This window comes from Massilia niastensis DSM 21313 (assembly GCF_000382345.1).
Classification (GTDB): domain Bacteria; phylum Pseudomonadota; class Gammaproteobacteria; order Burkholderiales; family Burkholderiaceae_D; genus Telluria; species Telluria niastensis.
In genome coordinates this window covers 1-115343 of the sequence record NZ_KB908091.1, presented here as the reverse complement: position 1 = coordinate 115343, position 115343 = coordinate 1, and the positions used below count along the sequence as shown (strand labels likewise).

Annotated in this window: 82 protein-coding genes, 1 tRNA gene and 2 pseudogenes (1 of these 85 running past the window's edge); 32 read left to right on the top strand and 53 right to left on the bottom strand. The window is 67.1% G+C overall.

The window, feature by feature from the left end; genetic code table 11:
* The 3 genes from fusA to rpsL all read right to left on the bottom strand — a co-directional run.
* Positions 1 to 1998, bottom strand: partial view of an elongation factor G gene (gene fusA / locus H162_RS0111550; RefSeq protein ID WP_020653628.1) — the 5' portion only. 108 nt of this gene lie to the left of the window's left edge; the window shows 1998 of its 2106 coding nt (coding positions 1-1998); its start codon is at positions 1996 to 1998; the stop codon falls past the left edge of the window.
* Between the two features lie 114 nt (positions 1999 to 2112).
* Positions 2113 to 2583 (bottom strand): 30S ribosomal protein S7, encoded by a 471-nt coding sequence (gene rpsG / locus H162_RS0111545; protein ID WP_020653627.1) that lies wholly within the window; start codon positions 2581 to 2583, stop codon positions 2113 to 2115.
* Positions 2584 to 2719: 136 nt separating this feature from the next.
* Entirely contained in the window at positions 2720 to 3103 is a 384-nt protein-coding gene (gene rpsL, locus H162_RS0111540) for a 30S ribosomal protein S12 (RefSeq protein ID WP_005663517.1), read from the bottom strand.
* A 368-nt stretch (positions 3104 to 3471) separates the two neighbouring features.
* Between rpsL and H162_RS0111535 the strand changes: the two genes are divergently transcribed.
* Positions 3472 to 5274 (top strand): phosphoethanolamine transferase, encoded by a 1803-nt coding sequence (locus H162_RS0111535; RefSeq protein ID WP_020653626.1) that lies wholly within the window; start codon positions 3472 to 3474, stop codon positions 5272 to 5274.
* 20 nt (positions 5275 to 5294) lie between these two features.
* Here the strand turns inward: H162_RS0111535 and H162_RS0111530 are convergent, their stop codons facing one another.
* From H162_RS0111530 to H162_RS0111520, 3 genes are read right to left on the bottom strand one after another with little or no spacing between them, the layout of a single operon-like run.
* Positions 5295 to 7697 (bottom strand): ABC transporter permease, encoded by a 2403-nt coding sequence (locus H162_RS0111530; RefSeq protein ID WP_020653625.1) that lies wholly within the window; start codon positions 7695 to 7697, stop codon positions 5295 to 5297.
* A 10-nt stretch (positions 7698 to 7707) separates the two neighbouring features.
* A complete protein-coding gene (locus H162_RS0111525) occupies positions 7708 to 8388 on the bottom strand; it encodes an ABC transporter ATP-binding protein (protein ID WP_020653624.1) in 681 nt (226 codons plus the stop codon).
* A gap of 38 nt (positions 8389 to 8426) precedes the next feature.
* Positions 8427 to 9710 carry an efflux RND transporter periplasmic adaptor subunit gene (locus H162_RS0111520; protein WP_229452034.1) on the bottom strand — a complete coding sequence of 428 codons (1284 nt, stop codon included), beginning with the start codon at positions 9708 to 9710 and terminating at the stop codon, positions 8427 to 8429.
* Between the two features lie 216 nt (positions 9711 to 9926).
* Between H162_RS0111520 and H162_RS0111515 the strand changes: the two genes are divergently transcribed.
* From H162_RS0111515 to H162_RS0111500, 4 genes are all read left to right on the top strand, one after another.
* Complete coding sequence (locus H162_RS0111515; protein WP_020653622.1) at positions 9927 to 11279, top strand: sigma-54-dependent transcriptional regulator; 1353 nt, start codon at positions 9927 to 9929, stop codon at positions 11277 to 11279.
* Positions 11269 to 12504, top strand: coding sequence for a sensor histidine kinase (locus H162_RS0111510; RefSeq protein ID WP_026354526.1), 1236 nt, complete (start codon positions 11269 to 11271; stop codon positions 12502 to 12504). Before H162_RS0111515 ends, H162_RS0111510 begins: the two co-directional genes overlap by 11 nt.
* A gap of 120 nt (positions 12505 to 12624) precedes the next feature.
* Positions 12625 to 13092 (top strand): SRPBCC family protein, encoded by a 468-nt coding sequence (locus H162_RS0111505; protein WP_020653620.1) that lies wholly within the window; start codon positions 12625 to 12627, stop codon positions 13090 to 13092.
* Entirely contained in the window at positions 13079 to 13453 is a 375-nt protein-coding gene (locus H162_RS0111500) for an ArsR/SmtB family transcription factor (RefSeq protein ID WP_020653619.1), read from the top strand. The genes H162_RS0111505 and H162_RS0111500 overlap by 14 nt, the downstream gene beginning before the upstream one ends.
* 16 nt (positions 13454 to 13469) lie before the next feature.
* Here H162_RS0111500 and leuD read toward each other — a convergent pair whose 3' ends face one another.
* From leuD to H162_RS0111485, 3 genes are read right to left on the bottom strand one after another with little or no spacing between them, the layout of a single operon-like run.
* On the bottom strand, positions 13470 to 14144 hold the full coding sequence (gene leuD, locus H162_RS0111495) for a 3-isopropylmalate dehydratase small subunit (protein WP_020653618.1): 675 nt from the start codon (positions 14142 to 14144) through the stop codon (positions 13470 to 13472).
* Positions 14137 to 15537 carry a 3-isopropylmalate dehydratase large subunit gene (leuC, locus tag H162_RS0111490; protein ID WP_026354525.1) on the bottom strand — a complete coding sequence of 467 codons (1401 nt, stop codon included), beginning with the start codon at positions 15535 to 15537 and terminating at the stop codon, positions 14137 to 14139. Before leuC ends, leuD begins: the two co-directional genes overlap by 8 nt.
* A 19-nt stretch (positions 15538 to 15556) precedes the next feature.
* A complete protein-coding gene (locus H162_RS0111485) occupies positions 15557 to 16516 on the bottom strand; it encodes a tripartite tricarboxylate transporter substrate binding protein (protein WP_020653616.1) in 960 nt (319 codons plus the stop codon).
* Positions 16517 to 16648: 132 nt separating this feature from the next.
* Here H162_RS0111485 and H162_RS0111480 point away from each other — a divergent pair, with 132 nt between their 5' ends.
* Both H162_RS0111480 and H162_RS0111475 read left to right on the top strand, forming a co-directional pair.
* Positions 16649 to 17584 carry a LysR family transcriptional regulator gene (locus tag H162_RS0111480; protein WP_026354524.1) on the top strand — a complete coding sequence of 312 codons (936 nt, stop codon included), beginning with the start codon at positions 16649 to 16651 and terminating at the stop codon, positions 17582 to 17584.
* 120 nt (positions 17585 to 17704) lie between these two features.
* On the top strand, positions 17705 to 18403 hold the full coding sequence (locus H162_RS0111475; protein WP_020653614.1) for a M15 family metallopeptidase: 699 nt from the start codon (positions 17705 to 17707) through the stop codon (positions 18401 to 18403).
* Between the two features lie 7 nt (positions 18404 to 18410).
* Here H162_RS0111475 and H162_RS0111470 read toward each other — a convergent pair whose 3' ends face one another.
* On the bottom strand, positions 18411 to 19289 hold the full coding sequence (locus tag H162_RS0111470; RefSeq protein ID WP_020653613.1) for a LysR family transcriptional regulator: 879 nt from the start codon (positions 19287 to 19289) through the stop codon (positions 18411 to 18413).
* A 96-nt stretch (positions 19290 to 19385) separates the two neighbouring features.
* On the opposite strand from H162_RS0111470, the gene metE reads away from it, so the two are divergent.
* Positions 19386 to 21662: a 5-methyltetrahydropteroyltriglutamate--homocysteine S-methyltransferase gene (gene metE, locus H162_RS0111465; RefSeq protein WP_020653612.1), complete on the top strand. Its 2277-nt coding sequence runs from the start codon at positions 19386 to 19388 to the stop codon at positions 21660 to 21662.
* 5 nt (positions 21663 to 21667) lie between these two features.
* Here metE and H162_RS0111460 read toward each other — a convergent pair whose 3' ends face one another.
* Positions 21668 to 23236, bottom strand: coding sequence for a MutS-related protein (locus tag H162_RS0111460; protein WP_020653611.1), 1569 nt, complete (start codon positions 23234 to 23236; stop codon positions 21668 to 21670).
* A gap of 231 nt (positions 23237 to 23467) precedes the next feature.
* On the opposite strand from H162_RS0111460, the gene H162_RS0111455 reads away from it, so the two are divergent.
* From H162_RS0111455 to H162_RS0111415, 9 genes are all read left to right on the top strand, one after another.
* The gene (locus H162_RS0111455) at positions 23468 to 25246 is read left to right on the top strand and encodes a YbhB/YbcL family Raf kinase inhibitor-like protein (protein WP_020653610.1); all 1779 of its coding nucleotides are present in this window, start codon (positions 23468 to 23470) and stop codon (positions 25244 to 25246) included.
* A gap of 160 nt (positions 25247 to 25406) precedes the next feature.
* Entirely contained in the window at positions 25407 to 26675 is a 1269-nt protein-coding gene (locus H162_RS0111450; protein WP_020653609.1) for an efflux RND transporter periplasmic adaptor subunit, read from the top strand.
* A 28-nt stretch (positions 26676 to 26703) separates the two neighbouring features.
* A complete protein-coding gene (locus H162_RS0111445) occupies positions 26704 to 27417 on the top strand; it encodes an ABC transporter ATP-binding protein (RefSeq protein ID WP_020653608.1) in 714 nt (237 codons plus the stop codon).
* Between the two features lie 9 nt (positions 27418 to 27426).
* A complete protein-coding gene (locus H162_RS0111440) occupies positions 27427 to 28737 on the top strand; it encodes an ABC transporter permease (RefSeq protein ID WP_020653607.1) in 1311 nt (436 codons plus the stop codon).
* Positions 28738 to 28763: 26 nt separating this feature from the next.
* Complete coding sequence (locus H162_RS0111435) at positions 28764 to 29996, top strand: ABC transporter permease (RefSeq protein ID WP_020653606.1); 1233 nt, start codon at positions 28764 to 28766, stop codon at positions 29994 to 29996.
* A 30-nt stretch (positions 29997 to 30026) separates the two neighbouring features.
* Entirely contained in the window at positions 30027 to 31361 is a 1335-nt protein-coding gene (locus H162_RS0111430) for a sigma-54-dependent transcriptional regulator (protein WP_020653605.1), read from the top strand.
* Positions 31358 to 32725 (top strand): sensor histidine kinase, encoded by a 1368-nt coding sequence (locus tag H162_RS0111425; RefSeq protein WP_020653604.1) that lies wholly within the window; start codon positions 31358 to 31360, stop codon positions 32723 to 32725. Before H162_RS0111430 ends, H162_RS0111425 begins: the two co-directional genes overlap by 4 nt.
* 16 nt (positions 32726 to 32741) lie before the next feature.
* A complete protein-coding gene (locus H162_RS0111420; protein ID WP_020653603.1) occupies positions 32742 to 33341 on the top strand; it encodes a glutathione S-transferase family protein in 600 nt (199 codons plus the stop codon).
* 46 nt (positions 33342 to 33387) lie between these two features.
* Positions 33388 to 34170, top strand: coding sequence for a spermine/spermidine synthase domain-containing protein (locus H162_RS0111415; RefSeq protein ID WP_020653602.1), 783 nt, complete (start codon positions 33388 to 33390; stop codon positions 34168 to 34170).
* Here the strand turns inward: H162_RS0111415 and H162_RS0111410 are convergent.
* Entirely contained in the window at positions 34130 to 34666 is a 537-nt protein-coding gene (locus H162_RS0111410; RefSeq protein WP_020653601.1) for a hypothetical protein, read from the bottom strand. The genes H162_RS0111415 and H162_RS0111410 overlap by 41 nt on opposite strands.
* A 677-nt stretch (positions 34667 to 35343) precedes the next feature.
* Here H162_RS0111410 and H162_RS0111405 point away from each other — a divergent pair.
* Positions 35344 to 37767, top strand: coding sequence for a TonB-dependent receptor plug domain-containing protein (locus H162_RS0111405; RefSeq protein WP_020653600.1), 2424 nt, complete (start codon positions 35344 to 35346; stop codon positions 37765 to 37767).
* A 120-nt stretch (positions 37768 to 37887) separates the two neighbouring features.
* On the opposite strand, the gene H162_RS0111400 is transcribed toward H162_RS0111405, so the two are convergent.
* The 11 genes from H162_RS0111400 to H162_RS0111350 form a co-directional block, all read right to left on the bottom strand.
* Positions 37888 to 40194: a TonB-dependent receptor gene (locus tag H162_RS0111400; RefSeq protein WP_156885570.1), complete on the bottom strand. Its 2307-nt coding sequence runs from the start codon at positions 40192 to 40194 to the stop codon at positions 37888 to 37890.
* Positions 40195 to 40391: 197 nt separating this feature from the next.
* Positions 40392 to 41933 carry a hypothetical protein gene (locus H162_RS0111395; RefSeq protein ID WP_020653598.1) on the bottom strand — a complete coding sequence of 514 codons (1542 nt, stop codon included), beginning with the start codon at positions 41931 to 41933 and terminating at the stop codon, positions 40392 to 40394.
* Entirely contained in the window at positions 41930 to 43909 is a 1980-nt protein-coding gene (locus H162_RS0111390) for a DUF4175 family protein (RefSeq protein ID WP_020653597.1), read from the bottom strand. The genes H162_RS0111395 and H162_RS0111390 overlap by 4 nt, the downstream gene beginning before the upstream one ends.
* A complete protein-coding gene (locus H162_RS0111385; protein WP_020653596.1) occupies positions 43893 to 44876 on the bottom strand; it encodes a BatA domain-containing protein in 984 nt (327 codons plus the stop codon). Before H162_RS0111385 ends, H162_RS0111390 begins: the two co-directional genes overlap by 17 nt.
* Positions 44873 to 45775: a DUF58 domain-containing protein gene (locus H162_RS0111380; RefSeq protein ID WP_020653595.1), complete on the bottom strand. Its 903-nt coding sequence runs from the start codon at positions 45773 to 45775 to the stop codon at positions 44873 to 44875. The genes H162_RS0111385 and H162_RS0111380 overlap by 4 nt, the downstream gene beginning before the upstream one ends.
* Positions 45776 to 46759, bottom strand: a complete 984-nt coding sequence (locus H162_RS0111375) for an AAA family ATPase (RefSeq protein WP_020653594.1) — start codon at positions 46757 to 46759, stop codon at positions 45776 to 45778.
* A 23-nt stretch (positions 46760 to 46782) separates the two neighbouring features.
* The gene (locus H162_RS0111370; RefSeq protein ID WP_020653593.1) at positions 46783 to 47403 is read right to left on the bottom strand and encodes a DUF4159 domain-containing protein; all 621 of its coding nucleotides are present in this window, start codon (positions 47401 to 47403) and stop codon (positions 46783 to 46785) included.
* Positions 47404 to 48741 (bottom strand): TldD/PmbA family protein, encoded by a 1338-nt coding sequence (locus H162_RS0111365; RefSeq protein WP_020653592.1) that lies wholly within the window; start codon positions 48739 to 48741, stop codon positions 47404 to 47406. It abuts the gene before it with no gap.
* A gap of 10 nt (positions 48742 to 48751) precedes the next feature.
* The gene (locus tag H162_RS0111360) at positions 48752 to 50389 is read right to left on the bottom strand and encodes a TldD/PmbA family protein (protein ID WP_020653591.1); all 1638 of its coding nucleotides are present in this window, start codon (positions 50387 to 50389) and stop codon (positions 48752 to 48754) included.
* A gap of 73 nt (positions 50390 to 50462) precedes the next feature.
* A complete protein-coding gene (locus tag H162_RS0111355; RefSeq protein ID WP_026354521.1) occupies positions 50463 to 51797 on the bottom strand; it encodes a TldD/PmbA family protein in 1335 nt (444 codons plus the stop codon).
* A 13-nt stretch (positions 51798 to 51810) separates the two neighbouring features.
* Positions 51811 to 53445, bottom strand: a complete 1635-nt coding sequence (locus H162_RS0111350; RefSeq protein WP_020653589.1) for a TldD/PmbA family protein — start codon at positions 53443 to 53445, stop codon at positions 51811 to 51813.
* Between the two features lie 380 nt (positions 53446 to 53825).
* Here H162_RS0111350 and H162_RS0111345 point away from each other — a divergent pair, with 380 nt between their 5' ends.
* On the top strand, positions 53826 to 54617 hold the full coding sequence (locus H162_RS0111345) for a class I SAM-dependent methyltransferase (RefSeq protein ID WP_020653588.1): 792 nt from the start codon (positions 53826 to 53828) through the stop codon (positions 54615 to 54617).
* A 117-nt stretch (positions 54618 to 54734) separates the two neighbouring features.
* Positions 54735 to 56291 carry a S1C family serine protease gene (locus H162_RS0111340; protein ID WP_020653587.1) on the top strand — a complete coding sequence of 519 codons (1557 nt, stop codon included), beginning with the start codon at positions 54735 to 54737 and terminating at the stop codon, positions 56289 to 56291.
* A gap of 66 nt (positions 56292 to 56357) precedes the next feature.
* Here the strand turns inward: H162_RS0111340 and H162_RS0111335 are convergent, their stop codons facing one another.
* Complete coding sequence (locus H162_RS0111335; RefSeq protein WP_020653586.1) at positions 56358 to 57968, bottom strand: serine hydrolase; 1611 nt, start codon at positions 57966 to 57968, stop codon at positions 56358 to 56360.
* A gap of 22 nt (positions 57969 to 57990) precedes the next feature.
* Complete coding sequence (locus tag H162_RS0111330; RefSeq protein WP_020653585.1) at positions 57991 to 59847, bottom strand: M1 family metallopeptidase; 1857 nt, start codon at positions 59845 to 59847, stop codon at positions 57991 to 57993.
* Positions 59848 to 60026: 179 nt separating this feature from the next.
* Between H162_RS0111330 and H162_RS0111325 the strand changes: the two genes are divergently transcribed.
* A complete protein-coding gene (locus H162_RS0111325; protein WP_020653584.1) occupies positions 60027 to 60602 on the top strand; it encodes a TMEM165/GDT1 family protein in 576 nt (191 codons plus the stop codon).
* Positions 60603 to 60606: 4 nt separating this feature from the next.
* Here H162_RS0111325 and H162_RS0111320 read toward each other — a convergent pair whose 3' ends face one another.
* A complete protein-coding gene (locus H162_RS0111320; RefSeq protein ID WP_020653583.1) occupies positions 60607 to 62229 on the bottom strand; it encodes a CehA/McbA family metallohydrolase in 1623 nt (540 codons plus the stop codon).
* A 344-nt stretch (positions 62230 to 62573) separates the two neighbouring features.
* Between H162_RS0111320 and H162_RS0111315 the strand changes: the two genes are divergently transcribed.
* The 3 genes and pseudogenes from H162_RS0111315 to H162_RS33190 form a co-directional block, all read left to right on the top strand.
* Entirely contained in the window at positions 62574 to 64922 is a 2349-nt protein-coding gene (locus H162_RS0111315) for a GH92 family glycosyl hydrolase (RefSeq protein ID WP_051109917.1), read from the top strand.
* Between the two features lie 70 nt (positions 64923 to 64992).
* Positions 64993 to 65976: a LacI family DNA-binding transcriptional regulator gene (locus H162_RS0111310; RefSeq protein WP_020653581.1), complete on the top strand. Its 984-nt coding sequence runs from the start codon at positions 64993 to 64995 to the stop codon at positions 65974 to 65976.
* A pseudogene (locus tag H162_RS33190) lies at positions 65973 to 66206 on the top strand (AGE family epimerase/isomerase); the annotation flags it as partial. The gene H162_RS0111310 and the pseudogene H162_RS33190, both read left to right, overlap by 4 nt.
* 42 nt (positions 66207 to 66248) lie before the next feature.
* Here the strand turns inward: H162_RS33190 and H162_RS0111305 are convergent.
* From H162_RS0111305 to H162_RS0111295, 3 genes are all read right to left on the bottom strand, one after another.
* Positions 66249 to 67106 carry a hypothetical protein gene (locus H162_RS0111305; RefSeq protein ID WP_020653580.1) on the bottom strand — a complete coding sequence of 286 codons (858 nt, stop codon included), beginning with the start codon at positions 67104 to 67106 and terminating at the stop codon, positions 66249 to 66251.
* 17 nt (positions 67107 to 67123) lie between these two features.
* The gene (locus H162_RS30640; protein ID WP_229452032.1) at positions 67124 to 75577 is read right to left on the bottom strand and encodes a GH36-type glycosyl hydrolase domain-containing protein; all 8454 of its coding nucleotides are present in this window, start codon (positions 75575 to 75577) and stop codon (positions 67124 to 67126) included.
* 178 nt (positions 75578 to 75755) lie between these two features.
* Complete coding sequence (locus tag H162_RS0111295; protein WP_026354519.1) at positions 75756 to 77741, bottom strand: aminotransferase class V-fold PLP-dependent enzyme; 1986 nt, start codon at positions 77739 to 77741, stop codon at positions 75756 to 75758.
* A gap of 150 nt (positions 77742 to 77891) precedes the next feature.
* On the opposite strand from H162_RS0111295, the gene H162_RS0111290 reads away from it, so the two are divergent.
* The 3 genes from H162_RS0111290 to H162_RS0111280 all read left to right on the top strand — a co-directional run bounded on the left by H162_RS0111290 (position 77892) and on the right by H162_RS0111280 (position 81491).
* Positions 77892 to 78377, top strand: a complete 486-nt coding sequence (locus H162_RS0111290; protein WP_020653577.1) for an Lrp/AsnC family transcriptional regulator — start codon at positions 77892 to 77894, stop codon at positions 78375 to 78377.
* A gap of 149 nt (positions 78378 to 78526) precedes the next feature.
* The gene (locus tag H162_RS0111285; protein WP_020653576.1) at positions 78527 to 79651 is read left to right on the top strand and encodes a branched-chain amino acid ABC transporter substrate-binding protein; all 1125 of its coding nucleotides are present in this window, start codon (positions 78527 to 78529) and stop codon (positions 79649 to 79651) included.
* 31 nt (positions 79652 to 79682) lie between these two features.
* Complete coding sequence (locus H162_RS0111280; protein ID WP_020653575.1) at positions 79683 to 81491, top strand: DUF885 domain-containing protein; 1809 nt, start codon at positions 79683 to 79685, stop codon at positions 81489 to 81491.
* 39 nt (positions 81492 to 81530) lie between these two features.
* Here the strand turns inward: H162_RS0111280 and H162_RS0111275 are convergent, their stop codons facing one another.
* Genes H162_RS0111275 through H162_RS0111260 form a run of 4 tightly spaced genes read right to left on the bottom strand, consistent with a single transcriptional unit; the run spans position 81531 to position 86322 of the window.
* Positions 81531 to 83222, bottom strand: a complete 1692-nt coding sequence (locus H162_RS0111275; RefSeq protein WP_020653574.1) for a M14 family zinc carboxypeptidase — start codon at positions 83220 to 83222, stop codon at positions 81531 to 81533.
* A 36-nt stretch (positions 83223 to 83258) separates the two neighbouring features.
* The gene (locus H162_RS0111270; RefSeq protein ID WP_229452028.1) at positions 83259 to 84761 is read right to left on the bottom strand and encodes a sensor histidine kinase; all 1503 of its coding nucleotides are present in this window, start codon (positions 84759 to 84761) and stop codon (positions 83259 to 83261) included.
* Complete coding sequence (locus H162_RS0111265; RefSeq protein ID WP_020653572.1) at positions 84758 to 85663, bottom strand: hypothetical protein; 906 nt, start codon at positions 85661 to 85663, stop codon at positions 84758 to 84760. The genes H162_RS0111270 and H162_RS0111265 overlap by 4 nt, the downstream gene beginning before the upstream one ends.
* 5 nt (positions 85664 to 85668) lie before the next feature.
* On the bottom strand, positions 85669 to 86322 hold the full coding sequence (locus H162_RS0111260; RefSeq protein WP_020653571.1) for a response regulator: 654 nt from the start codon (positions 86320 to 86322) through the stop codon (positions 85669 to 85671).
* 323 nt (positions 86323 to 86645) lie between these two features.
* Here H162_RS0111260 and H162_RS0111255 point away from each other — a divergent pair, with 323 nt between their 5' ends.
* Together H162_RS0111255 and H162_RS0111250 are read left to right on the top strand one after the other, a co-directional pair.
* Complete coding sequence (locus H162_RS0111255; protein WP_040787143.1) at positions 86646 to 88940, top strand: M28 family peptidase; 2295 nt, start codon at positions 86646 to 86648, stop codon at positions 88938 to 88940.
* A gap of 83 nt (positions 88941 to 89023) precedes the next feature.
* Complete coding sequence (locus H162_RS0111250; RefSeq protein WP_020653569.1) at positions 89024 to 90658, top strand: M28 family peptidase; 1635 nt, start codon at positions 89024 to 89026, stop codon at positions 90656 to 90658.
* 59 nt (positions 90659 to 90717) lie between these two features.
* Here H162_RS0111250 and scpC read toward each other — a convergent pair whose 3' ends face one another.
* Together scpC and H162_RS0111240 are read right to left on the bottom strand one after the other, a co-directional pair.
* Positions 90718 to 92235: a succinyl-CoA:acetate CoA-transferase ScpC gene (gene scpC / locus H162_RS0111245; RefSeq protein WP_020653568.1), complete on the bottom strand. Its 1518-nt coding sequence runs from the start codon at positions 92233 to 92235 to the stop codon at positions 90718 to 90720.
* 38 nt (positions 92236 to 92273) lie between these two features.
* Entirely contained in the window at positions 92274 to 93215 is a 942-nt protein-coding gene (locus tag H162_RS0111240) for a bestrophin family protein (RefSeq protein WP_026354518.1), read from the bottom strand.
* Between the two features lie 154 nt (positions 93216 to 93369).
* On the opposite strand from H162_RS0111240, the gene hpaR reads away from it, so the two are divergent.
* Positions 93370 to 93867: a homoprotocatechuate degradation operon regulator HpaR gene (gene hpaR, locus H162_RS0111235; RefSeq protein ID WP_020653566.1), complete on the top strand. Its 498-nt coding sequence runs from the start codon at positions 93370 to 93372 to the stop codon at positions 93865 to 93867.
* A gap of 70 nt (positions 93868 to 93937) precedes the next feature.
* Here hpaR and H162_RS0111230 read toward each other — a convergent pair whose 3' ends face one another.
* The 8 genes from H162_RS0111230 to H162_RS0111195 form a co-directional block, all read right to left on the bottom strand.
* The gene (locus H162_RS0111230; protein ID WP_020653565.1) at positions 93938 to 94624 is read right to left on the bottom strand and encodes a PEP-CTERM sorting domain-containing protein; all 687 of its coding nucleotides are present in this window, start codon (positions 94622 to 94624) and stop codon (positions 93938 to 93940) included.
* Between the two features lie 62 nt (positions 94625 to 94686).
* Positions 94687 to 95208 (bottom strand): superoxide dismutase family protein, encoded by a 522-nt coding sequence (sodC, locus tag H162_RS0111225; protein ID WP_211223698.1) that lies wholly within the window; start codon positions 95206 to 95208, stop codon positions 94687 to 94689.
* A 105-nt stretch (positions 95209 to 95313) separates the two neighbouring features.
* Entirely contained in the window at positions 95314 to 96294 is a 981-nt protein-coding gene (locus H162_RS0111220; protein WP_020653563.1) for a helix-turn-helix transcriptional regulator, read from the bottom strand.
* A 26-nt stretch (positions 96295 to 96320) separates the two neighbouring features.
* Complete coding sequence (locus tag H162_RS32640) at positions 96321 to 99080, bottom strand: hybrid sensor histidine kinase/response regulator (protein WP_169444474.1); 2760 nt, start codon at positions 99078 to 99080, stop codon at positions 96321 to 96323.
* Positions 99081 to 99334: 254 nt separating this feature from the next.
* Positions 99335 to 99856 carry a GNAT family N-acetyltransferase gene (locus H162_RS0111210; protein WP_020653561.1) on the bottom strand — a complete coding sequence of 174 codons (522 nt, stop codon included), beginning with the start codon at positions 99854 to 99856 and terminating at the stop codon, positions 99335 to 99337.
* Positions 99853 to 100437: a helix-turn-helix domain-containing protein gene (locus H162_RS0111205; RefSeq protein WP_040787138.1), complete on the bottom strand. Its 585-nt coding sequence runs from the start codon at positions 100435 to 100437 to the stop codon at positions 99853 to 99855. Before H162_RS0111205 ends, H162_RS0111210 begins: the two co-directional genes overlap by 4 nt.
* Before the next feature lie 142 nt (positions 100438 to 100579).
* Positions 100580 to 100984 carry a GNAT family N-acetyltransferase gene (locus H162_RS30630; RefSeq protein WP_020653559.1) on the bottom strand — a complete coding sequence of 135 codons (405 nt, stop codon included), beginning with the start codon at positions 100982 to 100984 and terminating at the stop codon, positions 100580 to 100582.
* 125 nt (positions 100985 to 101109) lie between these two features.
* Positions 101110 to 101679: a cysteine hydrolase family protein gene (locus H162_RS0111195; RefSeq protein WP_020653558.1), complete on the bottom strand. Its 570-nt coding sequence runs from the start codon at positions 101677 to 101679 to the stop codon at positions 101110 to 101112.
* 328 nt (positions 101680 to 102007) lie between these two features.
* Between H162_RS0111195 and H162_RS33185 the strand changes: the two are divergent.
* Together H162_RS33185 and H162_RS33975 are read left to right on the top strand one after the other, a co-directional pair.
* Positions 102008 to 102355, top strand: a pseudogene (locus H162_RS33185) (hypothetical protein); the annotation flags it as partial.
* 7 nt (positions 102356 to 102362) lie between these two features.
* The gene (locus tag H162_RS33975; RefSeq protein ID WP_156885569.1) at positions 102363 to 102734 is read left to right on the top strand and encodes a hypothetical protein; all 372 of its coding nucleotides are present in this window, start codon (positions 102363 to 102365) and stop codon (positions 102732 to 102734) included.
* Positions 102735 to 102838: 104 nt separating this feature from the next.
* Here the strand turns inward: H162_RS33975 and rpoC are convergent, their stop codons facing one another.
* The 10 genes from rpoC to H162_RS33180 all read right to left on the bottom strand — a co-directional run.
* Positions 102839 to 107083, bottom strand: a complete 4245-nt coding sequence (rpoC, locus tag H162_RS0111190) for a DNA-directed RNA polymerase subunit beta' (protein WP_020653557.1) — start codon at positions 107081 to 107083, stop codon at positions 102839 to 102841.
* Positions 107084 to 107167: 84 nt separating this feature from the next.
* On the bottom strand, positions 107168 to 111277 hold the full coding sequence (gene rpoB, locus H162_RS0111185) for a DNA-directed RNA polymerase subunit beta (protein ID WP_020653556.1): 4110 nt from the start codon (positions 111275 to 111277) through the stop codon (positions 107168 to 107170).
* Between the two features lie 279 nt (positions 111278 to 111556).
* Positions 111557 to 111931 carry a 50S ribosomal protein L7/L12 gene (gene rplL / locus H162_RS0111180; RefSeq protein WP_020653555.1) on the bottom strand — a complete coding sequence of 125 codons (375 nt, stop codon included), beginning with the start codon at positions 111929 to 111931 and terminating at the stop codon, positions 111557 to 111559.
* Between the two features lie 58 nt (positions 111932 to 111989).
* Complete coding sequence (rplJ, locus tag H162_RS0111175) at positions 111990 to 112520, bottom strand: 50S ribosomal protein L10 (RefSeq protein ID WP_020653554.1); 531 nt, start codon at positions 112518 to 112520, stop codon at positions 111990 to 111992.
* A gap of 274 nt (positions 112521 to 112794) precedes the next feature.
* Positions 112795 to 113493 (bottom strand): 50S ribosomal protein L1, encoded by a 699-nt coding sequence (gene rplA, locus H162_RS0111170; RefSeq protein WP_020653553.1) that lies wholly within the window; start codon positions 113491 to 113493, stop codon positions 112795 to 112797.
* Complete coding sequence (gene rplK / locus H162_RS0111165; protein WP_020653552.1) at positions 113493 to 113924, bottom strand: 50S ribosomal protein L11; 432 nt, start codon at positions 113922 to 113924, stop codon at positions 113493 to 113495. The genes rplA and rplK overlap by 1 nt, the downstream gene beginning before the upstream one ends.
* 106 nt (positions 113925 to 114030) lie before the next feature.
* On the bottom strand, positions 114031 to 114642 hold the full coding sequence (nusG, locus tag H162_RS0111160; RefSeq protein WP_020653551.1) for a transcription termination/antitermination protein NusG: 612 nt from the start codon (positions 114640 to 114642) through the stop codon (positions 114031 to 114033).
* Positions 114643 to 114644: 2 nt separating this feature from the next.
* On the bottom strand, positions 114645 to 115031 hold the full coding sequence (gene secE, locus H162_RS0111155) for a preprotein translocase subunit SecE (RefSeq protein ID WP_020653550.1): 387 nt from the start codon (positions 115029 to 115031) through the stop codon (positions 114645 to 114647).
* 36 nt (positions 115032 to 115067) lie between these two features.
* Positions 115068 to 115143: transfer RNA gene (locus H162_RS0111150), tRNA-Trp, on the bottom strand.
* Positions 115144 to 115249: 106 nt separating this feature from the next.
* On the bottom strand, positions 115250 to 115343 hold a 94-nt coding region (locus H162_RS33180; RefSeq protein ID WP_020653549.1), incomplete at its 5' end, for an EF-Tu C-terminal domain-related protein.

Below are 115343 nucleotides of genomic sequence, written 5' to 3'. Positions count from 1 at the left end.
CGAGGTCGAGTAACCGAACATTTCCGACAGCGGAACTTCGGCCTTGATGATCTTGCCGCCGCCGCCCGGGATTTCGTCCATGCCCTGCACCATACCGCGGCGGGACGACAGGTCGCCCATCACGGAACCGGCGTAGTCTTCCGGCGTTTCGACTTCCACGGCCATCATCGGCTCGAGGATGACCGGGCTTGCTTTACGGCAGCCGTCCTTGAACGCCATCGAGCCCGCCATGCGGAACGCGTTTTCGTTCGAGTCGACATCGTGGTACGAACCGAAGGTCAGGGTGACCTTCACGTCCACGACCGGGTAGCCTGCCAGCACGCCGCTCGACAGGGTCTCGCGCACACCCTTTTCAACTGCCGGGATGTATTCGCGCGGAACCACGCCGCCCTTGATCGCGTCGACGAACTCGAAGCCCTTGCCCGGCTCTTGCGGTTCGATCGTCAGCACGGCGTGACCGTACTGGCCACGGCCGCCCGACTGCTTGACGAACTTGCCTTCGACGTCGGTGACAGCCTTGCGGATGGTTTCGCGGTATGCCACCTGCGGCTTGCCGACGGTCGCTTCCACGCTGAATTCACGCTTCATGCGGTCAACGATAATTTCCAGGTGCAGCTCGCCCATGCCACCGATGATGGTCTGGCCCGATTCTTCATCGGTACGCACGCGGAACGACGGGTCTTCCTGAGCCAGACGGTTCAGTGCCAGGCCCATCTTTTCCTGGTCAGCCTTGGTCTTCGGCTCGACAGCCTGCTGGATCACCGGCTCCGGGAACACCATCTTTTCCAGGATGATCGGAGCGGCCGGATCGCACAGGGTTTCACCGGTGGTCGCTTCTTTCAGGCCGACCGCAGCGGCGATGTCGCCTGCGTGGACTTCCTTGATTTCTTCGCGCTGGTTCGCGTGCATCTGCAGAATACGGCCGACGCGTTCCTTCTTGCCCTTGATCGGGTTGAACACGGTGTCGCCCGACTTGATGACGCCCGAGTAGACGCGGAAGAAGATCAGCTGGCCGACGAACGGGTCGGTCATGATCTTGAATGCCAGGGCCGCGAACTTTTCGTCGTCCGATGCGCGACGGGTGGTCGGCTGGTCGTCTTCGTCGGTGCCCGAGACCGGCGGAATGTCGATCGGCGACGGCAGGTATTCGATGACCGCGTCCAGCATTGCCTGCACGCCCTTGTTCTTGAATGCGGTGCCGCACATCATCGGGACGATTTCGCCGTTGATGGTGCGCTCGCGCAGTGCCTTCTTGATGTCGGCTTCCGACAGGTCGCCTTCTTCGAGGTACTTGTTCATCAGCTCTTCCGACGCTTCAGCGGCGGTTTCGACCAGCTTCTCGCGCCACTCGTTGGCTTGATCAACCAGCTCGGCCGGCACGTCGACGTAGTCGAACTTCATGCCCTGCGAAGCGTCGTCCCAGAGGATCGCCTTCATCTTGACCAGGTCGACCACGCCCTTGAAGTTGTCTTCGGCGCCGATCGGGATCTGCAGCGGGATCGGGTTCGCCTTCAGGCGAGCGCGCATCTGCTCGTAGACCTTGAAGAAGTTCGCACCGGTACGGTCCATCTTGTTGACGAAGGCCAGACGCGGGACTTTGTACTTGTTAGCCTGACGCCACACGGTTTCCGACTGCGGCTGCACGCCACCGACTGCGCAGTAGACCATGCATGCGCCGTCCAGGACGCGCATCGAACGTTCCACCTCGATGGTGAAGTCGACGTGGCCCGGGGTATCGATGATGTTGAAGCGGTGCGGCTCGAAGTTGTTCGCCATGCCCTTCCAGAAGCAGGTCGTCGCGGCCGAGGTGATGGTGATGCCGCGCTCTTGTTCCTGCTCCATCCAGTCCATGGTGGCGGCGCCATCGTGCACTTCACCGATTTTGTGGTTCACGCCGGTGTAGAACAGGATGCGCTCGGTGGTGGTGGTCTTGCCGGCGTCAATGTGAGCGGAGATACCGATGTTACGGTAGCGCTCGATTGGGGTAGTGCGTGCCATAATTTTTCCTAAATCTTTGAATGGACAAAACCGAGCAGCATTTTGAAAATCAAAATGTGCCCGGCCTGAACAACGGATACATGGCCGCTCCCCCAGTGGGGTTTGGCCATTTGCTTAGAAGCGGAAGTGCGAGAACGCCTTGTTCGCTTCAGCCATGCGGTGCACTTCGTCACGGCGCTTCATCGCGCCGCCGCGGCCTTCCGCGGCTTCCATCAGTTCACCACCCAGACGTTGCGGCATGGATTTTTCGCTGCGCTTGTTTGCGGCTTCGCGCAACCAACGCATGGACAGCGCCATACGACGAACCGGACGAACTTCCACTGGCACCTGGTAGTTGGCGCCGCCGACGCGGCGGGACTTGACTTCCACCAGCGGCTTGCAGTTGTTGATCGCGGTCGTGAACACTTCCAGCGGGTCTTTGCCCGACTTGGATTGAATGTGTTCGAACGCACCGTAGATGATGTTTTCTGCGACCGACTTCTTGCCGGACAGCATCAGAACGTTGACGAACTTGGCGACATCGGTGTTGCCGAATTTTGGATCCGGCAGAATCTCGCGCTTGGGTACTTCACGACGACGTGGCATTTCAATTCCTTCCTGTCTTCAGTTGAGTGCGTTAACCGCACTCGCGAGGGATCCTCATGATCCTTCACTTACTCGGCCTTCCGGCCGGCTCAACTTAACTAGTTAATATGACCTGTTTGTGACCAGACACGAAGAATTACTTCTTCGCAGCCTTCGCACGCTTGGCGCCGTACTTCGAACGCGCCTGCTTACGGTCTTTCACGCCCTGGGTATCCAGTGCACCGCGGACCATGTGGTAACGCACACCCGGCAAGTCTTTCACACGACCGCCGCGCAGCAGCACGACCGAGTGTTCCTGCAGGTTGTGGCCTTCACCGCCGATGTACGAAATGACTTCGAAACCGTTGGTCAGGCGCACTTTGGCGACTTTACGAAGTGCCGAGTTCGGCTTCTTCGGCGTGGTGGTGTACACACGGGTGCACACGCCGCGCTTTTGCGGGCAGTTTTCCAGTGCCGGCGACTTGCTCTTCACAACCGCGGCTTCACGCGGCTTGCGAATCAGTTGATTGATGGTTGGCATCGTTAATAATCCAACAAAGTACTACTACGTTGACGACCCGGGCCAAAAAAGGGCTGGCCCGGGGACTAAAACCGAGTCCCGTATTCACTGACAGCGGAGGCGACGAAAGCCACTCACCGATGGGAGCGGCTGCGAATGCGTATACGATGTGCAGAATAAATTCGAGAACTCGCGAGTATAGACCCGTTGTGACAAGGGGTCAACCGGTTTACCGCTCTGCCAGCCCGGCGGCGGGCAAGTGGCGCGGTCAACCGGCAAGAATGTGGCATCGCGGATACAGATGGGAGCTGGCGCACGCCCGGCAGGGCCGGCATAGCTTTTCCAGCGATAAAGACAGCATAATAGCCGATTTTCCCGCCGCCACACCGATGCACACCCTGCTGCGCCCTGCCAATCTCTACCTGCTGCTGACCTATGCGGCGCTGTCGGCCATGCCCTTCGCCGCGCCGCTGATGGGCGCGCCGCTGGCCGCCCCCTGGCGCGTGGCCGGGATCGGCGTGTTCGCCTGGATCGCGGCCTGGGCGCTGTGCAAGCGGCCGGCGTATTTCCACTGGGCGCTGCTGCCCGCCTTCCTGGCGCTGCCGACCGAGCTCTACCTGCTGACCTACTACGGACAGGGCATCTCGACCCACCACCTCGGCATCATCGCCGAGACCAGCCCCAGCGAAGCCCAGGAATTCCTGGGCGACCAGGCCTGGCTGCTGGGCGTGGTGCTGGCGGGCGTGCTGCTGTGGTGGATCTCGGCCTGGGTGGCGGCCTGGCGCACCCGCGACCTCGACTGGAACGACCGCTCGCGCTGGCTGGTGCTGGCGGTGCTGGGCGCCTGCTCGGCCGTGCTGCTATATGGCCACGCGTTCGGGGTGGCCGCTCCGCCCGCGGCCGCCGCTGCGGCGGACAGCGCCACGCTCCACCCGGCCAAGCGCGACGGCGCCGCGTTGCCGCCGCTGCCCTACTGGGCGCAGCCGCCGGTCGACCTGGGCTCGCTGGCCCAGTCCTGGCCGTTCGGACTGGCCGCGCGCGGCGTCGATTTCTACCGCGAGCGGGTCTACCTGGCGGAACTGAACCGCCGCAGCGCCGCCTTCCGCTTCGGCGCCCGCCAGGCCGGCGAGCCGCAGGTGGAGACGCCGCAGGTGGTCGTCATGGTGCTGGGCGAATCCTCGCGCTTCGACCGCTGGAGCCTGAACGGCTACAAGCGCGAGACCAATCCCTTGCTGTCGCAGGAGGCGAACCTGGTCACGCTGCCGGACGTGATCACGCCGGTGTCGGCGACCCGGCTCTCGGTCCCGGTGATCATCTCGCGCAAGCCGGCGATGCAGAGCCTGAAGGATGGCTTCTCCGAGAGGTCGGTGCTGTCGGCCTTCAGGGAAGCCGGCTTCAAGACCTTCTGGCTGTCCAACCAGGTCTCGTTCGGCAAGTTCGACACGCCGGTGTCGGTGTTCGCCAAGGAGGCCGACGAGGTCGAGTTCCTGAACCTGGGCGGCTTCACCGACAATTCAAGCCACGACGCGGTGCTGCTCGATCCGCTGCGGCGCGCCCTGGCCGACCCGGCCCAGAAGATCCTGATCGTGCTGCACACGCTGGGCAGCCACTGGAACTATGCGCACCGCTACCCGAAGGAATTCGACCGCTGGCATCCCTCGCTGCGCGGGATGGCCAAGCCGGACTACACCAACGTCTCGCTCGAGCCGCAGATCAACAACAGCTACGACAGCGCGATCCTGTACACCGACTGGTTCCTGTCGAACGTGATCGGGGTGCTGAAGGAGTCCGGCCTGCCCTCCTCGCTGCTGTACGTGGCCGACCATGGGCAGACCCTGTACGACAAGTCGTGCAAGTTCGCCTTCCATGGTCATAACACGCAGTACGAATTCCACGTGCCGGCATTCGTGTGGTATTCGGATGCATACCGCGAACGCTTCCCGTCCAAGGTCAAGCAGCTGATCCGCCACCGCAAGGCCAGGCTGTCGACCGAGAACATGTTCCATACCCTGCTCGACATGGCGGACGTGCGTTATCCGGACGAGCGGCTGGAGCGCAGCTTCGTGAATGCGAAGTTCAAGCGCCACAAGCGCTATGTGGACAGCTATGGGTGGACCGACTACGACAACGCCACCATGAAGGGCGACTGCCGCGAGGTGATCGCGCGCGGCAAGCCGCTGCCGCGCAGCTAGCCGCGTCCACAAGGCAGGCGCTACTCCCGCAGCGCCTGCACCGGCCGGATCCGCATCGCCGCCAGCGTATGCCGCAGCGTCGACCCCATGGCGACCAGGCCCGCCACCGCCAGCGCCGCCGTCAAGGTCCACACCCCGACCGGCGCCTGCTCCGTGAAACCGGCCAGGTAGCGCTGGATCGCCACGAAGGCCACCGGCAATCCCAGCAGGGCCCCGACCGCGATCAGCACCACGAACTCGCGCGCCACCAGCCGCCCGATGGCCGCCTGCCCGGCGCCATACAGCTTGCGCAGGACGATCTCGCGCGCCTTGCGCTGTACGCTGTAGGCCGCCAGCACATAGATGCCGAAGGCCGCGATCGCGATCGCGATCACGCTCGACGCAGCCAGCAGCCTGGCCAGGCGCAGGTCGTCGGCGTAGCTGAGGGCGAACATGCTGCCCACGCGCTGGATCTCGAGCACGTCGTTGGGGAAGTAGCGTGGCCACAGTTCCTCGATCGCCCTTTGCACGGCGTGCATGTCGCGTTCGCTGCGGATGGTGAACACGCCCGTCCGGTTCTCGAGCAAGTAGACCGTGGCCTGCATCTCCTCGCGCGCCGAGCGGTGCCGGATGTCGGGCGCGACGCCGACCACCTGCATCGCGCTGGCGCCGTCCGGCGTGCGTATGAACTTGCCGACCGCGTCCTCGGCGCTCGCGAACCCGAACTTGCGCGCGCCCGCCTCGTTGATCACGATCCTGTCCTCGTCCCCGGCCTTGTCGCGCGCCGGATCGTACAGGCGTCCCGCCACCGGCTTCAGGCCATATACATGGAAGAATTCCGGGCTGACGAACAGCATGCTGATCTCGACCGCATTGCCGCCATCGCGCCGCAGCGCGGTGCTGTTGCGGTTCACCGTCACCGGCGCGTCGCTTTCGGCCACGCCCGTCACGCCCGGCAGGCGCACCAGGGCGTCGCGGAAGGCGCGCACCCTGGCGCTGCGCATGTCGTCCGCGGCCTGCACCAGCAGCAGCGGGGCCGGATCGAAGCCGGGATCCAGGCTGCCGGCGTAGCGCGTCTGCCAGGCCACCGCCAGGGTCAGGCTGGTCAGGCCCATCGCGGCGGCGAACTGCAGCACGCTCAAGACACGGCGCAGCCGCAGCCCGCCCGCCGTTTCGCTGTTGCCGCGTCCCGAGAGGGCGCCGGTCGGACGCACCTTCAGCGCCGAGAAGGCCGGGTAGGCGCCGGCCAGCAGGCCGAGCGCCAGTCCCAGCAGCACGCTGAGGGCGAGCGAGCCTGGCGTGAACATGCTGTCGAGCTTGCGCTGCACCAGGTCGGCGAACACCGGCAGCAGCAGCCAGGCGAGCAGCAGGCCGATCGCGGTGGCGATCATGCACACCAGGACCGATTCGGCCAGGAAGTGGCGGCCGACCGCGCCGGCGCTGGCGCCCAGCACCTTGCGCACGGCGATTTCACGCTGGCGCCGCAGGGTCCGCACGGTGGCCAGGTTGACGTAGTTGGTGGCCGCCAGCGCCAGGATCAGCAGCCCCACCCCGGCCAGCCCGAAGATGGTCCTGCGGTCGCCGTGGACCGGCGTCTGCTCGCGCAGCAAGGGGTCGAGGTAGGCATCAAGCAGGGGCCCGAGCCGGAAATCGATCATGTCGTGCCCGTTCAGCGATGCGATCTGGTCCGGGCTCTGGCGCTGGTAGAAATTCGAGGCCAGCATCGCGCGCCGCACCGCGTCGAGCACCGCCTGCGCCTGCGCGCCGGGCAGCAGCTTGACGTAGACGCGGCCATGCGCCGAGCCCCAGTTGGTGGTGACCAGCTGGCGATACTCCGGCTTCCAGATCGCCGTCCCGATGCCGGCCAGGATGGCGTAGGGCGAGGTGGTGGCGGCCGGCTGGTCCTCCAGCACGGCGGCCACCAGGTAGGGCTGGCCGGCCACCTGCACCGTCTTGCCGACGGCGTCCGCGCTGCCGAACAGCTTGACCGCCGTCTCGCGCGTCAGGGCCAGCGCATCCGGCCGCGCCAGCGCCAGCGCCAGGTCGCCGGCGAGGACGCGCGGATCGAAGATGCGGCGGAAATCGGGATCGACCACCGTCAGTCCGAGCGTCTGGACCTGGCTGCCCACGCGCACGTCGATCTCGCTGTCGATGAAGGCAGTGGCCAGCACCGGGACGCCGCTGCCGACGATGGCGTCGCGCGCGGCCAGGCTGGACGCATCGCCCCAGTTGCCCGAGGCGCCGGCCGTGTTCCAGTGCTGCATGAGCCGGTAGATCTGCCCGCGCTGCGGCACATGGCGGTCGTAGGACAGCGAATGGGCCACGTAACCGAGCAGCAGGAAGCAGGCGGCGAAGCCGACGGCCAGTCCCAGGACCACCACCGCCGAATACGCCGGTTCCTTGACCAGCAGGCGCCAGCCGATGCGGAAGTCGCGCAGTGTCATCCGTCTCTCCTCATGCCGCCTGCAGCGCGTCGACCACCACGCGGCCATCGAGCAGGTGCAGGGTGCGCGACGCCTGGGCCGCGTGCGCCGGCGAGTGGGTCACCATCACCACGGTCGTGCCTTCGGCATTGATGTTGCGCAGCAGCCGCATCACCTCGTCGCCATGGGCGGTGTCGAGGTTGCCGGTCGGTTCGTCGGCCAGCAGCATGGCCGGTTCCGCCACCAGGGCGCGCGCGATCGCGACGCGCTGCTGCTGGCCGCCGGACAGCTGCGACGGCCGGTGGCGGGCGCGGTGGGCCACGCCCAGGCGCTCCAGCATCGCCTCGACGCGGCGCCGCCGTTCGGCCGCCGGGACGCCGGTGTATTCGAGCGCCAGCTCGACGTTTTCAAGCACCGTCAGTTCCTCGATCAGGTTGAAGCTCTGGAAGATGAAGCCCACCCGGCCGCGGCGCAGTTCGTTCAGCCGCGCCTCGCTCCAGCCGGCCACATTCTGGCCCTCGAAGAAATAATCGCCTTCGGTCGGCACGTCGAGCAGCCCGAGCACGCTGAGCAGCGTCGACTTGCCGCAGCCGGAAGGACCGGTGATGGCCACGTATTCGCCGGCCGCGATGTCGAGGTCGATGCGGTCGAGGGCGGTGGTCCGCACCTCCCCCGCCACGTGGATCTTGGTGACGCCCCTGAGTTTCAGCATGTCGGTTCCTCTTCTCGATGTCGGTTGTTTTTACCGGATTACCTGGTCAATTGCAAAAGCTCGGCCTTGGCGAACGGCGCGTAGCTCGAAATGATCACCTGCTCGCCCCTGGCCAGGCCGGACAGCACTTCGACCTGGCTGTTGTTGCGGCGGCCGAGCCGCAGTGCGCGCTTTTCCGCGCGTTCGCCGCCGGGGGCCAGCACGAAGGCCCAGGCGCCGCCGGTATCGTTGACGAAAGCGCCGTTGGGCAGCAGCAGGGCCTGGACCGGCTGGCCCAGGGTCAGCTGCGCATCCAGGCTCTGGCCGGGACTGAGGACGCCGGGCTGGCCGTCCGCGAACACCATCTCGGCGGTGAAGCGGCCATCCCTGATCTGCGGGAAGACCTTGCTGACCTTCAGCGCATGGCGCCGCTCGCCCTGGGTCACGCCGCCCTGCAGCCCGACCGCGACGCGGCTCAGGTAGAACTCGTCGATCCGGACCGACAGCTTGAAGCGCTTCGGGTCGTCGATGCGCCCGATGTTCTGGTCGGGACGAACGGTCTGGCCGACCTGCAGGCGGAAGTCGGTGAGCATCCCGTCGCTTGGGGCGCGCACCGCCAGCGCGTCGACCGTGGCGTTCACCAGATGCAGGCCGGATTGCAGGCCGCCGATGGCGGTCTCCATCTGCTGCAGGCCGCGCTGGCGGACCCGCTCCTCGGTCTCGATGCTGCGCCGTTCGTCTTCCAGCGCGCGGCGCTGCTGCGCCAGCCTGTCGGCCGATTCTTCCAGCGCCACCGGGGAAATGAAGCCGCGTTCCGCCAGCCTGCCGTTGCGCGCATGCTGCTTCTCGGCCTGCCGCACCGCGAACTCGAGGTCGGAGAAGCGGCGCCGATGCTCGCTGCGGCCGGCTTCCTGCGCGACGCGCAAGGTGGCCAGGTTCGAGATCTGCTGCGCATGTTCCGCCTGGCGCTCCAGCAGTTCGAGGTGGCGCTGCGGGTTCGAGAGCCGGAACAGCAGCTGGCCCTTCTTCACCGGCTGGCCGTCCTGGACCAGCACTTCCTCGACCCGTCCCGACTCGACCGAATCGAGCATGATGGAATTGAGCGGCTGGGCGGTGGCGCGCACGACGATATCGTCGCGGAACACGCCGCGCTCGACCCGGGCGATGCGGACGTCGCTGCTGGCCACCTGCAGCCCGTGCGGCAGGAAATGCCAGACGGCGAAGCCGAACGCCAGCAGCGCGGCCAGCGCGGCGCCGATGCGCAAGAAGGAGCCGCTGCGGCGTCCGGTCACCACCGCGTCCATCGCGGCGCCGGTGACGGCATGAGGGGGAATGCGATCCATGATGGCTCTCGAGTCGGAATGCCCTGTGCACCGCAAGCTTCGTGCCAAGCCCCTGGAGGGCGGCGGGAAGGCGTTCCCGGGCGCATCGCGGCGACAAGCTGTCCGGATCCGGACAGGTCGGGTGTGCGCTTCCGGACAGGCGCCCCAGGGGCCGTCGCGGGACGGGTTTGCCGCTGCTAGAATGGCTGCTCCACTGCCCCCTGTGCTCCGACCCTGATGGCCGATCCCACCGCCAGCATCCTGATCCTCGACGACGATGACGACGTCGCCTGCGCGGCGAGCATGCTGCTGCGCCGGCGCCATGGCGCGGTCGCGACGCTCGGCGACCCGGCGCGCCTGGAGGCGCTGCTGCAGGCTGGCGTGCCCGACGTCGTCCTGCTCGACCTGAATTTCACTCCCGGCCGCATCGACGGGACCGAAGGCCTGGCCGTGCTGGACCGCCTGCGCGCCCTGCCCCGGCCTCCGAGCGTGATTGCGCTGACGGCCTATGCGGACGTGCCGCTGGCGGTCGAAGCCCTGAAGCGCGGGGCCAGCGATTTCATCACCAAGCCCTGGGACAACGCCCGGCTGCTGGCCGCTGTCGATGGCGCGCTGGCGCGGCGTGCGAGCGCCGCGGTGCCGTCCGCGCCGGCCCTGATGGGCGACTCGGCGCCGATGCGCGAGCTGAAGGCGATGGTCGCCGGCGTGGCGCCGACCGAAGCCAATGTCATGGTGCTGGGCGAGAACGGCGTGGGCAAGGAACTGGTGGCGCGCGCCATCCACGGGACCTCCAGCCGCGCGGGGTCCATCTTCCTGGCGGTCGACATGGGCGCCCTGCCGGAGACGACGTTCGAAAGCGAATTGTTCGGCCACCGGAAAGGCTCGTTCACCGACGCCCGGTCCGACCGCGCGGGACGTTTCCAGGCCGCGCGCGGCGGCACGCTGTTCCTCGACGAGATCGGCAACATGCCGCTGCCGGCCCAGGCCAAGCTGCTGACCGCCCTCGAACGGCGCGAAGTCACGCCGCTGGGCGCCGACCGCGCCGAGCCGATCGACGTGCGCATCGTCAGCGCCACCAATCTCGACGAAGCGCGATTGTTCGATCCGTCGGTGTTCCGCCCCGACCTGCTGTTCCGCCTGAACACCATCGTGCTCCGGGTGCCGCCGCTGCGCGAGCGGCGCGACGACATCCCGGGACTGCTGCACCATTACCTGTCGCTGTACGAAGCCCAGTACGGCCGTCCGGTGCGCGAACTGGCGGCCCATGCCCTGGTGCGCCTGTGCGAATGGTCCTGGCCCGGCAACGTGCGCGCGCTGCGCCATGCCTGCGAACGCGCCGTCATCCTGGCGGCCCAGGCCGAGTACCGGTTCGAGGACTTCGGCCTGTTCGCGCCCGCGTCCGCGGCGCAGGCCGCGCCTGCCGCCGCCGCACGCCCGGGCGATGGCGAGGAGTACAAGCTGGGCGCGCTCGAACGCGAGACCATCGCCGCCGCCCTCGACAAGGCCAAGGGCAACATCAGCCTGGCGGCGCGCATGCTGGGACTGAGCCGCGCGGCGCTGTACCGCAAGCTGGGCAAGCATGGCATCTGAAAGTCGGCTCAAGAGCGCCGTCCTGCTGTGCGTGGCCGGAGCCGTGCTGCTCGCCTTCGGCGCGGGCGCCGTGCGCGACTCGCCGCGCCTGGTGGTGCTGTGCGCGCTGGGCGCGCTGCCGCTGCTGGCCGTCCTGTGGCGCTGCCTGGACCGCCTGGCCGCGCTGCGCCACCCGGCGCCGCCCGAACCGCGCGCCGTCTTCAATATCGAGCAGCAGGGCCTGCTCGACAATGCCCTGGCGCTGGAGACGCGGTTCGAACATGCGCCGATCGCGCTGTTCCGGATCGACGGCGGCGCGGGCGAAGGAGCTGTTGTCCCGCTGAACGCCAACGCGCGCAAGCTGGTGGCGCCGGGACGCGCCAGCGATACCGCCGACCTGTACCGCCAGCTGGTCGCGCAGCCGGGCGAGCGGCGCACGCTGATCCAGTTCGAGACCGAGCGCGGCGCCGAGCGCGCCCTGCTCGCGCTGTCCTCGCTCGCGCTCCTCGGCAAGCCGCAACGGCTCGCCGCACTGATGCCGGTCGAGAGCGAACTGGAAGCGGAAGCGCTGAATGCATGGCGCCAGCTGGTGCATGTGCTGACCCACGAGATCATGAATTCCCTGACCCCGGTGGCCTCGCTGTCGCGCACCGCCCATGAGCTGGTGAACGACTGCCGCGACGCGCTGCCGCCGGAAGTGAGCGGCGACCTCGGGACCGCGCTCGATGCGATCAGCCGCCGCGCCGACAGCCTGGTCGCCTTCGTGGCCAGCTATCGCAGCCTGTCGAACGTGCCGGCCGCACATCCCGAACGGATCCACGTCGGCGCCCTGTTCGAGCGGGTGGCGGCGCTGGTGGGCCCGGCCTGGCGTGCGCGCGGCGGGCAGGTGCATTTCTCGGTGGAGCCCACTTCGCTCGAACTGATGGCCGATCCGGGGCAGCTGGAGCAGGCGCTCATCAACCTGCTGAAGAACGCGTTCGAGGCCACGGCGAAGGTCGACAAGGGCCAGGCCTGGGTCAGCGCCCGCCTGGTGCGCGGCGCCCGCCTGCGGATCGAGGTGGAGGACGACGGTCCCGGGGTGCCCAACGCCCTGGTTGCGCAGATCTTTACCCCCTTCTTCAGCACCAAGAAGCAGGGCGGCGGCATCGGCCTGGCCATGGTGCGCCACCTGGTCCACGAGAACGGCGGCACGGTGCGCTATGCGAAGTCGGTGGGCGAAGGGGCGCGCTTCATCATCAGTTTCTAGTCCGGGAGGTGCCCGCCCGATGCGCAACTATCCGGTTGCATTGATGCGCCGTTGCGTCTACACTCGGAATATGCAACCGCCTGGTTGCTTGACGAGACCTCATCGACAGGAGACATGAGCATGACCGCAAGCACGAACACCGACAGCATCGAACGCAGCATCGCCATCAAGGCGCCGCGCGCGCGGGTCTGGCGCGCCCTCGTCAACGCCGAGGAGTTCGGCAGCTGGTTCGGCGTGAACCTGAAGGGCCAGAGCTTCGCACCGGACGGGCTGGTGCGCGGGCACATCACGCACCCCGGCTACGAGCACCTGCAGTTCGAGGTGCGCGTCGACCGCGTCGAGCCCGAACACCTGCTGTCGTTCTACTGGCATCCGTATGCGATCGATCCCGAGGTCGACTATACGCAGGAAGAGCCGACGCTGGTGACCTTCACCCTGCAGGACACGCCGGACAAGGGCACCCTGCTCAAGGTCGTCGAATCCGGTTTCGACCGCGTGCCGCCGCATCGCCGCCTCGAGGCCTTCCGCATGAACAGCCAGGGCTGGGACGCGCAGGTCGGGAACATCGCGCGCCATGTCGGCGGATAAACGCCGACGCGCGCACGGCGGGGAGCCGGCCGAGGGCCTCGCCGAGGTCTTCGCGGCCCTGGGCGATCCGACCCGGCTGCGGCTGGTCTCCCTGCTGTGCGCGGGCGGCCTGCTGTCGATCGCCCAGCTGACCACGGGCACCGACATGAGCAGGCAGGGCGTGACCAAGCACCTGCAGGTCCTCGCCGACGCCGGCCTGGTGCGCGACGTGAAACTCGGACGGGAGCGGCTCTGGGAGCTCGCCCCGGACCGGCTCGACGAGGCGCGGCGCAGCCTCGAAGCCATCGGCCGGCAGTGGCAGACCGCGCTCGAGCGGCTCAAGACCTTCGTCGAGTCGGACAGTCCCGATTCATCCGCCTGACCTCATCCGCCTGACCTCATCCGCCTGAAGCGCCCGCCGGGCGATCGATCCTGGCCCTGGCGGCGCCCGCCACATTCTTCAGCCAGGGATTCGCCTCGTGCCAGCGTTCCGCGAACGCCTGGATCGCCGGCAGGTGCTGGAGCGATGCGCCCAGCATGTCCAGCCCGTCCATGAACATCCGCCGATGGCGTTCGCTCAGGGTAAAGCCCGCCGATCCGGTCGCGCTGTGCACCTGGAGCTGCTCCACGTCGATGCGCACCTGCACCGGTGACGCCGCCGCCGCCGCCTCCGCCGCCTCCGCGAACAGGCGCTGCATCTCCTCTTCCGACACGATCGCCAGCATCAGGCCGTTGTTCATGGCATTCGAGTAGAAGATCTCGCCGAAGCTCGATGCGACGACCGCGCGCACCCCGAACTGCTGGAGTCCCCAGACCGCGTGCTCGCGGCTCGAACCGCAACCGAAATTCGCGCCGCCCAGGAGGATGGGCGCACGGACATAGGCCGGCTGGTTCAGGACGAAGTCCGGGCGCGGATGCCCCTGTCCGTCGAAGCGCAGGTCGTACAGGATGCCGCGGTCCAGTCCCGCCTTGTCGATGCCGCGCAAGAACTGCTTCGGGATGATCTGGTCGGTGTCGAGGTTGGCGATCGGGAGCGGCGCTGCGATCCCCTCGATGATGGTGTGTTTACTCATGATGTGCCAGAAGCCTTCTTACGTCGGTGATTTTCCCGGTGACCGCGGCGGCCGCCGCCATGGCAGGACTCATCAGGTGGGTGATCGCCCCCCGCCCTTGCCGGCCTTCGAAATTGCGGTTGGTGGTGGACGCGCAGCGCGTGCCGGGCGCCAGCACGTCGTCATTCATGGCCAGGCACATCGAGCAGCCGGGCTTGCGCCATTCGAATCCCGCCGCGACCAGCCTGGCGGCGATGCCCTCGCGCTCCGCCTGGTCGCGCACCGCGCCCGATCCGGGCACCACCATGGCGCGCACGCCGGGCGCCACCTTGCGCTCGCCGATCACCTCGACGACCGCCCGCAGGTCCTCGATGCGGCCGTTGGTGCAGGAACCGATGAACACGTGCTGGATCGCGACGCCTTCCAGCGGCATGCCGCTGCTCAAGCCGGTGTACTGCAGCGCCCGTGCATCCGACGCGCTGGCCGCTGCCGGAATGGCGCCCGTCACCGGGATGGCCTGGTCCGGGCTGGTGCCCCAGGTGACCGTGGGAACCAGGTCGGACGCGTCGAAGGAATACTCGACGTCGAAGCTCGCATCCGGATCGCTGGCAAGCGTCCGCCATTGCGCCAGCGCGCGTTCCCCCAGTCCTGCGTCTTCGGCCAGGTCCGGGCAATGCGCCAGCACGTACTGCACGGCCGTCTCGTCGGGGGCGATCAACGCGCCGCGCGCACCGGCTTCCACCGCCATGTTGCACAGTGTGAAGCGCGCCTCGGTACTGAGGGAGGCAATGGCGGAGCCGCAGAATTCGACCACATAACCGCGGGCTCCCTGTGCGCCGATGCATGCGATGACCATCAGCACCAGGTCCTTGGCGGTAGTGCCAACCGGGAGCTTTCCGTCGATGCGGATGCGCATGTCCTTCGCCAGGCGGTAGACCAGGGTCTGCGTGGCCAGCAGGTGCTCGACCTCCGTGGTGCCGATACCGAAGCCGAGGGCGCCGAGGGCGCCGTAGGTGGTGGTGTGGCTGTCCCCGCAGATGACGACCATGCCCGGCCGGATCATGCCGTGCTCGGGCGCGATGACGTGCTCGATGCCCTGCCAGCGGTCGTTCGTGTCGAACAGCGGAATCCCGTGGCGGTCGCAGTTGCGTTTCAGGTTGCTCGCCTGGAGCGCGGAATCCGCATCATCGATGATCCGGAACTTGTCCGGATGCGTAGGAATGATGTGGCTGACGGTGGCGACGTTCTGTCCCGGGTACAGGGTTGTCAGTCCACGCTCGTCCAGGCCGGCGAAGGCCTGGGGACTCGTGTACTCGTTCATCAGGTGCAGGTCGGCGTACAACAGGACGTTATCCTGGTCCAGCTGCACGACCGTGTGCGAGTCCACCAGTTTTCGGTAAAGTGTCTTGCTCATGTTGGTCTGTCGGTTGGGGTTACTCGGCGCTGATGCCGCGTTCCTTGATCAGCTTGGCCCACAAGGGGAGTTCCTGCGCCAGCCGCGCCTGGGCTTGCGCCGGCGTCGACGGGATCGGGTCGAAGCCGTCCTTGACCAGCTTGTCCTTCAGCTCGGGCGAACTGATGGCCTTGTTGAGCGCGGCGTTGAGCTTGTCGATGATCGGCTTGGGCGTATTCGCCGGCGCGAAGACCATGAACCAGGTCTCGAAGTTGTAGCCGATGGCGCCCGATTCCTGGAGGGTCGGCACGTCCGGCATCAGCGGGGAGCGTTTCGGCCCCGTCACGCCGATGGCGCGCAGCTTGCCGCCCCGGACGTGGGGAACGGCTGCGGACAGCACGGGGAAGCTCATGTCGACCATGCCCGCCATCGTGTCGAGCAGGGCGGGACCGCCGCCCTTGTAGGGCACGTGGGTGATGTCCGTGCTGGTGACATCCTTGAACAGCTCGGCGGCCATGTGGAAGGTGCTGCCCGGCCCCGCCGAGCCGTAGTTGAACTTGCCCGGCTGGGACCTGGCGGCGGCGAGGAGTTCTTTCGTGTCCTTGCCCGGGAAGGCCGGATTGACGACGAGGACGTGCTGGGACGAGGCCACCATGCCGATCGGCGCCAGGTCCTTCAGCGTGTTGTAGGACATCTTGGCGAACAGCGAAGGATTGATGGCCAGCGAGACGGTCTGGAGACCGATGGTGTAGCCGTCGGGTGCGGCCTTGGCGACCGCATCGACGCCGATGTTGCCGCCCGCCCCAGCCTTGTTCTCGACATAGATGCTGCCGCCGGCCGCCTTGGCCCATTCGTCCGCGATGCGCCGGGCGACGATGTCCGCGCTGCCGCCGGGCGCATAGGGTACGAGCAGGCGGATCGGCCGGGACGGATAGTTTTGCGCGAACACGGCAGTCGATGCGAATGCCGCTGCGGCAAGCAGTGCGAGTTTCAGTTTCATGGTCTCCTCCGATGGTCTGTTTTGGTCTGTGGGCGCCGACCTTGGTTGGCGCGATCGGTAGGGATATCATATTCAAAAAAAGAAGCTTTATAATTCACCTTTTCGCACTTCATTCAGTCGAATAGGTTACGAATGGACGGTCTTTCCGATTTGTCGTTCTTTGCGCTGCTGATCAAGCAGGGGAGCCTCGCCGGGGCGGCCCAGGAGCTGGGCGTCACGCCGCCTGCGGTGAGCAAGCGGCTGGCCGCCATCGAGGCGCGCCTGCGGGTCCGGCTGCTCAACCGGACTACCCGCCGCATGAGCCTCACGCCGGAAGGGGAAACCTACCTGGCGGAAGGCGAACGCCTGGTCGCCGAACTGGAGGCGCTCGAGCGCAAGATCTCGGGCGGGAGCGTCGTCCCGCAAGGCTTGCTGCGGATCAGTGCGACCCTTGGGTTCGGCCGCAAGTATGTGACGCCGCTGCTGTCCCGCTTCGCCAAGCAGTATCCCGAGGTGGAAGTCCAGCTGCACCTGACCGACCGTCCGGTGAACCTGGTGGAGCAGGCCTTCGACCTGGCGATCCGTTTCGGCGAACAGCCGGATGCGCGGCTCACGGCGCGCAAGCTGGCGGACAACCGCCGCTTCCTGTGCGCGTCGCCCGCCTATATCGCCGCACGGGGGGTGCCGGCCTCGCCGCGCGACCTGCACAATCACAGTTGCATCGTCCTGCGCGAGAGCGATGAAATCTTCGGCAGCTGGCATTTCCGCTCCGGGACGAGGCAGGAGACCGTCAAGGTGCGGGGACCGCTCAGCTCGAACGACGGCGAGACCGTGCTCGCCTGGGCGCTGGATGGGCATGGCATCGTGCTGCGCTCCGAGTGGGACGTGGCGCCCTATCTGCGTTCGGGGCGCCTGCGCGTGCTGCTGACGGAATGGACGACGCCGCCGGCCGACATCTACGTTCTTTTTCCGACCAAGAGCCATTTGCAGGCGAAGACGCGGGCGATGGTCGATTTCATGCTGGACGCGTTTGCGGATAAGCGCAGAACGGATCGGTCGAGCGGCAATGACACCGAATTGCTCTGGTAAGTGCCTGGCCTGGCGCGCGTCTATCCAGGCCAGTCCTGCTCACCAGCAGCTACGCAGGGAGTACGATGAGGCCGGAGCGCGATTTGCCGGCACGGCGAATCGTGGAAGCGGAGGGAGAGGATGAATGGTGTGGCGCTCGACGAATGGGAGCTTACAGGCCGAAGACGCACCCATGTGCAGCAGTACTGGCAGCCCCGTTTTGCGGCCATTCCCGAGGTGGCGACGGCGTTCCTGGCATTGCGCGAGGCGGCGCGGCAAGACGGGATCGACCTGCTCCCCTGCGCCTCTTACCGTCCGCTCGATGCCCAGGTCCGGATCTGGAACCGGAAGTTCTCCGGACAAGCCCCGCTATATGACATGGATGGACGTGTACGGGATCATGGGTCGCTCACGCAGCATGACATCGTACACGCCATCCTGGGCTGGTCGGGACTACCGGGGGCCAGCCGCCGACACTGGGGCACCGACATCGATGTCTTCGACCGGACTGCCATGCCGGTCGGCTACAGCCTGAAACTGCTGCCGGAAGAAGTCGCTCCGGGCGGCATATTCGAGCACCTGCATGCCTGGCTTGACATGCATATCGAACGCTTCGGGTTTTATCGTCCGTATCGTTGCTACCACGGCGGCATGTATCCGGAGCCGTGGCACCTGAGCCATGCGTCGTCCGCCGAAGCTGCGCTCGAAACGCTCGATATCGACCTGCTGGCGCGGGTGATCCGTGAGTCGGACATGCTGGGACGCCAGCTAGTTCTCGACATGCTCCCCGAGATGTATGCCACCTACGTGGTGAATGTCGACCGTCCTTTCGTCCGATAGTCACGTCTCATCCCTGGCGCGCCAGCGCGATGAAGGCTTCCAGGTATTCGGTCCCCGCATCCGCCTCGCGGCTCCCCAGGAAGATCTGCTTGAACACCCCCTTCCCCAGCCGCACCGGCGCCACCGCCATCCGGTCCGCGTATTCCTCCACCAGCCAGCGCGGCAGCGCCGCCACCCCTCGCCCGCTGGCGACCATCTGCAGCATGATGTCGGTGGTCTCGATCGCCTTGCGCTGGCGCGGCACGCAGCCGGCCGGCAGCAGGAACTGGTTGTAGATGTCGAGGCGGTCGATGTCGACCGGATAGGTGATCAGGACTTCGTCGGCCAGCTGCGCCGGCTCGGCGTGGTCCAGGCCCGCCAGCGGATGGCCCTTCCCCACCACCAGCACCTGCTCGTAGTCGAACACGGGCACGAAGCGCAGGCCGGGGCGGTACACGGGATCGGGCGTGACCAGCAGGTCGATCTCGTAGCCGAACAGGGCGCCGATGCCGCCGAACTGGAATTTCTGCTTCACGTCGACATCGACTTCCGGCCATTCGGCGAGATAAGGCGTCACCACCTTCAGCAGCCACTGGTAGCAGGGATGGCACTCCATCCCGATGCGCAGCGTCCCGCGCTCGCCCTGCGCGAACTGCTGCATCAGGCGCTCCGCATGCTCGAGCTGCGGCAGCAGCCGGGTGGACAGCGCCAGCAGGCATTCGCCGGCCTGGGTCAGGCGCAGCGCGCGCCCCTCCCGCTTCCACACCTCGGTGCCCAGCTGCAGCTCGAGCTTCCTGATCGTGTGGCTGAGGGCCGACTGGGTCAGGCACAGCACGTCGGCGGCGGCGGTCAGCGAACCGCAGCGGTCGACCTCGCGAATGATGGAGAGATGGATACGCTCAAGCATACATGAATGAAATTAATCGATATATGAAATCATACCAATTTTATTCATGTATCGAACTGTCTATGATGAACTCATCCATCACACAGACTGAGCATCATGACCACGACCCACAATCTCGGCTTCCCGCGCATCGGCGCGCAACGCGAACTGAAGTTCGCCCTGGAGCACTACTGGAAAGGCGAAACGCCGGCGCAGGCACTCCAGGACCTGGGCGCCCAGCTGCGCGCGAAGCACTGGAGCCTCCAGGCCGGGCTCGATTTCGCGCCGGTGGGCGACTTCTCGCTGTACGACCAGGTGCTCGACATGAGCTTCACCCTCGGGAATATCCCCGAGCGCGCACGTGGCCTGCCGGGCGCTGCGCTGGACAGCTACTTCCGCGTCGCCCGCGGCCGCGCTCCCGCCGACAGTAGCTGCGGCTGCGTGCATGCGGGCGAAATGACCAAGTGGTTCGACACCAACTACCACTACATCGTCCCCGAATTCAGCGCCGCGACCCGCTTTTCCCTCGACACCAGCCGGTTGCAGGAGCAGCTCGCGCAGGCGCGCGCGCTCGGCGTCAAGGCCAAGCCGGTGATCATCGGACCGCTGACCTACCTCTGGCTGGGCAAGGCGAAAGACGGCAGCGACAGGCTGGACCTGCTGCCCGCGCTGCTGCCGATCTACGCGGCGCTGCTGGACTGGTTCGCGCAGGAAGGCATCGAATGGGTGCAGGTCGACGAACCGGCGCTGGTGACCGACCTCGACGCAAGCTGGCAGCAGGCTTACGCGACAGCCTACGAAGCGCTGCGCAACAGCGGCGTCAAGCTGCTGCTGGCGACCTACTTCGGCCGCCTGGAAAGCAACCTGGCCCTGGCCTGCGCATTGCCGGTGGACGGCCTGCACCTCGACGCCATCAATGCGCGCGCCGAGGTCGGCCACGTCATTCGCGAACTGGCGCAGGACAAAATCCTGTCGCTGGGCGTGATCGACGGCCGCAACGTCTGGAAGACCGACCTGCACGCGACGCTCGCCTGGCTCGAGCCGGTGCAGCGCCAGCTGGGCGAGCGCCTGTGGATCGCACCGTCCTGCTCCCTGCTGCACGTGCCGGTCGACCTGGCCAGCGAGCAAAGCCTGGATCCCGAAGTCCGCTCCTGGCTCGCCTTCGCCGTGCAGAAGCTGGAGGAATTGCGCATCCTGGCGCGCGCACTCGACCATGGACGCACCCAGGTGCAGGAGGCGCTGGTGGAGAACGCGGCCGCGATCGACCGCCGCCGCGCCTCCCCGCGGGTCCACAATCCCGAGGTCGCGGCGGCCCTGGCCCGGATCACCCCGGCGCTGGGCCAGCGCGCCCAGGCCCACGTGCAGCGCAGCGCGCAGCAGGCGGCGCTGCTCAAGCTGCCCGCCTATCCGACCACGACGATCGGTTCCTTCCCGCAGACCCCGGCCATCCGCCTGGCGCGCCAGGGGTTCCGGCGCGGCCAGCTGGACCAGGCCGACTACGAGACCGCGATGCGCGCCGAGATCGCCCGCTGCGTGCGCGAGCAGGAGGCGCTGGGACTGGACGTGTTCGTGCACGGCGAGGCCGAGCGCAACGACATGGTCGAATACTTCGGCGAACAGCTGGAGGGCTACGCCTTCAGCCAGTACGGCTGGGTGCAGTCCTACGGTTCGCGCTGCGTGAAGCCGCCGATCCTGTTCGGCGACGTCAAGCGCCCGCATCCGATGACGGTGAAATGGACGACCTACGCCCAGTCGCTGACCGATAAACCAATGAAAGGCATGCTGACCGGCCCGGTCACGATGCTGAACTGGTCCTTCGTGCGCGACGACCAGCCGCGCCTGGTCACCTGCCGCCAGCTGGCGCTGGCGATCCGCGAAGAGGTGCTGGACCTGGAAGCGGCCGGCGTGCGCATCATCCAGATCGACGAAGCGGCCCTGCGCGAAGGCCTGCCGCTACGGCGCGAGGAAGGGATGGATTACCTGCGCTGGGCGGTCGAGTGCTTCCGCATCGCCGCCAACGGCGTGCGCGACGAGACCCAGATCCACACCCACATGTGCTATTCGGAGTTCAATGGCATCATCGCGGCGATCGCGGACATGGATGCGGACGTGATCACGATCGAGACCTCGCGCTCGAACATGGAGCTGCTGGACGCCTTCGACGGCTTCCGCTATCCGAACGACATCGGCCCGGGGGTGTACGACATCCACTCGCCCAACATCCCGAGCCAGGACCAGATCGTGGGCCTGATGCGCCAGGCGGGACAGCGCATTCCGGCGCAGCGCCTGTGGATCAATCCGGACTGCGGACTGAAGACGCGCACCTGGGACGAAGTGCTGCCCGCCCTGCGCAACATGGTCGCCGCCGCACACACCCTGCGCGCGGGCGCCTGAGCCGGTCAGGCGGCGTCGCGCACCGGAGCGGGCGCCGCCGGCTCCATCAGGTGGCTGCTCAACCAGTGCGCCACTTCCGCCGCCCTGCCCTCGATCCGCGCGCCGAAGCCCTGGGTCGCCAGCAGGGCGATGCCGTTCGGGTTGCGCAGCACGCCCGGCGCCAGTACCGGGCGGCCGCTGGAGGTGTCGATGCAGTACGGGTCGAGCCGCTCGCGCAGCAGGGGCGCCAGCACCAGGTTGTGCGAGGACACCAGCACCAGGTCGCGCCCGGACAACTGTTCCAGCACCGCGCAGGCGGCCGACACCGACTCCAGGTGGTTGGTGCCCCGGAATACCTCGTCGATCAGGCAGATGCCGGGCGGATCGCCGGCCGCCTCCAGCAGCTCGCGCGCGCGCCGCAGCTCCGCCATGTACAGGCTTTCGCCGCCCAGCAGCGAATCCTCGTTCTGCATGCTGGCGCGCACCGGGAGCGCCGGCAGGCGCGCCTGCGCCGCATAGCAGAAGCCGAAGGCGCGCGCCGCGACCAGGTTCAGGCCGACCATGCGCAGGAAAGTGCTCTTGCCGGACGCGTTCTGGCCCGAGACGAAGGCGCCGCGCCCGTCCAGCGCCAGGCTCAGGGCGCCCGGGCGCTCCATCAGCGGATGGACGCCCTGCTCCAGCACCAGCGCGCGTGCCGGGGCGCGTTCGGCCCAGCACCAGTGACCGGATTCACCCAGGTGACGCGCCAATGCCACGTCGGCTTCCAGGTTGGCGCACGCCACATACAGCTCGCGCAGGAAGGCGCGCTCCGCGTCCACGAGGCCCCTGGTCCGGTAGTGGAAGCCGACGTTGGCGGCCGCGAACCAGTCGGCATAGGCTTTCCCGCCCGGCGTCATGCGGATCAGGAGGGAATGCGCCAGGCGGCGATGCAGGCGCCCGGCGGCGTCGCGCGCGGCGGCGAAGGGGGCCAGCAGCGGATCCTGCTGCTGCCCAAGGGTGCCGCAGGTGCGCAGGAGCGCGTGCAGCGAACGTAATACACCGGCCCAGGCCTCGATCCGGCGGTGATAGCGGACCTGCAGCATCATCAGCGGCGCCAGCACGGCCGCGGTGGCGAGCCAGCCCAGCGGCAGCGTGATGAGCGCGGCGACCGACAGCAGCAGCGCCAGCGGCAAGGTCCACAGCCAGCGCGCCCAGGACGGCGCCGGCGGCGCCGCGTCGCCGAACAGCAGGCCGGCCACCTCGGTGTCCGCATGGCGCAGGGTGCGCAGCCAGCCATGCAGCGCCGCGCGCCGCGCCGGGTCGTCCACCAGGGTGCGCAGCCTTTCCTTCAGGGCCGCGCATTCCCCGTCGTCCAGCCCCGCGCGCAGGCGCCGATGCAGCACCTGGCGGCCGAAGATGCTGACGCCCTGGGCCAGCTTCTCTTCATAGGATTCGAGCAGCAGGTCCTGCCAGGTCTGGTCGTCGAGCGCGGCCGCCCCGCCGGGCGCGGCCAGGTGCAGGGCGGCGATCTCGTGCGGGGTGAAGAAGTGGCGCGGCGGGTCCGCCGCCGCATCCGGCACGATGCCGCGCCAGAGGGCTTTCAGGTGGTCGAACAAGGCCAATGCGTCCTCGCGGGTGTCCCGGCGGCGCCGGATTCGCCCTCCAGATGCGAACGGACATGCCATATTGCAAGATAGCAAACCGCCAGCGGCCGCCATTACCCGCCATGGATGGCGCGCCCTCCGGTCAACCCGGCATTGTACGTTCCCCCACATACCGCCGTCCTGCGCTCTGGCAGGATATCCGCGCAAGCCTCGATCACAATGACCAGGAAAGGTATGGCTCTCATGAAACGCGCTTCCACCGCGGCCGTGCTGTGCATGGCGTTCGGCGCCGCGTCCGCCCAGCAGGGCGACGGCACCCAGTTCTCGACCGGAATCAACATCTTCAAGCCGAACAAGGTGGAAGCCACGCCGGAGCGCATCCGCGCGCTGAAGGCGCCCCAGGGCTTCACCGTGAGCGCCTTCGCCACCGGCCTGAAAAACCCGCGCATCATCGCCGTCGCGCCCAGCGGCGACGTCTATGTCAGCCGCCGCGACCAGGGCGACGTACTGCTGCTGCGCGACGCCGACAAGGATGGCCGCGCCGACGGCGCCCCCGTCACGGTGGCCAATCGCGCCGGCGCGCACGGGCTGGCGATCAGGGACGACAAGCTGTACCTGGTCACCGTCAAGGAACTGTTCGTGGCCGATATCCAGCGCGACGGCCGCCTGGGCGCCCTGAAGATGCTGGTCGGCGACCTGCCCGACGCCGGCCAGCACCCCAACCGCAGCATGGCCTTCGGTCCGGACGGCATGCTGTACCTGAGCGTCGGCAGCACCTGCAACACCTGCAACGAGAGCAATCCCGAAAACGCCACCCTGCTGCGCATCGCGCCGGACGGCAAGAAGCGCAGCATCTTCGCCAGCGGCCTGCGCAACCTGATCGGCTTCGGCTGGCATCCGCAAACCGGCGAGCTGTGGGGCTTCGACCATGGCATCGACTTCCTGGGCGATAACCAGCAGCCGGAAGAGCTCAACAAGATCGAGCTGGGCAAGCAGTACGGCTGGCCGCACGTGTATGGCGCCAACCAGATCTACCCGCAGAGCACCCCGGTGGGCGAGATCAGCAAGGAACAGTGGAAGGCGCGCAGCATCCCGATGGTGCTGGGCTACACGGCGCACGCGGCGCCGATGCAGATGGTGTTCGCCAGCGGCGACATGCTCCCGGCCGAGTTCCGCGGCGACGCCTTCGTGACCATGCGCGGCTCGTGGAACCGCAACCCGGCCTCCGGCTACGAGATCGTGCGCGTACGCTACGCCGACGGCCAGCCGGCATCGGTCGAACCCTTCGTTACCGGCTTCCTGACCGATGGCGGCAAGACCCACATCGCGCGCCCGGTCGGCCTGGCGGTGGCGAAGGATGGCGCGCTCCTGATGGCGGACGACGGCAACGGCGTGATCTACCGGATCGCCTACACCGGCCCGAAGACGGCCGCCGTCGGCACGGCCGCGCCGCCCGCCGGACCGATGCAGGAGCAGGCCAACAAGGGGAACAAGGTCCCGCTGGCCAGCAAGCGCCCCGAAACCGAGGCCAGGGGCCAGCTGTCCGTGAGCTCGTCCGCCTTCCGCCACGATGCCGCCATGGACGAGAAGTACAGCGAATACGCGGACGGCGTCTCGCCCCCCTTGGCGTGGAAAGCGGTGCCGGGCGCGAAATCCTATGCGATCGTGATGGAAGACCCGGACTCCACACCAGTCACCCCCACCGTGCACTGGCTGGCCTGGAACATCCCGGCCGGCGTGACCAGCCTGCCGGAAGGCGTGCAGGAGCAGCCGCGCCTGACCGATCCGGAAGGCGTGCTGCAGGGCCGCAACACGCGCGGTTCGATGGGCTACTACGGACCGAAGCCGCCGGTGGGCGACCCGGCCCACCACTACCATTTCCAGGTGTACGCGCTCGACAGCCTGCTCGACCTGCCCTTCGGCGCCGACCGCGAGCAGCTGCTGCAGGCGATGCGCGGCCACGTGATCGCCAAGGGCGCCATCGTCGGACGCTACGCACAGCGCCAGAAACCGCAGAAGTAAGCCGGCCGTACGCGGACAGGCTGTCCGCGTACGTACGACCTCTCCCGGACGGACACTGCGGACACTGCTGTCCGCCCTGTCCGCTCGTTATGAATCAATGACTTAGCAGCTGGCACGGATCGTGCAATAACGACAGCATCTTGCCGTTACTGGACACATCATGATCCGCGATACATCACAACAGGACGCCGTCATCGCCCCGCTGCCGGCGCAGAAATACAAGCGCCGCGCCATGTGGGCCGGCGCCGCCGCCGCCCTCGTCGCCGTCAGCCTTGCCGCGCTGTCGGCCTGGAACAACAGCGAACACTCGGTGTCCGGCAGCCGCCTGCGCATCGCCGAAGCCAGCCGCGGCACCCTGGTGCGCGACGCTTCCGTGAACGGCCGCGTGGTGGCCGCCATCAGCCCGACCCTGTATTCGACCGCGCCCGCCACCGTCAACCTGCAGGTCGCCGCCGGCGACACCGTCAAGAAAGGCCAGGTCCTGGCGGTGCTGGAATCGCCCGACCTGACCGATGAACTCAAGCGCGAGGTGTCGAGCTACGAGCAGCTCAAGGCCGAGGTGGCGCGCCAGCATATCCTGTCGCGCAAGCAGAAGCTGCTGGCCCAGAAGGAAGCCGACACCGCCGAGATCGAGCGCCTGTCCGCCCAGCGCACGCTGGAGCGCTATGAAAGCGTGGCCCAGGTCGGCATCATCGCCAAGATCGACTACCAGAAGGCCAAGGATGCGCTGAACTCGGCCCAGATCCGCGCCCGCCATGCCTCCGAGGCGGCCGGCCTCGAAGGCGACGACGTCCAGCTGGCGCTGAAGACCAAGGTCAACGAGCTGGAACGCCAGCGCCTGTCGATGGCCAACGCCCAGCGCCGCGTCGACGAGCTGACCGTGCGCGCCCCGGTCGACGGCTTCATCGGCACCCTCAACGTCCAGCATCGCATGGTGGTGGCGGCCAACGCGCCGCTCATGACCCTGGTCGATTTGTCCAAGCTCGAAGTCGAGCTGGAAGTGCCGGAAACCTATGTCAACGACATGGGCCTGGGCATGAGCGCCGAGATCACGCTGCCGACCGGGAAGGCCACCGGCAAGCTGTCCGCGCTGTCGCCGGAAGTCGTCAAGAACCAGGTGCTGGCGCGCGTGCGCTTCGACGGCGAACAGCCCAAGGGCCTGCGCCAGAGCCAGCGCGTGACCGCGCGCCTGCTGATCGAGGAAAGGCCGAACGTGCTGATGCTGCCGCGCGGTCCCTTCGTCGAGAGCGAGGGCGGACGCCACGCCTACGTGGTGCAGGACGGCGTCGCCGTGCGCACCCCGATCCAGATGGGCGCCACCAGCATCTCGCACGTCGAGATCCTGTCCGGCCTGAAGCCCGGCGACAAGGTGGTCGTCTCCGGCACCGATACCTTCAATAACGCCACCCGCGTTTCGATCAACCGCTGAACAAGAACACAAACACAAGGAGAATCCCATGCTGCGCATGACCAACCTGAGCAAGGTGTACCGCACCCACATGATCGAAACCCACGCGCTGCGCGGCTTCGAGATCACCGTCAACCAGGGCGAGTTCGTCACCGTGACCGGTCCCTCCGGCTCGGGCAAGACCAGCTTCCTGAACATCGCCGGTCTGCTCGAGGAATTCACCTCGGGCGAGTACATCCTCGACGGGGTCAACGTGAAGGGACTGGACGACACCGCGCGCTCGCGCCTGCGCAACGAGAAGCTCGGCTTCATCTTCCAGGGCTTCAACCTGATTCCCGACCTGAACCTGTTCGACAACGTCGACGTGCCGCTGCGCTACCGCGGCTTCAATGCCAGGGAGCGCAAGGAGCGCATCGAGGACGCGCTGTCCAAGGTCGGCCTGGCGTCGCGCATGAAGCACTACCCGGCCGAACTGTCGGGCGGCCAGCAGCAGCGCGTGGCGATCGCGCGCGCCCTGGCCGGCTCGCCCAAGCTGCTGCTGGCCGACGAACCGACCGGCAACCTCGACACCCAGATGGCGCGCGGCGTGATGGAACTGCTGGAAGAGATCAACGCGGCCGGCACCACCATCCTGATGGTGACCCACGACCCGGAACTGGCGGTGCGCACCCACCGCAACGTGCACATCATCGACGGCCAGGTGTCCGACCTGGTGCGCAAGGGCCCGACCCTGGTCGACGCCAAGACTTCCGTGACCGCCTGAGGATCCGCCATGTTCGGTTACTACTTCAAGCTCGGCGTGCACAGCCTGCGCCGCAACCCCGCCCTGACCGCGCTGATGGTGCTGACCCTGGCCATCGGCGTGGCCGCCAGCGTCTCGACCCTGACCATCCTGCACATGATGTCGGGCGACCCGATCCCCCACAAGAGCGACCGCCTGTTCGTGCCCCAGGTCGACAACGGCCCGGTCGAGGGCTGGACGCCCGGCGACGATCCGAACGACATGCAGATGAGCTATCCGGACGCCGCCAACCTGCTGAAGAGCGGCCAGGGCGAACGCCGCACCGCCATGTACGGCATCGAAGTCCCGGTCCAGCCCCCGCGCACGGACATCCCGGCCTTCAACGCCAACGGCCTGGCGCCCACGCGCGACTTCTTCGCCATGTTCGATGTCCCCTTCCTGCACGGCCAGCCATGGACCGAAGCCGATGACGCGCGCGGCGCCGACGTGGTGGTGCTGAGCCGCGCCATCGCCGAGAAGCTGTACGGCGAAACCAGTCCGGTGGGCCAGCGCCTGATGATGATGGGCCATCCGTACACCGTGGTCGGCGTGGCCGACAAGTGGGCGCCGCTGCCGCGCTACTACAAGCTGATCGGCGGCCGCCGCTTCGGCACCGGCGAAGAGTTCTTCATCCCGTTCTCGAGCGCGATCCGGCACGAGACCGGCCACTCCGGCAGCATGAACTGCAGCGCCAACCGCGATCCCGGCTTCGCCAACCTCCTGACCTCGGAGTGCACCTGGATCCAGTTCTGGGTCGAGACCCGCACCGCCAGCGACCGCTCCGACCTGCAGACCTACCTCGACAACTACGCCAGCGAGCAGCGCAAGCTGGGACGCCTGAAGCGCAATGCGCCGAACGAGGTGTACAACGTGATGGAGTGGATGGAAAAACTGAAGGTGGTGGGCAACGACAGCAAGCTGTCGGCCTGGCTGGCGTTCGGCTTCCTGGTCCTGTGCCTGGTGAACACCATCGGCCTGCTGCTGGCGAAGTTCTCGGTGCGCGCCGCCGAAGTCGGCATCCGCCGCGCGCTGGGCGCCTCGCGCCGCGAGATCTTCCGCCAGTTCCTGATCGAGACCGGCGTCGTCGGCCTGGTCGGCGGGGTGCTGGGCCTGGTGCTGGCCTTCGGCGCCCTGGCCCTGATCGGCATGCAGAGCAAGGGCATGGCGGCGATCGCGCGCATGGACTGGCAGATGCTGGCGGTGACTTTCATCATGTCAGTGAGCGCGGCCCTGGTCGCCGGCCTGCTGCCGACCTGGCGCGCCTGCCAGGTAACCCCGGCGATCCAGCTCAAGTCGCAATAACGAACCAGCGAATAAGGAAACCCATCATGGAACTCCGTCCCATCCTGTCCGCGCTGCTGCGCAACAAGACCGGCCCGATCCTGGTCGCGCTGCAGGTCGCGCTCAGCCTCGCGATCCTGGCCAATGCCCTGCACATCGTGAACGAGCGCCGCGAAAAGGTGGCGCGCCCGACCGGCCTGTCCGACGAAGCCGCGACCTTCTACTTCACCGTCCGCAACCTGAACAGCGACGGCCCCGAGCAGATGCTGGCCACCATCAAGCGCGAGACCGAGGTGCTGCGCGCGGTGCCCGGCGTGGCCTCGGCGGCCTACGTGACGCAGATGCCGGTGTCGGGCAGCGGCAGCAACAACAGCGTCGCGCTCGACCGCCGCCAGGAGCGCGAAAGCGCCATCGCCTCGATGTACATCTCGGGCGACTCGCTGGTCAAGACCTTCGGCCTGAAGATCGTCGAAGGCCGCGACTTCCTGCCGCAGGAACTGGTCGACGTCAACGAGAACACCAGCCGCGAACTGCCCAAGCAGCTGATCATCAGCAAGGCGCTGGCCGACAAGCTGTGGCCGGGCGGCTCCGCGATCGGCAAGACCATGTACTTCGGCACCGGCGAGGAAGCCCTGGATACGCAGATCGTGGGCGTGGTCGAGCGCCTCCAGTCGGCCCACGCCGAGACCGGCGAGCGCGGCGAGTTCTCGGCCATCGTGCCGGCGCGCGTGTACGGCCAGCCGGGCGCGCTGTACGCGCTGCGCGCCGAGCCGGGCCAGCGCGACCGCGTGATGAAGGAAGCCGAGGCGGCGCTGCGCAAGTCCTCGGCCACCCCGATGATCCTGGAAGCCAAGACCGTCGAGGAAGACCGCAAGAACCGCTACCGCGCCGACGTGGCGCTGTCGTGGATGCTGATCACGGTCAGCGTGCTGCTGCTCCTGATCACCTGCTCGGGCATCGTCGGCATGGCCAGCCTGTGGGTGACCCAGCGCCGCAAGCAGATCGGCGTGCGCCGCGCCCTGGGCGCGCGCAAGATCGACATCCTGCGCTACTTCATCGCCGAGAACTTCATGATCACCAGCGCCGGCGTGTTCGGCGGGGTGCTGCTCGGCGTCGGCCTGAACCACCTCCTGGTGAGCAAGCTGGAAATGGCGCGCCTGCCGTTCGTCTACCTGGCCGGCGGAGCGATCGTGTTCTGGGCGCTCGGCATCCTGGCGGCCTACGGCCCGGCGTGGCGCGCGGCCAGCACCTCGCCGGCCCTGGCCACCCGCAGTACCTGAGGCCGGACGACCGATGTTATGCTAGCGGACATGCCCACTGTTCTCATCATTGACGACAATGCCGCCGTGGCGATCGCGCTCGACGTGCTGTTCTCGCTGCACGACATCGCCGCGCTGCGCGCCTCCTCGCCCGAGGAGGGCCTGGCCCTCCTCGGGAGCGAAGCGGTCGACCTGGTCATCCAGGACATGAATTTCACCGCCGACACCACGTCGGGCGAGGAAGGGGTGGCGCTGTTCCGCGAAATCCGCAAGCGCCATCCCGACCTGCCGGTGATCCTGCTGACCGCCTGGACCCACCTGGACGCGGCGGTCGACCTGGTGAAAGCCGGGGCGGCCGACTACCTGTCCAAGCCCTGGAACGACGAGCGCCTGCTGGCGACCGTCACCAACCTGATCGAGCTGGGCCAGGCGAATCGCGCCCTGTCGACGCGCCTGCAGCGCGAGCGCCGCGCCAGGCGCGAGCTGGAACAGAACTTCGACCTGCGCGGCCTGGTGTGGCAGGACCCGGCCACCGAGCGCGTGCTGAGCCTGGCCTGCCAGGTCGCGCGCGCCGACGTGCCGGTGCTGATCTCGGGGCCGAACGGCACCGGCAAGGAACGCATCGCCGAGATCATCCAGGCCAACTCGCAGGTGGCCGACGGTCCCTTCGTGGTGCTGAACTGCGGCGCCCTGCCCTCGGAACTGATCGAGGCCGAACTGTTCGGCGCGGACGCCGGCGCCTACACCGGCGCCTCGAAGGCGCGCGAAGGCAAGTTCGAGGCGGCCGACGGCGGCACCCTGTTCCTCGACGAGATCGGCAATTTGCCGCTGGCCGGGCAGATGAAACTGCTGCGCGTGCTGGAAACCGGACGCTTCGAGCGGCTCGGCTCGAACCGCGAGCGCCAGGTGAAGGTGCGCGTGATCAGCGCCACCAACGCCGACCTGGGCGCCATGATCCGCGCCGGCACCTTCCGCGAAGACCTGTACTACCGCCTGAACGTGATCGAGCTGCGCCTGCCGCCGCTCGCCGCGCGTCCGGGCGACATCCTGCCGCTGGCGATCGGCTTCCTCCCGCGCGGCAAGCGCCTGCACCCGTCCGCCGAGGCGGCCCTGCTGGCCCACGCCTGGCCCGGCAACGTGCGCGAACTGAAGAACGTGATGGCGCGCGCCAGCCTGCTGGCCCACGGCGAAACCATCATGGTGGCCGACCTCGGCCTGCCCGCCGCGCCCGCGGCGGTCAGCGAGACCGAACCTGACCGCGACGCGATCGCCCAGGCGCTGGCGCGCGCCGGCGGCGTGGTGGCCCAGGCCGCGGCCGAACTGGGCCTGTCGCGCCAGGCGCTGTACCGCCGCATGGAGCGGCTCGGCATCGCCAGGTCGGCATGAGCGCAGCGGGCCCGCGCGGCCGGGGCTTCCGCCTCTCGCTGGTCACGCGCTGGTCGGCGCTGGTCGGCACCCTGCTGGCGCTGGGCATCCTGATCGCCCTCGGCCTCGATCACCTGTTTCCCGACAATCCGGTGCTGGTGTTCGCCGTCTGCCTGCTGGCGGTGGTCCCGATCGCCATCATCACCATCCGCTCCCAGATCCAGCCGATCCTGTCGCTGTTCCGCGCCCTCGAGGGCACGGTGGCCAGCTACCGCGACGGCGACTTTTCCTTCAGCCTGCACTGGCCGCACAACGACGAGCTGTCCGACCTGATCGCCGCCCACAACGACCTCGGCAACGTGCTGCGCGAACAGCGCCTCGGCCTGGTCCAGCGCGAGCTGTTGCTCGACACCATGGTGCAGAACACCCCGGTGGCGATGCTGCTGGTGACCGATTCGGCGGCCAGCGCCGGCACCATCGTGTACGCCAACGTGGCGGCGCGCCAGCTGCTCGCCGAGGGACGCAAGCTGGAAGGCCACCAGCTGCGCGAGGTCCTGGACGGCGCTTCCGTGGCGCTGAAGGAGGCGCTGGCGCGCGGCGGCGACGGCCTGTTCACCGCCGGCGAGGCCGAGGAGGAAGAGGTCTACCACCTGGCGCGCAGCGCCTTCACGCTCAACGGCCGCAAGCACGAGCTGCTGCTGCTGCGCCACCTGACCACCGAGCTGCGGCGCCAGGAAGTGCAGACCTGGAAGAAGGTGATCCGCGTGATCAGCCATGAACTCAACAACTCGCTGGCGCCCCTGGCCTCGCTGGCCCACTCGGGCACGGAGCTGGTGCGGCGCGGCCAGACCGAGCGCCTGCCGCAGATCCTGCAGACCATCGGCGAGCGCACCCGCCACCTGGAGAGCTTCATCCTCGGCTACGCGCGCTTCGCCAAGCTGCCGACGCCGCGCCTGGAAGCCTGCGACTGGGCGGCCTTCGTGGCCCGGCTCGCGAACCAGGTCGAGTTCCGCCTGGCCGGCGAGCTGCCGCCGGAGCCTGCCTGGATCGATCCAGCGCAGATGGAACAGGCGCTGCTCAACCTGCTGAAGAACGCGCACGAATCCGGGTCGCGCCCGGCCAGGGTCGAACTGCAGGTGCGGCGCGTGCAGGACGTGCTGCGCATCGACGTGCTCGACCGCGGCAGCGGCATGAGCGAAGCGGTGCTGACCAATGCGCTGGTGCCGTTCTACTCGACCAAGCGCAGCGGCACCGGCCTGGGGCTGGCGCTGGCGCGCGAGATCGCCGAGGCGCATGGCGGCCGCATCACCCTGGCGAACCGCGACGGCGGGGGCCTGGCCGTCACCCTGATCCTGCCTGCCCTGCCGGCGCCGCCGTCGCCCTGAGCCACCGGGAGCCATCATGCTGAAGATTATCGGAAAAGCGACATCGATCAACGTGCGCAAGGTGCTCTGGACCTGCGCCGAATTGGGCCTGCCCTTCGAGCGCGAGGAATGGCAGGATGCCCACGCCGTGCTGAACCCGAACCGCATGGTCCCGGTGCTGGTCGACGACGGCTTCGTGCTGTGGGAATCGAACACGATCTGCCGCTACCTGTGCAACCGGCATGGCGGCGAAGCCCTGCTTCCCGCCAACCCGCAAGCGCGTGCGATGGTCGAGCAATGGATGGACTGGCAGGCGACGGAACTGAACACCGCGTGGCGCTACGCGTTCATGGCGCTGGTGCGCGCCAACCCGGCGCACCAGGACCCGGCGCTGGTGGCGGCCAGCATCGCCGGCTGGAACCGCCACGTCGCCCTGCTCGACGCGCGCCTGGGCGCGAGCGGCGCCTTCGTGGCCGGCGACCGCTTTACCCTGGCCGACATCGTGCTCGGCCTGTCCGTCAACCGCTGGCTGATGACACCGTTGAATCGCCCGGACCTCCCGCACGTCGCCGCCTGGCTCGACCGGCTGGCCGCGCGGCCGGCTTTCCACACCTGGTGCCGCAACGGCATCGCCTGAGACGGATCGTCTGGTAAGATCGGCTTTCACCCGCACCTGCCCGACCATGCCGCCCACGACGTTCCGCACCATCGATCCCCGCTTCGCCCAGCCGGGCCACCCGCCCGCCACCATCGACGAATTCGAGGGCGTGCGCTTCCTGCACCTGGGCACCTCCTGGGTGCAGGGCGCGATGCGGCTGGCGAAACCGGATGCGATCGAGCTCGAATACGTGCAGATGATGATGATGTGGACGCTGTTCCAGCAGGCGCCGCGCCGCATCGTCCAGCTCGGGCTGGGCAGCGGCGCGCTGACCAAGTTCTGCTACCAGCGCTTCCCCGGCGCCCGGGTCACCGTGGCGGAGCTGAATCCGAATGTGATCGCGATCTGCCGCGCGCTGTTCGGCCTGCCGGAAAACGACGCCCGCCTCGATGTGCGCGAGATGAACGCGCTCGACTTCGTGCTCGACCCGGCCAACCACGGCAAGGTGGACGTGCTGCAGGTCGACCTGTACGACCACGAGGCGCGCGGACCGGTGCTCGACACGCCGGAGTTCTACCAGGGCTGCCATGACTGCCTGGGCGAGAACGGCATCATGACCGCCAACGTGTTCGGCGACTTCGATCACTACGACAGGAACCTGCTGGCCATGGAGCAGGTGTTCGATGCGGTGGTGTGGCTGCCCGAGGTGCACGATGCGAACATCGTGGTCGTCGCCTTCAAGAACGCGCCGCAGCTCGATTTCTCGGTGCTGTACGAACGCGCCGCGGAGCTCAGGCGGCGCCTGAACCTGCCGGCCAAGGACTGGGTCAACGGCCTGAAGGAGTGGATGCGCGACCACCAGGGCTAGGCTGCCGCAGTACGGCGTCGGTCAGCGCGGCGCGCGCCAGCGCCGGGCGGCCGCGGCGCGGCGCCGGGGCGTCGCCCAGTTCGGACGCGGGCACCGGCGCGCCCAGCACGGCGTAGATGTCGCCATCCGGCTCCCGTTCCAGCGCCAGCACCGGGAACACGCGTTCCAGGTTGGCGTACTTGGCCCAGGCGCCGGCGCCGCGCTGCTCCGACGGCGCGATCGACATCGCGGCATAGCCTTTCGCCCCATTCTCGACGGCGGCGATGCTCCAGACACGGCCATGGTAGGCGTCGGCGCCTTCCGCTTCGTGCTGGGCCTTGTCGAAGCAGCGCACGCGCAGCTGGGCGCCAGGCAGGGGATGTTCGCGCAGGCGCTGGTTCGGCGCATGCCATAGCTGCATGAGCACGATGCCGGAGGGGCCGAACGCATCCCAGGCGTCCTCCAGGTTGCCATAGTGCTCGAGACTGTAACGCTTGCAGAGCTGGGTAATATTCATGAGCTATTCATTCCGATGCCGTTCGCGACGTTCCCGGCTGCGCCGGGATCCCGGGTCCTGCATGGCACGCAGCAAGACGTCCCGGGAGACATGACAGCTCTCGAGGTACACCAGTCCAGCCTTGACGCCGCGCGTCTCGGCCAGGAACAACGCATATTCGGTAGCGAGCGCGGACCGCTCGTCGGTTCGTCGTTGGATCATGGTGTGGCTGCCAAAAACAGATGCTGCGTACCTGCCGCCCCACGCTCGCCGGACTGCTGTCGGCGTGGACGCGGGGCAGCGAATTCAGGACGGCGGAGCAGCGCCCCGCCTAGCCGGATACCCCCCGATTAACGGCACCGGCATGTTGTTCATGCTATATGGTTTGTTTTGCGCACTATTGGGAATGTTGTTAGCGAACGTAACAATCCTGAGCAGCTTTCTTTGTTGCGAATGAGCAGGATGCATAGCCGAAAATGCCTTGGTGCAAAAGGACAATCTGCGTTTCGCTACCCAACCGACATAAATTTTGGACTCGACAGCCGATGCGTCGTATTTGCGCTACAGATAGGCAAAAACGAAACATTCGTATTTACCACGCACGCGAACTGATCCCGCGCTATCCATAACTCGTTGCTAATATTAAATTGCGTCCAAGTAACTTGGATGGGAAAACAAACACAACGAAAAGGATAGAGATGACGAAGAAGAAATTGCCGAAACGCGCCTTGCTGGCTTCCGCCCTGATGGCGGCCCTGGCACCGGTCGCGGCGCAGCAAACCGACGATAGCATGGCCCAGGTGGTGGTGCTCGGTTCGCGCACCCAGGCCAAGACCGCACTCGACACGGCAGTGCCGGTCGGCCTGATCAGTTCCAAGGACTTGCAGTCCGCCGGCACCCTGGAGCTGGGCAAGGTGCTGCAGGACCTGGACCCGTCCTTCAACTTCACCACCACCTTCATCAGCGACGGCACCGACATCATCCGTCCGGCGACCCTGCGCGGCCTCGGCCCGGACCAGCTGCTGGTGCTCATCAACGGCAAGCGCCGCCACCAGCAGGCGCTGGTCAACGTGCAGCAGACCATCGGCCGCGGCTCGGCCGGCACCGACATCAACGCGATCCCGCTGTCGGCCATCCAGTCGATCGAGGTGCTGCGCGACGGTGCGGCGGCGCAGTACGGCTCGGATGCGATCGCGGGCGTCATCAACATCATCCTCAAGAAGGGCGCCGGCACCGGCAGCCTGAGCGCGAGCGCCGGCACCACCGACGAAGGCGACGGCGACACCTACTCGGCCAGCGCCAACCACGGCTTCGCGCTCGGCGCCACCGGCGGCTACGTGAACCTGTCGGCCGAAGCCCGCAAGCGCGACGAGACCAACCGCGCCGGTCCCGACTTGCTGCGCGTCACCCCGGCGCGCGTGACCCAGCGCATCGGCGACTCGAACGCCAAGGACTACTACCTGTGGATGAACTCCGTGCTGCCGGTCAGCGGCGGCGAATTCTATGCCTTCGGCGGCGCCTCGAAGCGCAAGGGCGACTCGGGCGGCTTCTACCGCCCGCGCGGGGATTCGCGCAACGTCCCGGCGGTGTACCCGAACGGCTTCCTGCCGAACATCGTCACCACCGTGCAGGACACCTCGCTGGCGGTGGGCTACCGCCATGACCTGCCGAACAGCTGGAACGCCGACGTCAGCGTCAACCATGGACGCAGCCAGCTGCAATTCCACGAGCGGAACTCGATCAACGTCAGCTACTGGTACGAGAACGGCTCCTCGCCGCGCGAAGCCGATACCGGCACCCTGAAGTTCAACCAGACCACCTTCAACCTCGACTTCAAGGGCCCGGTCAACGTGATGGGCGGCGACCTGTTCGTGGCGACCGGCTTCGAATGGCGCCGCGATAACTACGAGATCGAGGCCGGCGACCCGGTGTCCTACCAGTACGGCCGCACCAACAACCCGGCCATCATCATCCGCGACCAGAACGGCGGCATCGCCGCGGCGGGCATCCAGGGCTTCCCTGGCTACACGCCGGGCACCGCCGTGGACGAAGGCCGCCACAACACCGCGGTCTACCTGGACCTGGAACGCAAGTTCGGCGACAGCTTCTCGGTCGGCGCCGCCGCCCGCCACGAGCGCTATTCGGACTTCGGCAACACCACCATCGGCAAGCTGAGCATGCGCTTCGACCCGAGCCGCACCGTCGGCATCCGCGCCAGCGCCTCGACCGGTTTCCGCGCCCCGGGCGTGCAGCAGAAGTTCTACAGCTCGGTGTCGACCAACCTGAACTCGGCCGGCGTGCTGACCGAGACCCTGACCGCGCGCGAAGGCAGCGCGGTGACGCGCGCGTTCGGCATCCAGCCGCTCAAGGAAGAAAAGTCGAAGAGCGCCAGCATCGGCGTCATCCTGCGTCCGACGCAGAGTTTCAACCTGACGGCCGACCTGTTCCGCACCGATATCGACGACCGCATCGTCTTCTCCAGTAACATCGCTCCGGAATCGGGCCCTTGCGCGACCCCGGCCGCCTGCCCGATCAAGGCGATCCTCGATCCGCTGCGCGTGGGCCAGGCCCAGTTCTTCACCAACGCGATCGACACCGAGACCACGGGCCTGGACATCAGCGCCACCCAGACCATCCGCGGCCAGGGCTCGACCCTGGTGCTGTCCGGCCAGCTGGGCTTCAACAAGACCGAGGTGAAGGACCGTCATTCGCAGTCGTCGGTCCTGACCGGCGCGCAGCTGTTCGACGACGCCCAGGTGACCCTGATCGAACGCGGCCAGCCGCGCAAGCACCACGTGGTCTCGGCCGACTACACGACCGGCCCGTGGAACGTGAACGCGCGCGCCAACTACTTCGGCGAGGTGCAGGGCCAGGGCTTTACCCCGGGCATCGTGCAGACCTGGGCAGCGAAATGGATCCTGGACGTGACCGGGCGCTATGCCTTCAACAAGAACCTGAGCCTGTCGGCCGGCGTGAACAACCTGTTCGACACCTATCCGACCAAGTGGGATCCGGTGAAGGGGGAGCCGTTCCCGCAACTGGGCTTCACGCACTGCTGGGAGACCTGCCCGTTCGGCCTGAACGGCCGTTCGATGTACGTGAAGGCTGACTACACGTTCTGATCGCGGTGGGATGGACGCGTCGTGCTGGGGGTGACGGGCCCCATCGCGGCGCGCGATGCCAGCCCCCAAAAAAAACGGCCCTGTCTCCACAGGGCCGTTCTTGTTGGTGCGAGCGCAGGATCAGAAGTTGACCTTGAACTGCGCGCCAAAGGTGCGCGGCTCGTTCAGGATGCCGGTCAGGTTGTCGAAGTCGATCGCGCCGACCACCTGGACCTTGTCGGTGATGTTGCGCGCAAATGCAGTCACTTCATACTTACCGTCATTCCACTTGTAACCCGTCCGCAGGCCGCCCTCGAGCAGGGACTTGGCCTTGTATTCCTTGGCTTCGTACAGGAACATGTTGTAGGTGGTGCGGTAAGCCCAGTCGGTATGTGCGTAGAACTCGCCGTTGCCCAGCGCCACGCTGTACGACAGGGTGAAGTTGGCCTGCCACTTGGGCGCACGCGGCAGCGGGTTGCCGTCGATGCGCAGGGTGCCGGGGAAGGGGCCGACCGGGTCGGTCACGGTGCAGCCGGCGCGTCCGCCCGTGTTGGCGAAGTTGCCGCACTGCTGGACGAACAGGGACGCGTCCTTGATCTCGGTATCGTTGTAGCTGCCGCCGAAGGTCATGCGCCACGAATCGCTCAGCACGGCCTGGAAATCGAGCTCGACGCCCTGCCCGGTGACCTTGTCCGCATTGATCAGCTGGTTCATGTTGATGACGCCGCTGCCGGCGGTGAGCTGCTTGTCCTTGACGCGGTACTGGAACACGCTGGCCGACACGCGCGCACGGCGGTCGAACATCTCCTGCTTGATGCCCGCCTCGTAGGACAGGACCTTTTCGGCATCGGCGAACGACGGCCGGTCGGCCAGGCTGAACAGGCGGCCCTGCATGCTCGGGGCGCGGTAGCCGGTGGCGATCCGGGCGAACAGGTTGGTGTCCTTGTCCAGCGCGTAGGTGCCGCTCAGGTCCCAGCTGACATTGTTCGAGTCGTTATTGATGATGAAGGGGCCGGCGGTCGTGGCCTCGATGCGCCTGGCCGAGAAGTCCTTCGAGTCGCTCGTGTAGCGCAGGCCGCCGCGCAGTTTCAGCTTGTCGGAGACGGTATAGTTCAGCGAACCGAAGGCCGCCCACGACTTGGTCGATTGGTCCTGGGTCGCATAGAACGGATTCTGCGGATTGTTCGGCGCCAGCGAATCGAAGCTGATGCTGTCGATGCGGATGTCTTCGTTGAAGTAGAACAGTCCGCCGATCCACTGCAGCGGACCGGCGCCGTTCGACTCGACGCGGAACTCCTGGGTCAGCTGCCTGTGGTGCGGCAGCAGGTCGGCCGTCTCCACGACGAAGGGAATGTAGCCAGGCCCCATCGGCGGGGCATACACGGCGCCGAAGCCGCCATCGACGTCGGCGCGGCTATAGAAATCGGCCGTCTCGTAGCCGGTGATCGAGTGCAGCGTGACCTGGTCGAGGTTCCAGCGCAGGCGCATGTTGGCGCCCTTGGTCCTCAGCGTCTGCTTGTTGATGCCGTCGGTCGGATAGGTCCCGTAGTCGAAACCGTCGACCAGGTCGTTGGTGCCCTGCTTGATGATATTGGCGCGGAACAGGGTGGCATTGTTGTCGAGGTCGCGCGCATGGACATTCAACAGGGCGCTGAACTCCTTGTTCGGCTGGATCAGCAGCTGGATGCGGCCGGCATGGTCATGGTAGCCTTCGAGGTCGCGGGTGCCGGTCGGACGCGGGTTGTGCACGCGGTCGTCGCGGTTTTGCGACTGCAGGGACACGCGCGCGGCCACCGTATCGCTGAACGGCAGGTTGAACGCGCCCTCGGCATTCTTGGCCCGGTAGTTGCCGATGCCGACATTCAGGTAACCCTCGGTCTTGAACACCGGCCGCACCGAATCGAACTTGATCACGCCGGCCGGCGAATTGCGGCCGAACAGCGTACCCTGCGGACCGCGCAGCACCTCGACCTGCTCGGTGTCGAACACCGGGAAGCCCTTGAGCATCGGGCTTTCCTGCACGATGTCGTCGACCACCAGGCCGACCGGCTGCGATGCATTCAGGTCGAAATCGGTATTGCCCTGGCCACGGATGTAAAAGCGCGGGAAGGAGCGGCCGTAGTCGGACTCGATATTCAGGCTGGGAGAACGGCCGGACAGGAAGCGGATATCCTGGCCGCCGGCGGTGAGCGTATCGAGCTTGTCGCCGCTGAGGGTGGTGATGGCCATCGGCACATCCCGGATGTTCTCGGCGCGGCGCTGGGCCGTCACGATCACCACGTCGAGCCGCTGCCCGCCCTGCCCCGGATGTGCCTGGGCGGCTGGCGCCTCCTGGGCCGCGACGACTTCCTGTGCCAGTGCTGCTTCACATGGAAACGCGCTGGCGATGGCCAGGCACATCAGGGTACGGCAGCTTGGGCGGGACAGGCGGAAGTCGAGACGTCTCATGGGGTTCCTTTGGGTGGCGGGGTTAACCAGGCCGGGTTGACAGGTATTCGCCAAAGTCGCAAGCGCGGATAGCGCATCTGCAACTTTGTAAATACGAAAGTATATCAATCCGACACTATTTTCACCAAAGAAACTAGAACGATGATGCTTTTTTCCCACAGTGATGGGCTGGAACGGCGCAGCCAGGGATCAGCTGCTTAGCGCCGTTCGCGCCACCACAGCAGCAGCATCGCCGCCGCGAAGGCCAGCGCGAACGGCCAGGCCGGCATCGGCCGGCTCGGACCATCGCCGATGGCCGCAGGCGTACGCGCGGCATAGCGGACCGTGGCGTCGCGCCGCTGCGCCGCCTGCCATTGCGGCCAGTCGCCAGGCGCGTACACATAGACCGCATGCGCGCCGGCCTTCTGGTCGCGCACCTGTAGCCAGCCCGCTTTCGCCGGCCACACCGCTACGCACGAGGCGTCGGCGCGGTCCGCGCGGCGCGCCCAGGTGCGCGTCTCCTTCAGCTCCGGGAAGGCGACATTGCCGCTCACCCCGCGGGCGCAGATTTCCGCGCGCTGGCCCGGCAAGGGCATCTCCTCCGGCGCCAGCCATTCCGACTCCTTCCTGGGCTCGACCCCGACGCGGTCCAGCACGCCCTGCCACCACAGCGCCAGCGCGCGCGGCTCGCCGATCGCATGGCGGTGCCAGTCGGCCACGCCCAGCCAGGCGATGCGTCCCTTCTGCCAGTCGCGGGTCCACACCGTGTCGTCGGTCCCGGTCCCGGTCCACGGGCCGGCCTGGCGCGCGCCTGGCGCCAGCGGCGCGGCCGGCATCTCCAGCGGCGTTGCGATCTTGCGCTCGGCCGGCTGCGCCTTCAGCGGCAGCTCCAGCGTGCGCGCCCAGACACCCGGATCGTTCGCATTCGCGCCGAGCACCAGCAGCGGCATGCCCTGTCCGACACGGACCAGCAGCGCCGAGCGCTCCCCCGCCCCGGCGCGCTCGAACCAGGCGGCGTCGATCACCATCAGGTTGGGCGCGGCCATCTCTGCGCGCGCGGTCTCGGTGCGCGTCACCGCGCGGCCCAGGCTCACCTGCCAGTCGAGCAGCGCGCCGCTGCCGGCCAGCAGCTCGTTCAGCACCCGCAGGTCGAACGAGGGCGCGCCGAAGCGGCCCTGCACCTGCAAGGGCGCCGGCTCGTGCACGACGAAGGGCACCGGGCCCTCGGCCACCACCTTGTTCCTGCCGTCGAGGAGGCGCGCCTTCAGCACCACCGGTTCGATCACCGGCGGCAGCCATTCGACCGCCAGCTTGCCGCTTCCCTTCGCCTGCGCCAGCACCTGGCCGTTCTCGGCCAGCAGTTCCAGGCGGGCCTCGCCCTGGTCCTCGCGCGCCACCTCGAGCGTGAACATCCGGCCCAGCGGCAGCTGGCGCGGAAAATCGAGGCGCAGGGCGCCGCCGCGCGGCGTCTCCCACGCCAGCGGGCGGGCCGGCAAATCGTCCCATTGGGCGCGGCGCAAGCCGTCGCCCTGCAGGCGCAAGGCGCGCACGCCGTCGAGCGAGGTGGGCGCGGCGGCGGCATCCAGCGCCAGGGTGCGGCCGGCTTCGCCCGGCACCTGCAGGCCGGCGGCGAACAGTCCCAGCGCGCTGGCCGCGATGGCGACCAGCAGCGCGTCGATCCACTTGCGGCGCCACAGGTAGAGCGCGGCGCTGGCGGCGCCGGCGAGCGCGATCGCGCCCATCAACACGGTCTGGTTCATGGCTTGCTTCCTTCGCGCCAGCTGCGCGTGAACGGCGTCTCGACCGCGGGCCGCGCCTGCAGCAGCACCTGTCCCTGCCCCGCTCCGGCGCGCAGCCAGGCGCGCAGCACGGGACGGCAGGCGACGCAGCCGTCGGCCACGTCCTGGATCGCGCGCTGGGCCGAGAGGCGCTGTTCGTCGTCCTTGATGCGCGCGCCGACCCAGTCATGCGCGCTGCGGGTCCACAGGGCCGGCAGCGGGGCCTCGCCCGAGAGCGCCAGCACCAGGGCGCGCAGCTCTTCCGGCAGCGGCGCGTCGGGTCCCGCCTGCTCGCGCCGGTAGCTGGCCGCGCCATCCATGTCGCCGGTCATGCGCTTTTCTTCCTTGATCGGCGGCGGCACGAAGGCCGTCTTGTGCAGGTAGATGCGTTCGGCCTGTTGCAGCTCCTTGATCGCCTCCAGCGCCTTGTGCTCGGGCGGCAAGGCGGTCTTCGGCGCGATCGCGCGCAGCGACTTCTCGGCATCCCACATCGCCACCAGTGCACGCCGCAGCACTTTCTTGGTCTCTTCGTCGTACAGGGTCGCGTTCTCGGCTTCGTCGTGGGCGTGGCCGTACTGGTGCAGGATGTCCTGCTTGTCGTTGCCGCCGCCGTGGTCGTCGTGATCGTCGTGTTCTTCGCCGCCGAACAGCGTCGATTCCTCGCCCAGGAACTGGCCGTAGCGGCGGCGCAGCTGGCCCTGGTCGGCAGCAATGCGCTCGCTGCGGTCGCGCACCGCGTCTGCGCTCATCTTCGTGGAACGCATGTCGGCCACCAGCTGTTCGGTGTCGATGATGATCTGGCGCTGGCTGCGCAGGCTCTGCGGTTTGACCAGCATCGGCATCGCCGTGCCCTCTTCTTCCGCCTCGGCGCTTGGCGCCGGCAGGCGCAAGGTGTAGGTCGGCGACTGGACCGTATGCGGACGCCCGGCGTTATCGGTGGCGCGCACGAAGAAATACAGCTCGTCGCCCGGTTCCATGCCCAGTTCGGCCAGCGACCATTGCTTCGACCAGTTGCGCTGCTTCGGGTCGGCCGATGCCGGCAGCGGCATTTCGCGGTCGGTGAAGCGGATGTTCTCGCCGCTGCCGCGCGCCAGGGTCAGGTGCAGGGTGGCGCGGGCGATGACGTAGTCGTCGCGGATCCTGAGCGCCATCGGTGCGCTGGTCGCGGTCTCCGGCAGGTCCTGCACCATCTGCGCCGGCGCGGTGACCGTGATTTCCGGCGGCTGGTCCGGGATCACGCGCAGCGTGTAGCGCGCGCCGCGCCAGCGCCAGACCACCGACTCGGTGGCGGTCCAGCGCGCGCATTCCTTGCCGGGCCTGAGCACCTGGCCGTTGCCCAGCTCGATGCCGTCGCCGTTCGCTGCGCCATCCTCCAGGCACCACGCTACCTCGGTCTGTTCCGGCACCTGCAGGTCGCGCGGCGCCGATGCCGACGCTTTCACGCCGGTATAGGCCGGCGGCGCGAGACGGACCGTCAGCTGCGGCAGCGGCGCGGCCACGGCGGCGGCGACCGGGCCCGCCGGCTGGGCGGCGACCGGCTTCGAACCCGTTTGTGCGAACCACACCATGCCGGCGAGGACGGCGCTGGTCAGGAGCAGCGGATAGCCCGCGGCGACGCGCCCCCTGGCGATCCGGCGCAGGGCGGCCGGCGGCACGCTGGCGTCGAGCCGCGCGAGCAGGCGCTGGCGCTGCAGCTGCGCGACCGGCGATTCGGCATAGGCCAGCAGCGCCGAGCTGTCTTCCATCTCGGGCACGGCGCCGTCCAGCCAGCCCGGCCAATCCAGGGCTACCTGCCGGCGCAGCCTGGCCCAGTCCCATGCGCACCAGCCGGCCCATGCGAGCAGGCCCGGACCCGACGGGATGGCCAGCCAGGGCAGCGCCCCGCCCACCCACAGCGGCATGCGGCGCAGCTGGGCGGCGCGCCAGACGCGAGTGACGATCTCAGCGCTTTCTTGCATGCGTGAGACTCCTTTCCAGTACAAACAGCAGCGCCAGCGCAGCCAGCAGCAGGTCGCGCAGGGCGCCGCCCGGTTCCGGCGCGCGCGCATCGGGCGACGCCGCGAACACCCGCGACGGCGCGGTATAGGCGCGCGGGCCGACATGCAGCTGCTGCCAGTTCTCGACCAGCACGCGCGCGGCGTCCGCGTCGCGCACCGGCCAGGCGGCGTGGTGCCATACGCGGCCACGCGGCGTGTCGGCGTAGCGCAAACCGCCAGCTTCGCGCGCGTTCTTCAATTCGGGGAAGGCGGCGGGATCGGTCACCCACCACAGCGGCGCGCGCAACGAGGCGGGCGGGCTGCCGGCGCGGTCCCAGATCACCAGGCCGGTCTTGCCGTCCGGCGCGGCGTCGATCACCACGCGCTCCGGTCCGTCGATCGCCGCGAACAGGCGCCGCCATGCCTGCGGGCGATCGCTCTCGATATGGACGTGATGTTCGGTCTTCGCCGCCGGGCGGGCTTGCGTGCGCAGTTCGACCGTGCGGCCGAAGGCCGGCAGCGCGGCCGGCATCGGCACGTCGCCCAGCACCAGCAGGCGCGCTTCCTGGCGCCATTCGCGTTCATGGGCGCGCAGCCAGCCGATCGCCTGCCCGGCCGGCATGGCGATGCGCTCGGCCTTGGCCAGCCCGGCCTGCGCCGCTTCGCGCTCGACCCAGGCCGGGTCGGCGCCGTCCGCCACGATGACGGTGTCGCCGCGCCACGGGAACACGGGATCGGCCAGCCAGGCGACCAGGGCGGCCAGCAGCAGGCAGCGCAGCGCCAGCAGCAATGGATCGCTCCAGCGCCATACGCGCGTCTGGTGCGGCAAGGTAGCAGGCAGGAAGCGCGCGGTCGCCAGCGGCGCCGCCTTGTGCTGTTCGCGCTTGCGCCGGTGCCACCAGAGCGGCAGCAGCAGCACCGGGAGGGCGAACCACCACAAGGCGCTCATGTGCGTGCTCCTGTGCGCGCTCCCGGACGGCGCAGCCAGCGCCGCAGCACCTCGCCCGGTCCCTGCTCGATCGTGGCCAGGGCCAGCGGAATATCGCTCCTGCGGCATTGCGCCGTGACCGCCGCGAAGTGCTCTTCGCGCTTGCGGCGGTAGCCGTCCTTCAGGTCGCTGCCGAAGCGGAACACGCCCGCGCCCTGCTCCGGATCGCGGTAGGCCAGCGCACTGGAAAAGCTGGCCTCGACTTCCGCCTCGGTCTGCAGGCACAGCACGCGCACGTCGTGGCGCATCTGGCGCAGGCGGATCAAGGCCTGCGACAGCGGCGACGGCCAGTCGAGGAGGTCGCTGGCGGCGAAGATGGCGCTGGGCGACAGCGCGAAATGCAGGCTGGCCTTCAGCACGTCGGCGTCCGGCAGCCGGCCGCGCGCTTCGGCGCGCTGCAATTGGGCCATCACGCGCTGCAGCTGGCGCGGGCCGCGCGAGGCCGGCGTGAACTGCACCCTGCCCTCGCCGAGTACCACGAGGCCGAAGGCGTCGCCCTGGCGCTGCGCGATCGCGGCCACGCAACCCAGCAGCGTGCGTGCGTAGCCGAGCTTGTCGACGCCTTCGACGCTGCGGCTGGGCTCCGACATCGAGGCGGAGGCGTCCAGCACCAGCCAGACGGCGACGTGGCTGTCGCGTTCGGCCTCGCGCACGAAGTAGCGGTCGGCGCGCGCCAGCAGCTTCCAGTCGACCCGGCGCCACTCGTCCCCGGGCGCGTAGGCCCGGTATTCCGAGAACTCGACGCCCGCCCCGCGCTCGCGCCCGGCATGGATGCCGTGGCCGAGACCGGCCAGCACGTGCCGGATCACGAGGTCGAGGTCGGTCGTGTGCGCGATCAGCGCGGAACCCGCCAGCGCCATTTAGCCGACCTTGATCTCGTTGCGCAGGGATTGCAGCACGTCGGCGATTGCGATGCCGTCCGCCTCTGCCTCGAAATTGCGCAGCACGCGGTGCGCCAGCACCGGCTGCAGCATCGCACCGATATCCTCGCGCGTGACCGCCAGGCGGCCCTGCATCAGGGCGCGCGCCTTGGCCGCCAGCACCAGCGCCTGGCCGGCGCGCGGACCCGCGCCCCAGCCGATGTGCTGCCTGACGGCCGCCACGGTGGTCTCCGATGGGCGGGTGGCGCGCACCAGGCGCGTCGCATAGCGCAGCAGGTGTTCGCCGATCTCGATGTCGCGTACCAGCTGCTGCAGGCGCAGCAGCGTTTCCACGTCCATGGCCGGCTGGGCGTCCGCCAGGCCCGCGTGGGTAGTGCGCGAGACCATCAGCACTTCCTCGTCCTCGGTCGGATAGCCGACGTCGATGTGCAGCAGGAAGCGGTCCAGCTGCGCTTCCGGCAGCGGATAGGTGCCGGCCTGCTCGAGCGGGTTCTGCGTGGCCAGCACGAAGAACGGGCGCGGCAGCTTGTGGGTCTGGCCGGCGAAGGTCACGCAGCGCTCCTGCATCGCTTCGAGCAGGGCCGACTGGGTCTTGGGCGGCGCCCGGTTGATCTCGTCGGCCAGCAGCACCTGGGTGAAGACCGGTCCCTGCTGGAAGCGGAACACGCGCTGGCGCGTGCTGGTGTCCTCTTCCAGGATCTCGGTGCCGACGATATCCGAGGGCATCAGGTCGGGCGTGAACTGCACGCGGCGGAACTGCATGTCGGTCGCCTGCGCCAGCGACTTGACCAGCAGGGTCTTGCCCAGCCCCGGCACGCCTTCGACCAGCGCATGGCCGCCCGCCAGCAGGCAGGTGATGAGCAGGTCGACGACCTGCTCCTGGCCGATGATCACGCGCGCCATGCTGCTCTTGAGCGCGTCCACTTTCGCCGTCAGGCCGGCGATGTCCTGTTCATTCCACATTACCGCGTCACGTTCCGACACTGCTATGCTCCCAACGCATATTGAATGATATTGACTGCGAACCGGGTATTGTCGACCGCCAGGAACCGCTTGTTGCGGAAGTCGTAATCCCATTCGCAGCCGTAGTCCTTGTTCGAGTACAGCATCCGGATCCGGCCGCCGAACTCGATCGCCTTCAGGTACTCGTGCACCAGGTCGTCGCCCCAGCCATTCAGCTCGCCCGAGGTGGTCGGCGGGCCGTCGAATTTGAAGAAGCACGAATACAGGCGATGCGTATTCGGAATCTTCTTCAGCGCCGATACCCCGAAGATCTTCGCCATCTCGGCCTCGAACGACTTGGCGAACAGCCCGTCGATGTCATGGTTGCAGTCGTCGACGAAGACGAAGCCGCCGCCGCGCACGTAGCGCTCGAAGTTGCGCCGCTCCGCCGGCGTGAACTGGACCAGCTTGTGGCCGGCCAGGTAGCAGAACGGCGCCTCCAGCATCTTCGGATCCGACAGCGCCACCACCCGCTCGGCCGGATCGACCCGCAACGTGGTGTACTCGACGAGCGAGTTCAGCACGTTGCTGGGCATACGGATATCCACGTCCCAGTCGCCCGATTCGTAGCTCAGGCGCGTGAAGTAGAAATCGACACTGGCCATTTACACCGCGTCGGACAGCGACGTGAAGTTGAAGTCGCGCACCTTCATCGGCGGCAGCACCATCTGGTACGGCACCTCATCGCCACCGATGACCTGCGGCTTGCCCAGTTCGTCGATGTTGTTGAGGATGGTGACCGGGCTCTCGTTGAAACGGAAGTTCTTGATCGGATGCTTGATCTTGCCGTTCTCGACGTAGAAGGTGCCGTCGCGGGTCAGGCCCGTGATCAGGAGCGACTGCGGGTCCACCATGCGGATGTACCAGGTGCGGGTGACCACGATGCCCTTCTTGGTGCCGGCGATCAGCTCTTCCAGCGACTTGGTGCCGCCGGCCATGATCATGTTGCCGTGGCCGCCCGTGGCGCGCTTGCCGGTCTTGAGGGCCCAGTAGGGCGAGTACTCGAGCGAGGCGACGCGGCCATCCTTGATCAGGTCGGTGCGCTCGCGCGCCAGCATGGTCTGGTTGTCCCACGGCGCCACCGGCACGTCCTTGTTCCACGGGTCGGCCCAGATGTTGACCTGCTGGTCGAACAGCTTGTCGCCCAGGCGGTTGCCGCCGCCCTTCTTGGCCAGGAAGCTGCGGCCCTCGTCGGCCGAGCGGGCGTCGAAGGAGCTGAACATGTTGCCCAGGATTTCGGACGTCGCCGCCGGTTCCAGGATCACGGTGTAGCGGCCCGGCTCCAGCGCCTTGGCTTCCACCGAGCGCAGCGCCTTTTCGATCGCCACTTCGGCCGCTTCGCGCGCGTCGAAGCGGGCGGCATCGACCGCCGAACGGGTCACCCAGCCGGAACCGCGGCCGTCTTCGGTGCGCGCGGTCATGGTATAGGACAGGTCGGTGAACTCCTGGAAGCCGAACACGCCCTTCGAGTTGGCGACGGCGGCGAAGCGGGTGCTGTCGGTGAAGAAGCCGGCGGTGACCAGCTTCTGCTTGCGCGCCAGCTCGATGCTGGTGGCCGCGACCTGGGCGCGGAAATCGGGGTCGATGGCGGCGGTGTTGGCGACGTAGGTGCCGGTGGAGCGGAATTCCTGCTTGCCCGGCGCCGGCACGAACTCCGGATTTTCCGGGGCGAGGCGCGCCAGTTCCTCGGCGCGGCGCACGGCGCGCTCGAGCGACTTGTCGTCGAACTCGTTGATGACGGCGATGCCGGTGCGCTTGCCGAAGGCGACGCGCACGAACAGCTGCATGTCGTCGGTCAGGCCGGCGGTCGAGACGCTGTTGCGGGCGAAGCGCACGTTGCCGGTGCGGTTGCCTTCGATCGACACGGTGCATTCGTCGGCCTTCGACAGGCCGATCACGCGGTCGCAGATGCGTTTTGCTTGTTCCTGGTTCAGGTATTTCATCCTGGTCTCCTCATCCGATCTTGCGTGCGGTGTTAATGACGTTGATGCCGTTGAAGCGGGTGGTGCTCGACCCGTGCGACACGGCGCTGACCTGGCTCGGCTGGCCCTTGCCGTCGAAGAAGGAGCCGCCCATGCGCCAGTCGCGTTCGTCGCAGATCGCGCTGCACGCGTTCCAGAATTCCTGGGTATTGGCCTGGTAGGCGACGTCTTCGAGCGGGCCGGTGATCTTGCCGTTCCTGATCTCGTAGAACAGCGTGCCGCCGAACTGGAAGTTGTAGCGCTGCTGGTCGATCGAGTACGAACCGCGGCCGAGGATATAGATGCCCTTCTTGACGTCCTTGACCATCTCGTCCGGGGTCAGGCGCGCCTTGCCCGGCTCGAGCGACACGTTCGGCATGCGCTGGAACTGGATGGTGCTCCAGCTGTCGGCGTACGAGCAGCCGTGCGACTCCCTCTCGCCGATGATGTGGGCCTGGTCGCGCGTGGCCTGGTAGTTCACCAGCATGCCGTCGCGGATGATGTCCCACTTCTTCGCCGCGACGCCTTCGTCGTCATAGCCGATGTAGCCGAGCGAGCCCGGGGTGGTGCGGTCGGCCACGAAGTTGACGCGCTCGGCGCCGTACTTGAATTTCTTCGTTTCCCACTTGTCGAGGCCCGCGAAGCTGGTGCCGGCGTAGTTGGCCTCGTAGCCGAGCACGCGGTCCAGTTCCGTCGGGTGGCCGACGTTTTCGTGGATGGTCAGGAACAGGTGTTCGGGGCTGAGCACCAGGTCGTACTTGCCCGGCTCGACCGACTTGGCGCCGAGCTTCTCGCGCGCCTGCTTGCCGGCCAGGCGGGCATCCTCGACGATGTCGTAGGATCTGGTGTACAGCGTGGTCACGCCGCCCGCGGCCTGCACCTTGTCGGCGGCGCGCGCATCGAAGTACTCGTAGCCCATCGACACCGGCGCGCCCAGGCCCGCGCGCGAGCGGAACTTGCCGCTCGCCTTGTCGACGGCGGTGGCGTTGATCGGGGCCCACAGGCGGTGGATGTCCTGGTCGATGTAGGAGCCGTCGGTCGAGGCGAAGTACTTCTGCTGGTTGATCTGGAACAGCGACGCGGTCATGAAGTTCGCACCCGCATCCAGGCCCGCCTTGTTGGCGGCCAGCAGCATGTCGGCCTTGTCCTTGACCGGCACGGCGCGCCAGTCCTTCTTGATCGGCGTGGCCCAGGCCACCTCGCCGACGCCCTTCACCGGCGCCAGGCGCACCGGCTCGGGCTGCAGCCTGGCGTTGGCCTTGGCGATGGCGACCGCCTGGCGCGCGGCGGCTGCCACGCCGTCCGGCGTCATCGAGTTGGTCGAGGCGAAGCCGTAGGCGCCGCCCGCGATCACGCGCACGCCCACGCCGCTCGACTCGGTGTTGCTGATGTTCTCGACGTTCAGGTCGCGCGTGATGATGAACTGGTTCAGGTAGCGGCCGATGCGCACGTCGCAGTAGGACGCGCCGGCCTGGGTGGCGGCGTTCAGGGCGATGTCGGCCAGGGCTTTCTTGGCGCTGGCGGCCATCGGGTTGAGCAGCTCGTCGGCCGCGATGGCATTGCCGAACACGGGGATGAGCATGGCGCCGGCGGTGCCGGCGCCGATTTGCAGGAATTTACGACGTTCCATGTGTTTTCCGTTTTACCCGTCATCCCCGCGCAGGCGGGGATGACGGTGCGCTGGTTGGTTCGACGGCGCGGGTTTAGACGGCGTCCGACAGCGACGTGAAGTTGAAGTCGCGGATCTTCATCGACGGGATCAGCATCGAGTAGTTCGCCTCGTCGCCGCCGATCACCACCGGCTTGCCGATTTCCTCGATGTTGTTCAGCATCGTGACCGGGCTCTCGTTGAAGCGGAAGTTCTTGATCGGGTGCTTGATCTTGCCGTTCTCGACGTAGAAGGTGCCGTCGCGGGTCAGGCCGGTCAGCAGCACCGACTGCGGGTCCACCATGCGGATGTACCAGGTACGGGTCACCAGCACGCCTTTCCTGGTGTTGGCGATCAGCTCCGCGGTCGACTTGTCGGTGCCGGCCATGATGATGTTGCCGGCGCTGCCCACGGGGCGGGCGCCCTTCTTGCTGGCCCAGAAGCGCGAGTAGTCGAGGGCGTTGATGCGGCCGTCCTTGACCAGCGCCATGCGCTCGCGCGGCAGCATGCTGTTATCCCACGGCAGGACCGGCACGTCCTTGTCCCACGGGTCGGACCAGATGTTGACCTGCTGGTCGAACAGCTTGTCGCCCAGGCGGTTGGCGCCGCCCTTCTTCGACAGGAAGCTGCGGCCCTCGTCGGCGCGGCGGGCGTCGAAGCCGTTCAGCATGAAGCCGAGCAGGTCGCTGGTGGCGGCCGGCTCCATGATGACGGTGTAGCGGCCCGGCTCCAGCGCCTTGGCGTCGACCGAGCGCAGCGCCTTTTCGATCGCCACTTCGGCCGCTTCGCGCGGATCGAACTTCGCCACGTCGCGCGCCGAACGCTTCACCCAGCCCGAACCGCGGCCGTCCTCGGTGCGGATGGTGCAGGTGAAATCGAGCGAGGTGGCGACCTGGTGGCCGAACAGGCCGTTCGAGTTGGCCACGGTCTCGAAGGACGAGCGGTCGGTGAAGAAGCCGGCCGAGACCAGGCCCTTCTTGCGGCAGGCTTCGATCGTGTAGGCGGCAGCCTGGGCGCGGTATTCCGGATCGATGTCGGCGGTGCGCTGGACGAAGGTCTCGGACGACTTGTACGGCTGCCTGGCGATGGCCGGCATGAATTCCGGATTCGCCGGCGCCAGGCGCGCCAGGTCTTCGGCGCGGCGCACGGCGCGCTCGAGCGACTTGTCGTCGAACTCGTTGATGGTGGCGGTGCCCTGCTTGTTGCCGAAGGCGACCTGCACCTGGATGCGGGTGTCGTCGGCCAGGCCGGCGGTCGACACGGCATTGCGGGCGAAACGGATGTTGCCGATGCGGTTGCCCTCGATGTTGACGATGCACTCGTCGGCCTTCGACAGCGACAGCACGCGATCGCAGATGCGCTTGGTTTGTTCCTGGGTCAAGATACTCATGTGGGCCCCTGCCTTAGCCGATCTTGCGAGCGGTATTGATCACGTTGATACCGTTGAAGCGCGCGGTCGACGAACCGTGCGACACGATACTGATCTGCGGAGGCTGGCCCTTGCCGTCGAAGAAGGAGCCGCCCATGCGCCAGTCGCGCTCGTCGCAGATCGCGCTGCAGGAGCTCCAGAATTCCTGGGTGTTGGCCTGGTAGGCCACGTCTTCCAGCATCTGGCCGATCTTGCCGTCCTTGATCTCGTAGAACAGCTGGCCGCCGAACTGGAAGTTATAGCGCTGCTGGTCGATCGAGAACGAGCCGTCGCCGACGATGTAGATGCCCTTCTTGATGCCCTTGACCATCTCGTCCGGGGTGAGCTTGCTCTTGCCCGCCGCCAGCGACACGTTCGGCATGCGCTGGAACTGCACCGTGCTCCAGCTGTCGGCGTACGAGCAGCCGTGCGATTCCTTCTCGCCGATGATGTGGGCCTGGTCGCGGGTGGCCTGGTAGTTCACCAGGATGCCGTCCTTGATGATGTCCCAGCGCTTGGTCTTGACGCCTTCGTCGTCGTAGCCGACGCAGCCGAGCGAGCCCGGGGTGACCTTGTCGGCGAACAGGTTGACGATCTGCGCGCCGTACTTGAATTTCTTCGATTCCCACTTGTCCAGGGTGGCGAAGCTGGTGCCGGCGTAGTTCGCCTCGTAGCCCAGCACGCGGTCCAGTTCCGTCGGGTGGCCGACGTTCTCGTGGATGGTCAGCCACAGGTGTTCCGGCGACAGCATCAGGTCGTACTTGCCCGGCACGACCGACTTGGCGGTCAGCTTGCGCTTGGCGTCGCGGCCCGCGGCGCGCGCGTCCTCGATGATGTCGTAGCTGTCGGTGTACAGGGTGGCGACGCCGCCGGCGGCCTTGATCTTGTGCTCCGGACGCGCGTCCAGGTATTCATAGCCCTTGCCGACCGGGGAGCTCAGGCCCGAGCGCGAGCGGAACTTGCCGCTGGCCTTGTCCACCGCGGTGGCCTGGAACGGCGCCCACAGGCGATGCACGTCCTGGTCGATGTAGGAGCCGTCGGTCGAGGCGAAATACTTTTGCTGGTTCACCTGGAACAGCATCGACTGCATGAAATTGGCGCCGTTGTCCATGCCCGCCTTGTTGGCGGCGATGAGCAGGTCGGCCTTTTCCTTGATCGGGACCGCGCGCCAGTCCTTCTTGATCGGCGTGGCCCAGGCCACTTCCCCAACTCCCGTCACCGGTGCGAGCTGCACCGGTTCGGACTGCAGCCTGGCGTTCGCCTTCGCGATCGCCACCGCCTGGCGCGCCGCGTTGGCGATGCCGTCGGACGACATGTCCGAGGTCGCCGCGAAGCCATAGGCGCCATTGCAGATCACGCGCACGCCGACGCCGGCCGATTCCGTGTTGGCCACGTTCTCGACGTTCAGGTCACGGGTGGTGATGAACTGGCTGAGGTAGCGGCCGATGCGCACGTCGCAATAGCTTGCCCCGGCCTTGGTGGCGGCGTTCAGGGCGGTGTCGGCGAGCGCCTTCTTGGCTGCGGCCGGCATGCTGCTGAGCAGTTCTTCGGCTGCGATCGCGCGGCCGAACGGGACCAGCATCGAGCCGAGCGCCAGGCTGCTGAAATTGAGAAAAGTACGGCGTTCCATAGGGTCTCCTGGGTTACCTATTTCCGGACAGCGGTTCCGTGGATTGCACGGCGCCGCGCGTTATATGTACAGCGTTATTCGCTGAGCGCTTCGTTCCCTGCAAAGCAGGTGACAAAACCTCGCAACCTTAGACGAAAGCTTTTGAATAGGCAATCTTTATGCCACCGCGCGGTGCACCAATAAGTGGCTGATTTCGCGGGCCGGCGCTGTGTCCGTGGAGGTGTCCGCGCGCTGTCCGGCTGTCCGCGCCGGACGATATGCGGACACTGCATATGCATATGCCGGCAACGCTTGACTGTCCGGCCGGCCTGTCCGATCATCAGCGCGGCGGCAGCGGCATGCGCCCTGCCCCGGACAACCCTCCATGGAGACACCGAACGATGAAACGACTGATCCTGGCCGCCCTGCTGGCCACCGGAGTTGCGGGCGCCGCGCAGGCGGACGACGCCCTGAAGGCAGCCATCGCCGGCGAACACCGCAGCGCCGCCAACAAGGCGCGCGACGCGTATCGCCACCCCTACGAAACGCTGACCTTCTTCGGCATCAAGCCGACCATGACGGTCGTGGAACTGGCGCCCTCCGGCGGCTGGTACACCGAGATCCTGGCGCCCTACCTGCGCAAGCAGGGCAAGCTGATCGGCGCGGGCGAGGAGATCGCCGAAGGCAAGCGCTATGGCATGGCGTTCCGCAAGAAGCTCGATTCGAACCCGGCCGTCTACGACAAGGTGACCCCGTCCCTGTTCGAACCGCCGAGCCGCTACGACATCGCGGCGCCGAACAGCGTCGACATGGTGCTCACCTTCCGCAACCTGCACAACTGGGTCGGCAACGGTGACGAGGCCTTGAAGAACACCTTCAAGGAGATCCACAAGGTCCTGAAACCGGGCGGCGTGCTGGGCGTGGTCGACCACCGCCTGCCGGCCTCGATGAAGCAGGACGAGAAGGCCTCCAGCGGCTACGTGCACGAAGCCTGGGTGATCAAGACGGTCGAGAGCGCGGGCTTCAAGCTGGCCGGGAAGTCCGAAGTCAACGCCAACCCGAAGGACACCGCCAACCACGAGAAAGGCGTATGGACCCTGCCGCCGGTGCTGGCCAACGGCGACAAGGACCGCGAGAAGTACAAGGCGATCGGCGAAAGCGACCGCATGACGCTCAAGTTCGTGAAGCAGTAAGGCATTTTTCCCTTCGGGAGGGCGGGATCGCCCTCCCGTGACGATCCACGTATATCCAAAAGCGGCATCCGTGTATATTCTTTCGGTTGAGTGTCAATCTTGCAATCGAAGGGATTTATGAAGACCTACCGACTCGCCGCCCTGGCGCTTGCCCTGTCCAGCCTCGTCCATGCGCAGGACAGCATGCCGCCTGCACCGCAGACCACGCCGCTGCCGCCCTCCGCCACCACCCAGGCCGCCGCGCCCGCGCTGCCGGCCATCGAGAATTCCGTCGTCAAGATCTTCGCCACCGTGCGCCGGCCGGACCTGTACAAGCCCTGGACCAAGGCCTCGCCCCAGGACGTGACCGGGTCGGGCGTGATCATCGAGGGCAAGCGCATCCTGACCAACGCCCACGTGGTGAACTATGCGAGCCAGGTCGAGGTGCAGGCCAGCCAGTCGGGCGACAAGGTGTCGGCCAGGGTGATCGCGCTGGCGCGCGGCCTGGACCTGGCGGTGCTGGAGCTGGACGACCCCTCCTTCTTCGACAAGCGCCCGCCGGTGCAGCGCGCCGCCGTGCTGCCGGACGTGCGCGAGCAGGTGTTCGCCTACGGCTATCCGGTGGGCGGCAATTCGCTGTCGACCACCAAGGGCATCGTCTCGCGCGTGGAGTTCGTCAACTATGGCGCGTTCAGCTCGGGACTGCGGATCCAGATCGACGCGCCGATCAACCCCGGCAACAGCGGCGGCCCGGTGATCGCGGGCGACCGCATGATCGGCCTGGCGTTTTCGATGGCGACCAACGCGCAGAACATCGGCTACGTGATTCCGAACGAGGAGATCGAGCTGTTCCTGCGCGACGTGGCGGACGGCCGCTATGACGGCAAGCCGCTGATGCACGACAGTATCCAGACCCTGGAGAATCCTGCGCTGCGCCAGTTCCTGAAGCTCGACAAGTCGATCGAGGGAGCGGTGGTGCACCGGCCGTATAAAACCGATGCGTCCTGGCCGCTCAAGGAATGGGACGTGATCACCCACATCGGCGAGCACCCGATCGACAACCAGTCCATGGTCAAGCTGGGCTCGAACCTGCGGGTGCGCTTCCAGTACCGCATCCAGCAGGTGGCGAAGAACGGCAAGATCCCGTTGACGGTGGTCCGCAACGGCAAGACCATCAAGGTGGACGTGCCGGCCAGCGGCCCGCGCCCGCTCCTGATCCCGGAGCTGAACGGCGGCTATCCGTCCTACTTCATCTATGGCCCGATGGCGTTCTCGCGCGCCAGCGCCGAATTCCTGGGCTTCGTGAGCAACAGCGCGCCGGGGATGAACTCCTATGCCTTCAATGCCAGCCCGCTGGTGACGCGGCGCGGCGATTCGCCGGACAAGGAGCGCGAGGAACTGGTGGTCATCAGCGCGCCGTTCTTCCCGCACAAGCTGGTGAGCGGGTATTCGAACCGCTTCGGCTCGGTGATCGAGTCGGTCAACGGCACCCCGGTGCGCAGCCTGGCGCACCTCGTCGCCCTGCTGCGCGACCTGAAGGACGAGCAGATCGTGCTGCGCTTCGAGCAGCGCTATGGCGAGACCATGATCCTGCCGCGCAAGGCGACGCTGGATATCACGGAAGAGATCCTGTCGGATAACGGGATCCGGTCGCAGGGATCGGAAGACATGATGAAGGTGTGGACCGGGAAGTAGGCAGAACGCCTGAGCCGACGCTGCTCATGCAAGAAAAAACCGCAGCCAGGGCTGCGGTTTTTTTCATCACTTCTCCTTCTTCTTCACAGGCGTGAACAGCAGATCCTGGAAGTCGTAGCTGAAGTCCGTCTCGGTCGAAATCGGCTTCATGCGCATCCGCTCGATCGAGCCGTCATGGTCCAGCGAGAAGGTCATGTACGCATCCGCATTGAAGTTGCGCTCCTTCCAGCGCACGACGAAGGTATCGTGCTGGAAGTGTTCGATCTCCCCGGTCAGGTCCGGCGTGCGCGAGAATGCGATCACCTGCTTGCCGCCGACGCGCTTGATGGTCGCGCTGCCGTACCACGGATCCTTGTACTCGCCCTCGTAGGCGGCCAGCGGCAGCGACGGCTTCGATTGCGCCGCGCGGGTCGCGGACTCGGTCTTCAGGCGCTCCTTCTCCTTCGCCTGCGTCTCGCGGTCGACCTCGGCGATGCGGCCGATCCAGTCGGTCGGCGCCACGCCCAGGTACTGGTCGAGCAGGCGGTACTGCAGCGCGTTGAGCGAGGGACCGCTCTCGGCGTTGGTGAAGATCGCAATGCCGACCTTCGCTTCCGGCACCAGCAGCACGCGCGAATAGAAGCCCTGCAGCGCGCCGCCGTGCAGCGCCACCAGCTTGCCCTGGTAGTCGCGCAGCTGGAAGCCCAGGCCGTAGGCATAGAAGTTCGGCTTGGTCGCGGCCAGCGGCGGTTTCGGCTGGTTGATCGCCATCGGCGTCTGCGCGGTCCACATCTCGCGCGCCTGCTTGTCCGACCACAGGCGCGTTTCCTTGCCGTCCTCGCCCTTGCCCAGCTTGCCGCCGTCGAGCAGCACGTTCATCCAGCGCGCGATGTCCTCGGCGCTGGTGTTGATGCCGACCGCGCCGATCGCGTTCGCCACCGGCATCGGCTTGACCACCGAGATCCTGCCGTTGATCCTGCTGTGCGGCGCCGACACGTTCGGGTTGTTGCGCAGCTCGTCCAGGCTGGTGGTGGTGGTCTTCATGCCGACCGGATCCAGGATCCACTCGCGCATCGTCTCGCCCCAGGTCTTCCCGGACTTCATGGCGATGATCTTGCCGGCCACGATGTACAGCAGGTTGTCGTAGGCGTAGCTGTTGCGGAAGCTGGTCGCGGGACGGATGTAGCGCAGGTTGTGGATGATCTCGTCGGTGCTGAAGGTGGTGGTCGGCCACCACATCAGGTCACCGGCGCCCAGCCCCAGGCCGCTGCGGTGGGTCAGCAGGTCGCGCACCGTCATCTCGGCCGTGACGTAGGGGTCGTACATGCGGAAGTCCGGCAGGTGCTTGATCACCGGGTCGTCCCACTCCAGCTTGCCCTGGTCGACCAGCATCGCCAGCCCGGCGGCGGTGAAGGCCTTCGAGTTGGAGGCGATCTCGAAGATGGTCTTGCCGTCCACCGGGGCCGGGTCGCCCAGCTTGCGCACGCCGAAGCCCTGCGCGACCACGACCTTGCCGTCCTTGACGACGGCGATCGCGATGCCGGGCACGTCGAAGGCCTTCATCACGCGGGTGACGTCGGCTTCCAGGTTGTAGGCCGGCGCTAGCGCGCCTGCCGCCGCCGGCGCTTCGGCCGCCGTGGCGAAGGCCGCGCCGGCGGCGGAAAACGCGATCAGGATGGCGCTGGCGAGTCGTTTCATCGAATGCACGGTGGTTCTTCCTTTATACCTTGTTCATTTGCTTGTCGACGCTCGACTGCGTCTCCGGGTGATAACGCTCGCGCGCGGCCTTGTAGACGCGTTCGGCCCAGGCGCGGTCCTGGGCATTGGCGCGCAGCGCGGCGTACAGCGGCACCACGAACTTCTGGCGGCCGACGCTCATCAGGAAGGCTTCCAGGTGCGGACGGACGCCGCGGTAGCCGGCATGCACCGAGGCCCGGTAGAAGCGGAACGCGACTTCGTTGTTGCCGGTCTTCGCCAGGCCGAAGGCCTTGTCGAGTTCCTCGAGCTGGCGGGCGCTCGCCTTGTTGTCGATATCGTTCAGGAACTTCATCCATTCGGCGGCGTTCCAGTTCCGGGTGTCGAGCTTCGCGGTCGGCACCTCGCCCTTGAGCCAGCCGGCGGTGGTCGCGTCCAGCGCGGCCAGGCGCTGCGACACGGCGCGCTGGGCGCTGGCCGGGATGCCCGGGCCGTACAGCCACTCGTCCAGCTCCGCCTCGCTCATGATCTTCGGATTCTTCGCCAGCAGGTTGGCGCGCAGGTATTCCACGAACTGCTCGGTGGTCACGCTCTGGAAGGCGTGCTGGTCGAACCAGCCGCGCAGGAAGGGATCGAAGGCGGCGCGGCCGGCGCGCTGCTCGAGGGTGCGCAGGAACCAGGCGCCCTTCGGATAGGCCAGCTCCTCGTCGGTGTAGTACTCGGCCGAGGTGTCCGGCTGGCGCGGCACCAGCGCCTGCTTCGCCTTCGGCAGGGTCTTCAGGTGTTCGAGCGCCTCTTCCTGCTCCAGCTGCAGGTTCATGGTGGCCACGTCCTCGCCGTACATCTTCTCGAGGATGCGGGTGGTCACGTAGGTGGTGAAGCCTTCGTTCAGCCACCAGTGCTTCCACGAGGCGTTGGTCACCAGGTTGCCCGACCAGCTGTGCGCCAGTTCGTGGGCGATCAGGTCGACCAGGCTGCGGTCGCCCGCGATCATGGTCGGGGTCAGGAAGGTCAGGCGCGGGTTTTCCATGCCGCCGATCGGGAACGAGGGCGGCAGCACCAGCATGTCGTAACGTCCCCAGCGATACGGACCGTAGAGCGACTCGGCGGCGGCGACCATCTTCTCGGTGTCGCCCAGTTCGTACTCGGCGGCCTGGATGCGCTTCGGCTCGGCGTACACGCCGGTGCGCGGGCCGAGGGTGCGCGCTTCGAGCTCGCCGATGCCGATCGCCAGCAGGTAGGCGGGAATCGGCTGCGGCATGTTGAATTTCCAGCCTTTCTCGCCGGTCGCCTTCGGATCGTTATCGGCGCTCATCACGACGCGCAGGCCTTCCGGCGCCTGGATGCGGGCGGTGTAGGTGAAGCGCACCGCCGGCGTGTCCTGGATCGGCACCCACGAGCGGGCGTTGATCGACTGCGACTGGCTGAACATGAACGGGCGCTTGCCCGACATGGTCTGGGCCGGCGTGAGCCACTGCAGCGCGGTCGCGGTCGGCGCGGTGCGGTAATGGATGCGCACCCTGGCCGGCTGGCCCGGCAGGTCGACGTGCAGCGCCTGGCCCTTTTCCTTGTCCAGCTTGTCGAGCTTGTAGGCGACCTTGCGCCACGCGCCCTGCGCGTCCTGGGCCTCGATCTTCGAGATCGCCAGCTCGCGCGTGTCGAGGTCGAGCGTGGTGGCCTTCTTGTCCAGCCAGTCCAGGGTCAGCTCGGCGTAGCCGTCGAGCGTCTTGCGCGCGAAATCGGCCTTCAGGTCCATGTGCAGCGCACTGGTCCTGACCTGGTCGTAGCGGGCGTAGCTGAGGGGATCGAGCGCGAACGCGCAGGCGCTCCAGGCGCCGAGGATGGCGGAAGCGGCGGCGCGCAGCAGGATGCTTGTTTTCATGGGTCTCTCGCAGGAAGGCAACCCGTCAGGGTTACGGGCGCGAGCAGAATAGCATGCTCGAACTTCCAGCGAAAGCCGCTGCGGAGCGGGGCGCGGCCGCCCGGCATGGTCGCAGGACGGCAAGCGCAGGCTTCCCCGACTCTGCTATGATCCGCCCTCTTTTTGCCTCGCCCCTCTCGATGGACGCCTTTCTCGTCTCGACCGGCATCGTGGGACTCGCCGAGATCGGCGACAAGACCCAGCTGCTGGCCTTTTTGCTCGCCGCGCGCTTCCGCCGCCCGCTCCCGATCGTCTTCGGGATCTTCGTGGCGACCATCGCCAACCACGCCTTCGCGGCGGCGGTCGGCGCGCTGGTGAGCGACCTGCTGGGCCCGAACGTGATGCGCTGGGTGCTGGGCCTGTCCTTCCTCGCCATGGCCGCATGGACCATGATTCCCGACGAGATCGACGAAGAGGAAACCCGGCTGGCGCGCTACGGCGTGTTCCTCACCACCCTGATCGCCTTCTTCGTCGCGGAGATGGGCGACAAGACCCAGGTCGCCACCGTGGCGCTGGCGGCGCGCTACGAATCGATGGCGGCCGTCGTCTGCGGCACCACCCTGGGCATGATGCTGGCGAACGTCCCCGCCGTGGTGTTCGGCGAGCGCATCGCCAACAAGGTGCCGCTCCAGCTGGTGCACGGCATCGCCGCGCTGATCTTCACGGTGCTCGGCATCGCCACCCTGCTCGGCGCCGGCGCAGGCCTGGGCTTCTGAAAACCTATTCCTGCGTCACCCAGACCGGGGCCGACCACAGGACGTTGCCGTCATCCTGGGTGATGCGCGCGTAATAGAAATGCGCGCCCGGCGCCGGCACGATGGTCGTGGTCGCGCTGCTCGACAGCCGGGTCACGGTCCCGCCGCGTCCCGGCATCCCTTCCATGAGCGCCACGGATGCGACCTTCCTGCCGCCGGTGCTGGCGAAATTCGCCACCAGCGTGAGCGGGCCGCGGTTGGTGAAGCGCTCCCCCATCAGGCGGCCATTCGCCGTCAGCACCAGTTGCGATTCCCGGTCCATGGTCGCGAACACACGGCGCGCCTTGAGCGCCTCGACGAAGCTGGCCCGGGTCAGCGCGACACCGTTCGGTATCAGCACCGCGGTGCGGTTGGTATACGACGCCCCCCAGTTCGCACAGTGGTTGTCCTGGTTGCTGCTGAAGGCGAGGTGGTAGCCCGCTTCCAGCAGCCGGTTGCAGGCCGCCTCGAACTGGCTGCGCCGGGTTTCGGTTTCCGTCACGTTGGTCGAGAAGGCCGTGCTGTTCATGACCTCGCACAGCGCCATCGCCTCGTCGCCGTCCCTTGTATAGCCGAGCGCCACGCCGTTGACGATGAACTGGCCGGTCTGCGCCGGATGGTTGAACTGCCCGACCCAGCCGCGTTCGCGCATCAGGGTGTACAGGGAAGCGTAGTCGCCGCGCGCCGTGAGCGTGTCCGCCATCAGCTCTCCCCTGGCATTGGTCTCCCAGCCCAGCAGCTCGCGGCTGTCGAAGATGTTGATATGGCCGCCGTTGTTGATGACGCCCCACTCCATGCCGTACAGCGCCAGGAAGCCCGGATGCGCGGCCGAGAAGGCGTCGGCGGCGGCCAGGCCGGACTGGTACAGCGCCCTGGCCGCGGCGGCGTCGGCTTGCGGGGCGCCGGTTTCCGAACCGTCGTACATGTGGTTGTGCTCCGACGCCACGAGGATGTCGAGGCCGCGCTCGCGCGCATAGGCGAAGGCCGCCTCCGGTCCATGGCGGGCGCTCTGCGGCGGCTGGGCGCCCTTGCATGCGGCGAGTTCGGCGCCGCCGTCGCTGTGGTTGGTCTGGCTGTGCAGGTTGCCGAGGTAGACGGTGTAGGGGAGCGCCGCCGGCGCCGGCGCCGCGCCCGGCGTCGAGGTGGCGCGCGGCAGCGGCTCGAAACGCGGCAGCCGGGGCGCCGGCGGCGCGCCGACCGCGATCTCCCAGTCCTGTTCCACCACCTCGTGCGGCTCGCCGCGCAAGGCCGCATGCAGCCGCACCCGGTAGATGCCCCCGGGCGCCGGCGCGCGGCCGATGCGTCCGGACCAGGGCACCGGCACCGACACGGCCGGCCCCTTCAACGCCGTCTGGCCCTGCCAGCGCAGCAGCACGCGGCCGCCGGGCGCTTCGAGCGTCACGCGCCAGTCGACGATGCCGGCCTGCTCCAGGCCGGGATAGGCGAAGTCGAGCAGGAAGCGGCGCTGCTGCACCGGTCCGGACTGGAAAGGAGCGTGCAGGGTGGCTTCGAATTCCCGGTGTTCGGCGAGCGCGGCGGGCGCGGCGGCAGCCAGGCTGCCGCACAGCCACAGGGCGGGAAGAATGGGGGGCAGGAGTGAAGTAGTCATGATGCAATTTTTGCAATTGCAAGAATGGCCACTTTGCGCTGCCAGGCATGCCCATTGCATTTTTATACATGACAACTGAGCAACTTCAACCTGCCGCTCTTGACCATCAGCACCGCATTTTCCTCCTGTTTAGTAAACGTACTAAACATCAGTCCAATATCAGGGTTTTATTGCTGAGGAATCAGAGTCCGCATATAAGCTTCGAATAGGCATTCCCATCTGCATCACTCAGCAATGGGTCCGATAAAATGGCCGCGCTGGCGGGTTCCAACGGCGCCATGCCTACTGACGAAACGCAAACAAGAACAGGCGGCGCGTCGCGGCCCCGCCATATTGGAGACAGCATGACAGTTCGTTTGAATCGCGGATTCTTCCCGCTCACGGCGCTGGCAACACTGGCGGCACTGGCGTTCGCGGCCCTGCCGGCGGAGGCGGCCGATCCCGGCACGCCGGCTGCAGCCGTCAACGTCTTCATCGGCACCGGCGGCGACGGCCACACCTTCCCCGGCGCCAGCCGCCCGTTCGGCATGGTGCAGCTGAGCCCCGACACCCAGGTGCGCCACTTCCGCCAGAGCTATCCCTGGGCGGCCGGCTACCGCCATGACGACAATTCCATCCTCGGCTTCTCGCACACCCACTTCTCCGGCAGCGGTCACTCCGACCTCGGCGACGTGCTCCTGATGCCCTACAGCGGCGAGACCAAACTCGAGCCGGGTTATCCGGAGCGCCCGTTCTCGGGCTACCGCTCGCGCTTCTCGCATGACGAGGAAAAGGCCGAACCGGGCTACTACGCGGTGCGCCTGAAGGACAACGAGGTCAGCGTGGAACTCACCGCCAGCGAGCGCGTGGGCCTGCACCGCTACCGCTACGACCAGGGCGCCGCGGCCAAGGTGATCCTCGACCTGCGCAGCAGCATCTACGATTACGGCGGCAAGAACCTGTGGTCGCGCCTGCGCCTGCGCGACGCCACCACCCTCACCGGCATGCGCGAGACGCGCGGCTGGGCCCCGGGCCGCCAGCTCCATTTCGCGGTCCAGTTCTCGCGCCCGATCACCGCGCGCCAGCTGCTCAATCGCGAGGAAGCCATCGAATACCGCGGCTTCGCGGCGCCGGGCAAGACGCCCGCCGACAAGGTGCTGGTCGAGGGCAAGGCCCTGATGGCCGCGCTGGAGTTCGGCGTGCCTTCGGACGGCACCCTGCTGGTGAAGGTCGCCCTGTCCGCCGTCAGCGAAGACAATGCCCTCGCCAACCTGGCCGAGATGCCGGGCTGGGACTTCGACGCCGAGCGCAAGCGCGCAAGCAGCGCCTGGAACGAGGCCTTGGGGGCAGTGAGCGTGGAGGCGCCGGAACCGATGCGCACCATGTTCACCACGAGCCTGTACCACAGCATGCTGGCGCCTTCGCTGTTCACGGACCTCGACGGCCGCTACCGGGGACCGGACAACCAGGTCCACCAGGCCAGGGACTTCCGCTTCCACTCGACCTTCTCGCTGTGGGACACCTACCGCGCGCTGCATCCGCTGCTCACGCTGGTGGCGCCCGAACAGCGCAACGCGGACTTCGTGCGCTCGCTGATCGCCTCGCAGCAGCACAGCCCCTACGGCATCCTGCCGGTGTGGCAGTTCCACGGCCTCGAGACCTGGTGCATGATCGGCTACCACGCGGTGCCGGTGATCGCGGACGCCTACATGAAGGGCATCCGCGGCTTCGATCCGGAGCAGGCCCTGGCCGCGATGACCGCCAGCGCCGAGTATGGCCCCTACGGCGGCCTGGAACACTACATGAAGCTGGGCTACGTGCCGATCGACCGCGAGCCGGAAGCGGCCTCGAAGACCGTGGAATACGCGTTCGACGACTGGACCATCGCGCGCATGGCCGAGAAGATGGGCAAGCAGGACGTCGCCGCCCGCTACTACAAGCGCGCCCAGAACTACCGCAACGTATTCGACAGGGAGACCGGCTTCATCCGCGCCCGCAAGTCGAGCGGCGAATTCCGCACCCCGTTCAACCCGGTGCAGTCGAACTTCGGCAGCGACTACACCGAGGGCAGCGCGTGGCAGTATTCCTGGTATATGCCGCACGATAATGCCGGCCTGATCTCGATGCTGGGAGGCGACGCCGCCCTGGTGGCCAAGCTCGACCAGATGTTCGACGCCAGGGTCGAGGACAATGTCTACGCCCACATGGAAGACATCTCGGGCCTGATCGGCCACTACGCCCATGGCAACGAACCTTCGCACCACGTGGCCTACCTGTACAACTACGCGGGCGCGCCGTGGAGGACGCAGGAACGCCTGGCGCACATCATGGCGACCCAGTACGCCAACAAGCCGGACGGCCTGTCGGGCAACGACGACCTGGGCCAGATGTCGGCCTGGTTCGCCTTCACCGCGCTCGGCTTCTATCCGGTGGCGCCGGGCAGCAACGAGTACGTGATCGGCCGTCCCTTCCTCGACCAGGCCGTGCTGAACCTGCCCAACGGGAAGCGCTTCACGGTGCGCGCCGAGAACCTTTCGGATGCCAACCGCTACGTCGGCCGCGTGACCCTGAACGGCAAGCCATGGACGAAGAGCTTCCTGCGCCACGAGGATCTCGTCGCCGGCGGCGAACTGGTGTTCACGATGCAGGCGACGCCGAACAAGGAGTGGGGCAAGGAGCGCAGCGCCCGCCCCTATACCCAGACGCGCTACTGAGCCGGAGGCCCGCGATGACGATGATGCGCCTGGCCGGCGCCGGCCTGCTCGTCGCCAGGAAGGAACAGCCATGGCGGTGACGATCCGCGATATCGCCAGGGCGACCAATTATTCGATCGGCACGGTCTCGCGCGCGCTGAAGAACCAGGACGGCCTGACCGACAAGACCCGGGCCCGGATCTGCGCCGCCGCGCGCGAACTGGGCTACGACTTCGGCAACCTGCGCCAGGGCGAGACAAGGCGCATCGCCTTCCTGCTGCACCGCCAGCACGACACCCGCTCCTCCAGCCCGTTCTACCTGCCGGTGCTGCATGGCGCGGTGGACGCCTGCCGGCGGCGCGGCATCGCCCTGTCCTTCGTCGTGGTCGGACCGGCCGAGCCGGTGCTCGACCTGGTGCGCCTGCACCAGCCGGACGCCCTGCTGTGCGCGGGCTTCTTCGAGCCCGAACTCCTGGGCGCGCTGCGCGACACCGGCAAACCGCTGGTCCTGCTCGACATGCGCCTGCCCGGCTACCGCTGCGTCAATCCCGACCACCAGCTGGGCGGCTACCTGGCGACGCGCCACCTGATCCGGCAGGGCCGGCGCCGCATCGCGATGCTGTCCGGCTCCCTGGCCCATCACAGCATCCATGAACGCAGCCGGGGTTTTCGCAAGGCGCTGTTCGAGGCGCGCATGCTGGCCGATCCCGAGCTCGAAGTGCAGTTGCCCAGCATCGGCAACCCGCTGGACAACGTGCGCCAGGCGATGGACACGCTGCTGGCCCTGACCCACCGCCCCGACGCCCTGTTCTGCTACAACGACAGCACCGCGCTGGCCGCGATGCAGCACTGCCTCGAGCGCGGATTGAAGATCCCGCACGACATGGCGATCGTCGGCTTCGACGACATCAGCGCCGCCGCCAGCGCCATTCCGCCGCTCAGCAGCATCAACATCGACAAGGAAGCGCTGGGCAGGATGGGCGTCGACCTCCTGCTGGACAAGTCCGCCGGCCCCGGCCTGGAACACACGCTCACCGTACAGCTGATGGTACGCGAAAGCAGCAATGACGATTGACGCGGCACTACGGCTTTTCCCCGGACGGCGGCGTCTGCGACAGCGACAAGTATTTCCGGGTCCAGGCCGAGAACCTGGCGGCCAGCGCCCTGCTCGCGGTGCGTACCGGGGACGGGCTGTTCTGGAAGGACGACGATCAGCTGTGGTCCTATTGCTGGCAGCACTTCGTCGGCCACGCGCACGGCGCCTGGTACCGCATCCTGGGCGCCGACGCGCAGCGAAGTCGAACTGTTGAGCCGGGAGGCGACCCGGTACTGAGCCGCCCGCCCGGCCTAGAAGTGGTATTCCGCGCGCACCATCGGGGTGCTGGCGCGCGGCCCCTGTCCGCCGGTGCCCACGCGGGTATTGCCGAACTTGTTGTTCCAGAACTGGTACTCGACACCGATGCGGAAGCGGTTCTTCGGATGGCCGAAGCGCGCGCCGATGTCGTACATCAGCTGCATGTCGAGGTTGGTCTCGGGGCCGGTCGGGACACCCACTTCGTCGAGGCCCTTCTCGGCGATGAAGTTGAGGTAACCTTCGAACGACCAGCCCTCGGCCACCGGAATGCCCCAGCTGACGTTGAGCATCGGGTGGTTCTCGAACTTGTAGCGCCGGCCCACGTTCGAAATCGGCGGGAAGGCGCCGCTCGGCGCATTGCTTTCGCGGACCAGCAGGATGCTGGTGTTCAGGAAGCCCGGCACGTCCCACATCAGGGTCGGACCGAGGACGAACATGCGCTTGCGCGAGTTGTAGCCGACGTCGTCCTTCCAGTTGAAGTCGACACCGGCGGTCAGGCCCACGCCCTTCACCTTGCCGAAGCGGATCTCCTTGCCGCGCAGCGCCCCGAGGTCGAGCGTGTGGCGGTACAGCAGGTAGGCTTCTTCCGCGCCCGAGTTGTCGGTGAGCGATTTCGGATCGGTGCTGTTCGACTTGAGCACGTCCAGGTTGAGGTAGTTGCTGCCGTACTTGTAGCCGCTCGCGTGGGTGAGCGCGTAGATGTTCTTCTTGATGTGCTCCGGGTTGAACGGTTCGGCGAAGCGCGTTCCGTAGCGCCAGCTGACGGCCGTGTCGCTCCAGTCGAGCGCCTGGGCAGCGCCGGCGGCGAGGGCCAGGGCGGCGCAGCAGGCGATGCGGGTTGTCATGCTCATGTCGTGTTCCTTATCGTCTAGTTCTTGTTGTCGCGTGGTGCGCGCGGCGCCGGCGCCGCCACCTTGTGCAGGTGGGCGTCGTCCACCAGCTCGATGCCGCGCTCGCGCGGCTCCCCGTCGAGCAGCAGACCCGCATGATTGGCGTCGGCGCGCACGGAGATCTCGTAGATGGCCCGGCCGTAGCGGTAGCGCAGCGTGAGTCCTTCCCATTCCGGCGGCAGGCGCGGGTCCAGCAGCAGGCGCTGTCCGCGCCGTTCGATGCCCAGCAGTCCTTCGACGACCATCAGCCAGGCCCACCCCGCAGACGAAGTGTAGCAGCCGCCGATGGCGCGTCCAGCATGGGGTGCAAGCGTGCGCACGCCCTCGGCCAGGAAATACGGCATCGCGCCGTGGCGCAGGCAGGCATCCACATTGGCCGTGCGCCGGATCGGGTCGAGCATGCGCGCCAGCCGCCAGGCCGGCGCCGCCTCGCCCAGCCGGGCAAGGCCGATCGCGGCCATGGCCGTGGCCCGGTGGTCCTGGCCGGGCCAGGCGTCCAGGCCGGGGGCCCACTGTCCATCGGCCGGGGGATCGCACAGCGGCACCTGGTCCCCATGCTCGCCGGCCAGGCGCTCGACAGCCGCGCGCAAGGCCGCCGCGCCGTGGGGCGCGCCCGCCAGCTGGGCCGAGGCCTGGGTCAGCAGGTCGATGCGGCAATCGGGATTGACGGCGGCGCCGAGCACCGCGCCGTCGTCCAGGTAGGCCCAGCGGTACCACTCGCCATCCCAGCCGTGTTCCCCGAGCTGGGCTTCCAGGGCCTGCGCGGCGCCGCGGCAGGTGGTGGCGAAACCGAAGTCGCCGCGCCGGTCCGCCACCTCGGCGAAACGCTGCAGCACCGCCATCATGAAGAACCCCAGCCGGACGCTTTCGGCGCGGCTGCCGGGGCCCCTGACCTCTTCGTGCAGGCGCAGCCCGGCCAGCGGCAGGCCGCGCGCGCCGAAGCGCAGGCAGCCGCGCAGGCCGTGCACGCACAGCTGGTACAGGTCGTCGGCGCGCGCCAGCCGCGACGCGCCGCCGCTGCTGCCGCCATCGCCGCTGTCGAGCGGCGTCTCGCGCAGCACGCCATGGTCGCCGGTCGCGCCGAGGTAGCGCACGATGGCGAACGGCAGCCACAGGAAATCCTCGGCCGTGGGATGCTGTCCGGCGCCGAAGTCGCGCGACGCCCGCAGCAGCTGTTCGCGCACCAGGGCGGGACGCGCATGCAGCGCCGCCTGCACCGATTGCAGGCGCTTCGCGGGCGAGGGCTCGCCCATGGCGGCCACGATGGCCTGGTAGGGCAGCCAGCCGTTGACCAGCAGGTCGAGCGCGGCATCGGGCGACTCCAGCTGTACCCGCTCGAGGGTGTGTTCCCACCAGCGGCGCAGCCGTTCCCACGCGGCGCCGGCGGCCTGGACCCCGCCGTGGCGCTGCACCACCCGGCTGGCATCGAGGCTGCCGGGTCCGGAGACCCCGAGCACGAACACCAGCTCGGCCTCCTCGCCCGGCTGCAGCTCGATCCCGACCTGCAGGGCGCCGCAGGGATCCAGCCCGGCGCCCACGCTGCCGGACAGGCCGCTCCTGGCCAGCGCCGCCGGCATGGCGATGTCGCCTTGCGGGCCGATGAACTCGAGACGGTCGGCGGTGCAGGCCACCTGTTCGGCATCGACGTGGAAGAAGGCCACCTTGTCGCGGAATCCCTCGCCGAAGGCATTGCGCGCGAACAGGGCGCCGCTCGCCAGGTCGATGCCGGTGACGACCTGCAGGCCGGGCGTGGCGTCCGCCCGGTCCAGCATCCACTCGACGTAGCCGGTCACGGACAGCCGGCGCGGCGCGCTGCTGTCGTTGCGCAGCCTGAGCACCGAATACTTGAGCGGCGCGTCGAGCGCCACGAAGCAGCGCAGCTCGGAGCCGATGCCCCAGGCGCGATGCTCGAACACGCTGTAGCCGAAGCCGTGGCGCGTGAGGTAGCCCTCGCCGGACGGCGCCGGCCAGGGCGTCGGCGACCAGCATGCGCCGCTGTCCTCGTCGCGCAGGTAAAAGGCTTCACCGGTGCCGGGCGCCGGCAGGTCGTCGCCGCCGGCGGTGACGCGCGCCTCGCGTCCACCGCTCCAGCTGCTGGCATGGCCGCGCTCCGACACCACGCTGCCGAATTCGGGATTGGCCAGCAGGTTGACCCACGGCGCGCCGGGCACGGGCAGGCCCGGGCCGCTGCGGATCACGTACTCGCGCCCGCCAGGCGCGAAGCCGCCGATGCCGTTGTCGTGCGCCAGCGCTTCGCGTGGCGGCTCAGGCGCCGCGGCGGTCCAGGCCTGGGCCTGGGCGCTGGGCGCGAACGGCGGCGGCAGCGCCGCCCGCGGCCGCGCCGCGCGGCGCAGCTGGTCGGGCAGTCCGCCGCGCTCGTCCGACAGCAGCACGCGCGCGATCGAGCGCAGCAGGATGCGGTCTTCGTGCGGAATGTCGGGCAGCAGGTGCACGTGCACGCCGCCGGGCTGCTCGAACGAAGAGGGATCCAGCACCGGCGCGGCCAGGTGCATCATCTGCTCGCGCGCGGTCCGGCTCTCGCACAGCACCAGCAGGTCGACCGCGAAGCCGCGGCTGCGCCAGTAGGCATGCGCCTGCATGGCCTGGCGCGCCAGGCCGGTGTCGGGACCGTGGCCGAGCTGGAGCAGGACCACCGGCAGCTCGCCGTCGATGCCGTAGGGACGCAGGCCGTCGCGGCCGCGCACGTTGCGCGCGATCAGGGCAGCGTCCGCACGCAGCGCCGGGACCGGATACGCCAGGCAGCCCGCCAGGCGGGTGAACATCTGGGCGTCGGCCTCGCTGAGCTCGAGGCGGCGCAGGAAGGCCTGACCATGGGTCCATGCCGCTTCGATCGCGTGGTCGATCACATGGCCCATGCGGTAGCGCGCCGCCAGGTCGCGCGCCACCCTGCGGCTGCCGGCCGCGCCCAGCACCAGGTCGACCGTGATCTCCTGCCCCGGTGCGAGCGTCACCATGCGCCGTATCGCCAGCGCCGGGTCGCCGGGCTCCGGGTCCAGGCCGGCGAGCGCGCCCCCGAGCGTGACGGCCTGGGGCGCGCGCAGGTCCCTGCCGCGTCCGATGAAGCGTGCGCGGCTGGTTTCATGGCTGGCCGCGCCGGAATCGTCGCGCACCGACATCAGGTGCAGCAGCACCGGCGCATCGGGCGCGGTCGCGCACAGCAAGGCCTGGCTGGCCTCGTCGATCTCGGCCGCCGCGCTGCTCCGCGCGCCGCTCGCCACCGGCGGCCCGGCCAGCGCCACGTAACTGGTCAGTTCCAGGGTGCGCGGCGCCGCGCCCCGGTTCGCGATCCGGATGCGGCGCAGCTCGACGTCGTCGTCCGGCGCCACCACCGCGTCGGTCACCATGTCGATGCCATGGTCGTGCCGGCGGAAGGTGGCGCGTCCCTCGGCGAACACGGTTTCCTGGCGTTCCGGCCGCGCCAGCGCCGGCAGCAGCGTGTTCGACCACAGGCGCCCGTCCGCCGGATCGCGCACATAGAGCGCCATGGCGCCATCGTTTCCTTCCGCACGGGTCAGGAGCAGCTCGTCCCAGCGGCTGGTTCCGGCGCCGTCGCTGGACAGCAGCAGGTGGTAGCCGCCGTTCGAGAGCAGCTGCACCTCGGGCAGGGTCGCGCCGGCGTCCTGCCGGATGACGCGGGCGTAGGCGCGTGCGGCAAGGGCGCCGTCCTGCGCCACGCGGGCGCCGTAGCGCACCGGCGCCGCCGCACCCGAAGCCGGCAGCGCTTCCTGCAGCAGCGGCAGCGCCGCGCGGAACTCGGGATCGGCGGCGAAGCGGCGCTGCATCGGGTGCCCGTGCAGCAGCTGGACCAGGGCCAGCAGGCCCATCGCCTGGTGCCGGGATGCGTAGGCGCGCACCACCACCTGGCGCTCGCCCGCCGGCAGGCGCGCGGACGCATAGTCGAGCCCCTCGTAGAAACCGTGTTCGCCCAGCAGGCCCTGCTCCGCCATCCGTTCGAGGTTGGCCAGCGCGAGCGCGGGTGCGGCGTTCAGCGCCAGCATGGCCGCATACGGCGCGGCGACCAGGTCGTCGCCGGCGCGGCGCTGCAGCGCCGCGGCCGGTATGCCGAAACGGCCAAAGCGGTAGCGCGCCGCGGCGTCGACGGCGTTGCAGCCGGATTCGGAGTAGCCCCACAGGATGCCCTTGCGGCGCGCGTGCGCGGCCTGGGCCCGCACCAGCGCCCGGCCGGCGCCGTCGAGCAGCGTATCGCGCCAGGACGGCATGATGAGCTGCGGCGCCAGGTAATCGGACACGGCCCCGCAGCGCGACAGCAGCAGCGGTTCCGCGCCTTCCATGCGCACCGGGCGTCCCAGCGACCACCAGTGCTGCTGCGGCAGCTGGTCCTGCGCCACCGCCGCGAAGCTGGCCATGCGCGCTTCCGACGCCAGCAGGTCGCAGCTGTCGGCGTCCATCCGGTCGTCGCGTACGTGGTAGCCGGCCGCCAGCAATCCGGCGCCGGCATCGTACAGGGCGCAAAAATCCATGTGCGCCAGCGCGCGCGCCTGCGCCGCCAGGCGTTCGAGGTCGCGCAGGCGGCGGTGCGCGCAGCCGCGGCCCTCCTCCACCAGCCGCGCCAGCCCCTGGCCGGGCGCGTCCGCCACATCGAGGGCCGCCAGTTCGCGCAGGCTGGGAATGCGCGTCAGCCTGGCGTCGAGCACATATTCCTGCGTCGCGCGGCTCCAGGGCGCCACCGCGTACAGGTCGCGCAGCTGCGCTTCGCACTGGGCGGCGAGGCGCGCGGACCAGGCGCGCAGCCCGGCGTCGGCATCGGCCGGCAGGCTGTCCTTCAGGCTGCGTGCTTCCTGCGTCACCGTGCGCAGGCATTCCGCCAGGCCCGGCAGGGTGTCGAGCGCGCGGCAGCGCTCCGGCTCCATGGCGCGCGACACCGCCGCGACCATGGCCCGGGTCGCGGGCGGCGCCGCCGCGGCATGCTCTTCGACGATGCGCAGGGCGGCGCGGATGCCGTCGAGGGCAAGACGGTCCGCCACCGGCTGGTCCGGCAGCTCATCCAGTCCGGCGGCCAGGGTGCGCAGCGCCAACACCAGGCTGCCGCTGCCGGCGGTGGCCACGAAGGCCGGCTCCACCGGCGCCAGCGAGGCGCCCTGGTACCACTGGAAGAAGTGGCCGCGCCAGCGTTCCAGCAGCGCCATCGACGCCAGCGCCGTCTCGACCCGCGTCAGCAGCGCGCCGGCCGGGATGAAGCCGGCGTCGTGCGCGCCCAGGCCGGCCAGCAGCGACAGGCCCATCCCGGCGGGCGAGACGCGCGCATCGACCTGCGGCTGCGGATGCTCCAGCACCGCTTCCGGCGCCAGTCCGCGCGCACCGCCGTCGTGGTCCTCGAAGAAGCTCCAGGTGCGGCGCGCCAGCGCGCGCAGGAAGGCCGACTGGGCCGCGCCCAGGCGGCCCGGGCGCTGGCGCCCGGGCTGGCTGCCCCACCACGCCAGCGCGGGCGACAGGAACCAGATCAGCAGCAAGGGCGCGACCGTGAACAGCGCGTACGGATTGGCGAAGGTCAGCAGCAGCGCGATGCCGACCGCGAACGCCGGCGCGCACCACATCGTGCGCCAGTTGTTGACGATGACGCTGCTCGGGCGCGCCAGCAGCGGCTGCGCGCCCTGCAGCAGGCGGCGGCGCGAGACGTGGCGGCGCCACAGCGCGCGGCCGATGGCGTCCAGCCGGCACCAGGCGGTGTGCGGCAGGAAGGCCACCTCCAGCGCGCTGCGGACGAGCGGCACGCGCGCGCCGCGCGCCCAGCCGTCCAGGTGCTGGCGCCAGGGCGCGTCGTGCGGCCGGTCCGCCAGCGCGACCAGGGCGCCGGCCAGCGCCGGCAGGAAATACACGGCGAGCACCGCCGCGCTCCAGAAGGCCGGCGTGGCCAGCATGCTCCAGCACAGGATGAGCAGGACGACCAGCGCCGGCTCGACCAGACTGTCGCGCAGGCGGTCGAACAGCTGCCAGCGTGCGTGCGGCGCTTCCAGCACCGCCGCGTCCTTGCCGCCCATCCGGCCGGCCATCTGCCAGTGCATGCGCGTGTCCCGGTGGCGCCGCACGGCATGCTCGCCATAGCTCGCCGGATGGGCCGCATCGAGCTGCACGTCGCGCGCCCTGCCGGCGCGCAGGCGGTCCTCCTCGGGCAGCCCGGGCGCGAAGCGGCCCTCGTCGCCGATCCCGTCGCCCATGGCGCGCTGCCAGGCGTCGACATCGTAGATCGCGGCCCAGCCCTGACTGCCGTCGGCCGCGGCGCCGCAGCCCGCCCCTTGCGCCGCCCAGCTCCCGGTGCCGTCCGCCCACAGGCGCTCGTAGCGCGTGGCGCGCCGCTCCGGCAGCGGAGCGCAGATCCGCGGCCGCAGCAGGCCATGCCCTTCGAGCACGCGCCCATCCTTGCCCAGCGCCGGCTGGTTCAGCGGATGCGCCATCGCGGCCACCAGCTGCCTGGCGGCATCGCGCGGCAGTCCGGTATGGGCGTCGAGGGCGATCACGTAGCGCACCTCGGCCAGTGCGCCGGTCGCGCCGGCCACCAGCTGGAAGCGCTCGCGCGCGCCGCCGCACAGCCAGGCGTTCAGGTCGGACAGCTGCCCGCGGCGCCGTTCGCGGCCGATCCATTCCCGCTCGCTGGCGCTCCAGCTGCGCGGCCGCTGCATCAGCAGGAAGGGTTCGATGCGCACGCTGACGGCGTCCGGATTGCCATGCTCGTCGACGGTCTCGGTCATCTGCTCGTGGCCATGCTTGCGGTTCAGCGCCTCGATCGCGGCGCGCGCCTGTTCGACCAGCGCGGCGTCCAGCGGCATCTGTTCCGCGGGCGCGTCGGCCAGGTCGGCCAGCAGGCAGAAGCGCAGCCGCGGATCGCGGTTGCCGAGATAGCGCACCTCCAGGTCGCGGCACAGCTTCGCCACGTTCGCGCCGCTGGACAGCTGGGCCGATACCGCGACCACCGTCTGCGCTCCCGCGGGAATGCCGGCGCCGTAGTCCATGCGCGGCGTGATGCGCGGCGGCGCCAGCCAGCCCGTCATCAGGCGCACCAGCGCGCGCGCCAGCTGGCTCGCGCCGAGCAGGGCCGGCAGCCCGAGCGCCGCCTGCAGGAGCAGGCCGGCGCCGCCGTGGCGCGCATGGATCACGATCGCGGCGGTGAACAGCAAGGTCAGCACGGCGACCGCGCCCAGCTGCGTGGCCTGCGGCGCGGCCTCCGCCATGCGGCGCAGCTTGCGCGCCAGGCCGCCCGCCTGCAGGCGCTGTTCCAGCAGGGAGCGTCCGGGGCCGGCCAGGTAGTAGCCGACATGGCGCGTGCGCCGGTCCAGGCCGCCCTCGCCCGGCGCGCGGTGCACGCCCGCCAGCGCCAGCGCTTCCTGCGCCACCTCGATCTCGGCATGGCGGGTGGCCTTCGCCAGCCGTTCGACCGTGCCGCGGTACAGGTCGCGCGTCGGTCCGTCCATGCGGGCATAGCTGCCGTCCGGATCGGCGCGCAGCACCTGCTCGACCGCGCTGATGTTTTCCGCGAAGGCGCGCCAGTCGACGCCGCCGGCCTGGCGCAGGCTGGCCAGGCTGTTCGCGGCGGACACCGCATCGTCGGCCTGTTCGCTGCGCTCGGCCTCCATCTGCAGGGCGATGCTGAGGCCTTCGTCGGCCAGGCGCGCGTCGATCCAGTCGAGGGCCTGGGTGAGCGTGGCGCCCTGCCCGTGCAGGCGGCGCGCCAGTTCGGCCACGAAGCCGCTGCCCAGCGGCTCGACGCTGCGCACCATGTCCGCCACCAGCAGGATCAGGTCGCCCGGACGCTGCTCGGCCGCTTCGACCATGCGTGCGGCCCAGTCGGCCGCCAGCGCGCGCTCGGCGCAGACACGGGCGGCGCGCGCCGCGAGGCGGCGCAGGTTGTCCACCAGCGCGAGACGCAGCATGCTCGGGAGCGCATCCAGCTCGGCCAGGGCCAGGGGCGCGCCTTCCTGGTAGGCGGCCAGGAAGCGCGACAGCTGGTCGGGATCGATGCGGCCGTCGCCGTGCGCGACCGCCTCGGTCATCAGGCGGAACGCGCGCGGCGCGTCGTCGGGCGCGAGGCGCGGCAGTTCGCGCGCGTCGCGCAGCAGCTGGCCGCGCGCCAGGCGGACCTGGGCGTCGAGCAGGTGGTACTGGTCGAGGAGGCGCAAGCCGGCCGGCGGCGGCTCGCGGCCGGCGCCCGCGGCGCGGTCGAGCGCATCGCAGGCCTGGGCGATGGCCGCGGCATTCGCGTCCAGGAGCCCCAGCATGTCGCGCGCGGAAGCGGCGCCGGACAGCTGGTGGCGCGCGGCGAGCTGGCGGCCGTGGACCGCCAGCTGGGCCGCACTGAGCGGAGCGGCGCGCAGCGGGGCATCGCCGCCGGCGCCTGCCTGCCCGGCGCGTTCCGGACCGGTCGGCGATTCCGCCATCGGATTGTTCTCAAGTTTCAACGGGGACCTCGACACAGGGACGTGCGCTGTCGACCGCTGGCGCGCAATGCGCCCGGGGCGGTTCAGGGCGGAAAACGCTGGGCGCGCACGGCCATCGCCATGCTAGAGGAATAGGACGGGGTTTACTGTGCGGTGCCGTACACAGCCAGCCCGGCAGGCCGGCTGTTTGACCATCTGATCAGTGTGCGAGGGCAATCCCGCCGCACAGGCTCCAGGCGCGCGGGTGGCCCAGGCCGCGCAGGGCGCGGGCGGCGCGGGCGCTGCGGGCGCCGCTGCGGCAGACGAACAGCACCGGCCGGGCGCCGTCGCCGGCCAGGTAGCCGGCATGCTCGGCCAGCCGCGACAGCGGCACGTTGAGCGCCGCCTGGCCATGCAGGCGGATCGCGCCGGCGCTGTGTTCGCGCAGCTCGCGCACGTCGACGACGAGGGCGTCGGGATGCGCGTCCAGCAGGCGCCGCGCCGCTGCGCTATCGAGCTCCGTGGCGCCCTCGCCCGGCGCCGCGGTCTCCAGCGACGCCAGCGCCCGCTCCGTCTCGCCGCGGCAACAGAGCGCCTGCGCACCGGCGTCCGGCCGCAGGGTCTCTCCGTGGCCGGCGAACACGAAGCGCACCTGGTCCGGCCCGAGCACGCCTGCCTGGGGCCTGCCGAACAGGTAGGCGCGGGCGCCGTCCTGCCCGGCCCTTGCCAGGATGGCGTCGCCAAGCGCGAGCGCGCCGCCGTCCGCGGGCCAGCCCGGCGCCCCGTCCATCTCGCGGGCCAGCGCGGCGGCGCCACGATCGTCCTGGCCGGTATGCAGGGAGGCCAGCAGGCGGTAGCCGGCCGCGCGCAGCATGGCGGCGCTGCGCCCGGCCACCGCCTCCGGCACGTCGATGGCGACGCACTGGCGCGCGCCGGCGTCGAACAGCAGCCAGCCGCTGGCGCCGTCGGCGTCGAGCTGCACCAGGCCCTGCGGCTGGCCGTCCAGCAGCGGCGAAGGCGCCAGCACCGGCAGGGCGAGCGCCCGGCCGCAGCGCGCGATCTGCGCGCAGGCCAGGTCGATCGTGGCGTCATCGAGCAGCGGGCCGAAGGACAGGCGCACCGCCGACGCGCTGCGCCGCACCGGCACGCCCATCGCGTCGAGCACGTAGCTCGGCGCCGCCCTGGCGGCCGAGCAGGCCGAGCCGGCACTGACGCGCACCCCGGCGGCGTCGAAGATTTCCAGCAGGTCGGCGCTGGCCACGCCCGGCACCGAGAAGTTGAGCGTGGTGGGCAGCGCATGCTCGAGCGGCGCGTTGAAGACGATGCCGGGGAAGGCCGCGCGCAGCGCCCCCACCAGCCGCTCGCGGCAGGCCAGCAGTTCGCTGTGCGAGCGGAAGGTCGCGCCGCCTTCGAGGGCCTCGAGCACCGCGCCCAGCGCCGCGATGCCGGCCATGTTCTCGGTGCCCGAGCGCTGGCCCTCCTCCTGCCCGCCGCCGCACATCAGCGGCGTATACGGTGCGCCCTCGCGTACGTACAGCATGCCGATGCCCTTGGGCGCGTACAGCTTGTGTCCGGAGAACGGCGCGTAGTCGATGCGCGACGCGCCAAGCGCCAGCGGCAGCTTGCCGAGCGCCTGCACGCAGTCGACCATCCACAGCGCCGGGCTGGCGCTCTCGCGCAGCACGGCGGCGATGCCATCCAGGTCCGACACCACCCCGGTCTCGTTGTTGGCGGCCATCGTGCACACGAAGGCGGCGCGCGGCGCCAGCTCGCGCAGCACGTCGAGCCGGTGGCGGCCGCCGGCGTCGACCGGCAGCGCGCGCAGCTCCAGCCCCGTGCCGAGCACCTCGTTCCAGTGCGCCAGGCTCTCCGGCACCGCCTTGTGCTCGGTCGCCCCGTAGAGCAGCAGGTCGCCGCAGGCTTCGCCCCGCTGGCGGCGTGCGCGGATGGCGCACAGCGCGGACAGCACGGCGGTCTGGATGCCCTCGGTGGCGCCGCTGTTGAACATCACCCTGCCGCCCGCCGCCCCCAGCACCCGGCGCGCGCTCGCGCGCGCCGCCTCGCGCAGCGCGCGGGCGCGCAGGCCGGCCGCATGGCTGCTGCTCGGGTTGCCGTAGCTGTCCCGCATCGCCGCGGCGGCGGCGGCGATCGCGGCCGGCAGCACGGGAGATGTGGCGTTAGCGTCAAGATAGATCTCTTTGTCCATGAATAAGTGCCAAAATTATAAAAAAAGGTGTCGCGAAAGGCGTTATTTTTAAGTAATATGATATGGGGTTGTGCTGGTGGAGATGTCCCAAATTCACCGGTTTATGGTCGAAATGAAGGATAATCATTCTTAGAACTACTAAATCGGAATATGAATTCACTCGACAAGTTTGACTGTGCGATTCTTGCCGCACTACAAGCAGATGCCACGCTCTCCATTTCCGGCCTCAGCGAGAAGGTCGGCCTGTCCAGCACGCCCTGCTGGAAACGCGTCAAGCGCCTCGAAGAAGAGGGGTACATCGAAAGCCGCGTCAGCATCGTCAACCGCGCCAAGGTCGGCCTGCCGGTCACCGTGTTCGTCAGCGTGCGCACGCCCGAGCACGACGAGAAGTGGCTGGCGCGCTTCGCCTCCGCCGTGGTCGCGCTGCCCGAGGTGCTCGAATTCCACCGCATGAGCGGCGACGTCGACTACCTGCTGAAGGTGGTCACCACCGACATCGCCGGCTACGACCGCTTCTACAAGAAACTGATCAAGACCGCGCGCCTGACCGGCGTGTCCTCCGCGTTCTCCATGGAACAGATCAAGTACAGCACCGCACTGCCGCTGGAACTGATCGCCCACGGCCTGCCCGCCTGATTGTCCCGGCGGGCGCCATGCCGGCCGCCGCCCCGCCGGGCGTCCTTGCGCCCTTCATTCCCGTCGCCGGATACCCTTAACCAGGCGTGCAAATCATGCGATGATGGCGGCCGTTCGAACTCAACGGAGACAAGGGAATGCCATCAACAATGAACATCGCGCACATGGCGCCGCTGGCGCTGGCGGCGCTGCTCGCCGTGCAGGCCAACGCCGCCGAACAGGTGGTCAGGATCGGCGTGAGCGGCCCGCTGTCGGGCGCGAATGCGTTCGCCGGCAAGGACAACGAGAACGGCGTGCGCCTGGCCGTCGAAGAACTGAACGCGCAGAAGCTCCAGGTGGGCGGCAACACCCTGCGCTTCGAACTGCAGTCCGAGGATGACCAGGGCGATCCGAAGCAGGGCGTGACGGTGGCCCAGAAGTTCGCCGACGCCGGCGTGAAGTTCGTGCTCGGCCCGTACAACTCGGGCGTGGCGATTCCCGCTTCGCGTGTTTACAACGACAACGGCATCCTGATGTCGACGGTCGGCACCAATCCCAAGATCACCCAGGCCGGCTACCCGACGGTATTCCGCATCGTGGCCAGCGACACCCAGGTGGGCGCCTCGGTAGCCGCCTACGCGGCCAAGGAACTGAAGGTGAAGAACGTCGGCGTGATCGACGACCGCACCGCCTTCGGCCAGGGCATCGCGATGGAATTCAAGCGCCAGGCGCAGGCGGCCGGCATGAAGGTCGCGGGCCATGAATTCACGACCGACAAGGCGAGCGATTTCACCGCCATCCTGACCGCGCTGAAGGCGCGCAAGGTCGACGCCGTGTTCTTCGGCGGCTACGCCCCGCAAGGCGCCCCGATGGCGCGCCAGATGAAGCAGCTCGGCCTGAACGTGCCGCTGCTCGGCGGCGACACGCTGTGCAGCCCGGAGATGGCCAAGCTGGGCGGCGCAGCCGTCGGCGAGAACCTGCGCTGCGCCCAGGCCGGCGCGATTCTGGCCAGGCAGCCGGGCGGCCCGGCCTTCCTGGCCGCCTACAAGCAGCGCTTCAAGCGCGAGCCGGACGTGTACGCGCCCTCGTTCTACGACCAGACCAAGTTCATCGCGCAGGCGATCAAGAATGCGAACTCGGTGGATTCCGCCAAGGTCGGCGCGGCCATGCACGGCATCAGCTACCAGGGCGTGGTCGGCACCTATGGCTACGACCCCAAGGGCAACCTGAAGAAGACCGCGGTGACCGTGTACACCTTCAGGAACGGCGCCTTGACGCCGCTGGCGAGCTACTGACCGGCACACCACGACAATAAGGACAAGACTGATGAAAGCAATCTTCAAGCTCGGCGCCCTGGCCACCGCCGCCCTGCTCGCCAGCGCACCGCTGGCGGCATCGGGCGCCGCGCAGGCCAGGACCCAGAGCAGCGCCGCCGACTCCCAGGCAAGCAAGCAGCTGAACAAGCTGGCCGACGAGTACTACGACGCGCTGGCGCGCTTCGAGCCGGTGTTCGCGACCGAGGGCGGCGACAACCGCTTCATCGACCAGCTGGGGCTGTCGATCTCGCCGAAGAACCGCGAGCGCCAGTTCGCGCTGTACCGCGGCTATCTGAAGCGCCTGCAGGCGATCCCGCGCGAGCGCCTGAACGGCCGCGACCAGACCAGCCATGACATCCTGAAGTTCGAGCTGGACACGGCGCTGCGCCTGGCGGCCTTCCCGGAACACCTGCTGCCGCTCGACCAGATGGTCAGCATGCCGGTGATCCTGGCGAACTACGCCAGCGGCCAGGGCGCCCAGCCCCTGAGCACCGTGAAGGACTACAAGGCCTACCTGAACCGCCTGTCGCAGCTGGCGCCGCACATCGACCAGTCGATCGCCAACATGCGCGAGGGGATCAAGGCCGGCATCGTGCATCCGCGCGAGCCGATGCAATCGGCGCTGCCGCAGTTCCAGCAGCTGGTGGCGGAGACGCCGGAGGCCAGCATCTTCTACACGCCCGTCAAGAACATGCCGGAAGGCTTTGCGGCGGCCGACAGGCGCAGCCTGGCCGAGTCCTACCGCAAGACCATCGGCGGCAAGCTCAATCCGGCGCTGGCGCGGCTGGCGAGCTTCATGGAGAAGGAATACCTGCCGGCCACCCGCACCACCGCCGGCTGGGGCGCGCTGCCGAACGGCGCCGCGTGGTACCAGGCGCGCGTGGCGGCCATGACCACGACCGACCTGACACCCGAGCAGGTCCACCAGATCGGCCTGAAGGAAGTGGCGCGCATCCAGGGCGAATACGCCGTGACCGGCCCGAAGATGGGCTACGACGGCCCCGCGGCCGGGCTGCCGCGCTGGGTCTCGGAGCAGCCGAAGTACAAGCCGTTCACCTCGGACAAGCAGGTGATCGACGTGTTCCGCGACCTCGACGCCAAGGTGCGCACCAAGCTGCCGGCCCTGTTCACCCTGATGCCGAAGTCGCCGCTCGACCTGCGCCTGGAGCCGGAACTGTCGCGCGCGACCGCCTCGGACCACTACACGCCGCCGGCGGTGGACGGTTCGCGTCCGGGCGTGTTCTGGTCGGTGGTGAACGATCCGAAGCAGTACGGCAGCACCGGCATGGTCACCCTGTACCTGCATGAAGGCCAGCCCGGCCACCACTTCCACATCGCGCTGGTGCAGGAACTGGGCCTGCCGAACTTCCGCAAGTTCGGCGGCAACAACGCGTTCACCGAAGGCTGGGCCCTGTATGCCGAGACCCTGGGCAAGGAGATGGGGCTGTTCGAGAAGCCCGAGGATTACTTCGGCCACCTGAACGACGAGATGCTGCGCGCGGCGCGCCTGGTGGTGGACACCGGCATGCACGCCAAGGGCTGGAGCCGCGAACAGGGCATCAAGTATTTCCAGGACACGCTGGGCTACTCGGAGCATGAGGCGCGCGCGCAGATCGAGCGCTACATGGTGTGGCCGGGCCAGGCGCTGGGGTACAAGATCGGGTCGCTCAAGATCGTCGAACTGCGCAAGCGGGCGGAGGCGGCCATGGGAGGCAGGTTCAGCCTGCAGAAGTTCCACGAGATCGTGCTGGGAGAAGGCACGCTGCCGCTGGCGGTGCTGGAGACCAAGGTGGATCGCTGGATCGCCGAGTCGAAGTAAGGTCAACAAAAAACCGGGGCGTCGCCCCGGTTTTTCATTTCATCGCTCGATCATGAAGACCGGATAGCGCCTCCACTCCGGCTCGCGATAGCGCTCGCAGTTGGCGAAGATAAAGTCCAGCACCGCCTCCTGGTCGGCCAGCAGCCCAGGATTCGCCGCCTTCCACTCCGCAAACTTCGCGGCCAGCGCCGGCTCGTCGCGCAGCAGTTCCTCGGCGTGGTCCTCGAACACATAGTCCGAATACGCTTCCTTCTTCTCCAGCACGCTATTGAAGAACCCCCAGCGGAAGAAGCTGTCGTGCGCCAGCGGCTCGAGCGTCTCGACCGCGTAGCGCGCGTTGTCCTGGTCCAGCGGCACGATGTAGTCGCCCGCGCGCAATGCCACCTGGCCGTGGCGCCGCTCGAGCGCCACCTCGTCGTGGAACATGTGGCCCTCGTAGGCGTTCGGGCGCGACGCCACCGAGGCGATGTGGTAATACGCCACGTCCTGGACGCGGCCGGATTCGATGCGCTCCATGCGCACGCCGTTCCACTGCAGGCGCTCGATCGCCTCGCGCCACTGCTGCGGCACCACATAGGCGCGCGGCGCCGGCACGCTGGCGTCGACCGGGAAGCTGTTGTAGTAGGCGATGTCGCGCTCCCACGGGCTGCTGCGGTCGTACCACAGGCGGGTGTACTCGCCCAGCACGCTCTTCCGGTACTTCGCCTCGTAGCCCTTGAAGCGGAAGGTCGACGGCTTGCTCTCGTCCATCTTCCAGCGCACCGGCCACTCGGTGCGCGAACGGCCCTCTTCCTTCGCGGCGCGGCGCAGCTGCTGGATGCGCGCGGCGTTCGCCACGGTGAAGTCGAGCGCCGTCTCGACCAGCGCCCGCATCGATTCGTAGCGGTCCCTGAACGGCTTGAGCATGTGGGTCTCGGGCATGAAGCCGATCGTGTTGTGCAGCGCCGCGTAGCCGGTCGAGAAGCGCGCGGTCTCCAGGAATTCGGCGATGCCGTGGTCCGGGCTGTCCTTGACCGGGTTCACGTAGGGACAGGTCGGCCAGCCGCGGCGCTCCATGTCGGCATACATCGCCGGCAGCATCTCGCCGCGCAGGAATTCGCCCAGGCCGCCGCCCAGCTTGTCCGCCTGGGTGTGGATCAGGGTCATCGTGTAGCTGTAGTCGGCGCCGTTCGAGGTGTGCGTGTCGACCATCACGTCCGGATCCCAGGCGCTGAACAGCCCGTTGAACACCTGCGCGGCCAGGGTGTCGCACTTGACGAAGTCGCGGTTCAGGTCGAGGTGGCGGCTGTTGCCGCGGAAGCCGAACTGCTCCGGGCCGTCCTGGTTCACGCGCGAGGTATCGGCGCGATTCAGGCTGCCGTCCACGTTGTACAGCGGGACGAACAGGAACACGGTCCGGCCCAGCGCCGCGAGGCGCTCCGGCTGGATGCAGAAGTCGCGCACCAGCGCCATGCAGGCGTCCACGCCTTCCGGTTCGCCCGGGTGGATGCCGTTGTTGTTGAAGAAGACCGGACGGCCGCTGCGCTTGATGGTCTCGCGGTCGAACACGCCGTCGGCGCTGACCACGCCGGCGTGGATCGGCACGCCCGCATCCGAGGCGCCTACTTTCTCGAAGCGCAGCACGCCGGGATAGGCGCGCGCGAGCTCTTCGTACCAGGCGATGCACTCGGCCCAGGTGGTGGTCTGGTTCAGGTTGCCCTTTTCATAAGGCGTCTTCAGTTGCTCGAGCATGATGGAGATAAAAATAAAGGCGGTTAAGCAAAGGCGCTACGATACCGTAGTTGGCGCTTCGAGTGGCAGTGCGATCGCCACCACCGTCCCGTCGCCCGGACTGGAGCGGACTTCGATGGCGCCGTGCAGCACGTACACGCGCTCGCGCATGCCGATGATGCCGATGCCTTCCGATGCGCTGGCGGTGTCGAAGCCGACGCCGTCGTCCACCACGCGGATGCGCAGCATGCCCTTGTCCTCGTCCAGCAGCAGGGTGACGTGGGCCGAGCGCGCGCCCGAGTGCTTCATCACGTTCGACAGCGCTTCCTGCACGATGCGGTAGGCCGAGATGGCCAGCTCGTTCGGCAGGCGCGCGAAGTCGCCCTCGCTGTCCAGGTCGAAACGGCAGCCCGAGCTGCTGTCGTAGTGGCGCACCATCTCTTCCACCGCGCCGTGCAGGCCCAGCATGTCCAGCACTTCCGGCCGCAGGCGGCGCACCAGGCGGCGGCCGTTGGCGTACAGGTCGAGCGCCAGCTTGGTGATGGCTTCCGACTTGCGCCGGATCTCTTCCAGCTCCGGTCCCGGCGGCGCCTTCGCCGCCAGCATGCCGATGGCCTGGGCTTCCAGGCGCGCGGCGATCAGGGACGCGTTCAGCTCGTCGTGGATCTCGACCGCGATGGTCTTGCGCTCGTCCTCGATGATCGAGTTCACCTTCTGGATCAGCTTGCGCTTGTCGGCGTCGGCGCGCAGCGCCTCGTTGCGCGAGGCCAGCAGGTCGCGGGTGCGCTCGGCCACCTTGTTCTCCAGGTCGCGCTTGGCTTCGTCCAGCGCCAGCGACATCTCGCCGATCGATCCCTGCAGCTCGCCGACCTCGCCGCCGGTCCGCACCGGCAACTGCACCCGGTAGTTGCCGCCGCGGATCTCGCGCAGCGCGCTGATCGCCTCGCGCAGCGGCACCGTCAGCGAGCGCGCCAGCACCCAGGCCAGCACGCCGCTGACGGCCAGCGCCAGCGCGGTGATCGACAGTTCGATGCGGAAGCGCGCGGTCTGCTTGGCCATCAGGTTAGTCGGCGACATCGTCACCCGTACCCAGCCCACCACCTCGGTGGTCAGGGTCGGCGGGCGCGAAATGCTGGACGCCGACACGTGCGGCGTGCCGTTGTCCGAGAACAGGTTGATCCACACCACCTGCTTCCTGATCGGCGCTTCGTAGTAATGCGGCTGGGCGTCGGTGGCGGACTCCGACACCACCCGCACCGCCGCGCGGTCGCTGGCGTCGATCACGTCGACGCGGTAGATGCTGCTGTCGGACTGCACCAGGCCGTTGATGGTCAGGCGCAGGTCGGACAGGTTGCCGGAGATGACGTTGTATTCGCTGGTCTCGGCCAGCGCGCGCGCCAGGATGCGTCCGCGCTCGGCCAGTTCCTCGGCCACCTGCGCCCGGTGCGCGTACCACGAGTACCAGACGAAGGAGGTGAACAGGAACACCACCGGCAGCATGGTGATGAAGGCCATGCGCCGGCCGAGGCCCCAGCCGCGCCAGAATCGCAGGTTCATCATGGCGCCGGCGCCGGGCGCGAGAACTTGCGGGCGATGTCGGTGACGCTCAGGTCGAGCGAGCTGGCCACGCCTTCGTTGATCATGGTGCGGAAATAGCGCGGGAACTGCGGCGGAGCCAGTTCGCCGGTGGCGACGAAAGCCGCCGCGATCTCGGCCACCTGGGTATTGATGTCCTCGATCTCGGAATAGGTGCTGGCCAGGGCGCCGACCTTGACCATGTCGGCCGAGAAGCCGATCACGCCCTGCTTGCGGCGGTAGCTCGAGAGCAGGATGTTGCGCACGTTCTCGGTGTTGTAGACCGCGCTGTCGGGCAGCGCCAGCAGCACTTCGGCGCGCGTCATGCGGTTCAGCGTATGGTTGATGTCGTCGCCCGGCGCGAAGCGCTGGACCTCGATCTCGACCTCGTCTTCCAGTAGCGGCCGCAGGAAGGCGGTGTCGGGACCGAGGATGGCGCCGGCGCGCACCGGGCGGCCGTACAGCAGCGCGGCCAGGCGCAGCTGGTCGGCCGGCGCCGGCTCGGCGTACACGGCGGTCAGCGCGCTGGCGCGCGCACGCGGCAGTTTCGCCGTCAGCATGCGCCACACCTGGCTGGAGGTATAGGCCGAGATCACCACGCAGTCGCAGCGGCGCGCCACCGCGTCGCGCAGGGCGGTCGGGCCGATGGCGACGTACAGCATGCGCCGGCTCTGCGCCAGCTCGGTGCGGAAGGAGGCGAAGGTCGGGACCAGGCGCTTGTACAGGTCATCGGCGATGCGCCGGGTGACCTCGGTATCGTCGCCGGTGATGATCTGGAAGCGGTAGCCCATGGAATCGGCGCGCGCCGGCGCGCGCTGCGCGGCGGCGGCAAACGCCAGTGCAAACAGGCCGACGGCGAGCCCGAGGCGGCGCAACAGGATGGCCATGGCGCTTACGGCGCGATCAGGCCGTGCTTGACAGCCAGCAGGGTGATGCTGGCCTGGCGGTGCACGCCCAGCTTTTCCTTGATCGACTGGCTGATGTTGCTGATGGTCTTGGTCGACAGGTCGAGCTTTTCCGCGATCTCCGCGTTGGTCATGCCCTCGGCCATCAGCTTGAAGATCTCCAGGCCGCGCTCGTCGAGCTGGGACTGGGGCGTGACCTCGCCGCGCACCGCCATGCTGGCCAGGCGCGCCGCGATCTGGGGCATGAAGTACAGCTTGCCCTCGTGCGCGTAGCGCACGGCCGTGGCCAGGTCGGCCGGGTCGCAGTCCTTGGTGACGAAGGCGTGCGCGCCGAGGCGGTAGGTTTCCTTGATCAGGCTATCCTGGTCGAACTGGCTGAGGAAGACGATCTTCGCCTGCGGGTCGAACTTGAGGATGGCCTGGGCCGCGTCCATCCCGGTCAGTTCGGTGCCGAAGCGCATGTCGAGCACGGCCACATCGGGGTGCTCGGCGGCGTACAGCGCCGTCGCTTCGTTCGGGGTCTTGGCCTGCCCGACCACCTGCATGCCCGCCGCTTCCAGCGACATGGCGAAGCCGGTCATGACGATCGGATGATCGTCGGCAAGCATCACACGGATGGGTTTGCTGTTCTGTTCTGCCACTGTTCTCTCCAGGCTCCTCGCCCTCGCTCTACATCTTCTTACCAAACTCTGGCAACCAAGTGTTCCAGCACACCGAAGGCTCGCTGCCTACAGGTCGATTATTTCATACAAAGCGCAGACAGGCGAGTCCGCCGATTTTCCACCCAAGAAACGTCAACCCGACATGCATATAGAAATTATTTTGCCATTCAATGGCTTTACTGATTGCCATCACATGGCATATATTTATTCTAGCATTAGTAATGTTTCTCCTCGCCTGAATGATGGAGCGACGGCAAGGCCTGCAAGCCGGGGCCCATAACGACAACAACAAGGAGATCGACATGCCCGCTTCGATAGCAGCGCCATGGTCCGCCCGCATGGCGGAATGGGCATGGGCAGGCGCCGCCGGCCTGGCCCTGGCCGCGCTGGCATGGCTGGCCTTCGCCCCGCCCAAGGTCCAGCCGCCCGCGGCGGCGATCGATGCGCCCGCGTGGCAAGCCCGCGCACTGGTCCATGTGACGACCCTGGCCGCCACCCCGCGCGCGATCGCGACGCCGGACAATGCCCGCGCGCGCGACTACATCGTCGGCCAGCTGCGCGCCATGGGGCTGTCGCCCGAAGTCCAGCGCGCCACCGTGCGCAAGTCGGTCGTGCGCTTTTTCGGGGGTACGCACATGACCATCGGCGTGGTGCACAACATCGTCGCGCGCATTCCCGGCAGCGCGCAGGAAGGCCGGCGCCGCCCCGCCCTGCTGCTGGCCACCCATTACGACAGTGGCCCGCATGCGCCCGGCGCGGCGCGCTCCGCCGCGCCCAGCGCGGCCCTGCTCGAAACCGCGCGCCAGCTGCTCGCGGACGCCCCTGGCGCCAACGACATCGTGCTGCTGTTCGCCGACGGCGAGCACGTGGGCGCGCTCGGCGCCAGGGGCTTCGTCGAGCAGCATCCGCTGGCCGGACAGATCGGACTGGCGCTGGCATTCGACAGCGCCGGCAGCGGCGGACCGCTGCTGCTCTACGGCGCCAGCGGGGCCGGCGGCGACACCTTGCGCCGCCGGGCGCGGGTGGCGCCGGAAATGCAGGGCTCCTCGCTGCTGGCCGAACTGGTCCAGCGGCTGCCGGATACGCCGCGCGTCGGCCCGCTGGCGGAACTGGACGCGCCGGTGCTGCTGTTCGCGAACGCCGAACGGCGCTTCGACGATGCAGGCAGCAACGACACCGTCGCCCGCCTGGAGCGCGCGACCTTGCTGCACACCGGCGACGCGATGCTGCGCCTGGCGCGCGAATTCGCCCATGCGCCGCTGGCCAGGGGGCGGCACGAGGCGCACAGCTGGTTCACGCTGCCGCTGGTCGGCCCGGTGCATCACTCGACAGCGCTCACCTGGCACCTGGCGCAGCTGTCCCTGCTGTTGCTGCTGGGCGCCTGCGTGCTCTCGTTTGCGCGCAGCGGCGCGGAGCCGGCCGTGCAGGGCCTGTTCGGGACCGGCCTGATCCTGCTGGCGGCGCGCATGGGCGCCTGGTCGCAGCGCGAGGCGCTGGCCGCCGCCGGCCCGGGCCTCGACCACGGCGCGGCGCTGGCGATCGGCGCCGTCATCGCCAGCCTGTTCGTGGCCGCCCTGTACCTGCTGCGCCGCTTCATCGGAACGCCGGCGACGGTGCTCGGCGCCATGGGCTGGACCCTGGTGGCGCTGGTCGTGTTCACCGCCCTGCTGCCGGGCGCCGGCTACCTGCTGGCCTGGCCGCTGGCCGGCGCGCTGGCGGCGTTCGTCCTGCTGCAGTCCGGATGGGCGGCGCTGCGCTCGCCCGCCGTCCGGCTGCCGGTGGCGCTGGCCGGGCTGGCGCCTGCCGCCATCCTGTTTCCCCAGGCGCTGCGCGACGCCTGGCTCGGGCTGGCCCCGCACGGGCTGTACCTGCCGGCGGTCGTGATCGGCATCCTGATGCTGTGTTTCGCCAGCCTGCTGCTGGCGCTGCGCATCGGCCACATGGTCGCGGCCGCGCTGGCGCTGGCGCTGGCCGCCGGCCTGACGCTGCCGGGCCGGGCGGCCGCTCCCGCGCCGCCCGGGCCGGTCGCGGCGCCGCCCGCCCGGCTGGTCTACTTCAAGGACATGAATACCTGGCGCGCCTACTGGCTGATGCCGCCGCAGCCGCTGGACGGCTGGACCCGGCGCATTTTCGCGGACCGCAGCGAGCCGGCCATCTTCGTCGAGACCTTCGGCTGGCACAGTCCGCGCCAGTGGTACACGGTGGCGCCGCGCGACGACGCGCTGTCCTTCCCGGAGACCATCATGCTCAGGAATAGCCGGACCCACGTACGCCATGGCGCATTCACGGTGCGCTCGAAGAACCGCGCGCCGCACATCGAGATGTGGGTGTCGGGGACCAGGCCGCTGCGCTCGCGCCTGGACGGCCAGCCGCTGACCTCGAAGGAAGGCGGCTGGTGGCTGTCGCTGTACGGCATGGAAGACCGGCTGCTGCATTTCGAGATCGAGGCCGATCGCGAGGACATCTTCGCCGTCACGGTCGAGGAACGCATGCCCGGCCTGCCCGGGCACCTGCTGCCGCCGCGGCCCCGGGACGCGCCGCCCCTGCTGCCGGGAACGGGAAAGACGGTGACCAGGGATATCCTGCGTTTTTACTGAGCAGTTGGAATACAATGCCCGGCATATGCTCCCGGGGTACCCCCGGAAGCATCTGACCAATTCATCAACTATCGCAGGATTCCATGTACAAGATCGTCTCCTCCGTTGTCCTCACCGCCCTCGCGGGCAGCCTGGCGCTGGCCTATCCGGCCCACGCCGCGGGCAAGGCGCAAGCCGCCACCGTCAAGGAAGCGCCGCTGCGCGCGCACCTGGCCTTCCTGTCGTCCGATGCCGTCGAAGGACGCGGCACCGGCCAGCGCGGCGGCGAACTGACCGTCACCTATCTCGAAACCCAGGCGCTTGCTGCCGGCCTGAAGCCGGCCAACGGCGCCAGCTTCCGCCAGCCGGTGAAGATCGCCGGCGTGCGCTCGCTGCCGCAGCAGAGCAATGTCGGCATCGTCGCCGGCGGCCAGGCGCTGCCGCTGCAGTTCGGCGCGGACTGGGTCTGGGGCCCGGGCGACGCCAAACCCGACCACAGCCTGGATGCGGACATGGTCTTCGTCGGCTACGGCATCAACGCGGCGGAAGAAGGCTGGGACGACTTCAAGGGCCAGGACCTGAAGGGCAAGGTGCTGGTGATGATGGTGAACGACCCGGCGCCGACCGCGGCCGAACCGAAGCGCTTCAACGGCGCCGGCCTGACCTACTACGGCCGCTGGACCTACAAGCTCGAGGAAGCGGCGCGCCAGGGCGCGGCCGGCGTCCTGCTGATCCATACCGACGCCTCGGCCTCGTACGGCTGGAGCGTGGTGCAGAACAGCTGGGCCGCCGCCGAGCGCTTCCAGCTGGCCGAGGGCAAGCTGGGCACCGGCCTGCAGGGCTGGATGACCGACGCCACCGCGCGCAAGCTGTTCGCAGCCGCCGGCCAGGACCTGGACAAGCTGCGTGCCGCCGCCGAAGACAAGAACTTCAAGCCGGTTGCGCTGAACGCCCGCGTCAAGGGCGAGGCGCGCGCCCAGGTGCGCACGCTGGAAGAGTTCAACGTGGCCGGCGTGGTGCCGGGCACCGATCCGAAGCTCAAGGACGAAGTCGTGATCTACAGCGCGCACTGGGACCACATGGGCAAGCAGGGCACCGAGGGCGACACCATCTTCAACGGCGCCGTCGACAACGCATCGGGCACCGCCGCGCTGCTGGCGATGGCGCAGGAAGCCGTGCGCCACCCGGCCAAGCGCAGCCAGATGTTCCTGTGGGTCGCCGCCGAAGAACAGGGCCTGCTGGGCAGCGCCGCGTACGCGGCCAAGCCGCTGTGGCCGATCGAGAAGACCGCCGCCAACCTGAACCTCGACAGCCTGAACTTCGTGGGCCTGTCCAGGGACGTCAACGTGCAGGGCAGCGAGCGCACCGACCTGGGCGCGATGGCGGCCAGCGCCGCCAAACAGATGGGCCTGGCGATCGCCGCGGCCAAGCCCGACCTGGCGGGCGGCTACTTCCGCAGCGACCACTTCAGCTTCGCCAAGGCCGGCGTGCCGGCGTTCTCGGTGGGCGCGGGCCATGGCTGGGTGAAGGACGTGGAAGCGAACGACGCCAAGCAGAAGGCCTACCGTGCGCGCTATCACCAGGTGTCGGACGAATACGATCCGAACTGGGACCTGTCGGGCATGGTGCAGCAGGCGCAGTTCACGCTGAACCTGGGACGCGTGGTGGCGGATGCGCCGAAGATGCCGGCGTGGAAGGCCGGAGATGCGTTCGGCAAGCTGCGGGCGGCGGCGAAGTAAGCCGGAACCGGAACCGTTACAAAAACGCCAGCCTGATGGGCTGGCGTTTTTCATGATGCCTACGCTTGTTGCGGCAGCATCGAGCCCGTTTCGCGGTAGCGAACGTGCCAGGAGAAAGCCTTTTCCAGCACATGCGGCGTATGGCCGCCGCCCTGCCCGGCTTCCGCCACGTAGTCGCGCAGCATCTGGCGGTAGGGCTCGGCGACGCAGCCTTCGATGATGCGCTGGGCGCGCTCGCGCGGCGCCAGGCCGCGCAGGTCGGCCAGGCCGACTTCGGTGACGACGATGTCGACATCGTGCTCGTTGTGGTCGACGTGCGACACCATCGGCACGATGCTCGAAATCTTCCCGCCCTTGGCGACCGACTTGGTCGCGAACACCGACAAATAGGCATTGCGCGCGAAGTCGCCCGAGCCGCCGATACCGTTCATCATGTGCGTGCCCGCCACGTGGGTCGAGTTGACGTTGCCGTAGATGTCGAATTCGAGCGCCGTGTTGATCGCGATGAGTCCCAGGCGGCGGATCACTTCCGGATGGTTGCTCACCTCCTGCGGACGCAGCACCAGGCGGTCCTTGTAGCGCCCGATGTCGCCGAACACCTGCCTGCCCTTGGCCTCGGACAGCGTGATCGAGGATCCGGAGGCGAAATCGAGCTTGCCGGCATCGAACAGGTCGAAGGTCGAATCCTGCAGCACTTCGGAATACATCGTCAGGTTCTTGAACGGCCCGTCGATCAGGCCCGACACCACGGCGTTGGCGATGGTGCCGATGCCGGCCTGGATCGGCATCAGGCGCTCGGTCAGCCGTCCCTGCGCGATTTCCTGGCTGAAGAAGCCGATCAGGTGGCCCGCGATCGCGGCGGTCTCCGCGTCGGGCGGCAGGATGGTGGAGGCGCTGTCGAACTTCTCGGTCATGACGATGGCCACGATCTTCTCGGGCGGGATCTCGATCGCCACGCTGCCGATCCGGTCGTTCACCGCCATGAGCGGCATCGGTTCGCGGCGCGGCCGGTGCTTCGGGATGAAGATGTCGTGCAGCCCCTCGAGCGCCGGCGACTGGCTCAGGTTGATCTCGACGATCACCTTGTCGGCCAGGATCGCGAAGCTGGCGCTGTTGCCGACCGAGGTGGTCGGGATGATGGCCCCGGTCTCGGTGATGGCGACCGCTTCGATGACGGCCACGTCGACCCCGGCGATCTGGCGCGTGCGCAGCAGTTCGACGGTCTCGGACAGGTGCTGGTCGACGAACATCACCTCGCCGCGGTTGATCGCCGCGCGCAGGGCCGGATCGGCCTGGAAAGGCATGCGGCGCGCCAGCACGCCGGCTTCGGCCAGGGTCTTGTCGACGTCGCTGCCGAGCGAGGCGCCGGTCATCAGGCTGATCTTCAGCGGTTCGCGCCGCGCCCGTTCGGCCAGCGCCAGCGGCACCGCCTTGGCGTCGCCGGCGCGGGTGAAGCCGCTCATGCCGACGGTCATCCCGTCCTTGATCCACTCGGCCGCGGCGGCGGCGCTGGTGACGCGCTGGCGCAGGAGCGGCAGGCGGATACGGTCGTGTTCAATGTGTGCATCGTGTTGCATTATTCCCTCTTCGGTTTCTCGGGCCAGGCAGGCAGCCCTCAGGTGAGGCAGTAATCGACAGGCGCCAGCGGGGGCGGCAGCTTGTCGTCGTGCAGGGCGGTGCGCAGGTCGATTTCGATCGCGCGGCAGATGGCGTCCAGCGGCAGGTCGTTCGGCTCCAGGCCGAACGGTTCCTCGAGTTCGTCGCCAAGCGCATCGAGCCCGAAGAAGGTGTAGGCCACGATGGCGACCACGAAGGGCGTCATGAAGCCGATCGAGTCGACCAGGCCGAACGGCAGCAGGAAGCAGTAGAGATAGGCCGTACGGTGCAGCAGCAGCGTGTAGGAGAACGGGATCGGCGTGTTCTTGATGCGTTCGCAGGAGGCGGCGGCGGCGGTCATGGCCGACAGCGTGGCGTCGATGGCGGCAACCAGGCAGGGATCGATGCGCCCTTCCTTCAGGCAGCGGCCCAGGTCCATCCCCATGTGCTGCATCAGGAAGTCCGGCCGGTTCGGCGCCTGCCGCACCTGCTCGTACTCTTCCGGCGACAGCAGCGCCGCCAGCTCCGCCCCGCTCGGCTGGCTGCGCAGCGAGTCGCGCAACACGTGGGAAAACGCGATCGCGCGCAGGATCATGCGCACCCGCACGTCGGCCAGGCCGTTGCGCACGTGGGCCGGTTCCTGGGCGTCGATCAGGCTGAGGCACTGGCGCGCCAGGTTGCGGCTCCTGAGCACCAGTTCGCCCCACAGCTTGCGCCCTTCCCAGAAGCGGTCGTAGGCCGAATTGTTGCGGAAGCCCAGGAAGATCGAGATCGGCAGGCCGATCAGGGTGAAGGGGATGGTGGTCAGAGTGATCTTCAGGTCCCACAGGTCGCCGTGGGACCAGGTCACCAGGGTGGCGACCGCGATGTTGACGACCAGCGCCAGCAGGATGCGCGACAGGATGGACCCGCGCACGACAAGGAACAACTTGAGCCCGGAGGGCCGGTCTCGGATAATCACGCTGATTGCCGCATTGTTTGAAAAAAGAGTAGGAGCGAGGAAAACTCACTAATATATTCGCAAGTTAATCACTAATATATTAGCTAGTCAAGGCGCAAGCGCAGTACCGTCGCTATTTTCTTCTCACCTCGCACGATTTGACCTGGAGTCCCCCTTGCCCCGCCGCATTACCCACCGCAACCTGCCCCAGCTTTTCCTGAAAGCGCGGGACTCGCTGATGTCGCACTTCCGCCCCATTCTGAATCACTTCGGCGTGACCGAGCAACAATGGCGCGTGCTGCGCGCGCTGGACGAGCACGAGCAGCTGGAACCGCGCGAGATCTGCGACCTGTGCCAGATCCTCAGCCCCAGCATGGCGGGCGTGCTGGCGCGCATGGAAGAGATGGAACTGGTCGCGCGCAAGCGCGTGGCGGCGGACGGGCGGCGCGTGATGGTCAGCCTTGCGCCCAAGGGCGACCGGCTGATCGACGAGATCGCGCCCCTGATCGAGCAGCAGTACCGGCTGATCGAACAGGCCTGCGGCAAGCGCCTTCTCGATGACCTGTCGAGCGCCCTCGCCGGCTTCATCGATGCGCAGGCCACGCCGGTGGCGCGGGTCGAGCTGCCGGCCATCGCGCCGGTGTCGGCCGGACGCCGCACGCCGCCGGGCTGAGCGCATAAAAAAACGGATTCATGATGGGCATGAATCCGCTTGTATTCGGGTGGCCTGGCGGCCCGGCGTATCAGGCCTTGCGGCGACGGGTCCAGCCGGCCAGCGCGAGGCCGGCGGCCATCAGGCCGAACGAGCCCGGTTCGGGCAGTGCGACCGGCGGCGGGGCGTTCACTTCGCCGGCCGTCAGCGTGTGGTCGTAGATCTTGATGAAGTCCACCGCGCCCGCACGCGCTTCGCCGCCGTCGTCGCGGAAGAAGTAGGCGGTGTTGTGGATGTTCCTGGAGAAGTCGGCGAAGTCGCTCGAGTCCAGGATATTCAGCACCAGTGCGCCGTCCTGGTACACCTTGAACCATTTGTCGGCGTCGCGCGTGACGGTCAGGCGCGTGTTCTGGAATTCCTTGGTCACGCCGCCCACCGTATTGTAGTTATACAGCGTATAGCCGCCGGCGTGCGTGTAGAAGCCGTAGTCGTTGGACAGGTTCCTGAAGTCGATGATCTTGTTGTAGTTCCCGAACGAGTTGAAGCGGAACTGCATGTCGATCGAGTACACGGCGCCCAGGTTCTGGTCCAGGCGCAGGCCCTTGTTGGCGTCGAACACGTACTCGTTCGCGCCGAGGGTGCCGCCCAGCGACACCAGCGAGGCGCCGCCCTTGGCATCGGTCAGCGAGCCATTCAGGTTGTATTGGTGGATCAGGGATGCACGGCTGTCGAGAGCAACGAACAGCAGGGCCGTTGCCATCAGCTTGTGGAATTTCATGTCGTTCTACCTTTTGATTAAAGTGTAGTTGCATTCATCCCTGATCGACACCAGGGACGGCTTTACTGAATCACGCCGCAGGCAATCCGTGCGCCCCCGCCACCCAGCGGCGCCGGATGGTCCGCATGGTTGTCGCCGCCCGCATGGACCATCAGGGACTTGCCCTTGATGTCCGACAGCTTCAGGCGTGGTGCGAGGACCGGATTGCTGGATGCCCCCTGCGCATCGACCGTCAGCGCAGGAAGGTCGCCAAGATGGCCGTCGCCCCAGGGCAGGCCGTGTTTCTTGGAGCCTGCCGGATCGAGGTGGCCGCCCGCGGCGCCCGCCGGTACCGGCTTGCCATCCTTCTGGTTGGCGCCGCAGCTGCCGTTCTCGTGCACGTGGAAACCGTGCAGTCCGGGCGGCAGCCCGGTGAGCGACGGAGTGAACACCAGGCCGTAACGCGTCTCGCTGATGGTCACGGCGCCGACATCGGCGCCGGCGCCTTTTTCGGTGGCCATCTTCAGGCTCACCTTGACGTCGGCAGCATTGGCGGAAGCGCACACGGCGCCCAGCAGGACAGCACTCATCCAACGAATGTTCATGACATTCTCCTTCGAAGAGATTCACATAGATAATAAAAAGCCAAGCAAGTGTAGACCATCCCCATGGATGGGGGGTGTTCCACTTGGGCGGTGCGGCAAGCTATGTTACATGCGCGAGACGACGGGCCGCAGGATGGCCAGCAGGCCGGCTTCGGAGGTGCAGCCGAACTTTTCGTAGACCGCCTTGACGCAGTCGCGCAGCACCGCGTCGCTGACATCCATGCGCGAGCGGGCGGCCTCGCGTCCGCCGCCCAGTCCCATCCAGAACGCCACTTCCATCTGCTGCGGCGACAGCTCCACGCTGCCGAGCGCGCGCCAGATCCGCAAGGGCATCGGGACCACGTATTTCAGGAAGATGCCGACCGTGCGGCCATGGATGGCGTCGTGCGCGCCCGCGCTCATCCACTGGGCGCGCGCCTCCAGCACGCCGCCGGCGATGTCGAGGGTGCCGGCCGGCAGGCGCCATGGATAGCGCTCGCCGTGCACCACCGATTCCACCAGGCGCAGGCAGAACGGCGGCAGGTGGCGGCGGTCGACATCCTGCTGCTCCTGCGAAGCGAGCAGGCCGAGCAGCGCGCTGGCGGAGTCGCTCAGGAACAGGATGTCGCCGTCCGTGGTGGCCAGCAGCATGGCTTCGTCCTCGACCACGCCGGACAGGCCGGCGCCGGGTTCGTCCGCATTGCGCAGGGCGTGCTCGAAATAGTTGGCCACGCGGCCGAGGTCTTCGGCATCGTCGGCGTCGAAGGCCGGGCCGTCGTTGCGCAGCAGGGTCAGGGCGCCGCCGCTGGCCAGCCGCACCTCGAGCACGTGCGCCGCCCGCGCGCGCGCCTCGGCCGGCGAGATCATCGCGAAGCTGGCGCTGTCGCCATAGAAGTAGCCGTTCGGCGGCGGCAGCACGCCCAGCACGTTCGCCTCGACCAGCGCTTCCGCCGGGCGCGGGGTGCGCAGGAACAGCTGGGACGCGCTGTTGGGAATCAGTTCGCGAACCAGCTCCAGCGCATCGGGGATGATCGTCATCAGGTGCGTGCCGCCGGCGCACAGGATCCGGAGGCGCGCCCACTGGCGGCTGTTCTTTTTTCGGGACACGACAGTCGGAGGGATGAGGTCGGTCTTTAATATTGCTGAGAAATGGCAATATTGTCAACAGGTCGCATCGAGATTGTCTCATCCCTGCCCTGCGGCGCGCCATTGTCCGGCTCCAGGCGGATGCGGGCGCGCACCGGTTCACGCGGCGGCAGTCCGGCCAGGATATCGGACAGTGCGCGGATCTCCACCGGCTTGACCAGGTGGTGGCTGAAGCCCGCCTGCTTCGACAGGTCGCGGTCGCGTTCCTGGCCGTAGCCGGTCAGGGCGATGAAGGTGGCGTGCGGGTGCTCGCGGCGCAGGCGGCGCGCCAGTTCGTAGCCGGTCATGTCGGGCAGGCCGATGTCGAGGATGAAGGCTTCGGTGGCGCCCAGTTCGGCCGACGCCAGCGTGCGCACGCCGTCCTCGAACACCTTGACATGGTGGCCCTGCGCGCGCAGCAGGACCGCGAGCGACTGGGCCGCGTCGACGTTGTCGTCGACCAGCACCAGGGTGCGCGGCGCGGCGGCGCCGCTGGCGTGGCGCCGCGGGCCGGGTCCGTGCAGCTGGGCCGCATCGGCCAGCGGCAGCAGCACCGACACCGCGGCGCCCGAGTTCGGGCCGTCGCTGTGCGCCTCCACCTGCCCCGCATGCATCTGGACGATGCTCTTGACCAGCGCCAGGCCGATGCCGAGTCCGCCCTGCGAGCGGTCGGGGGCGCGTTCGCCCTGCGTGAACAGGTCGAACACGTGGGGCAGCAGTTGCAGGTCGATGCCGCTGCCGTTGTCGATCACCGTCATGCGCGCCTGTTCCGGTCCGGTCTCGAGGCACAGCGCGATGTCGCCCCCCGCCGGGGTGTACTTGGCGGCGTTGTTGAGCAGGTTGGCCAGCACCTGCACCAGGCGCGTGCGGTCGCCCGCCACCACCACCGGCGCCTGCGGCGTCTCGACCCGCAAGCGGTGCGACTTCGCCTCGATGTGCGGGCGCGCCTGCTCCACGGCGGCGCGCACCACGCCGTTCAGGTCGAGGATCTCGATCTCCAGCTTGACCAGGCCGCGCGTGACGCGCGAGACGTCCAGCAGGTCGTCCACCAGCTCGGTCATGTGGCGCACCTGGCGCGAGATGATGTTGCTCGCCTTCTGGCGCAGGGTCTCGTCGACGCCCGTCATCCGGAGCAGCTGCGCCGCGTTGGTGATCGGCGCCAGCGGGTTGCGCAGCTCGTGGGCGAGCATGGCCAGGAACTCGTCCTTCATCTTGTTGTGGCGCTCGGCCTCGGCGCGCGCGGCGCGCTCGCTGGCGAGGATGCCGTCGCGCTCCTTCGCCGAACGCTGCCCCAGGTCGTACAGGCGCGCGTTGTCGATCGCGACGGCGGCCTGGGCCACGAACCCGACGATGTTCTGTTCGGTGCGCTCATCGAAGCGGTTCGGCTCGGAGTGGCCGAAGAACAGCCCTCCCAGCACTTCGCCGGAACGCGAGATCACCGACGCCGCCAGGTAGCTGCGCACCGGCAGGTGGCCGGGCGGCATGCCGTGGTGCGGGCCCATGCGGCCGTAGCGCGGATCCTTCGTGATGTCGCCGCTGCGCACCGGCGGGCCGCCGCGGAAGGTGGGACCGAACACCGAGGTCGGACGCGGATGGCCCAGGTGCTCGAAATCGGAGCGCGAGGCGCCGCTCAGCGTGTACAGCAGGTAGGCCTCGCCGTTGTCGTCGCGGCCGTTGTAGAAGAAGGAGCCGAATTCGGCGCCGGTCAGTTCGGTCGCGGCATCGGTCACCGATTGCAGCAGCGTGTCGAGGTCGAGCGTCGAGGCCAGCGAGCTGCCGGCACGGTTGAGCAACTCGAGCAGGCGGGTCTCTTCGCGCAGCGCCTTCTCGGCGCGGATGCGGCGCAGCGCCTCCCAGGCGCGGCGCGCCAGGTCTTCGGCGAGCGTGCGCTCATCCTCGGTCCACTGGTAGGAATGGTCCTTGTACAGGAAACCGGCGCCGGCCAGTTCGTTCCCATCCTTGAGCGGGATGACGATCACGGAGTGGATGCCGAGCGCGAGGCATTGCGGCGCAACGGCGGCGCACGCGGGGTCGGCGCCCACGTCCGAGGCGCAGATCGCCATGCCGGCGCGCAGCTGCTCCAGCTGCCTTTCCGACAGCAGGTCGAGCGGCAGGGTCGCCCGCGGGCCGCGCGTCTCGACGCCGTCCTTCCACTCTTCCTTGAGCAGCAGGATGCGTTCCTGCGCGTCGATCTCGACGTAGGACACTTTCGAGCCGGTGAAATATTCGCTGGTCAGGCGGATGGTAGCCTTGAGCATGGAGTCGAACTCGGTCTCGCGGCGCAGGGTGTCGGCCATCTTCAGCTGGAAGGCGTGGCGCCGCTCGCCGAGGACGGATTTGGTGGTCTCGATGAAGGTCGCCAGCACGCCCTCGGGCTTGCCGCCGTCGCCATAGACCGGGCTGTAGGAATAGGTGAAATAGCAGCGCTCGGGGTAGCCGTGGCGGTTCAGGGTGAGCGCCAGCGCATCCTCGCCCAGCGACTCGCCGGCCAGCACCCGCGCCCATTTCGGCCCGATGACCGGCCAGGCTTCGGGCCAGATATCGCGCACGTCGGCGCCCAGCGCACCGGCGCATTTGTCGCCGAGGACCGGCAGGTAGGCATCGTTGAAGAGCTGTGAGAAGGACTCGCCCCACGCCAGGTAGCAGGGCACGCGCATGTCGAGCAGCGTGCGTACCGCGAATTTCAGTCCGTGCGGCCAGTCGCTGACTGGTCCGAGCGAGGTTTTTTCCCAGGGATGGGCACGTATCTGGCGCTCCATCTCGGACATGGAGGCGTCGTCGCGGGCGACGTCAGATGCGGCATCGAAAGGCCAAGGCATATTGCTAAAAGGGAAATGGTTGTGAAAAATTCACTAACTTTAGTAACCCATCATAGCAGTCATCAGGGAAAGATGGCGTACAAATGTGAAGCATCTAACAATTCACAAAGGAGCGATGGCGTTGGTGTTTACCAACGGGAGTGCGGGATGCGCGGGCTGTTTCGCTCCGCGGTCGCGCAATATGTGCGGTGCTTCTCCCCAGGTCAGAGCTGCTTGTGGAAGAAGATCGTCGGGCACGGCTCGCCGCAGGGCAGGAGCGCGTAGTTCGGCACCACGCCGACGCGCTGCCAGCCGAGACGCTCGTACAGCCGCTCGGCCTCGGCGCTGGCCGTATCCAGCACCAGCACGGTCCTGCCCTGCTCCCGCGCCGCGTCTTCCACCGCCTGCATCAGCCGCGCGCCGATGCCGCTGCGGCGCGCGTTCCGGTGCACCAGCAGCTTGGCGATGTCCGCGCGGTGCGGCTGGTTGTCGGGCATGTCGGTGATCATTTGCACGGTGCCGAGGACCTGCCCCTCCTCATCCTCGGCGACGAGCAGGGTGCGCTCGCCGCGCGCGACGCCGTCGATCACGCCCTGCCAGAAGGCCCGGGCCCTGGTCCGGGCCAGGGGCAGCATGAAGCTGACCGAGGCGCCGCCTTCGACGCAATCGAGCAGCACCTCGGCCAGCCCGTCGATGCGGGCGGCGGCTTCGTCCGCGTTCACACGGCGTACGGCAAGTTCCTTCATGGGCTCTTCCTCCTGGACGTGGTTGTGGCTTCCGTGACCAGCGCGACGAGGTAGCGCGCCGGCTTGCTGGTGGGGTTGTGGTAGGTGACGGGCTGGTCGAGGCGCATGGCCAGGCAGTCGCCCTGTGCCAGCGTCCAGTGCGCATCGCCGACGGTGACGTCCATCGTGCCCTCGATGATCCAGACCTGCTGCTGGACCTCGACGTCGCGCGCGGCGGTGTCGTAGGCCACGCGCTGGCCGGGAGGGAAGCTGACTTCGACCAGCTGGATCGGGGAGTGGATCGGCGGGGACAGGTTGCGGCGGACATAGCCGGAGCCGGGATCGGTCCACACGGGCTGGTCTGCGGCACGCGCGACTGGATCTGGCACTTGCGCGGGTCGCTCGAACAGCGAGGCCACGGTGACGCCGAGGGCGGCGCTGAGCTTGTCCAGCACGGTGGCGGTGGCGCTGCTTTCGCCGCGCTCGATGAGTGAAATGTTGGAGCGGCTGACGCCACTGCGTTCCGCGAGGGCTGCCAGCGACAGGCCCCTGGCATCGCGGATGTCCCGCACTCGGCGGGCGATCAATTGGTTGATATCCATCATCATCCAGTATACTGGAATTATTTATCCTGTAAACTGGACGATCGGAATGTTGGCCTGACGCTCGCCGTGCCGTGTATCTAGCGTAGAACCGCGACTGACTGTTGCGGTCGCTCAGGAATGCCGGCGCAACCGGTCAGCGTCACACCGGTACGTCAGCCACAGCGTTGATATTTTCCAGCACATACTCGATCTCCCGGCCGTTTGTCGTTCCTCGCCGCCAGCCTTGCGCTGCGTAAAAGCGGTCAGCCCTGCTATGAGCGGCTGTGCTTAAACTGACACAATGGTGACCGAGTTCGAACAACCAGGCGACAGCCAGTTTGAGCAGGGCTTTTGCCAAGCCTTGTCCTTCATGGTCTGGGTTGACGAACAGCCCCCAGATCGATGCCTTGTTCCTGTCCGCATAGCAGAAAGCAATGACCGACCCCTCGATTTCCGCGACCCAGCCTCGCCCGTCTTTCTCAAGATAATCCTCATACATGCGCGTGGTAACGCGGCTCGGATCAGATAGGACGTTTTCTGTGACAGACAAGCGAATGACGGACATTGCAGGTATGTCGGTACTCCTGGCCTGCCGAAAAGTGGCATGAGGATTCATTGATATTTGTGTTCCATAAAAAGGGATTACTCTACAGTTGATACGAATCGCATGGCCATGACCGCCAACGGGGCTTACTCAAGGCTCAGTGGCGCCTGTCGACGCAACACTTCCTCGGTCGACAACACGCAGGCGTATTCGTCATGCAGATTCGCCAATGCCATCAAATGCACTTCATCGGCGCGACGGTGGGTCCCGCCGAAATCCGCTTTATCGAAAGCAAAAGTCGCATCGGACACCACGACCGTGTCAAAGCCGAGGTTACCGGACGTGCGCGCAGTCGCCTCGACCGAATTGTTGGTGCTGACGCCGACGATCACGACCCGCCGGATCCCGCGCACATGCAGCCAGCGCTCCAATCCGGTATGGATGAAGGCGTCCGGCACGTTCTTCTCGACCACATGCTCATGCGCCAGGGGCTGGAATCGCTCCTGGAATTCGACCCCGCTTTGCCCGGGAGCGAAGACGGAAGTGGGCGAGCGGCTCACATGGCGCACGCTGACAATCGGATGCTGCGCCTGGCGCCAGGCAGTGTGAAGCCGGGCAATGTTGTCTTCCGCTGCCGGATTGTTCCGCGGCGGCAGAGTGGCGAATTGCATACCCTTCTGCATGTCGATGATGATCAGGGCGGCCAGGTTGGTCATGAGCTTCCTCGTCCAGAGAGATTATCCAAATTACCACAGCTGGACTGTTCATAGTCCTATCGAAGCTGCCAGCTTGTGGCATTGCCGACGGGTATTGGACATGTTCGCCATCACCAGCGGAAACTTACGCAAGGTTTTGCGCCACCGCATTTCGCCGAGCGGAGCTTGAGTAAAGAATGATCGAATCACTTTTGCTTGATAAAGGACGAGCATGACGGACATCCCTGCTCAGGATAAACGCGGGTACTTTGTGCTTCCCCAACGCTTTGAAGGAGGTGGATAGTACACGTACGGGACACCATCGGCAGGACGCGGGCAATATGCACATCCAAAGATGATTTCGCTACTTCAGGTAATCGCAACCAGCTGGTGCCAGCTTGATCATAGAAGGTTCGGCATCGGAAACATCAGCCTGGCTAACGGAACGCGCTTCAAGCCTCACGATTCCCATCGACGTGGGCTCGAGGTCGACATACGGCCAATCAGGACCGATGGAAGGGAACTACCGTGCAACATCCTCGACCTTCACTATGACCGCGTCGCAACAGCAAAGCTCATCGCTTTCTTCAGCAAGAATGCGATGGTGCGTCTGGTCTTATTTAACGACACGGCGATTCCTCAAGTTCGTCGCGCCGCCGGCCACAATCATCATTTTCACGTAGAACTCATCGGATAGCTCTCAGATGCTCAAACCACTTTCCGCTCTGCTCGCCTGTCTTTTGGTGGCTGGTATCGTGTCCGCCGACGATGAGAGTGATCCGTACAAAAAGTTCTCTGGCACCTACTCGATCTATGGCGGAGAACTCGGCGCCCCCCAAGCTCCCACACCTCAGGACAAGAAGATTGCTTTTTCCATCAATGGCAAAGCTGCCAAGGAGCTCTTCGACGCACTCGGTCCTGACAAATACGATGCGTGCACGGAAAGCAGTGGAACACGCATGCGCTGGCGGGATGACCAGAAGCTGTCATGTAGTCGAAGCAAGGAAGGGGAATACGCATGCAGTTTCGGCTTCGATCTCCGAACAGGCAAGAGCATCGGTGGAAGCGTGTGTTGAGCTTGCCTCAGACGACTCAGCATGACGCTCTTCAAGAGAGCTTCCGGGTAGAGATAAAAAAACGGCACCCCGAGGGGTGCCGTTTTCGCTAGCAACTAACCGAATTACTCGTTGTCGCCATGGTGCTCGGCCTGGGCCTGAGCAACCTGCTGGTCTTCCATCGCCTGCAGTTCGGCAGCCATGTTGGCCTTCTCCTGCTGCAGCAGCGCCTGGCGCTCTTCCGCTTCCCACACTTCCTTCTCTTTGCGGGCGCGGTGGAATGCCAGACCGGTACCGCCCGGGATCAGGCGGCCGACGATCACGTTTTCCTTCAGGCCGCGCAGACCGTCGCGCTTGCCCATGATCGCGGCTTCGGTCAGCACGCGGGTGGTTTCCTGGAACGATGCCGCCGAGATGAACGAGTCGGTCGACAGCGATGCCTTGGTAATACCCAGCAGCACGTTTTCGTACTGTGCCGGCAGCTTGGCCGCTGCGTTCATGCGGTCGTTTTCTTCCAGCAGTTCCGAACGCTCCACCTGCTCGCCGACGATGTAGTCGGTGTCGCCGGCTTCGACGATCTGGACACGACGCAGCATCTGGCGAACGATCACCTCGATGTGCTTGTCGTTGATCTTCACGCCCTGCAGACGGTACACGTCCTGGACTTCGTCCACGATGTAGCGGGCCAGCGCTTCGATACCCAGCAGGCGCAGGATGTCCTGCGGATCGGCCGGACCGTCGACGATCATCTCGCCCTTGTTCACCACCTGGCCGTCGTGCACCAGCACTTGCTTGTCCTTGGTAATCAGGAACTCGTGCTTGTTGCCGTCCATGTCCGTGATTTCCAGACGCTGCTTGCCCTTGGTTTCCTTACCGAACGCAACGGTACCGGTCACCTCGGCCAGCATGCCCGCATCCTTCGGCGAACGTGCTTCGAACAGTTCGGCAACGCGCGGCAGACCACCGGTAATGTCACGGGTCTTCTGCGATTCGGTCGGGATACGTGCAAGCACTTCACCCACCGACACTTGCTGGCCGTCTTTCACCATGATCAGCGCGCCGACCTGGAAGCCGATCGTCACGGCGTGCTCGGTGCCGGCGATCTTCACTTCCTGGCCTTCTTCGTTCAGCAGCTTGACCTGCGGACGCAGCACCTTGCCCGAACCACGACGCTTCGGATCGATCGCCACCAGGGTCGACAGGCCGGTCACTTCGTCCACCTGGCGAGCGACGGTGACGCCCTCTTCCACGTTTTCGAACTTGATCGTGCCACCGTACTCGGTGATGATCGGACGGGTCAGCGGATCCCAGGTCGCCAGCGCGATACCGGCCTTCACGACCATGCCGTCCTTGACGTTCAGGGTCGCGCCGTACGGCACCTTGTGACGCTCGCGCTCGCGGCCGTGGTCGTCCGTGATCAGCACTTCGCCCGAACGCGAAATGACGATCTGGGCTCCCTTGCCGTTGGTCACGTAACGCATGGTCGCGGTGAAGCGGACCGTGCCATTCGACTTGGCTTCCACCGACGAGGCCACTGCTGCACGCGATGCCGCACCACCGATGTGGAAGGTACGCATGGTCAGCTGGGTACCCGGCTCACCGATCGACTGCGCTGCCACCACACCGACTGCTTCACCGGCGTTCACCAGCATGCCGCGGCCCAGGTCGCGGCCGTAGCACTTGGCGCACAGGCCGTAGCGGGTGTCGCAGTTCAGCGGGGTGCGGACCTTCACTTCGTCGATGCCGACGCGTTCGATCTCTTCGACCATGTCTTCGTCCAGCAGCGTGCCGGCTTCGTACAGGGTTTCCTGGGTTTCCGGATTGACGACATCGGTGCCCGTCACGCGGCCGAGGATACGGTCGCGCAGCGCTTCGATGACTTCACCGCCTTCGACCATCGCCTTCATCAGCGTGCCGTTGCTGGTGCCGCAATCGTCCTCGATCACCACCAGGTCCTGGGTCACGTCGACCAGGCGGCGGGTCAGGTAACCCGAGTTCGCGGTCTTCAGCGCGGTGTCGGCCAGACCCTTACGGGCGCCGTGCGTCGAAATGAAGTACTGCAACACGTTCAGGCCTTCGCGGAAGTTCGCCGTAATCGGCGTCTCGATGATCGAGCCGTCCGGTTTCGCCATCAGGCCGCGCATACCCGCCAGCTGGCGAATCTGGGCTGCCGAACCACGGGCGCCCGAGTCGGCCATCATGTAAATCGCGTTGAACGATTCCTGGGTGCCTTCGGTGCCGTCACGCTTGATGACCGGCTCCACTTTCAGCTGGTCCATCATCGCCTTGCCGACTTCATCCGAGGTCTTGCCCCAGATGTCGACGACCTTGTTGTAACGCTCGCCGGCGGTGACCAGACCCGAGGAGTACTGCTGCTCGATCTGCTTCACTTCCGCTTCGGCGGTCGCGATCATGGTCTTCTTGATGTCCGGGATCAGCATGTCGTCCACGGCGATCGAGATACCGGCGCGGGTCGCCAGGCGGAAGCCCGACTGCATCAGCTTGTCCGCGAAGACGACGGTCGCACGCAGGCCGCACTTGCGGAACGACGTGTTGATCAGCTTCGAGATTTCCTTCTTCTTCAGCGCGCGGTTCAGCACCGAGAACGGCAGGCCCTTCGGCAGGATCTCCGACAGGATCGCACGGCCGACGGTGGTCTCGTAGCGGGTCAGGGTCTGCTCGAATTCGCCATTGGCGTTCTTCGGGAACTCGACGATACGCACGGTGATGCGGGTCGCCAGCTCGACTTCCTTGTTGTCGTACGCGCGGATCACTTCCGACACGTCCGGGAACATCATGCCTTCGCCCTTGGCGTTGATCGCCTCGCGCGACGCGTAGTACAGACCCAGCACGATATCCTGGGACGGCACGATCGACGGTTCGCCGTTCGACGGGAACAGGATGTTGTTCGACGCCAGCATCAGGGTGCGCGCTTCCATCTGCGCTTCGATCGACAGCGGCACGTGGACCGCCATCTGGTCACCGTCGAAGTCGGCGTTGAACGCCGCGCAGACCAGCGGGTGCAGCTGGATTGCCTTGCCTTCGATCAGGACCGGCTCGAACGCCTGGATACCGAGACGGTGCAGGGTCGGCGCACGGTTCAGCATGACCGGGTGTTCCTTGATGACCTCTTCCAGGATGTCCCAGACCACCGGTTCCTGCACTTCGACCAGCTTCTTGGCGGCCTTGATGGTGGTCGCGAGACCCATCAGTTCCAGCTTGTTGAAGATGAAGGGCTTGAACAGTTCCAGGGCCATCAGCTTCGGCAGGCCGCACTGGTGCAGTTTCAGCTGCGGACCGACCACGATGACCGAACGGCCCGAGTAGTCGACGCGCTTGCCCAGCAGGTTTTGACGGAAACGGCCGCCCTTACCCTTGATCATTTCAGCCAGCGACTTCAGCGGACGCTTGTTGGCGCCGGTCATCGCTTTGCCGCGACGGCCGTTGTCCAGCAGCGAGTCGACCGCTTCCTGCAGCATGCGCTTTTCGTTACGCGTAATGATTTCCGGAGCGCGCAGTTCCATCAGGCGCTTCAGGCGGTTATTACGGTTGATGACGCGGCGATACAGGTCGTTCAGGTCCGAGGTGGCGAAACGGCCGCCATCCAGCGGGACGAGCGGACGCAGCTCCGGCGGCAGGACCGGGAGCACTTCCATGATCATCCAGTCGGGCTTGATGCCCGAGCGCTGGAACGCCTCGAGCACCTTCAGGCGCTTGGCGTACTTCTTGATCTTCGCTTCGGACTTCGATTCCTTCAGCTCGACGCGCAGCGCTTCGGCATCGCGGTGGATGTCGATCGAGCGCAGCAGTTCACGGATGCCTTCGGCGCCCATGAATGCGGTGAAGTCGTCGCCGTACTCTTCGTACTTGGCGGCGTAGTCGTCTTCCGACATGATCTGACACTTCTTCAGCGGGGTCATGCCAGGATCGGTCACGACGTATGCTTCGAAGTACAGCACGCGTTCGATATCGCGCAGGGTCATGTCCAGGACCATGCCCAGGCGCGACGGCAGCGACTTCAGGAACCAGATGTGCGCGACCGGCGAAGCCAGTTCGATGTGGCCCATGCGCTCGCGACGCACCTTGGCCAGCGTCACTTCGACGCCGCACTTCTCGCAGATTACGCCGCGGTGCTTCAGGCGCTTGTATTTGCCGCACAGGCATTCGTAGTCCTTGATCGGACCAAAGATCTTGGCGCAGAACAGGCCATCGCGCTCAGGCTTGAACGTACGGTAGTTGATGGTTTCCGGCTTCTTGACTTCGCCGTAGGACCACGAACGGATTTTCTCGGGCGACGCCAGGCCAATCTTGATGGCGTCGAAGCTCTCGTTTTGCTGAACTTGCTTGAATAGATCGAGCAGTGCTTTCATTGATCACTCCAGGTGATTGAATTCTTTGTTACATCCCCGCCATCCGCGCTCACGCGGGGATGGCGGGTTATGCCGGCGTGATACTCAGGTGCGCTCGAGGTCGATATCGATACCCAGCGAGCGGATTTCCTTCACCAGCACGTTGAACGATTCCGGCATACCGGCGTCGATCACGTGGTCGCCCTTGACCAGGTTCTCGTACACCTTGGTACGGCCGTTCACGTCATCCGACTTCACAGTCAGCATTTCCTGCAGCACGTACGATGCGCCGTACGCTTCCAGTGCCCACACCTCCATCTCACCGAAGCGCTGGCCACCGAACTGGGCTTTACCGCCCAGCGGCTGCTGCGTCACCAGCGAGTACGGACCGGTCGAACGGGCGTGCATCTTGTCGTCCACCAGGTGGTGCAGCTTCAGCATGTGCATGAAGCCCACGGTCACCTTGCGTTCGAACGCTTCGCCGGTGCGGCCGTCGAACATCGTGACCTGGTTCTTCGACGGGGTCATGCCCAGGTGCGTCGCGATCTGGTCCGGGAAGGCCAGGTCCAGCATGCGGCGGATCTCTTCTTCGTGCGCACCGTCGAACACCGGAGTCGCGAACGGCACGCCGTTCTTCAGGTTGTTCGCCAGGGTCAGGATTTCTCCATCGCTGAAGTTGTCCAGGTCTTCCTTGCGGCCGGTCTCGTTGTAGATCTTGCCCAGGAAGGCGCGCACTTCCTCGACCTTGGCTTGCGCCTTCAGCATGTCGCCGATACGCAGGCCCAGGCCCTTCGCTGCCCAACCCAGGTGGGTTTCCAGGATCTGGCCGACGTTCATACGCGACGGGACGCCCAGCGGGTTCAGCACCACGTCAGCCGGGGTGCCGTCCGCCATGAACGGCATGTCTTCCACCGGCACGATACGCGAGACCACACCCTTGTTGCCGTGGCGGCCTGCCATCTTGTCGCCCGACTGCAGGCGGCGCTTGACGGCCAGGTAGACCTTGACCATCTTCTGCACGCCAGGCTGCAGTTCGTCGCCCTGGGTCAGCTTCTTGCGCTTCTCTTCGAAGGCCAGGTCGAACTGGTGGCGCTTCTCGTTGATCGATTCCTTGATCGCTTCCAGCGCGTTCGCGGTGTCGTCGTCCGCCGGACGGATGTCGAACCAGTGGAACTTGTCCAGGTCCGCCAGGTACTCGGAGGTGATCGCCGCGCCCTTGGCCAGCTTCTTCGGACCGCCGTTGACGATCTTGCCAACCAGCATACGCTCCAGACGCTGGAAGGCGTCGCCCTCCACGATACGCATCTGGTCGTTCAGGTCCAGGCGGAAACGCTTCAGCTCGTCGTCGATGATCTGCTGGGCACGCTTGTCGCGCTGGATGCCTTCGCGGGTGAACACCTGGACGTCGATGACGGTGCCGACCATGCCCGACGGCACGCGCAGCGAGGTGTCCTTCACGTCCGAGGCTTTTTCGCCGAAGATCGCGCGCAGCAGCTTCTCTTCCGGAGTCAGCTGGGTCTCGCCCTTCGGGGTGACCTTACCGACCAGCACGTCACCGGCCTGCACTTCGGCGCCGATGTACACGATGCCCGATTCATCCAGGCGCGCCAGCTGGTTCTCGGCCAGGTTCGAGATGTCGCGGGTGATCTCTTCGGCGCCCAGCTTGGTGTCGCGCGCCACGACCGACAGTTCCTCGATGTGGATCGAGGTGTAGCGGTCGTCCTTGACCACGTTTTCCGAGATCAGGATCGAGTCTTCGAAGTTCAGGCCGTTCCACGGCATGAACGCCACCAGCATGTTCTGTCCCAGGGCCAGTTCGCCCAGGTCGGTCGATGCGCCGTCGGCGATCACGTCGCCACGGGCGACACGGTCACCCACCTGCACGATCGGACGCTGGTTGATGTTGGTGTTCTGGTTCGAACGGGTGTACTTGATCAGGTTGTAGATGTCCACGCCGACTTCGCCAGCCTGCGCTTCGTCGTCGTTGACACGGATCACGACACGGCCCGCGTCGATGTAGTCGACCACGCCGCCGCGCAGGGCCTGCACGGTGGTGCCCGAGTCGACCGCCACGGTGCGCTCGATGCCGGTGCCGACGAAGGCTTTTTCCGGACGCAGGCAAGGCACGGCCTGGCGCTGCATGTTGGCGCCCATCAGTGCACGGTTCGCGTCATCGTGCTCGAGGAACGGAATCAGCGATGCCGCAACCGACACGATCTGGCCCGGGGCCACGTCCATGTACTGGATGCGTTCCGGCGACACCAGGATGGTCTCGCCCGCTTCACGCGCCGACACCAGTTCGTCGACCAGCTGGCCTTCTTCGTTGATCATCGCGTTCGCCTGGGCGATGATGTAGCGGCCTTCTTCGATCGCCGACAGGTATTCGATCTTGTCGGTGACTTTCGAACCGTCGACCTTGCGGTACGGGGTTTCCAGGAAGCCGTATTCGTTCAGGCGGGCATACAGTGCCAGCGAGTTGATCAGGCCGATGTTCGGGCCTTCAGGCGTTTCGATCGGGCACACGCGGCCGTAGTGGGTCGGGTGCACGTCGCGCACCTCGAAGCCTGCGCGTTCGCGGGTCAGGCCGCCCGGGCCCAGTGCCGAGACGCGGCGCTTGTGGGTGACTTCCGACAGCGGGTTGGTCTGGTCCATGAACTGCGACAGCTGCGACGAACCGAAGAATTCGCGGATCGCGGCCGAGATCGGCTTGCTGTTGATCAGGTCGTGCGGCATCAGGTTGTCCGCTTCGGCCTGGCCGAGGCGTTCCTTGACGGCGCGCTCGACGCGCACCAGGCCGGCACGGAACTGGTTCTCGGCCAGTTCGCCGACGCAACGCACGCGGCGGTTGCCCAGGTGGTCGATGTCGTCGACTTCGCCGCGGCCATTGCGCAGCTCGACCAGGATCTTGATCACGGCCAGGATGTCGTCGTTCGACAGGGTCATCATGCCGGTCAGTTCGTCACGGCCGATGCGGCGGTTGAACTTCATGCGGCCGACAGCCGACAGGTCATAGCGTTCCGGGCTGTAGAACAGGCCGTTGAACAGCGCCTCGACCGATTCCTCGGTCGGCGGTTCGCCAGGACGCATCATGCGGTAGATCGCCACGCGGGCGGCGGTCTGGTCGGCGGTGTCGTCGGTGCGCAGGGTCTGCGAGATGTAGGCGCCCTGGTCCAGGTCGTTCGTGTAGAGCGTCTGGATGTCGGTCACGCTGGCGTCGCGCAGCTTGCCCAGCAGTTCTTCGGTCAGCTCGTCGTTGGCGACGGCGATGATCTCGCCGGTGTCCTGGTCGACGATGTTACGTGCCAGCACGCGGCCGAGCAGGTAGTCTTCCGGCACCGAGATGTGCTTGATGCCGGCGTTTTCGATGTCGCGCACATGCTTGGCATTGATGCGCTTGTCCTTGGTCACGATGGTCTTGCCCGACTTCGGATCGACGATGTCGAAGCGCGCGACTTCGCCGCGCAGGCGCTCGGAGACGAACTCCAGCTCGCCGCCTTCGTTACGCAGCGTGAAGTTGTCGAAGACGAAGAAGTTTGCCAGGATCTGCTCCGGCGTCATGCCGATAGCCTTCAGCAGGATCGTCACCGGCATCTTGCGGCGGCGGTCGACGCGGAAGAACAGGACGTCCTTCGGGTCGAACTCGAAGTCCAGCCACGAACCGCGGTAAGGAATGATACGTGCCGAGAACAGCAGCTTGCCCGAGGAATGGGTCTTGCCGCGGTCGTGTTCGAAGAACACGCCCGGCGAACGGTGCAGCTGCGAGACGATGACGCGCTCGGTGCCGTTGATCACGAACGAACCGTTCGTGGTCATCAGCGGCAGCTCGCCCATGTACACTTCCTGCTCTTTCATTTCCTTCACGACCGGCTTGGTCGGCGATTCCTTGTCCAGGATCACCAGACGCACCTTGGCGCGCAGCGGCGACGCGAAGGTCAGGCCACGCTGCTGGCATTCTTTCACGTCAAACGCGGGGTCGCCCAGCACATAGGACAGGAATTCGAGGCGCGCAAAACCATTGTGCGACACGATGGGGAAAATGGACGTGAAGGCCGATTGCAGGCCTTCGTTCTTGCGTACGGACGGAGCGGCGTCGGCTTGCAGGAAGTTCTCGTAGGATTCCAGCTGGGTAGCCAGCAGGTAGGGAACGTTGTGAACGTTGGCGCGCTTCGCGAACGACTTGCGAATGCGCTTCTTCTCAGTAAATGAGTAGTGCATGGACACTCCGTGAGTGACAGAAAGGATGAGAATTCAGGGATTGCCAGTGGCAGAGCCACCACACGCAAGGCCTGAAGTCTCGAACTTTCGCGCCAGGTGAAAAGGAACCGAACTGCTGTGATACGATGCTGCTGCACTGCTTGTTGCGGGTACTACCGGTTGATGCAAACGTTTGTCGCAGGGACGACAAAAGAGCCAAAGCCGCATCCCCCGCCTTCCGACAGGTTCTGCAAGCTTTGACTCCGGCGCTGGGCGCCAGGGGCGCCCAATGCATATGTATTACTTCAGCTCGGCCTTGGCGCCAGCGTCTTCCAGCTTCTTCTTGCCGGCTTCAGCGTCTGCTTTCGGCAGGGCTTCTTTCACGACCTTCGGTGCGCCGTCGACCACGTCCTTGGCTTCTTTCAGGCCCAGACCGGTGATTTCACGGACTGCCTTGATGACGCCGACCTTGTTCGCGCCGACTTCCGACAGGACCAGGTTGAACTCGGTCTGCTCTTCGACTGCTGCAGCAGCTGCGCCGCCGCCAGCTGCCGGTGCTGCCATTGCAGCTGCCGACACGCCGAACTTCTCTTCGAAGGCCTTGACCAGTTCGTTCAGGTCCATGACGGACATTTCGCTCACTGCGTTCAGGATATCGTCTTTGCTAATTGCCATTTGAAACTCCAGATTTGTTGTGTGTGTAGGTTAGTACTTGAGAAAAAAGGCTGCGCTATTAAGCTGCAGCGGTTTCTTCGGCTGCCGGAGCGGCCTCGGAACCTTCGCCTTTTTTCGCTGCCAGTGCAGCCAGACCACGTGCAAAGCCCGAAACCGGTGCCAGCATGACGCCCAACAGCTGCGAGATGAGGACTTCACGGGACGGGATGCTTGCCAACGCGGTAACACCAGCTACGTCGAGCTGCTTACCTGCGTAGTTACCAGCGCGCACGACCAGCTTGTCGTTGGTTTTGGCGAAGTCATTGATGACTTTCGCTGCAGCAACGGCATCGTCCGAGATCGAATAGATCAGCGGACCGGTCATGGAATCGGCCAGCGAGGCAAACTGCGTGCCTTCGACAGAGCGACGCGCCAGCGTGTTCTTCAGAACACGCAGGTACACGCCCTGGGCACGCGCGGTTGCACGGAGCTTGGTCAAGTGACTAACCTGGATGCCACGGTACTCAGCCACGACGATCGTTTGCGCAGTTGCTACTTTTGCGGAAACTTCTTCGACGACGGCCTTTTTGTCATTCAGATTAAGACCCACGGTCAATCTCCTTAAATGATGCGGACAAAACGTCTGCATCGGTTCGAACACACGGCGTCCGAAGTTAAGAAGTCAAACTAACGCGGATGAATTCACGCAGCATGGACTACAAAACTTGTTCGGGTACACCATCTGCGTTGGGTGAAGGTTTAACCTCCTGCCTGCCTGATGCATTCGGCCCAACGGTCTTTGATTGCCTGCCGGAGCGGTGTTCGGCTCCGACAGCCCAAAGATGCGCCCCGCGCTGTTTTGCGGGGACTAAATTCTTTTGCTATTAAGCAGCAGCGATCGAAGCGTGGTCGACACGGACGCCAGCGCCCATGGTCGACGAGATCGCGACCTTGCGCAGGTACACGCCCTTCGAGGTGGCCGGCTTGGCCTTGTTCAGGGCTTCGATCAGCGCAGCCAGGTTGGTCTTCAGCTGTTCGTCCGAGAACGACTTGCGGCCGATGGTAGCGTGGACGATACCAGCCTTGTCGGTACGGTACTGGACCTGACCTGCCTTGGCGTTCTTGACCGCGTTGGCGACGTCCGGGGTCACGGTGCCGACCTTCGGGTTCGGCATCAGGCCGCGCGGGCCCAGGATCTGGCCCAGGGTACCGACGATACGCATGGTATCCGGCGAAGCGATGACGATGTCGAACGGCATGTCGCCAGCTTTGACGCGCTCTGCCAGGTCTTCCATACCGACGATGTCGGCGCCGGCTGCCTTGGCAGCTTCAGCCTTCTCGCCCGAAGCGAACACGGCGACGCGCACGGTCTTGCCGGTGCCAGCAGGCAGCACGACGGAGCCGCGGACGACCTGGTCCGACTTCTTCGGATCCACGCCCAGTTGGACGGCGACATCGATCGACTCGTTGAACTTGGCGGTAGCGAATTCCTTGACGATTGCAACAGCGTTGCCGAACTCGTACACCTTGTTACGGTCGACTTTCGCTTTCATTTCTTTGACGCGCTTGGACAGCTTAGCCATTACACACCCTCCACCGTGATGCCCATCGAACGTGCCGAGCCAGCGATGATACGCACTGCGGCGTCCATGTCGGCGGCGGTCAGGTCCGGCTGCTTGGTTTTTGCGATTTCTTCAGCCTGGGCACGGGTCAGCGTGCCAACCTTGTCGGTGTGTGGCTTCGGCGAACCTTTGGTGATGCCAGCGGCTTTCTTGATCAGGTAGGTTGCCGGCGGGGTCTTCATCACGAAGGTGAAGGACTTGTCGGCGAACGCGGTGATCACGACCGGAATCGGCATGCCCGGCTCGAAACCCTGGGTCTGGGCGTTGAACGCCTTGCAGAATTCCATGATGTTCAGGCCGCGCTGACCCAGTGCTGGGCCGATCGGTGGGGAGGGGTTTGCCTTACCAGCTGCCACTTGCAGCTTGATAAAGCCAATGATTTTCTTGGCCATGATGGCTCCTATCTTGACTTGAGTAGTAGCGCCCCACCACTACTACTCTGGCGGGGCTCCTCTTACCGGATTCCGCCTTGCTGCTGCGACGCTCCGATTCGGCGTTTTAGACTTTCTCTACTTGCCCGAACTCCAGTTCCACCGGAGTTGCGCGGCCGAAGATGGTGACAGAAACACGCACCTTCGATTTTTCGTAGTTGACTTCCTCGACGTTGCCGTTGAAGTCGGTGAACGGGCCTTCCTTGATGCGCACCTGCTCGCCCACTTCGTACAGCACTTTCGGCCGCGGCTTTTCGACGCCTTCCTGGACCTGCTGCATGATCTTGTCGATCTCGCGCGCCGGGATGGGAGTCGGCTTGTTCGATTTGCCGCCGATGAAGCCGGTAACCTTGCTGGTGTTCTTGACCAGGTGCCAGGTCTCGTCGGTCATTTCCATCTCGACCAGGACGTAGCCAGGGAAGAAGCGGCGCTCGGAAACGGCTTTCGAGCCGTTGCGCATTTCGACGACTTCCTCGGTCGGCACCAGGATGCGGCCGAACTGTTCTTGCATGCCGGCGCGATCGATGCGCTCGGTCAGTGCCCGCATCACGCTCTTTTCCATACCGGAGTAGACGTGTACGACGTACCAGCGCTTGTTGCTCACCGGGACACTCAGCGGCGCACCAGCGTCTTGTGCCGGGACATCGCCCGGCACGTTATCTTGCACGTTTTCGCTCATGTTTATTTCCAACCCAGGATAGCGTCGTACAACAGGAATTCGAGAATCTTATCCGTGCCCCACAGGAAAATCGCCATCACGACCACGAAGGCAAAAACGATGCCGGTGATCTGGGTGGCTTCCCGACGGGTCGGCCAAACAACCTTCTTGGTCTCACGCACCGACTCCTTGGCGAAGCTCAGGAATTCACGGCCGGTCGTGGAAGTCCACAAAAGCAGGACAGCAAAAACTAAACCAGCCACGAGTGCGCCTGCGGCGACCAAGGCTGGTTTGTTTTGGCCTTTCAGGTAAAAGAACCCGACAACGCCTGCAATCGCGGCAACCACCGCCAGCGCGACCTTGAACTTGTCATTCGAGGTGCTGACAGTTTGCACGGATTGGTTCGACATACTTTTTACTTTCGGTGCCTGACACCAGAAATTCGGTGGCAGGGGCGGAGGGCATCGAACCCCCAACCTTCGGTTTTGGAGACCGACGCTCTGCCAATTGAGCTACGCCCCTACGAAGACTTCAAACTGAATCCAACATTCTACACCAATCGCGCGATTGATGGGAACGTTTTTTGAGGGAAACGGAAGCTTTCCGCCCCCCCCCAGATCAAGCGCTATTAGGCGATGATCTTGGCAACCACGCCGGCGCCGACGGTACGGCCGCCTTCACGGATTGCGAAACGCAGGCCTTCTTCCATCGCGATCGGGTTG

What these genes read in the sequence shown, in the direction of transcription:
- sodC (WP_211223698.1), bottom strand. Translation starts at nt 95,208, where the DNA reads ATGAACATTCGTTGGATGAGTGCTGTCCTGCTGGGCGCCGTGTGCGCT.
- rpoB (WP_020653556.1), bottom strand. Translation starts at nt 111,277, where the DNA reads ATGCACTACTCATTTACTGAGAAGAAGCGCATTCGCAAGTCGTTCGCG.
- H162_RS0111510 (WP_026354526.1), top strand. Translation starts at nt 11,269, where the DNA reads ATGGCATCTGAAAGTCGGCTCAAGAGCGCCGTCCTGCTGTGCGTGGCC.
- H162_RS0111210 (WP_020653561.1), bottom strand. Translation starts at nt 99,856, where the DNA reads ATGAAGGAACTTGCCGTACGCCGTGTGAACGCGGACGAAGCCGCCGCC.
- H162_RS0111295 (WP_026354519.1), bottom strand. Translation starts at nt 77,741, where the DNA reads ATGGACAAAGAGATCTATCTTGACGCTAACGCCACATCTCCCGTGCTG.
- leuC (WP_026354525.1), bottom strand. Translation starts at nt 15,537, where the DNA reads ATGAGCAAGACACTTTACCGAAAACTGGTGGACTCGCACACGGTCGTG.
- H162_RS0111270 (WP_229452028.1), bottom strand. Translation starts at nt 84,761, where the DNA reads ATGATGAACCTGCGATTCTGGCGCGGCTGGGGCCTCGGCCGGCGCATG.
- H162_RS0111455 (WP_020653610.1), top strand. Translation starts at nt 23,468, where the DNA reads ATGAAACGCGCTTCCACCGCGGCCGTGCTGTGCATGGCGTTCGGCGCC.
- metE (WP_020653612.1), top strand. Translation starts at nt 19,386, where the DNA reads ATGACCACGACCCACAATCTCGGCTTCCCGCGCATCGGCGCGCAACGC.
- rpoC (WP_020653557.1), bottom strand. Translation starts at nt 107,083, where the DNA reads ATGAAAGCACTGCTCGATCTATTCAAGCAAGTTCAGCAAAACGAGAGC.
- H162_RS0111195 (WP_020653558.1), bottom strand. Translation starts at nt 101,679, where the DNA reads ATGACCAACCTGGCCGCCCTGATCATCATCGACATGCAGAAGGGTATG.
- rplA (WP_020653553.1), bottom strand. Translation starts at nt 113,493, where the DNA reads ATGGCTAAGCTGTCCAAGCGCGTCAAAGAAATGAAAGCGAAAGTCGAC.
- H162_RS0111205 (WP_040787138.1), bottom strand. Translation starts at nt 100,437, where the DNA reads ATGGATATCAACCAATTGATCGCCCGCCGAGTGCGGGACATCCGCGAT.
- H162_RS0111385 (WP_020653596.1), bottom strand. Translation starts at nt 44,876, where the DNA reads ATGAGCGCCTTGTGGTGGTTCGCCCTCCCGGTGCTGCTGCTGCCGCTC.
- H162_RS0111450 (WP_020653609.1), top strand. Translation starts at nt 25,407, where the DNA reads ATGATCCGCGATACATCACAACAGGACGCCGTCATCGCCCCGCTGCCG.
- H162_RS0111430 (WP_020653605.1), top strand. Translation starts at nt 30,027, where the DNA reads ATGCCCACTGTTCTCATCATTGACGACAATGCCGCCGTGGCGATCGCG.
- H162_RS0111360 (WP_020653591.1), bottom strand. Translation starts at nt 50,389, where the DNA reads ATGGAACGTCGTAAATTCCTGCAAATCGGCGCCGGCACCGCCGGCGCC.
- nusG (WP_020653551.1), bottom strand. Translation starts at nt 114,642, where the DNA reads ATGAGCGAAAACGTGCAAGATAACGTGCCGGGCGATGTCCCGGCACAA.
- H162_RS0111520 (WP_229452034.1), bottom strand. Translation starts at nt 9,710, where the DNA reads ATGGATCGCATTCCCCCTCATGCCGTCACCGGCGCCGCGATGGACGCG.
- H162_RS0111320 (WP_020653583.1), bottom strand. Translation starts at nt 62,229, where the DNA reads ATGACTACTTCACTCCTGCCCCCCATTCTTCCCGCCCTGTGGCTGTGC.
- H162_RS0111340 (WP_020653587.1), top strand. Translation starts at nt 54,735, where the DNA reads ATGAAGACCTACCGACTCGCCGCCCTGGCGCTTGCCCTGTCCAGCCTC.
- H162_RS0111415 (WP_020653602.1), top strand. Translation starts at nt 33,388, where the DNA reads ATGCCGCCCACGACGTTCCGCACCATCGATCCCCGCTTCGCCCAGCCG.
- H162_RS0111405 (WP_020653600.1), top strand. Translation starts at nt 35,344, where the DNA reads ATGACGAAGAAGAAATTGCCGAAACGCGCCTTGCTGGCTTCCGCCCTG.
- H162_RS0111375 (WP_020653594.1), bottom strand. Translation starts at nt 46,759, where the DNA reads ATGTGGAATGAACAGGACATCGCCGGCCTGACGGCGAAAGTGGACGCG.
- H162_RS0111420 (WP_020653603.1), top strand. Translation starts at nt 32,742, where the DNA reads ATGCTGAAGATTATCGGAAAAGCGACATCGATCAACGTGCGCAAGGTG.
- H162_RS0111485 (WP_020653616.1), bottom strand. Translation starts at nt 16,516, where the DNA reads ATGAAACTGAAACTCGCACTGCTTGCCGCAGCGGCATTCGCATCGACT.
- H162_RS0111365 (WP_020653592.1), bottom strand. Translation starts at nt 48,741, where the DNA reads ATGAAATACCTGAACCAGGAACAAGCAAAACGCATCTGCGACCGCGTG.
- H162_RS0111370 (WP_020653593.1), bottom strand. Translation starts at nt 47,403, where the DNA reads ATGGCCAGTGTCGATTTCTACTTCACGCGCCTGAGCTACGAATCGGGC.
- scpC (WP_020653568.1), bottom strand. Translation starts at nt 92,235, where the DNA reads ATGCAACACGATGCACACATTGAACACGACCGTATCCGCCTGCCGCTC.
- H162_RS0111525 (WP_020653624.1), bottom strand. Translation starts at nt 8,388, where the DNA reads ATGCTGAAACTCAGGGGCGTCACCAAGATCCACGTGGCGGGGGAGGTG.
- H162_RS0111500 (WP_020653619.1), top strand. Translation starts at nt 13,079, where the DNA reads ATGTCGGCGGATAAACGCCGACGCGCGCACGGCGGGGAGCCGGCCGAG.
- H162_RS0111335 (WP_020653586.1), bottom strand. Translation starts at nt 57,968, where the DNA reads ATGAAACGACTCGCCAGCGCCATCCTGATCGCGTTTTCCGCCGCCGGC.
- H162_RS0111255 (WP_040787143.1), top strand. Translation starts at nt 86,646, where the DNA reads ATGCCCGCTTCGATAGCAGCGCCATGGTCCGCCCGCATGGCGGAATGG.
- H162_RS0111230 (WP_020653565.1), bottom strand. Translation starts at nt 94,624, where the DNA reads ATGAAATTCCACAAGCTGATGGCAACGGCCCTGCTGTTCGTTGCTCTC.
- H162_RS0111280 (WP_020653575.1), top strand. Translation starts at nt 79,683, where the DNA reads ATGAAAGCAATCTTCAAGCTCGGCGCCCTGGCCACCGCCGCCCTGCTC.
- H162_RS0111285 (WP_020653576.1), top strand. Translation starts at nt 78,527, where the DNA reads ATGAACATCGCGCACATGGCGCCGCTGGCGCTGGCGGCGCTGCTCGCC.
- rpsL (WP_005663517.1), bottom strand. Translation starts at nt 3,103, where the DNA reads ATGCCAACCATCAATCAACTGATTCGCAAGCCGCGTGAAGCCGCGGTT.
- H162_RS0111275 (WP_020653574.1), bottom strand. Translation starts at nt 83,222, where the DNA reads ATGCTCGAGCAACTGAAGACGCCTTATGAAAAGGGCAACCTGAACCAG.
- H162_RS0111395 (WP_020653598.1), bottom strand. Translation starts at nt 41,933, where the DNA reads ATGAACCAGACCGTGTTGATGGGCGCGATCGCGCTCGCCGGCGCCGCC.
- H162_RS0111425 (WP_020653604.1), top strand. Translation starts at nt 31,358, where the DNA reads ATGAGCGCAGCGGGCCCGCGCGGCCGGGGCTTCCGCCTCTCGCTGGTC.
- leuD (WP_020653618.1), bottom strand. Translation starts at nt 14,144, where the DNA reads ATGAGTAAACACACCATCATCGAGGGGATCGCAGCGCCGCTCCCGATC.
- H162_RS0111315 (WP_051109917.1), top strand. Translation starts at nt 62,574, where the DNA reads ATGACAGTTCGTTTGAATCGCGGATTCTTCCCGCTCACGGCGCTGGCA.
- H162_RS0111310 (WP_020653581.1), top strand. Translation starts at nt 64,993, where the DNA reads ATGGCGGTGACGATCCGCGATATCGCCAGGGCGACCAATTATTCGATC.
- H162_RS0111400 (WP_156885570.1), bottom strand. Translation starts at nt 40,194, where the DNA reads ATGAGACGTCTCGACTTCCGCCTGTCCCGCCCAAGCTGCCGTACCCTG.
- H162_RS0111475 (WP_020653614.1), top strand. Translation starts at nt 17,705, where the DNA reads ATGAATGGTGTGGCGCTCGACGAATGGGAGCTTACAGGCCGAAGACGC.
- rplL (WP_020653555.1), bottom strand. Translation starts at nt 111,931, where the DNA reads ATGGCAATTAGCAAAGACGATATCCTGAACGCAGTGAGCGAAATGTCC.
- H162_RS0111505 (WP_020653620.1), top strand. Translation starts at nt 12,625, where the DNA reads ATGACCGCAAGCACGAACACCGACAGCATCGAACGCAGCATCGCCATC.
- H162_RS0111350 (WP_020653589.1), bottom strand. Translation starts at nt 53,445, where the DNA reads ATGGAACGCCGTACTTTTCTCAATTTCAGCAGCCTGGCGCTCGGCTCG.
- H162_RS0111480 (WP_026354524.1), top strand. Translation starts at nt 16,649, where the DNA reads ATGGACGGTCTTTCCGATTTGTCGTTCTTTGCGCTGCTGATCAAGCAG.
- H162_RS32640 (WP_169444474.1), bottom strand. Translation starts at nt 99,080, where the DNA reads ATGTCCGAGATGGAGCGCCAGATACGTGCCCATCCCTGGGAAAAAACC.
- H162_RS0111355 (WP_026354521.1), bottom strand. Translation starts at nt 51,797, where the DNA reads ATGAGTATCTTGACCCAGGAACAAACCAAGCGCATCTGCGATCGCGTG.
- H162_RS0111265 (WP_020653572.1), bottom strand. Translation starts at nt 85,663, where the DNA reads ATGGCCATCCTGTTGCGCCGCCTCGGGCTCGCCGTCGGCCTGTTTGCA.
- secE (WP_020653550.1), bottom strand. Translation starts at nt 115,031, where the DNA reads ATGTCGAACCAATCCGTGCAAACTGTCAGCACCTCGAATGACAAGTTC.
- H162_RS0111325 (WP_020653584.1), top strand. Translation starts at nt 60,027, where the DNA reads ATGGACGCCTTTCTCGTCTCGACCGGCATCGTGGGACTCGCCGAGATC.
- H162_RS0111250 (WP_020653569.1), top strand. Translation starts at nt 89,024, where the DNA reads ATGTACAAGATCGTCTCCTCCGTTGTCCTCACCGCCCTCGCGGGCAGC.
- rplK (WP_020653552.1), bottom strand. Translation starts at nt 113,924, where the DNA reads ATGGCCAAGAAAATCATTGGCTTTATCAAGCTGCAAGTGGCAGCTGGT.
- H162_RS0111380 (WP_020653595.1), bottom strand. Translation starts at nt 45,775, where the DNA reads ATGGCGCTGGCGGGTTCCGCGCTGATCGCGCACACGACCGACCTCGAC.
- H162_RS0111515 (WP_020653622.1), top strand. Translation starts at nt 9,927, where the DNA reads ATGGCCGATCCCACCGCCAGCATCCTGATCCTCGACGACGATGACGAC.
- H162_RS0111530 (WP_020653625.1), bottom strand. Translation starts at nt 7,697, where the DNA reads ATGACACTGCGCGACTTCCGCATCGGCTGGCGCCTGCTGGTCAAGGAA.
- H162_RS0111330 (WP_020653585.1), bottom strand. Translation starts at nt 59,847, where the DNA reads ATGAAAACAAGCATCCTGCTGCGCGCCGCCGCTTCCGCCATCCTCGGC.
- H162_RS0111290 (WP_020653577.1), top strand. Translation starts at nt 77,892, where the DNA reads ATGAATTCACTCGACAAGTTTGACTGTGCGATTCTTGCCGCACTACAA.
- H162_RS0111535 (WP_020653626.1), top strand. Translation starts at nt 3,472, where the DNA reads ATGCACACCCTGCTGCGCCCTGCCAATCTCTACCTGCTGCTGACCTAT.
- H162_RS0111445 (WP_020653608.1), top strand. Translation starts at nt 26,704, where the DNA reads ATGCTGCGCATGACCAACCTGAGCAAGGTGTACCGCACCCACATGATC.
- H162_RS0111390 (WP_020653597.1), bottom strand. Translation starts at nt 43,909, where the DNA reads ATGCAAGAAAGCGCTGAGATCGTCACTCGCGTCTGGCGCGCCGCCCAG.
- H162_RS0111435 (WP_020653606.1), top strand. Translation starts at nt 28,764, where the DNA reads ATGGAACTCCGTCCCATCCTGTCCGCGCTGCTGCGCAACAAGACCGGC.
- rpsG (WP_020653627.1), bottom strand. Translation starts at nt 2,583, where the DNA reads ATGCCACGTCGTCGTGAAGTACCCAAGCGCGAGATTCTGCCGGATCCA.
- H162_RS0111440 (WP_020653607.1), top strand. Translation starts at nt 27,427, where the DNA reads ATGTTCGGTTACTACTTCAAGCTCGGCGTGCACAGCCTGCGCCGCAAC.
- H162_RS0111305 (WP_020653580.1), bottom strand. Translation starts at nt 67,106, where the DNA reads ATGAGCATGACAACCCGCATCGCCTGCTGCGCCGCCCTGGCCCTCGCC.
- H162_RS0111410 (WP_020653601.1), bottom strand. Translation starts at nt 34,666, where the DNA reads ATGAATATTACCCAGCTCTGCAAGCGTTACAGTCTCGAGCACTATGGC.
- H162_RS0111470 (WP_020653613.1), bottom strand. Translation starts at nt 19,289, where the DNA reads ATGCTTGAGCGTATCCATCTCTCCATCATTCGCGAGGTCGACCGCTGC.
- H162_RS33975 (WP_156885569.1), top strand. Translation starts at nt 102,363, where the DNA reads ATGCTCAAACCACTTTCCGCTCTGCTCGCCTGTCTTTTGGTGGCTGGT.
- H162_RS0111345 (WP_020653588.1), top strand. Translation starts at nt 53,826, where the DNA reads ATGAAACGACTGATCCTGGCCGCCCTGCTGGCCACCGGAGTTGCGGGC.
- H162_RS30630 (WP_020653559.1), bottom strand. Translation starts at nt 100,984, where the DNA reads ATGTCCGTCATTCGCTTGTCTGTCACAGAAAACGTCCTATCTGATCCG.